Origin of the sequence: Burkholderia sp. LS-044 (genome assembly GCF_004803625.1) — a bacterium.
Taxonomy (GTDB): Bacteria; Pseudomonadota; Gammaproteobacteria; order Burkholderiales; family Burkholderiaceae; genus Burkholderia; species Burkholderia cepacia.
Map to the genome: position 1 here is coordinate 226,876 of NZ_SSWO01000002.1, position 114,089 is coordinate 340,964.

General features: G+C 66.7%; 97 protein-coding genes and 2 pseudogenes (1 of these 99 running past the window's edge). 57 read left to right on the forward strand and 42 right to left on the reverse strand.

Annotated elements, in window-relative coordinates; all coding sequences use genetic code 11:
* Both E9536_RS06185 and E9536_RS06190 read left to right on the forward strand, forming a co-directional pair.
* Positions 1-1,242: the 3' portion of an MFS transporter gene (locus E9536_RS06185; RefSeq protein ID WP_059697590.1), read on the forward strand. The gene continues 159 nt to the left of window position 1, outside the view; the window shows 1,242 of its 1,401 coding nt (coding positions 160-1,401); its start codon lies off the left edge, out of view; it ends in the stop codon at positions 1,240-1,242.
* A 174-nt stretch (positions 1,243-1,416) separates the two neighbouring features.
* Positions 1,417-1,968 (forward strand): GNAT family N-acetyltransferase, encoded by a 552-nt coding sequence (locus E9536_RS06190; RefSeq protein ID WP_124673953.1) that lies wholly within the window; start codon positions 1,417-1,419, stop codon positions 1,966-1,968.
* A 142-nt stretch (positions 1,969-2,110) separates the two neighbouring features.
* Here E9536_RS06190 and E9536_RS06195 read toward each other — a convergent pair whose 3' ends face one another.
* On the reverse strand, positions 2,111-3,037 hold the full coding sequence (locus tag E9536_RS06195; protein ID WP_136469493.1) for an ADP-ribosylglycohydrolase family protein: 927 nt from the start codon (positions 3,035-3,037) through the stop codon (positions 2,111-2,113).
* Between the two features lie 184 nt (positions 3,038-3,221).
* Between E9536_RS06195 and E9536_RS06200 the strand changes: the two genes are divergently transcribed.
* Both E9536_RS06200 and E9536_RS06205 read left to right on the forward strand, forming a co-directional pair.
* Positions 3,222-3,605: a hypothetical protein gene (locus E9536_RS06200; protein ID WP_136469494.1), complete on the forward strand. Its 384-nt coding sequence runs from the start codon at positions 3,222-3,224 to the stop codon at positions 3,603-3,605.
* An 84-nt stretch (positions 3,606-3,689) separates the two neighbouring features.
* Entirely contained in the window at positions 3,690-4,103 is a 414-nt protein-coding gene (locus tag E9536_RS06205; protein ID WP_027789368.1) for a PPC domain-containing DNA-binding protein, read from the forward strand.
* Positions 4,104-4,187: 84 nt separating this feature from the next.
* Here the strand turns inward: E9536_RS06205 and acnB are convergent, their stop codons facing one another.
* Positions 4,188-6,773: a bifunctional aconitate hydratase 2/2-methylisocitrate dehydratase gene (gene acnB / locus E9536_RS06210; RefSeq protein WP_027789367.1), complete on the reverse strand. Its 2,586-nt coding sequence runs from the start codon at positions 6,771-6,773 to the stop codon at positions 4,188-4,190.
* Between the two features lie 586 nt (positions 6,774-7,359).
* Between acnB and E9536_RS06215 the strand changes: the two genes are divergently transcribed.
* On the forward strand, positions 7,360-8,115 hold the full coding sequence (locus tag E9536_RS06215) for a BPL-N domain-containing protein (RefSeq protein WP_136469495.1): 756 nt from the start codon (positions 7,360-7,362) through the stop codon (positions 8,113-8,115).
* An 11-nt stretch (positions 8,116-8,126) separates the two neighbouring features.
* Here the strand turns inward: E9536_RS06215 and E9536_RS06220 are convergent, their stop codons facing one another.
* From E9536_RS06220 to E9536_RS06230, 3 genes are all read right to left on the reverse strand, one after another.
* Positions 8,127-8,600 carry a nuclear transport factor 2 family protein gene (locus E9536_RS06220; protein ID WP_136469496.1) on the reverse strand — a complete coding sequence of 158 codons (474 nt, stop codon included), beginning with the start codon at positions 8,598-8,600 and terminating at the stop codon, positions 8,127-8,129.
* 304 nt (positions 8,601-8,904) lie between these two features.
* Complete coding sequence (locus E9536_RS06225; protein WP_021161497.1) at positions 8,905-9,153, reverse strand: hypothetical protein; 249 nt, start codon at positions 9,151-9,153, stop codon at positions 8,905-8,907.
* A 632-nt stretch (positions 9,154-9,785) separates the two neighbouring features.
* Complete coding sequence (locus tag E9536_RS06230) at positions 9,786-10,220, reverse strand: universal stress protein (RefSeq protein WP_027789364.1); 435 nt, start codon at positions 10,218-10,220, stop codon at positions 9,786-9,788.
* Between the two features lie 368 nt (positions 10,221-10,588).
* On the opposite strand from E9536_RS06230, the gene E9536_RS06235 reads away from it, so the two are divergent.
* From E9536_RS06235 to E9536_RS06260, 6 genes are all read left to right on the forward strand, one after another.
* On the forward strand, positions 10,589-12,073 hold the full coding sequence (locus E9536_RS06235; protein ID WP_134257849.1) for an amidase: 1,485 nt from the start codon (positions 10,589-10,591) through the stop codon (positions 12,071-12,073).
* Between the two features lie 591 nt (positions 12,074-12,664).
* Positions 12,665-13,351 carry a hypothetical protein gene (locus E9536_RS06240; protein WP_027789362.1) on the forward strand — a complete coding sequence of 229 codons (687 nt, stop codon included), beginning with the start codon at positions 12,665-12,667 and terminating at the stop codon, positions 13,349-13,351.
* A gap of 119 nt (positions 13,352-13,470) precedes the next feature.
* Positions 13,471-14,301: an arylamine N-acetyltransferase gene (locus E9536_RS06245; protein ID WP_060349802.1), complete on the forward strand. Its 831-nt coding sequence runs from the start codon at positions 13,471-13,473 to the stop codon at positions 14,299-14,301.
* An 87-nt stretch (positions 14,302-14,388) separates the two neighbouring features.
* Positions 14,389-14,565: a ribbon-helix-helix protein, CopG family gene (locus E9536_RS06250; protein ID WP_021161490.1), complete on the forward strand. Its 177-nt coding sequence runs from the start codon at positions 14,389-14,391 to the stop codon at positions 14,563-14,565.
* Between the two features lies 1 nt (position 14,566).
* Positions 14,567-14,917: a hypothetical protein gene (locus tag E9536_RS06255; protein WP_021161489.1), complete on the forward strand. Its 351-nt coding sequence runs from the start codon at positions 14,567-14,569 to the stop codon at positions 14,915-14,917.
* Positions 14,918-14,924: 7 nt separating this feature from the next.
* A complete protein-coding gene (locus E9536_RS06260) occupies positions 14,925-15,785 on the forward strand; it encodes a class I SAM-dependent methyltransferase (RefSeq protein WP_136469497.1) in 861 nt (286 codons plus the stop codon).
* 65 nt (positions 15,786-15,850) lie between these two features.
* On the opposite strand, the gene E9536_RS06265 is transcribed toward E9536_RS06260, so the two are convergent.
* From E9536_RS06265 to E9536_RS06280, 4 genes are all read right to left on the reverse strand, one after another.
* Positions 15,851-20,692 (reverse strand): NAD-glutamate dehydrogenase, encoded by a 4,842-nt coding sequence (locus E9536_RS06265; protein ID WP_136469498.1) that lies wholly within the window; start codon positions 20,690-20,692, stop codon positions 15,851-15,853.
* A 195-nt stretch (positions 20,693-20,887) separates the two neighbouring features.
* Complete coding sequence (locus E9536_RS06270) at positions 20,888-21,076, reverse strand: 4-oxalocrotonate tautomerase (RefSeq protein WP_027789356.1); 189 nt, start codon at positions 21,074-21,076, stop codon at positions 20,888-20,890.
* Positions 21,077-21,135: 59 nt separating this feature from the next.
* Positions 21,136-21,912, reverse strand: a complete 777-nt coding sequence (locus E9536_RS06275) for a class II aldolase/adducin family protein (RefSeq protein ID WP_136469499.1) — start codon at positions 21,910-21,912, stop codon at positions 21,136-21,138.
* A complete protein-coding gene (locus E9536_RS06280) occupies positions 21,887-22,780 on the reverse strand; it encodes an urea transporter (protein WP_136469500.1) in 894 nt (297 codons plus the stop codon). The genes E9536_RS06275 and E9536_RS06280 overlap by 26 nt, the downstream gene beginning before the upstream one ends.
* A 257-nt stretch (positions 22,781-23,037) precedes the next feature.
* Here E9536_RS06280 and E9536_RS06285 point away from each other — a divergent pair, with 257 nt between their 5' ends.
* Entirely contained in the window at positions 23,038-23,598 is a 561-nt protein-coding gene (locus tag E9536_RS06285) for a putative glycolipid-binding domain-containing protein (RefSeq protein ID WP_136469501.1), read from the forward strand.
* Here the strand turns inward: E9536_RS06285 and E9536_RS06290 are convergent.
* The 5 genes from E9536_RS06290 to E9536_RS06310 form a co-directional block, all read right to left on the reverse strand.
* The gene (locus E9536_RS06290; protein WP_136469502.1) at positions 23,553-24,464 is read right to left on the reverse strand and encodes an alpha/beta fold hydrolase; all 912 of its coding nucleotides are present in this window, start codon (positions 24,462-24,464) and stop codon (positions 23,553-23,555) included. The genes E9536_RS06285 and E9536_RS06290 overlap by 46 nt on opposite strands.
* Positions 24,465-24,468: 4 nt before the next feature.
* Entirely contained in the window at positions 24,469-25,374 is a 906-nt protein-coding gene (locus tag E9536_RS06295) for a metal-dependent hydrolase (RefSeq protein ID WP_027789351.1), read from the reverse strand.
* Entirely contained in the window at positions 25,371-26,306 is a 936-nt protein-coding gene (locus E9536_RS06300) for an SDR family oxidoreductase (RefSeq protein ID WP_021156860.1), read from the reverse strand. The genes E9536_RS06295 and E9536_RS06300 overlap by 4 nt, the downstream gene beginning before the upstream one ends.
* Before the next feature lie 21 nt (positions 26,307-26,327).
* The gene (locus E9536_RS06305; RefSeq protein WP_136469503.1) at positions 26,328-27,917 is read right to left on the reverse strand and encodes an NAD(P)/FAD-dependent oxidoreductase; all 1,590 of its coding nucleotides are present in this window, start codon (positions 27,915-27,917) and stop codon (positions 26,328-26,330) included.
* Positions 27,918-28,163: 246 nt separating this feature from the next.
* On the reverse strand, positions 28,164-28,835 hold the full coding sequence (locus E9536_RS06310; RefSeq protein WP_059697801.1) for a lysoplasmalogenase: 672 nt from the start codon (positions 28,833-28,835) through the stop codon (positions 28,164-28,166).
* A 409-nt stretch (positions 28,836-29,244) separates the two neighbouring features.
* Between E9536_RS06310 and speB the strand changes: the two genes are divergently transcribed.
* On the forward strand, positions 29,245-30,213 hold the full coding sequence (gene speB, locus E9536_RS06315) for an agmatinase (RefSeq protein ID WP_060084234.1): 969 nt from the start codon (positions 29,245-29,247) through the stop codon (positions 30,211-30,213).
* Between the two features lie 248 nt (positions 30,214-30,461).
* Here speB and E9536_RS06320 read toward each other — a convergent pair whose 3' ends face one another.
* Positions 30,462-31,760 carry a citrate synthase family protein gene (locus tag E9536_RS06320; protein ID WP_136469504.1) on the reverse strand — a complete coding sequence of 433 codons (1,299 nt, stop codon included), beginning with the start codon at positions 31,758-31,760 and terminating at the stop codon, positions 30,462-30,464.
* Between the two features lie 103 nt (positions 31,761-31,863).
* Between E9536_RS06320 and E9536_RS06325 the strand changes: the two genes are divergently transcribed.
* Positions 31,864-33,297: a CoA transferase gene (locus E9536_RS06325; RefSeq protein ID WP_136469505.1), complete on the forward strand. Its 1,434-nt coding sequence runs from the start codon at positions 31,864-31,866 to the stop codon at positions 33,295-33,297.
* 279 nt (positions 33,298-33,576) lie between these two features.
* Here the strand turns inward: E9536_RS06325 and E9536_RS06330 are convergent, their stop codons facing one another.
* From E9536_RS06330 to E9536_RS06345, 4 genes are all read right to left on the reverse strand, one after another.
* Complete coding sequence (locus E9536_RS06330) at positions 33,577-34,557, reverse strand: sulfonate ABC transporter substrate-binding protein (protein WP_060319558.1); 981 nt, start codon at positions 34,555-34,557, stop codon at positions 33,577-33,579.
* 123 nt (positions 34,558-34,680) lie between these two features.
* Positions 34,681-35,517: a MerR family transcriptional regulator gene (locus E9536_RS06335; RefSeq protein WP_021156869.1), complete on the reverse strand. Its 837-nt coding sequence runs from the start codon at positions 35,515-35,517 to the stop codon at positions 34,681-34,683.
* A gap of 87 nt (positions 35,518-35,604) precedes the next feature.
* Positions 35,605-36,150, reverse strand: coding sequence for a GNAT family N-acetyltransferase (locus E9536_RS06340; RefSeq protein WP_060084231.1), 546 nt, complete (start codon positions 36,148-36,150; stop codon positions 35,605-35,607).
* 133 nt (positions 36,151-36,283) lie between these two features.
* A complete protein-coding gene (locus E9536_RS06345) occupies positions 36,284-37,303 on the reverse strand; it encodes an AraC family transcriptional regulator (protein ID WP_136469506.1) in 1,020 nt (339 codons plus the stop codon).
* Positions 37,304-37,727: 424 nt separating this feature from the next.
* On the opposite strand from E9536_RS06345, the gene E9536_RS06350 reads away from it, so the two are divergent.
* Together E9536_RS06350 and E9536_RS06355 are read left to right on the forward strand one after the other, a co-directional pair.
* Positions 37,728-39,092 (forward strand): MFS transporter, encoded by a 1,365-nt coding sequence (locus E9536_RS06350; protein ID WP_136469507.1) that lies wholly within the window; start codon positions 37,728-37,730, stop codon positions 39,090-39,092.
* A 74-nt stretch (positions 39,093-39,166) separates the two neighbouring features.
* Complete coding sequence (locus E9536_RS06355; RefSeq protein ID WP_136469693.1) at positions 39,167-40,252, forward strand: porin; 1,086 nt, start codon at positions 39,167-39,169, stop codon at positions 40,250-40,252.
* A gap of 13 nt (positions 40,253-40,265) precedes the next feature.
* On the opposite strand, the gene E9536_RS06360 is transcribed toward E9536_RS06355, so the two are convergent.
* The gene (locus E9536_RS06360) at positions 40,266-41,138 is read right to left on the reverse strand and encodes a LysR family transcriptional regulator (protein ID WP_136469508.1); all 873 of its coding nucleotides are present in this window, start codon (positions 41,136-41,138) and stop codon (positions 40,266-40,268) included.
* Between the two features lie 131 nt (positions 41,139-41,269).
* Here E9536_RS06360 and E9536_RS06365 point away from each other — a divergent pair, with 131 nt between their 5' ends.
* Positions 41,270-42,268: a quinone oxidoreductase gene (locus tag E9536_RS06365; protein WP_059686154.1), complete on the forward strand. Its 999-nt coding sequence runs from the start codon at positions 41,270-41,272 to the stop codon at positions 42,266-42,268.
* Positions 42,269-42,327: 59 nt separating this feature from the next.
* On the opposite strand, the gene E9536_RS06370 is transcribed toward E9536_RS06365, so the two are convergent.
* Complete coding sequence (locus tag E9536_RS06370) at positions 42,328-43,842, reverse strand: MDR family MFS transporter (RefSeq protein ID WP_136469509.1); 1,515 nt, start codon at positions 43,840-43,842, stop codon at positions 42,328-42,330.
* Positions 43,843-44,073: 231 nt separating this feature from the next.
* Between E9536_RS06370 and E9536_RS06375 the strand changes: the two genes are divergently transcribed.
* Positions 44,074-45,633 carry a methyl-accepting chemotaxis protein gene (locus tag E9536_RS06375; protein ID WP_060319565.1) on the forward strand — a complete coding sequence of 520 codons (1,560 nt, stop codon included), beginning with the start codon at positions 44,074-44,076 and terminating at the stop codon, positions 45,631-45,633.
* Between the two features lie 51 nt (positions 45,634-45,684).
* Here the strand turns inward: E9536_RS06375 and E9536_RS06380 are convergent, their stop codons facing one another.
* Positions 45,685-47,355 (reverse strand): ATP-binding domain-containing protein, encoded by a 1,671-nt coding sequence (locus E9536_RS06380; protein WP_060371801.1) that lies wholly within the window; start codon positions 47,353-47,355, stop codon positions 45,685-45,687.
* 126 nt (positions 47,356-47,481) lie between these two features.
* Entirely contained in the window at positions 47,482-48,336 is an 855-nt protein-coding gene (locus E9536_RS06385) for a helix-turn-helix domain-containing protein (RefSeq protein WP_006485970.1), read from the reverse strand.
* A gap of 224 nt (positions 48,337-48,560) precedes the next feature.
* On the opposite strand from E9536_RS06385, the pseudogene E9536_RS06390 reads away from it, so the two are divergent.
* Positions 48,561-49,920: pseudogene (locus E9536_RS06390) on the forward strand (FAD-binding oxidoreductase).
* Positions 49,921-50,002: 82 nt separating this feature from the next.
* Positions 50,003-51,097: a potassium channel family protein gene (locus E9536_RS06395; RefSeq protein WP_027789331.1), complete on the forward strand. Its 1,095-nt coding sequence runs from the start codon at positions 50,003-50,005 to the stop codon at positions 51,095-51,097.
* 125 nt (positions 51,098-51,222) lie between these two features.
* On the opposite strand, the gene E9536_RS06400 is transcribed toward E9536_RS06395, so the two are convergent.
* Positions 51,223-52,152, reverse strand: coding sequence for a LysR family transcriptional regulator (locus E9536_RS06400; RefSeq protein WP_060173526.1), 930 nt, complete (start codon positions 52,150-52,152; stop codon positions 51,223-51,225).
* Positions 52,153-52,464: 312 nt separating this feature from the next.
* Here E9536_RS06400 and mdlC point away from each other — a divergent pair, with 312 nt between their 5' ends.
* The 10 genes from mdlC (at position 52,465) to E9536_RS06445 (ending at position 64,580) form a co-directional block, all read left to right on the forward strand.
* Positions 52,465-54,054 (forward strand): benzoylformate decarboxylase, encoded by a 1,590-nt coding sequence (gene mdlC, locus E9536_RS06405; protein ID WP_060319566.1) that lies wholly within the window; start codon positions 52,465-52,467, stop codon positions 54,052-54,054.
* Positions 54,055-54,109: 55 nt separating this feature from the next.
* Positions 54,110-55,561, forward strand: a complete 1,452-nt coding sequence (locus E9536_RS06410) for an aldehyde dehydrogenase (RefSeq protein ID WP_136469694.1) — start codon at positions 54,110-54,112, stop codon at positions 55,559-55,561.
* A gap of 141 nt (positions 55,562-55,702) precedes the next feature.
* Positions 55,703-55,828 (forward strand): hypothetical protein, encoded by a 126-nt coding sequence (locus E9536_RS42535; protein ID WP_257942981.1) that lies wholly within the window; start codon positions 55,703-55,705, stop codon positions 55,826-55,828.
* A complete protein-coding gene (locus E9536_RS06415; protein ID WP_136469510.1) occupies positions 55,825-57,171 on the forward strand; it encodes an MFS transporter in 1,347 nt (448 codons plus the stop codon). Before E9536_RS42535 ends, E9536_RS06415 begins: the two co-directional genes overlap by 4 nt.
* A 114-nt stretch (positions 57,172-57,285) precedes the next feature.
* Positions 57,286-58,458 carry a 4-hydroxybenzoate 3-monooxygenase gene (locus E9536_RS06420; protein ID WP_136469511.1) on the forward strand — a complete coding sequence of 391 codons (1,173 nt, stop codon included), beginning with the start codon at positions 57,286-57,288 and terminating at the stop codon, positions 58,456-58,458.
* Positions 58,459-58,582: 124 nt separating this feature from the next.
* Complete coding sequence (locus E9536_RS06425; RefSeq protein WP_027789326.1) at positions 58,583-59,728, forward strand: alpha-hydroxy-acid oxidizing protein; 1,146 nt, start codon at positions 58,583-58,585, stop codon at positions 59,726-59,728.
* 83 nt (positions 59,729-59,811) lie between these two features.
* A complete protein-coding gene (locus E9536_RS06430) occupies positions 59,812-60,771 on the forward strand; it encodes a helix-turn-helix domain-containing protein (protein ID WP_060319571.1) in 960 nt (319 codons plus the stop codon).
* Positions 60,772-60,923: 152 nt separating this feature from the next.
* The gene (locus E9536_RS06435; protein WP_136469512.1) at positions 60,924-61,976 is read left to right on the forward strand and encodes a carbon-nitrogen hydrolase family protein; all 1,053 of its coding nucleotides are present in this window, start codon (positions 60,924-60,926) and stop codon (positions 61,974-61,976) included.
* Between the two features lie 148 nt (positions 61,977-62,124).
* On the forward strand, positions 62,125-63,357 hold the full coding sequence (locus E9536_RS06440) for an MFS transporter (protein ID WP_211097454.1): 1,233 nt from the start codon (positions 62,125-62,127) through the stop codon (positions 63,355-63,357).
* A 197-nt stretch (positions 63,358-63,554) separates the two neighbouring features.
* Entirely contained in the window at positions 63,555-64,580 is a 1,026-nt protein-coding gene (locus E9536_RS06445; protein WP_136469513.1) for an amidase family protein, read from the forward strand.
* On the opposite strand, the gene E9536_RS06450 is transcribed toward E9536_RS06445, so the two are convergent.
* Positions 64,501-65,238 (reverse strand): helix-turn-helix transcriptional regulator, encoded by a 738-nt coding sequence (locus tag E9536_RS06450; RefSeq protein ID WP_136469514.1) that lies wholly within the window; start codon positions 65,236-65,238, stop codon positions 64,501-64,503. The genes E9536_RS06445 and E9536_RS06450 overlap by 80 nt on opposite strands.
* A gap of 456 nt (positions 65,239-65,694) precedes the next feature.
* Between E9536_RS06450 and E9536_RS06455 the strand changes: the two genes are divergently transcribed.
* On the forward strand, positions 65,695-66,753 hold the full coding sequence (locus tag E9536_RS06455; RefSeq protein ID WP_060319573.1) for a porin: 1,059 nt from the start codon (positions 65,695-65,697) through the stop codon (positions 66,751-66,753).
* A gap of 67 nt (positions 66,754-66,820) precedes the next feature.
* Here E9536_RS06455 and E9536_RS06460 read toward each other — a convergent pair whose 3' ends face one another.
* The gene (locus E9536_RS06460; RefSeq protein ID WP_136469515.1) at positions 66,821-68,212 is read right to left on the reverse strand and encodes a PLP-dependent aminotransferase family protein; all 1,392 of its coding nucleotides are present in this window, start codon (positions 68,210-68,212) and stop codon (positions 66,821-66,823) included.
* Positions 68,213-68,593: 381 nt separating this feature from the next.
* On the opposite strand from E9536_RS06460, the gene E9536_RS06465 reads away from it, so the two are divergent.
* From E9536_RS06465 to E9536_RS06530, 14 genes are all read left to right on the forward strand, one after another.
* Positions 68,594-69,076: an MSMEG_0572/Sll0783 family nitrogen starvation response protein gene (locus E9536_RS06465; RefSeq protein ID WP_006405208.1), complete on the forward strand. Its 483-nt coding sequence runs from the start codon at positions 68,594-68,596 to the stop codon at positions 69,074-69,076.
* Between the two features lie 19 nt (positions 69,077-69,095).
* The gene (locus E9536_RS06470; RefSeq protein ID WP_136469516.1) at positions 69,096-70,118 is read left to right on the forward strand and encodes a Nit6803 family nitrilase; all 1,023 of its coding nucleotides are present in this window, start codon (positions 69,096-69,098) and stop codon (positions 70,116-70,118) included.
* A complete protein-coding gene (locus E9536_RS06475; protein WP_027789320.1) occupies positions 70,111-71,181 on the forward strand; it encodes an MSMEG_0568 family radical SAM protein in 1,071 nt (356 codons plus the stop codon). The genes E9536_RS06470 and E9536_RS06475 overlap by 8 nt, the downstream gene beginning before the upstream one ends.
* Positions 71,182-71,183: 2 nt before the next feature.
* Positions 71,184-71,744, forward strand: a complete 561-nt coding sequence (locus E9536_RS06480; RefSeq protein ID WP_006408568.1) for an MSMEG_0567/Sll0786 family nitrogen starvation N-acetyltransferase — start codon at positions 71,184-71,186, stop codon at positions 71,742-71,744.
* Complete coding sequence (locus E9536_RS06485; protein ID WP_136469517.1) at positions 71,741-72,724, forward strand: sll0787 family AIR synthase-like protein; 984 nt, start codon at positions 71,741-71,743, stop codon at positions 72,722-72,724. Before E9536_RS06480 ends, E9536_RS06485 begins: the two co-directional genes overlap by 4 nt.
* On the forward strand, positions 72,721-73,905 hold the full coding sequence (locus E9536_RS06490; protein WP_136469518.1) for an MSMEG_0565 family glycosyltransferase: 1,185 nt from the start codon (positions 72,721-72,723) through the stop codon (positions 73,903-73,905). Before E9536_RS06485 ends, E9536_RS06490 begins: the two co-directional genes overlap by 4 nt.
* 9 nt (positions 73,906-73,914) lie before the next feature.
* Positions 73,915-74,199, forward strand: coding sequence for an MSMEG_0570 family nitrogen starvation response protein (locus E9536_RS06495; protein WP_021156903.1), 285 nt, complete (start codon positions 73,915-73,917; stop codon positions 74,197-74,199).
* Positions 74,200-74,255: 56 nt separating this feature from the next.
* Positions 74,256-75,557 carry an MSMEG_0569 family flavin-dependent oxidoreductase gene (locus E9536_RS06500; RefSeq protein ID WP_060195338.1) on the forward strand — a complete coding sequence of 434 codons (1,302 nt, stop codon included), beginning with the start codon at positions 74,256-74,258 and terminating at the stop codon, positions 75,555-75,557.
* 5 nt (positions 75,558-75,562) lie between these two features.
* A complete protein-coding gene (locus E9536_RS06505; RefSeq protein WP_136469519.1) occupies positions 75,563-76,396 on the forward strand; it encodes a Pnap_2097 family protein in 834 nt (277 codons plus the stop codon).
* Entirely contained in the window at positions 76,393-78,534 is a 2,142-nt protein-coding gene (scpA, locus tag E9536_RS06510; RefSeq protein WP_136469520.1) for a methylmalonyl-CoA mutase, read from the forward strand. Before E9536_RS06505 ends, scpA begins: the two co-directional genes overlap by 4 nt.
* A 203-nt stretch (positions 78,535-78,737) precedes the next feature.
* Positions 78,738-79,664, forward strand: coding sequence for a TauD/TfdA family dioxygenase (locus tag E9536_RS06515; RefSeq protein ID WP_136469521.1), 927 nt, complete (start codon positions 78,738-78,740; stop codon positions 79,662-79,664).
* Positions 79,665-79,712: 48 nt separating this feature from the next.
* On the forward strand, positions 79,713-80,744 hold the full coding sequence (locus tag E9536_RS06520; protein ID WP_059575161.1) for an ABC transporter substrate-binding protein: 1,032 nt from the start codon (positions 79,713-79,715) through the stop codon (positions 80,742-80,744).
* 67 nt (positions 80,745-80,811) lie between these two features.
* Positions 80,812-81,801 (forward strand): ABC transporter ATP-binding protein, encoded by a 990-nt coding sequence (locus E9536_RS06525; RefSeq protein WP_136469522.1) that lies wholly within the window; start codon positions 80,812-80,814, stop codon positions 81,799-81,801.
* On the forward strand, positions 81,798-82,685 hold the full coding sequence (locus E9536_RS06530; protein WP_027789310.1) for an ABC transporter permease: 888 nt from the start codon (positions 81,798-81,800) through the stop codon (positions 82,683-82,685). Before E9536_RS06525 ends, E9536_RS06530 begins: the two co-directional genes overlap by 4 nt.
* A gap of 267 nt (positions 82,686-82,952) precedes the next feature.
* Here E9536_RS06530 and E9536_RS06535 read toward each other — a convergent pair whose 3' ends face one another.
* Together E9536_RS06535 and soxC are read right to left on the reverse strand one after the other, a co-directional pair.
* Entirely contained in the window at positions 82,953-83,477 is a 525-nt protein-coding gene (locus E9536_RS06535; protein WP_059697503.1) for a cytochrome c, read from the reverse strand.
* Positions 83,470-84,726 (reverse strand): sulfite dehydrogenase, encoded by a 1,257-nt coding sequence (soxC, locus tag E9536_RS06540; RefSeq protein ID WP_060125751.1) that lies wholly within the window; start codon positions 84,724-84,726, stop codon positions 83,470-83,472. Before soxC ends, E9536_RS06535 begins: the two co-directional genes overlap by 8 nt.
* 310 nt (positions 84,727-85,036) lie before the next feature.
* Here soxC and E9536_RS06545 point away from each other — a divergent pair, with 310 nt between their 5' ends.
* From E9536_RS06545 to E9536_RS06560, 4 genes are all read left to right on the forward strand, one after another.
* Positions 85,037-85,918, forward strand: a complete 882-nt coding sequence (locus E9536_RS06545) for an NmrA family NAD(P)-binding protein (RefSeq protein WP_060319583.1) — start codon at positions 85,037-85,039, stop codon at positions 85,916-85,918.
* 33 nt (positions 85,919-85,951) lie between these two features.
* Entirely contained in the window at positions 85,952-86,326 is a 375-nt protein-coding gene (locus tag E9536_RS06550; protein WP_124917543.1) for a hypothetical protein, read from the forward strand.
* 72 nt (positions 86,327-86,398) lie between these two features.
* Complete coding sequence (locus E9536_RS06555; protein ID WP_136469523.1) at positions 86,399-87,112, forward strand: SDR family oxidoreductase; 714 nt, start codon at positions 86,399-86,401, stop codon at positions 87,110-87,112.
* Between the two features lie 160 nt (positions 87,113-87,272).
* On the forward strand, positions 87,273-87,734 hold the full coding sequence (locus E9536_RS06560; protein WP_060085489.1) for a MarR family transcriptional regulator: 462 nt from the start codon (positions 87,273-87,275) through the stop codon (positions 87,732-87,734).
* 37 nt (positions 87,735-87,771) lie between these two features.
* Here E9536_RS06560 and E9536_RS06565 read toward each other — a convergent pair whose 3' ends face one another.
* Positions 87,772-88,827: an aldehyde reductase gene (locus E9536_RS06565; protein WP_136469524.1), complete on the reverse strand. Its 1,056-nt coding sequence runs from the start codon at positions 88,825-88,827 to the stop codon at positions 87,772-87,774.
* Positions 88,828-88,885: 58 nt separating this feature from the next.
* On the opposite strand from E9536_RS06565, the gene E9536_RS06570 reads away from it, so the two are divergent.
* Complete coding sequence (locus E9536_RS06570; protein ID WP_136469525.1) at positions 88,886-89,908, forward strand: AraC family transcriptional regulator; 1,023 nt, start codon at positions 88,886-88,888, stop codon at positions 89,906-89,908.
* Between the two features lie 38 nt (positions 89,909-89,946).
* Here the strand turns inward: E9536_RS06570 and E9536_RS06575 are convergent, their stop codons facing one another.
* The 6 genes from E9536_RS06575 to E9536_RS06600 all read right to left on the reverse strand — a co-directional run bounded on the left by E9536_RS06575 (position 89,947) and on the right by E9536_RS06600 (position 97,005).
* The gene (locus E9536_RS06575) at positions 89,947-91,623 is read right to left on the reverse strand and encodes an ABC transporter ATP-binding protein (RefSeq protein ID WP_136469526.1); all 1,677 of its coding nucleotides are present in this window, start codon (positions 91,621-91,623) and stop codon (positions 89,947-89,949) included.
* Positions 91,620-92,489 (reverse strand): ABC transporter permease, encoded by an 870-nt coding sequence (locus E9536_RS06580; RefSeq protein WP_081072584.1) that lies wholly within the window; start codon positions 92,487-92,489, stop codon positions 91,620-91,622. Before E9536_RS06580 ends, E9536_RS06575 begins: the two co-directional genes overlap by 4 nt.
* Before the next feature lie 13 nt (positions 92,490-92,502).
* The gene (locus E9536_RS06585) at positions 92,503-93,513 is read right to left on the reverse strand and encodes an ABC transporter permease (protein WP_136469527.1); all 1,011 of its coding nucleotides are present in this window, start codon (positions 93,511-93,513) and stop codon (positions 92,503-92,505) included.
* A gap of 59 nt (positions 93,514-93,572) precedes the next feature.
* Positions 93,573-95,213 carry an ABC transporter substrate-binding protein gene (locus tag E9536_RS06590; RefSeq protein WP_136469528.1) on the reverse strand — a complete coding sequence of 547 codons (1,641 nt, stop codon included), beginning with the start codon at positions 95,211-95,213 and terminating at the stop codon, positions 93,573-93,575.
* Between the two features lie 65 nt (positions 95,214-95,278).
* Complete coding sequence (locus E9536_RS06595; protein ID WP_136469529.1) at positions 95,279-95,854, reverse strand: GNAT family N-acetyltransferase; 576 nt, start codon at positions 95,852-95,854, stop codon at positions 95,279-95,281.
* Positions 95,851-97,005 (reverse strand): MsnO8 family LLM class oxidoreductase, encoded by a 1,155-nt coding sequence (locus tag E9536_RS06600; RefSeq protein ID WP_136469530.1) that lies wholly within the window; start codon positions 97,003-97,005, stop codon positions 95,851-95,853. Before E9536_RS06600 ends, E9536_RS06595 begins: the two co-directional genes overlap by 4 nt.
* 333 nt (positions 97,006-97,338) lie before the next feature.
* Between E9536_RS06600 and E9536_RS06610 the strand changes: the two genes are divergently transcribed.
* The 6 genes and pseudogenes from E9536_RS06610 to E9536_RS06640 form a co-directional block, all read left to right on the forward strand.
* Positions 97,339-98,646, forward strand: a complete 1,308-nt coding sequence (locus E9536_RS06610) for an NtaA/DmoA family FMN-dependent monooxygenase (RefSeq protein WP_059687119.1) — start codon at positions 97,339-97,341, stop codon at positions 98,644-98,646.
* Positions 98,647-98,829: 183 nt separating this feature from the next.
* On the forward strand, positions 98,830-99,633 hold the full coding sequence (locus E9536_RS06620; RefSeq protein ID WP_124814572.1) for a transporter substrate-binding domain-containing protein: 804 nt from the start codon (positions 98,830-98,832) through the stop codon (positions 99,631-99,633).
* A 4-nt stretch (positions 99,634-99,637) separates the two neighbouring features.
* Entirely contained in the window at positions 99,638-100,372 is a 735-nt protein-coding gene (locus E9536_RS06625; protein ID WP_136469531.1) for an ABC transporter permease subunit, read from the forward strand.
* Complete coding sequence (locus E9536_RS06630) at positions 100,369-101,139, forward strand: ABC transporter permease subunit (RefSeq protein WP_136469532.1); 771 nt, start codon at positions 100,369-100,371, stop codon at positions 101,137-101,139. The genes E9536_RS06625 and E9536_RS06630 overlap by 4 nt, the downstream gene beginning before the upstream one ends.
* A gap of 26 nt (positions 101,140-101,165) precedes the next feature.
* Positions 101,166-102,548 carry an LLM class flavin-dependent oxidoreductase gene (locus E9536_RS06635; protein ID WP_136469533.1) on the forward strand — a complete coding sequence of 461 codons (1,383 nt, stop codon included), beginning with the start codon at positions 101,166-101,168 and terminating at the stop codon, positions 102,546-102,548.
* Positions 102,549-102,781: 233 nt separating this feature from the next.
* Positions 102,782-103,241, forward strand: a pseudogene (locus E9536_RS06640) (MFS transporter); the annotation flags it as partial.
* Between the two features lies 1 nt (position 103,242).
* Here E9536_RS06640 and E9536_RS06645 read toward each other — a convergent pair.
* The 5 genes from E9536_RS06645 to E9536_RS06665 all read right to left on the reverse strand — a co-directional run bounded on the left by E9536_RS06645 (position 103,243) and on the right by E9536_RS06665 (position 111,088).
* On the reverse strand, positions 103,243-105,417 hold the full coding sequence (locus E9536_RS06645; RefSeq protein WP_060319590.1) for a TonB-dependent siderophore receptor: 2,175 nt from the start codon (positions 105,415-105,417) through the stop codon (positions 103,243-103,245).
* Positions 105,418-105,596: 179 nt separating this feature from the next.
* Positions 105,597-107,621, reverse strand: coding sequence for a Fe(3+)-hydroxamate ABC transporter permease FhuB (gene fhuB / locus E9536_RS06650; protein ID WP_247873420.1), 2,025 nt, complete (start codon positions 107,619-107,621; stop codon positions 105,597-105,599).
* Positions 107,614-108,588: an iron-siderophore ABC transporter substrate-binding protein gene (locus E9536_RS06655; RefSeq protein WP_136469535.1), complete on the reverse strand. Its 975-nt coding sequence runs from the start codon at positions 108,586-108,588 to the stop codon at positions 107,614-107,616. The genes fhuB and E9536_RS06655 overlap by 8 nt, the downstream gene beginning before the upstream one ends.
* Positions 108,585-109,415 carry an ATP-binding cassette domain-containing protein gene (locus E9536_RS06660; protein ID WP_124531795.1) on the reverse strand — a complete coding sequence of 277 codons (831 nt, stop codon included), beginning with the start codon at positions 109,413-109,415 and terminating at the stop codon, positions 108,585-108,587. Before E9536_RS06660 ends, E9536_RS06655 begins: the two co-directional genes overlap by 4 nt.
* Positions 109,412-111,088, reverse strand: coding sequence for a cyclic peptide export ABC transporter (locus E9536_RS06665; protein ID WP_136469697.1), 1,677 nt, complete (start codon positions 111,086-111,088; stop codon positions 109,412-109,414). The genes E9536_RS06660 and E9536_RS06665 overlap by 4 nt, the downstream gene beginning before the upstream one ends.
* A gap of 219 nt (positions 111,089-111,307) precedes the next feature.
* Between E9536_RS06665 and E9536_RS06670 the strand changes: the two genes are divergently transcribed.
* Positions 111,308-112,093 carry a helix-turn-helix transcriptional regulator gene (locus tag E9536_RS06670; protein WP_124531797.1) on the forward strand — a complete coding sequence of 262 codons (786 nt, stop codon included), beginning with the start codon at positions 111,308-111,310 and terminating at the stop codon, positions 112,091-112,093.
* Between the two features lie 77 nt (positions 112,094-112,170).
* Here the strand turns inward: E9536_RS06670 and E9536_RS06675 are convergent, their stop codons facing one another.
* Both E9536_RS06675 and E9536_RS06680 read right to left on the reverse strand, forming a co-directional pair.
* On the reverse strand, positions 112,171-112,929 hold the full coding sequence (locus tag E9536_RS06675; RefSeq protein WP_059697465.1) for an SDR family oxidoreductase: 759 nt from the start codon (positions 112,927-112,929) through the stop codon (positions 112,171-112,173).
* Positions 112,930-113,056: 127 nt separating this feature from the next.
* Positions 113,057-114,001: a LysR family transcriptional regulator gene (locus E9536_RS06680; protein ID WP_059697463.1), complete on the reverse strand. Its 945-nt coding sequence runs from the start codon at positions 113,999-114,001 to the stop codon at positions 113,057-113,059.
* Between the last annotated feature and the right edge of the window lie 88 nt (positions 114,002-114,089).

Genomic DNA, 114,089 nt, shown 5'->3' on the forward strand with positions numbered 1-114,089 from the left:
GACGTGATCACGATCGCGGCCACGCTGCCGCTGCTGATTCACAAATGGGGGCTGTCGCCGACCCAGATCGGCCTGCTGATCGCGTCCGGCGCGATCGGCCAGCTGATCGGCGCATTCCTGTTTCCCGCGCTGGCGGAGAAGCACGGCCGCGTGAAGGCGATCGCGTGGAGCTCGGCCGTGATCGGCATCACGAGCATCGCGTGCGGCTTCGCGCCGACGTTCGAAGTGTTTGTGCTGCTGCGGATACTGCAGGGGCTCGGGCTGGGCGGCGAGCTGCCGGTCGCCGCGACGTACATCAACGAGATCACGCGCGCACATGGCCGCGGCCGCTTCGTGCTGCTGTACGAGATCGTGTTCCCGATCGGCCTGCTCGTGTCGATGGCGCTCGGCGCGTGGCTCGTGCCGCGCTTCGGCTGGGAGATCATGTACTTCGTCGGCGGGCTGCCGCTGATCCTGTCGCTCGTGCTGACGCGCCTCGTGCCGGAATCGCCGCGCTGGCTCGCATCGCGCGGGCGGCTCGCGGAAGCCGGGCGGGCGACGAGCGCGTTCGAAGCGTCGGTGCGCGGCGAACTGCCGCCCGTCACGCAGGTGGCCGCGTTCGACGAGATGGTGCGCCAGCACCCGAAGCGCCGGATGAGCGACCTGTTCAGCGCCGCGTATCGCAAGCGCACGCTCGCGGTGGCGACGTTGTGGGCGACCTGCGGGTTCATCCAGTACGGGCTGTCGACGTGGCTGCCGACGATCTACAAGAACTTCTATCACGCGCCGCTGCAGCTCGCGCTGAACCTCGCGGTGATCGGCTCGGTGATGGGCGTGCTCGGGTCGCTGGCGTCGGCGCTGCTCGTCGACAAGCTCGGCCGCAAGCCGGTGATCGTGTGGTCGTTCGTGCTGTGCGCGCTGTCGCTGGCGCTCGCGGGCGTCTATCACGCGTCGTCGGTGTATGTCGTCTCGATCTTCTGCTCGCTGTCGCTCGGGTTGATGGCGTCGGGGTTCATCACCGCGTACGTCTATACGCCGGAGCAGTATCCGACGAGCATCCGCGCGTCGGGCTGCGGGCTCGGCAGCGCGTGGCTGAAGATCGCGTCGTTCGTCGCGCCGATGGTGGTGCCGCACGCGATCATCGGCGGGAATCTCGCCCCCGCGTTCTACCTGATCGGCATCGTGCCGCTGATCGCGGCGGTGACCGTGCACTTCGTCGGGATCGAGACGAAGGGGAAGGTGCTCGAAGCGCTTGAAGCGTAAGCGCGGCCGGCGGCGGTAACGGATGACGTGGTGAGGCCCGGGCGATGCCCGGGCTTTTTGTTTTTCGCGGCGATCCGGTTGGCGTGGCGTGGCGGGCCGTGCGAACGCGCGGCGTGGCCGACTCGAGGCTTGCGTGTTCTAATTCACGCTCCCGTTTTTCGATCGAGTGTTGTCATGCCCCTGTTCGAACCCGTCACGCTGGAAACATCCCGCCTCGTCCTGCGGCCGCTGCGCGAAGCCGACGCGCACGCCTTCTTCGAGATCTGGTCGGATGCGGAAGCGATGCGCTATTTCTCGTTCTCGCCGATGACGCACATCGAACAGGCCGTCGAGCGCGTCGCGCGCAACCTGAAGACGTCCGCGAGCGGGCAGGACCTGATCTGCGTGCTCGAACTGCGGGAAACCGGCGAAGCACTCGGCGAATGCGTGCTGTTCCATGCGAACGAGCAATGCCGGCGTGCCGAGATCGGCTTCAGCCTGCGGCGCCGGTACTGGCGCGGCGGCTACATGCGCGAGGCGGCGTCGGCCGTGATCGATCACGCGTTCGGCACGCTGCGGCTGAACCGGATCGAAGCCGATATCGATCCGCGCAACGTCGCGTCGGCGCGGCTGCTCGAACGGCTCGGCTTCGCGCGGGAAGGGTTGCTGCGCGAACGCTGGATCGTCGGCGACGAAGTGTCGGACAGCGCGCTGTACGGGTTGCTGGCGAGCGACCGGCGCGCGTGAGGCGGCCGGGCCGGCGATGGCCCGGTCAGGTCAATTCCGGCGGCTGTTTTCCATGTCGGTCACGCGCCGGTTGTACCCGTTCGCGTCTGCGTACTCTCCCGTCCGGTCTCTCTGTTGTCGGTCGCGCATTCTGTTCGAACGCTCACGATTTCGCGAGCAGGCCCTCGACCTGTTCTTTGCCGCGCAGTGCCGCGACCCACCGGTCGGGTAACGCGTGCTCGCCGTACAGCGCGCCGGCGAGGCTGCCGGCGATGGCCGCCGTCGTATCCGTGTCGTTGCCGAGCGCGATCGCGCGCTTCACGCAGTCTTCGTAGCTGCGCGTCGACAACAGGCAATGGATCGACGACCAGAAGCTGTCGACCACGTAACCGGACCCTTGCGGCGCGTCGAAGCGGCCATCGAGCACGATCTTCAGTTCGACTTCGTCTGCGGTGCCCGCGTAGCGTGTGAGCAGCTCGTCCTCGGCCGCGCGCACCGCATCCGGCGCCGGCTTGCCCTTGACGATGCCCCATGCCGTCAGGCCATAAAGCGCACAGCACAGCTGCGAGCGCACGTGGCCGTGCGTGACGACGCTCTGCTTGCACGCAAGCCGGATCGCGTCGTCGCGCGAGGCGGCGACCATCACCACCGGGAAGCAGCGCGTCAGCGAGCCGTTGCCGTTGTCGCGCTCGCCGTCAGGACCGGCAACGGCGGGCGCCGCGCCGGCCGCCAGCGCATGGAACGCACGCTGCGTCTGCAGGCCGACATCGAACACGCGGCCGTCCGGCGTGAAGGCGCCGCGATGAAACCAGTCCTGCAGGTTGCGGGCGAACGTGTCGAGATTGAGGTCGCGGTCATCCGCGAGCGCGTCGAGCAGCGCGAGCGCCTGCGCGCCGTCGTCGCTCCAGGTGCCGGGCGGCACGCCATCGTGTGCGCGCGCAAAGCCGGGCGGCGGCGTCATGTCGATCGCGGCGGGCGGCGGGATCGACGCGGCGTCGTGGAATTCGTACGGCACGCCCAGTGCGTCGCCGATCAGCAGGCCAAGCAGGCCGCCGCGCAGGCGGGATTGTCGGTTCGGAAGGGTCGTCATCGGAGGAGGCTGGGGGTGGAGGCTCGCGTTGCAGATTAGACCAATCGCATTCGCGTGCCTAGCCGGCGCATGCTGAAGGGCCGGAGGCAGCGGTGCGCGCGAATCGCCGGAGGTATGCTTGCGAGTCAGGACCGGATTCGCTGACCGACCGCGGAGCGGGTGGCGCCGAGTATGGAGCAACGACATGAAACAGATCGTGGTAACCCGCGTCGCAGCGTATTCCGTCGACAGTGAATGCGCGGAAGTGACGCTATGCTGCGGCGAACACGAGATCACGGTGTTCCCGTTCGGCGGCACGGCGCGCGTGAACGACATCGTGCGAACGCCGGTGTCGGCGGTCGACTGCGATGTGCGCGCGGCCTGTCTTGACGATTGGCCGGACGATGCAAAGCGGGCGGCCAGCCGGCAATGGATCGGGAAAACCGCAAACCCGTATGGTTATCGCGGATGTGCGCAGGTCGTCGACCGGGAGCAGGGGTTGATCGACGTGGTCGGCTTCGTGATCGACGTGGGCGAGTTGCCATGCGATGGCGCGGTCGAATTCGAGTGTCTGCGGCTCGACCTCTGAGCGGCCGATCGACTGACGGCCTTGCCGGATTGCCGGCGCAAACTTACGCTTGGCCGGCACCCCGGCCCACGAACAGGATCGACCATGCAAGCCCATCCTCTGCGTCTTTCCCCCGGCGACGATCTGCGCCGGTCGATCGAGAAAGCATTGCGCCCGCTCGGTGCGCACGCGGCCTTCGTGATCCAGGGCATCGGCAGCCTGAGCGTCGCGCAATTGCGCTTCGCCGGCGTCGACCAGCCGACCGAATTGCGCGGCGACCTCGAAATTCTGACGCTGGCCGGTTCGGTGTCGCCGGACGGCGCGCACCTGCATATGGCCGTTTCCGATGCGAGCGGCCGCGTGTCGGGCGGCCATGTGGCGAGCGGTTGCGTGGTGCGCACGACCGCCGAGATCCTGCTCGCGCTGCTGCCCGCACATCGTTTTTCTCGCGAACCCGATGCGGGCACCGGCTTCAACGAACTGGTGATCCGGCGAGAACCGGGCGGCGAAACGGCATAAAAAAAGCGCCGCAGGCCTTTCAGCCTGCGGCGCCATGGCGTGGTGCCGCGACGTCAACCGCCCGTCGCAGCCCGTCGCGCGTGCTTACATCTGCACGGTGTCGGCCACTTCCTTGAAGTCTTCGATCTGGTCGAAGTTCATGTACTTGTAGATCTTGTCGCCGTTGGCGCTGAGCACGCCCATGTCGGCCATGTACTCTTCCTTGGTCGGGATCTTGCCCAGACGCGAGCAGATGGCCGCCAGTTCCGCCGAGCCGAGATACACGTTCGTGTTCTTGCCGAGACGGTTCGGGAAGTTGCGGGTCGACGTCGACATGACCGTCGCGCCTTCGCGCACCTGAGCCTGGTTACCCATGCACAGCGAGCAGCCCGGCATTTCGGTACGCGCACCGGCCGTGCCGAACACGCCGTAGTGACCTTCTTCCGTCAGCTGCTTCTGGTCCATCTTGGTCGGCGGCGCGACCCACAGCTTGACCGGGATGTCGCGCTTGCCTTCGAGCAGCTTCGACGCGGCGCGGAAGTGACCGATGTTGGTCATGCACGAGCCGATGAACACTTCGTCGATCTTGGCGCCGGCGACGTCCGACAGCGTCTTCACGTCGTCCGGGTCGTTCGGGCAGGCGACGATCGGCTCGTGGATGTCGGCGAGGTCGATCTCGATGACGGCCGCGTACTCGGCGTCGGCATCCGGCGACAGCAGTTGCGGGTCGGCCAGCCACTGCTCCATCGCCGCGATACGGCGCTGCAGGCTGCGCGGATCCTGGTAGCCCTGCGCGATCATCCACTTCAGCAGCGTGATGTTGCTGTTCAGGTATTCGATGATCGGTTCCTTGTTCAGGCGCACCGAGCAACCGGCGGCCGAACGCTCGGCGGACGCATCCGACAGCTCGAACGCTTGCTCGACCTTCAGGTCGGGCAGGCCTTCGATTTCGAGGATGCGGCCCGAGAAGATGTTCTTCTTGCCTTGCTTGGCGACCGTCAGCATGCCTTGCTTGATCGCGTACAGCGGGATCGCGTTGACGAGATCACGCAGCGTGACGCCCGGCTGCATCTTGCCCTTGAAGCGGACCAGCACCGATTCCGGCATGTCCAGCGGCATCGTGCCGGTGGCGGCCGCGAACGCGACCAGGCCCGAACCTGCCGGGAAGCTGATGCCGATCGGGAAACGCGTGTGCGAATCGCCGCCGGTGCCGACGGTGTCGGGCAGCAGCATGCGGTTCAGCCACGAGTGGATCACGCCGTCGCCCGGGCGCAGCGCGATGCCGCCACGCGTGCTGATGAAGTTCGGCAGCGTCTGGTGCGTCTTCACGTCGACAGGCTTCGGATACGCGGCGGTGTGGCAGAACGACTGCATCACGAGGTCGGCCGAGAAGCCGAGGCAGGCGAGATCCTTCAGTTCGTCGCGGGTCATCGGGCCCGTGGTGTCCTGCGAGCCGACCGAGGTCATCTTCGGTTCGCAGTACGTGCCCGGGCGCACGCCCTGGCCTTCCGGCAGACCGCATGCGCGGCCGACCATCTTCTGCGCGAGCGAGAAGCCCTTGCCGCTGTCGGCCGGCTGGTGCGGCAGGCGGAACAGCGTCGACGGCGCGAGGCCCAGCGCTTCACGCGCCTTCGCGGTCAGGCCGCGGCCGATGATCAGCGGAATGCGGCCGCCGGCGCGCACTTCGTCGAACAGCACGTCGGACTTGACCTGGAATTCGGCGATCACGTTGCCGTCCTTCAGCGCCTTGCCTTCATACGGGCGCAGTTCGACCACGTCGCCCATTTCCATCTGCGACACGTCGAGCTCGATCGGCAGCGCGCCGGCGTCTTCCATCGTGTTGTAGAAGATCGGGGCGATCTTGCCGCCGAGGCACACGCCGCCGAAGCGCTTGTTCGGCACGAACGGGATGTCTTCGCCGGTGAACCACAGCACCGAGTTGGTGGCCGACTTGCGCGAGGAGCCGGTGCCGACCACGTCGCCCACGTAGGCGACCAGGTGACCCTTTTCCTTCAGCGATTCGATGAACTTGACCGGGCCGCGCTTGCCGTCTTCTTCCGGCGTGATGCCCGGGCGTGCGTTCTTCAGCATCGCCAGCGCGTGCATCGGGATGTCCGGGCGGGTGGTGGCGTCCGGGGCCGGCGACAGGTCGTCGGTGTTCGTTTCGCCCGTCACCTTGAACACGGTGATGGTCAGGCTTTGCGGCACTTCCGGACGGCTCGTGAACCATTCGGCGTCGGCCCAGCTTTGCAGCACGGCCTTCGCGTGCGCGTTGCCCTTGTCGGCGAGTTCCTTGACGTCATGGAACTGGTCGAACATCAGCAGGGTTTTCTTCAGTGCGTCAGCGGCGACGGCAGCGACCGCCTCGTCGGACAGCAGTTCGATCAGCGGCTGGATGTTGTAACCGCCCAGCATCGTGCCGAGCAGTTCGGTGGCGCGTTCGCGCGAGATCAGCGGGCAGGCGGTCTCGCCCTTGGCCACGGCGGCCAGGAAGCCGGCCTTCACGCGGGCGGCTTCGTCGACGCCGGCCGGCACGCGATGGGTGATCAGGTCGACGAGCGTCTGCTCTTCGCCGGCGGGCGGGTTGGTCAGCAGTTCCACCAGTTCGGCGGTCTGCTGAGCCGTCAGCGGCAGGGGAGGAATACCGAGCGCGGCGCGGGCGGCCACGTGAGCACGAAAGTTTTCAAGCATGGGGAGACCTGCTGATATTGCGTTTGAGGGGAAGGCCTTGCCGGCACTCCGGGGCTGTTCCAGGCACTGCTTTGAGCGGGATTTTAATCTCAATGATCTGTAACGTCAAATGTCTTATGTCTTATATAAGAGTTGAGACTTGGGGCATGGAAAACGCGGTGGCGCGGGGGAGCCGGTGTTTGCGGATGTGCTTCGGCGGCTCGTCGGGGCATGCCTGCGGGCGCGGTGTCTCGGGTGTTCCGACTGTTGATGGGAGGAGCGGGGGCGGCGGTGTGCGTGATCGGGATCCGGGGGCGTCCGTCCGCGTCGCGGCTCCGGCCGCCGTCGTGTGAACAGGCAAGGGGCGCTCGAGGCTGCGACCCGCGCGGGGGCGCTACCGGTTACGAAGCCCGGAAGCCCGGTTGCCGGCGGCGCACATTTCTGCACAAGCACGCAGGAAACGGTACACACATGCCGCTTTCGGGCGCCTACGCTGTATTTCACGTGCCTTTCAGCGAGATTTCAAAAAGCGGGAGGCATTGACGCGTGCCGGCCGCTTCGTCGTGAACGGCCGGCCTCGAACCCTCAAGTCCCGTCAATCCGGAACATGCGATCCAGAGAATCGATTTTCGTTGTCCTGTCGCTCGTCGCGTCGTCGCTCGTTCATGCGGCAGCGGCCGACGACGAAACGGGCGGCTTCGACAGCCGTCCCGTCGCACTGGTCTATCGCGGCCCGGCCGCATGCGACGGTTGCCCCGAGACGATTGCGAGGCGCCTGCGGGAATCGGAGCACAAGTTCCGGGTGCTTTACGTCGGGCCCGCGGAAAAACGCCGGATCACGCCTGCCGTCCTGGCCGGCGCCGCGCTGTATGTCCAGCCCGGCGGCGGGCAGGACATCCCCGGCGCGGCGGCCAGCATCGGGAAAGACTCGATCGAGGCCGTGCGGCACTACGTGTCGAACGGCGGGCGCTATCTGGGCATCTGCATGGGCGCCTACCTGGCGGGCGACCCGGGTTTCGGGCTGGTCGCGGGCGAGATCGACTCGGAGGTCGACCGGCCGCGCTCGACGCTTCACGGTATCGCGGACACGGTGACGCCGGTGGTATGGCGCGGGAAGAAACGCTGGATCTACTTCCAGGACGGCGCGATGCTCCCGGCCGCCCCCGGCGCGGCCGTGCTGGCGACCTATCCGAACCGCGATATCGCAGCCGCGACCTATCGCTACGGCAAAGGGCGCGTCGGGCTTGTCGGCCCGCATCCCGAAGCCGACGAAAGCTGGTATCGCGAGTACGGTCTCCGGAATCCGGACGGCGTTCTGCCGGACATGGCGTACGACCTGATCAACGCGACGATGAAGCCATGACGTGGCGCGAGCTAATTCCGCCGTGCGCGATACGCGTCGAGGTTCTTCCGCGCCTGTGCGCGGATCGCGCGTTGCACGAAAGGCGTCCAGCCGAGCAGCGCGCCTTTCAGTCCGAGCGCCTGACGCGCCCAGCGCCACAGGTCGAAGCTGTCGCGATGCTCGACGATGCGCCCGTCGCGAAACCGGAACCGCGCGTCGATCCGGTTGACCACCATCCGGCCGGTCGTGGTGAACCGGTAATGGGCGATCCATTTGGCGCGCCCGGCCTGCTGATCCGCGGCGACGTCGCTGAACGTCAAGGAAAAGTCCTGCGCACGCGCGACCAGCATGCGCCACATGTCGCGGGCGAGGTCGCCGCGCAGCTCACCGAACGCGGGATCGCTGAAGACGACGTCATCGGCATAGCAGGCGAGCATCGCGTCGATGTCGCGCTGCTGGAACGCCGTGTAGAAGCGCTGGATCAACTCGGTGTGCGGATGGCTCATCGTTGGGTGGGGTGTCGTTGCAGATGAAACGGAGTCTGGCCGCGGCGGCCGGACGTTCGACCGGTTGATCGACGGGGGCGCGCCATACGGCAGGAATGCCCCGATCGAGCGGATGTCGGCGTGTCTTCCACGCGACAATGCGGGTCACGCACGGGCGTTCGGCATGACCGCCGCCCTGAACGTGACATGCGTCGCGACATGTCGCGATATCGATCGAAACAAGCGGGAAGGGATGAGGGCGTGCGCGGCTCCTCCGGTTCAGCCGTCGCGACCCGAACCCGGCTGGCGCGTCGGCGAATGCTCGTCAGCGGTTCGCCAGCGCCACGTCCTGGTTGCCGCGCCCCGTCACCAGGCAGCCCGACATGAATGCCTCGCCCTGGCTGCTGGCCGCTGCTTCGCCGAAGCCGCGGCCGAGCGCGTCGACCTTCACTTGCGCGGCGCCCTGTTCGCATGCGAGCGGGCTGGTGTCGCGGCCCTGCGCATGCAGGATCGCGCGATCGCCGATGAGATATGCCAGCAGCGCGAAAACAGCGATATGTACGGCTCGTCTCATGGTTCGTCTCCTCGTCGCACAAGCGTAACGCGGACACGTTCGACGAAGCACTTGGGGGTTCCCCCGGTAAACGTCTGCTGAAACCGGGGGCGGGCGGGGTGATCGTGTCCCGTTTTTCGCGTGTTGCGTGGGGAACGAAGGCGCCGCTTCCATGCGGCCGGCGGGCGAAACCGGACGTGCGGCGACGCATTCGTGCGATGGTTTTCAGCGCGACAGGCCCGCGATTCGCGCGAGTTTGACGAATGTCAGGAGACGGGCGGGAGGGGGCGGTCGGACGACCGTTCAGAGCGATAGCATGAACGCATGATTTGACGGAACGCGATCGCGGAGGAATGCATCGGTTCCGGCAAGCAGGTGCGAGTTGAACATCGCTGTCGAAATAGTGAGGAATCCAAATGCTTAACGTCTCTTCCGTCCTGATCAGCCTCGCCCCGATGTGGGCCATCCTGCTCGTCGCATCTTCGGCAGCCGCCTATTTCGTGTTCTGGCGCAAGGTCATCAAGTAAGCGCGGCGGGAACGCCGGTGCGTGTGTGGGCGGTAACGCTGAACGCGCGCGGGTGCCACACCGCTCGCTGCAAACCTGCGGTCCGTCAGCGAACGGCCGCCGTCGCGTTGCCGCGCGTCATCGCCGTCATTGCACGGCCGTGACCGGCACGTTCGAAATCCGCACCAGCCGGCTCATCACGCTGCGGCGGAACACCGACATCAGCGCATGCAACGGATCGTGCCGCGGCGCGACGACCACGATCTCGTCGCACCCCGTCTCTGCCGCCACGGCCGCGATCGTATCGGCCACAGGGCCGACCTTCATCACGACGCTGTACTTGACGCCGGCTTCCCGCAGGATCCGCTCGGCCATGGCCAGGTCGGCGGACGCGAACCTCTCCTCGATTGAACGCAGCCGCGACAGCGGATGGTAGGCCTCGAGCCGCGTCGATTCGAGCGGCGCCTGAACGTTGATCAGTACGATTTCCGACGCGCACCGTTCGCGATACAGGAATGTCGCGTGGCGAACTGCCTGAAGCGAGCGGGGAGAGTGGCCGACCGGAACCAGCAGCTTGAGCATGAACGTTGTCCGGGAAACGAGATGATTCCAGCGTAGCGTGCCGCCGGGACGAACGATCTAAAGAGAACGGGCGACCGCGTAAAAATGTCGTTAACGCGCGCCGTCTCCTGATGCGCCTGATAGAAATATAAGAAATTTAAGTTTATGCGCATAAACGATTTCATCCGCGAGGGCGGCGCGTGCGCAGCGTGGCATGTCGCCCCGATTTAGTCGGAACCGCAATGAATCGCGGCGGAAAATATCGGAGGTTGCCGATCCGGCGTCGCGTAGAGTAGTGCATCGGCCGCGGCGCGGCCCCGCCCGGCCGTTTCGGGGGGCGTCCGCCGCCATGCGGCCCGCCATCCCGTTCCGATTCCAGGAGACTCCGCATGCCGCACGGCGCCCCGCAGCTTCTCGCTCCCGCTTCCATCCCCGTCGACCCGATCGTGCGCCTGTCGGCCGGCGAACTCGCGTCGGCGATTCGCGGCAAGGCCGTGTCGTGCGTCGAGACGATGCGCGCGTATCTCGATCACGTCGAGCGCGTGAACGGCGCGGTCAACGCGATCGTCGCGCTGCGCGATCGCGACGCGCTGCTCGCCGAAGCCGCGGAAAAGGATGCCGCACTGGCGCGTGGCGAGTACCACGGCTGGATGCACGGGATGCCGCAGGCGCCGAAGGATCTGGCGATGACGAAGGGGCTGCGGACGACCTACGGCTCGCCGATCTTTCGCGAAAACGTGCCGCAGGCCGATTCCGTGTGCGTCGCGCGGATGCGCGCGGCCGGCGCGATCTTCATCGGCAAGACCAACACGCCCGAATTCGGGCTCGGCTCGCACACGTTCAACGAAGTCTACGGCGCGACGCGCAACCCGTACGACCTGACGAAGAGCGCGGGCGGCAGCAGCGGCGGCACGGCGGCGGCGCTCGCGTCGCGGATGCTGCCGGTCGCGGACGGCAGCGATTTCGGCGGTTCGCTGCGCAATCCGGCCGCGTTCTGCAACATCTACGGCTTCCGCCCGTCGCAGGGCCGCGTGCCGCGCTGGCCGGGCGTCGACGTGTTCGTGCAGCAGCTCGGCATCGAAGGGCCGATGGGCCGCACGGTCGGCGACGTCGCGCAGCTGCTCGCGATCCAGGCCGGCTACGACCGCAACGATCCGCTGTCGCTCGCGGAGGATCCGGCCGTGTTCGCGCAGCCGCTCGACACCGACCTGCGCGGCAAGCGCATCGCGTGGGTCGGCGACTGGAACGGTTATCTCGCGACCGAGGCCGGCGTGCTCGCGCTGTGCGAGCAGGGGCTGGCGACGCTGCGCGAGATCGGCTGCGACGTCGATGCCGCACTGCCGGCGTTCGCGCCCGACCGGATCTGGCGCCTGTGGCTCGCGCACCGGCACTTGTTGTCCGGCGGCGGGCTGCTGGCGCACTATCGCGACCCGGCGCGGCGCGCGTTGCTGAAGCCCGAGGCGATCTACGAGGTCGAAGGGCTGCTCGCGATGCAGGGCGCGGCCGTGTTCGAGGCGAGCGTCGAGCGCACCGCGTGGCATCAGGCCGTGCTGAGCTTCTTCGACCGCTACGACTTCATCGCGGCGCCGACCGCGCAGGTGTTCCCGTTCGACGTCGACCAGCGCTGGCCGACGGAGATCGCGGGCCGTGCGATGGATACCTACCACCGCTGGATGGAAACGGTCGTGCCGTGGACGCTGGCCGGCTGCCCGGTGATCAGCGTGCCGGTCGGCTTCAACGAAGCGGGGCTGCCGATGGGGATGCAACTGATCGGGCGTCCGCGCGCCGATCTCGCCGTGTTGCAACTCGCGCGCGGCTACGAGCAGGCGGCCGGCTGGGTGGACGGGCGGCTGCCGGCGTGGATGGCGGGGTGATACGGCGGCCGGGCGATAGCCGGTTGCGGAGGGGGGCCAAGCGGGTGACGGCAAGCCGCTCGTTTTGCTTTTGTTTCCGAACGTGTTGCCGGGGCATGTCACGCCGAGCCCGTGGCGCGGGCGCGTTGCGCGACGGCATGAAGTCATGCCAATGACGCGGCACGGAACGTTCTGCGTCACGCCGCGCCGTGCTGTTCGTCAGCGCGCGTCACGCCGATCCCGGCACGGGCGCATTTGCGCGACGGTGTGGCGTCATGTGATTGACGCGGTCCGGCGCGTTCCGCGTCACATGCCGCCGGTCGATGTTGAATCCGACGTGCGGTTCAAGACGTGCGACGGCTGCAGGCCACCGGTCGCGTCACCGTGCGGACGCCGCCATTCGCCGCCATTGATGCGGCTCGAGAACGAATGTCGGGACACGCGGGATATCGCGTGGCATACCCGGACGAATCCGCTCGAGCGCGTACGCCGGCCGCGGAATTACAAGCCTTCGCGTCTCATGATTTCGTTTCGATGTGTTTCAGTCGTTGCGGCGGCGCGCGGCGCGCTTCGACAATATCGGCCTCGATCATTCCGGCACGAGGAACACACATGAAACACATTCGCGCGACGGGCCGGTACCTGGCCTCGGCAGGCATCGCGTTCGGCATCCTGGCAAGCGGCGCCGCGCACGCGCAGCTCGACCTGCAGTCGCTCGGCGCGTCGCTGCTCGGCGGCGGGCAGCAGCAGGCGGCGCCCGCGCAGGGCGGCGTTTCCCAATTGCTGCAGGCTTACGTCGGCGCGAACCAGCAGGTGCTGACCGGCCAGTCTTCGCTCGCGTCGGCGATGGGCCTGACCGGCGCGGCCGGGCAGGCGCAGCAGGCCGCGAGCCAGCTGGCCGGCGGCGATGCGCTGACGCCCGCCGCGCTGTCGCAGATGGGCGGCGCGCAGCAATCGGTGTCGCAGGCGCTCGGCCAGGCGTTCGCGAGCGGCGGCGCGACACACGGGCCGATCGACAAGCAGGCGTTCAGCAACGGCCTCGCGTCGCTCGGGCAGGGGCTCACGCAGTATTCGCAGCTGCAGTCGGGGCTCGGCAATCTCGGCTCGACGAGCGCGGCGTCGCTGTTGCAGTCGGGCCTGAATCCGCAGAACATGCAGGCTGCGTCATATATCGCGCAAAGTGCCCCGGGCCAGCTGCAGTCGCTCGCGGCGACGCTCAGCCAGGCCGTGCAGTTCGCGACGAGCCAGGGCATTTCGGTGCCGTCGGTCGCGTCGTCCGCGCTGAAGCTGCTGCCGTAACGTTGCGCAGGGCCGCGCGATGCTGTGCCGGCATCGCGCGCGACGACGAAGATCGCCCCGCACAACATGGGGATTTCGCGCGATGTTATCGTGGCGTGTCCCTTTTTCGGTGCAGGTTCATGACTGACTCGTTCGACCTCTCGCGCTATTTCTCCCGCATCGGCTACGACGGCCCGGTCGAGCCGACGCTCGACGTGCTGCGCCGGCTGCACCTGCTGCACCCGCAAGCGATTCCGTTCGAAAACCTCAATCCGCTGACCGGCGCGCGCGTCGCGCTCGACCTGCCCGCGATCGTCGACAAGGTGATCGAACGCCGCCGCGGCGGCTACTGCTTCGAACTCAACAAGCTGTTCTACACCGCGCTCACGACGATCGGCTTTCGCGTGACGCCGATGATCGCGCGCGTGCGCTGGATGCAGCCGCCGGAAGTCGCCACCGCGCATACGCACATGCTGCTGCGCATCGATCTCGACGGCGCGGCCTGGCTCGCCGACATCGGCTTCGGCAGCGCCACGCTGACCGCGCCGCTACGTTTCGTGCCGGACGAGCGGCAATTGACGCCGCACGGCGCGTTCCGCGTCGTCGCCGCGCCGGTCGACGGTGAATTCGAGATGCAGATCGAGACGCCTGACGGCTGGCAGACCACCTACCGCTTCCAGCCGAAGCGGGTCGAATGGATCGATTACGACGCCGCGAACTGGTTCACGTCGACGTATCCCGAATCGATCTTCCTGCACAACCTGATCGCATGCCGCGTGCTGCCGGACGGCCGCGCTGCGCTGCGCAACACCACGCTGACGATCCGCGATGCGGCGGGCGCCGGGCACTCCGTCACGTTCGACGATGCGGCCGCATGGGGCGCGTGCCTGCGCGACACGATCGGCATCGATACGACGGGATTCGATCTCGACGCGCTGTTCGCGCGGCTGGCGGCGCGCGCTGCGGCCTAGCGCGGGCTCACGATACCTGATCGCGGCTCGCGCAAATGGGCTGCATCCGCACTTGATTTTTACTAGATTGCTAGCATACTAGCTCCCATGACCGACGAAGAAGTGAAGCAATTCAACGTGTACCTGCCGCTGAGCCTGATCCGGCAGGTCAAGCATCGCGCCATCGAAACGGAGCAGTCGCTGTCCGCGCTGGTGGCCGATGCATTGCGCGCGTACCTGGCCGCGCCGCAGCCGGGCGCGGGGCCGTCCATCGAGGAGGAGTGACATGTCATCCGAGCGAATCGAAGCCGTGTACCTGACGACGCACAACTGGGGCAAGTCGGCGAAGTTTTTCCAGGCGCTGGGCTTTACGCTGGAGTTCGAAACCGATCACAACTCGGGCCAGCTGCGTCATGGCGACGGCCCCTTCCTGTTCATCGCCGAAGTGCCGCCGGGCGAAACGCCAGACATGCAGGTCGTGCTCAAGGTGCCGAATGAACAGGCGGTGCAGCCGCAGCCGATCGTCGACGTCGTCACGCCGTTCGAGGATACGCACTGGGGCACGCGCGACATGACCGTACGCGATCCGGACGGTCGCGTGTGGCGCCTGCAGGCGCCAGGGCAGCAGGGCGCGTGAGGCCGACATGACCGAACCTCGCGAAAGCGCCCCCGACAGCACCGCCGCGCGCGTCGCGCTGTGGCGTGCGCTGCACGTCGAACTCGATGCGCCGCCGCATGTGCTCGCCGACGAAGTCGGGCGGCAATTGCTCGCACCGGAACCCGGCTGGCAGCAGCGCGGTGACATGGATCCGCAGTTCACGCGGCCGTTTCGCGCGTCGATCGTCGCGCGGGCGCGCTTCATCGAGGATCTCGTGGTGGAGCAGGCCGCGCGCGGCGTGAGCCAGTACGTGATCCTCGGCGCAGGGCTCGACAGCTTCGTGCAGCGTCGGCCCGACATGGCGTCGCGTGTGACCGTCTTCGAGGTCGACCAGCCGGCGCCGCAGCGCTGGAAGCAACGGCGCCTCGTCGAGCTGGGCTTCGGCGTGCCCGACTGGCTGCGTTTCGTGCCGGTCGATTTCGAGGCGAAACAATCGTGGCGCGCGGCGCTCGTCGGTGCGGGCTTCGATGCCGGCAAGCCGGCGGTCGTCGTGTCCACCGGCGTCAGCATGTACCTGACGCGCGAGGCGAACGCGGCCGCGTTGCGCGAAGTCGCCTCGCTCGCGCCGGGCTCGACGCTCGCGATGACGTTCCTGCTGCCGCTGGAACATGCGGATCCGGACGTGCGCCCGGGGCTGGAAATGGCCGCGAAGGGCGCGCGCGCAAGCGGCACGCCGTTCATCAGCTTCTTCATGCCGGCACAGATGCAGGCGCTCGCGCGGGAGGCCGGCTTCACGAAGACCGAGCACGTTTCGGCTGCCGAACTGACGCGTCGCTATTTCGCGGATCGTGCGGACGGACTCAGGCCGCCGAACAACGCGGAGGAACTGCTGGTCGCGTCGGTCTAGCCTCGCGCGTACGCAAGCATGCCGGCAGCGCACCGGTTCCGGTCACGCGGAACCGGCCAGCCGGGTCACGCGCGTTCGAGCACGGCCATTTCCCGCACGACCACGAGCAGCACCGCGAGACTCGCGCCGCCGGACGCGCGCAAGTCGGCGAGCAGGTGCTCGTAGCGTGCGAGCGCGGCTTCGCGGCGCGCGCGCCACGCGCCGACGATCGTCTCCGGCGCGGTCGAATCCGGCGATTCCGCAAGCGCGCTCGACGCGAGCGTGCGCTTGAGGCGCGCGACTTCCGCGAGCGCGGCCGCGCGCGCCAGCATGTCCCAGTGGGTCGGGGTCGGCAGTGTCGCCGCGCGCTCGCCGATCCAGCTGTAATTGAGCAGTGTGCCGAGCGAGAAATATACGCCCGCGACGAGTTCGAGGCTGCGGTTGCTGGTCGCGGCCACTTCGGCGATGTCGAGCAGCGCGGCCGAGATGTCGCCGCTCGCGACGCGCACCGCGAGCGCGCTGTCGACGCCGGCTTCCACCAGCACGCGCTGCCGCTCGGACAGCGCTTCGAGATCGTCGGCCGGCAACAGCGACGGCAGTTGCGGCGCAAGCCGCTCGGCCGCGTCGCGGCAGCGCGCGATCAGCTCGGCGACGCCGCCGTCGGCCACCGCGCCGGATTGCAGATGCCGCAGGAACCACAGCGCCGCGCGTTCCAGCAGCCGCGCGACGTCGACGAACATGCGCGCCTGCACGTCGTCGGCGACGCGGTTGTCGAGCGCATCGATGTCGCGCCATACCGCATCGAGGTCGAACACGTCGCGCGCCATGATGCAGGCCCGCACGATGTCGCCGGGCTTCGCGTCGGTTTCCTCCATCAGCCGGTGCACGAATGCGCAGCCGACGCGGTTCACGAGCGCGTTGGTCAGATGCGTCGCGAGGATCTCGCGGCGCAGCGGATGGCGGCGCATCGGTTCGCTGAAGCGCTGCTGCAGCGGCTTGGGGAAGTAGTCGACGAGCATCGCGGCAACCAGCGGATCCTCGGGCACGTCGGATTCGAGCAGCGCGTCGTACAGCCACATCTTGCTGTACGCGAGCAGCACCGCGCGTTCCGGCGACGTGAGGCCGAGCTTCGCGGCTTGCCGTTCGGCGACTTCGTCGTCGGTCGGCAGGAATTCGATCACGCGGTTCAGGCGGCCCGCGCGTTCGAGCCAGCGCATCAGGCGCGCCTCGGCATCGAGCAGCTCGACCGCATAACGGCCGGCGATCGACAGCGCCTGCGTCTGGTAGTAGTTGTCGCGCAGCACGAGCAGCCCGACTTCGTCGGTCATCTCCGCGAGCAGGGCGTTGCGCTGCTTCCCGGTCATCTCGCCGTCGGACACGACGAGCCCGAGCAGGATCTTGATGTTGACTTCGTGATCCGAACAATCGACGCCGGCCGAGTTGTCGATCGCGTCGGTGTTGATGCGGCCGCCGCGCTGCGCGAACTCGATCCGGCCAAATTGCGTGCAGCCGAGGTTGCCGCCTTCGCCGACGACCTTGCAGCGCAGGTCCGCGCCGTTCACGCGCACCGCGTCGTTCGCGCGGTCGCCCACTTGCAGGTGGGTTTCGCGCGCCGCCTTCACGTAGGTGCCGATGCCGCCGTTGTACAGCAGGTCGACCGGCGCCTGCAGGATCGCGCGGATCAGCTCGGCCGGCGGCAGCGCGTGCGCGTCGATGCCGAGCGCGGCCTGCACGGCGGGCGACAGCGGGATCGTCTTCGCGGTGCGCGGATAGACGCCGCCGCCCGCCGAGATCGCGGCCGGATCGTAGTCGGCCCAGCTCGAGCGTTCGAGCGCGAACATGCGTGCGCGCTCCGCGAAGCTCGTCGCGGGATCGGGGTTCGGGTCGAGGAACACGTGCCGGTGATCGAACGCGGCGACGAGCCGGATATGCGGCGACAGCAGCATCCCGTTGCCGAACACGTCGCCCGACATGTCGCCGACGCCGACTACCGTGAAGTCGGTCGTCTGCGTATCGATGCCCATCTCGCGGAAGTGGCGCTTGACCGATTCCCACGCGCCGCGCGCGGTGATCGCCATCTTCTTGTGGTCGTAGCCGACCGAGCCGCCGGACGCGAACGCGTCGTCGAGCCAGAAGCCGTATTCGTGCGAGATCGCGTTCGCGTAGTCGGAGAAGGTGGCCGTGCCCTTGTCGGCGGCGACCACCAGGTACGGATCGTCGGGGTCGCGCCGCACCACGTCGGGCGGCGGCACGATCGCGTTGCCGGCCAGGTTGTCGGTCAGGTCGAGCAGGCCGCGCAGGAAGGTCTGGTAACACGCGATGCCTTCGCGCATCCACGCTTCGCGATCACTCGGCGGCGGCGGGTTCTTCACGACGAAGCCGCCTTTCGAGCCGACCGGCACGATCACGACGTTCTTCACCATCTGCGCCTTCATCAGCCCGAGCACTTCGGTGCGGAAATCCTCGCGGCGATCCGACCAGCGCAGGCCGCCGCGCGCGACGCGCCCGCCGCGCAGGTGCACGCCCTCGACGCGCGGCGAATACACCCAGATCTCGAACATCGGCTTCGGTTCGGGCAGCCCGGGCACCTTCGCCGGATTGAACTTGAACGACAGGTACGGTTTCGACTCACCGTTCGCGTCGACGAGGAAGTAGTTCGTGCGCTCGGTCGCGTTGATCACGCCGAGGAACTGCCGCAGGATGCGGTCTTCGTCGAGGTTCGGCACCTGGTCGAGCGCGCCTTCGATCGCCTTCAGCAGCCGCTCGGCCTGCACGTCGCGCGTGTCGCCGGTGGCCGGGTCGAAGCGCAGCAGGAACAGCTCGACGAGCTGCCGTGCGATCGCCGGGTTGCCGGTCAGCGCGCGCTCGATATACGCGTCACTGAAGGTCGAGCCGACTTGCCGCAGATACTTCGCATACGCGCGCAGGATCGTCACTTCGCGCGCACTCAGATGGGCGCGCAGCACGAGGCGGTTGAAGTCGTCGTTCTCGATCCGGCCGCTCCAGATCTGGTCGAACGCATCCTCGAACAGGCCTTTCACGCGCTCGATGTCGAATTCGGTGTCGTCCGCGAGTTCGAGGCCGAAGTCGTGCACCCACGCATGCGCGGCGTCCTGCGTCTGGATCCGGTACGGCCGCTCCTCGTCCACGCGCACGCCGAGATGCTCGAGCATCGGCAGGCTGCGCGACAGCGCGATCGGGTCGCCCGCGCGATAGACCTTGAAGCGGAACGCACGCGCTTCCGCCTCGATCGGCCGGTACAGGTTCATCGCGAGCTGCCCCGAATCCTTCACCCGCTCGATCAGCTCGATGTCGCGCACGGCCGTGCGCGCCGGATAGTCGTCGCGGTAGCCGGCCGGGAACGAATCGGCATAGCGCTGCAGCAGCCGGTTGCCTTGCTCTTCGCCGAAGGCGTCGAGCAGCGCGTCGGCGAGATCGTCCTGCCAGCGGCGCGTGACCTGCACGAGCCGCGTTTCGAGCTCGCGCGTGTCGACGTCGGGCATCGTGCCCGGTTCCGCATGCACGACGAAATGAATGCGCGCGATCGCCGATTCCGACAGCAGCGGCGTGAATTCGACGGTCACGCCGTTGTACGCATCGACGAGCAGCTTCGCGATGCGCCGGCGCAGGTCGGTGTTGTACTTGTCGCGCGGCACGAACACGAGGCACGACACGAAGCGGTCGAAGCGGTCGCGCCGCACGAACAGGCGCGTGCGCTGGTGTTCCTGCAGCCGCAGGATGCCGAGCGCGATGTCGTAGAGCTGGTCTTCGTCGGCCTGGAACAGTTCGTCGCGCGGATAGGTTTCGAGCACCGTCACGAGCGACTTGCCGAGATGCCCCTTCGGCAGGAAGCCCGCGCGCCGCACGATGTTCGCGCACTTGCGGCGCACGATCGGGATCTCGGTATACGAACCGAAATAGGAGGTCGACGTGTAGAGCCCGATGAAGCGGCGCTCGCCGGTGACCTTGCCGTCGGCGCCGACGAGCTTCACGCCGACGTAGTCGAGATAGCCGGGCCGGTGCACGGTCGCGCGCGAATTCGCCTTGGTCAGGAAGATCGGCCAGGGGCCGGTGATGATGTCGGCGGCGGCCTGCGGCAGCGGCGTGACGTCGGGGGCGCCGGACGTGCGCAGCGATTCGCGCAGGATGCCGAAGCCGGTGCCCTCGATGCCGCGCAGCCCGAAGCCCGTGCCGTCGGACACGAGCGCGTAGTCGCGCTGGCCGAGGAACGTGAAGTGATCGGCGGCCATCCATTCGAGGAACGCGCGCGCCTCGATGTCTTCCGCGGTCGATTCGCGCGCCTTCATCTCCTTGATCGTCGCGCGGGCGATGTCGACGATCTTCGGCCAGTCTTCCACCGATGCGCGCACGTCGCCGAGCACGTGCGCGATGTCGTTGCGCAAGGTGTTGAGCAGCGCGGCATCGCCGCAGCGATCGACTTCGAAATGGATGAACGACGCGAGCTGCGACTGGCCGTCGCCGGGCGTCGCGCCGCCCGCATCGACGCGCTCGATGCCGCCGTCGGCGCCGCGCCAGATGCGGAACACCGGGTGCAGTGCCGAATGCAGCGCGAGCCCGAGGCGGTTGACGGCCATCGTCACCGAATCGACGAGGAACGGCATGTCGTCGTTGACGATCTCGATGACCGTGTGGTCGGAATGCCAGCCGTGCTGTTCGAGGATCGGGTTGTACACGCGCAGCCGTTCGCTGCCGGGCACGAATTTCTGGGCGGTTTGCCAGTGCGCCATCGCGGCGCCGTAGAGATCGGCGATGCTGCGGCTCTGCAGATCGTCGGCATCGGCGAAATCGTAGTAATGACGCAGGAAGGGTTCGACGATCCGGAACGCGGCTTCGGGCAGGCGCCCGCGCGCGAATTCGACGACGTCCGAGAGCAGATGTGCGACGACTTCCTCGTGCTTCGCTTCCATGGCGGTCTCCTCGTCGGGTGGCCATCGGCTGCTGCGTCTGAGCCGCATTATATGCACCGATCGCGTGACAATGCGATGTGCGCGCGCACATCGGGAGGCGGAGAAGGAAGCCGCCTGCAACGCCGCCGGGCGGGCGCCGCAGGTGATGAATCAGTGCGATGCAGGCGGGCGTTCAAGCATCGCCGGGTGTGACGTTCAGCGCTCGTCGCTCCACAGTTTCCCGGCCGTCGCCCAGTTCTCCTTCTTCACGTCGGTGAGGATGATGTCGACCGAGCCCGGCTCGCAGCCGAGCGTCTCGCAGGTGACGCGCGTGATTGCTTCGACGAATTCGCGCTTCTGTTCGACGGTGCGGCCTTCGAAGAGCTGGATATTGAAAGTCGGCATGACAAGTGCTCCGGTTGAGTGTGTCGGGTTAGGCCGCGATCGCGGCCAGGGATACGGCGTCAGTCGCGATACGACGGATCGATCCGGTCGAGCCGGCGCAGCAGCGCCGGCCATTCCAGTTCGCCTTCGATCGCACCGCCGTCGCGCAGTTGTTCGGCGGTGCGGTCGGCCACCGCCGGGTCGGGCAGCACGAGCGGCCCGCCGCCGGCCTGCGCGCGCACCTGGATATCGCAGGCCTTGATCAGCGTGTCCATCAGCACATAGGCTTCGGCGACGATGCGGCCGACCGTCAGCGTGCCGTGGTTGCGCAGCAGCATCGCGGATTTCGCGCCGAGGCTCGCAGTCAGCCGCGCGCCTTCGGCCGGCGAGAACGCGAGTGCCTCGTAGTCGTGGTACGCGAGGTCGCCGTGAAAGCGCAGCGCGTGCTGCGACGCGGGCAGCAGCCCGTCGCGCTGGATCGATACGGCGATGCCGGCCGTATTGTGCAGATGCATCACGCAGACGGCGTCGGCGCGGGCGGCATGCACGGCCGCGTGCAGCGCGAAGCCCGTCACGTTGACCGCGTGCTCGCCGGCGCCGATCCGGTTGCCGGCCAGGTCGATCTTCACGAGGTTCGATGCGCGGACCTCGTCGAACGTCAGGCCGAACGGGTTGATCAGGAAGTGGCCGGGCTCGCCGGGCACGGTCGCGGAAAGATGCGTGTAGATCAGGTCGTCCCAGCCGTTCAGCGCGACGAGCCGGTAGGCGGCGGCGAGGTCGACGCGCAGCCGGCGTTCGGCGTCCGAGATCGGGCCGCCGGGTTTCACGGCATCAGGACGGTGTGCGAATGACGACATCGGGTTCTCCGAAGGTGAGGCGGCGCGCGACGGCTACGGTCACCCACGATGCAAGGGCGAACGGCGCCGTGAACACGGGGATGCCGGCGCGCATCGCGAGCCACTGGATCAGCGCGGCGAGTGCGGCGGCTGCAAGGGCCGCGCGCGGGCCGCGCGACATCAGCGCCAGTGCGGCGAGCGCGCCGTTGAAGCCGAGCAGGCCGTCGGCGAACAGCGCGCCGTTCGCGCCGAACATGAGCAGCAGCACGGTCGACACGATCGCGCCGCCGAGCGCGAACGCGGCCGCGCGGCGCGACGCGACGGCGAGGCCCGCGACGATCAGCGCGCCGGCCCATGCGCCTTGCGCGAAGGTGGTCTGAGCAACACCCGACAGCAATGCGTCGGTGACGGACGACGGCGTCAGTGCCGCGCCGGCCGTCGCGTCGGTCGCGTGTTGCGGTGCGACAAACGGCAGCCACAGCGCGGTGACGGCGAGGCACGGGCTCGAATACGGGCACTGGCGCCAGCGGGCGAGCGGCGTGCGCATCGCGCGCTGCACGAGCGCCGCGCCGATCGCGGCCAGCGGCGCCAGCGCGACGGCTGCAAGGGAAGCGGGCGCGAACAGCGCCGCGATCAGCGCGGCGAGCGCGCCGTTGAAGCCGTGCAGCCCCTGTTCGACGTCGTGACGCTCGGCGCCCGTCAGCACGGCGGTCATGCTGGCGGCGGCCGAGCCGAGCAGCGCCGCGCACGCCAGCCGCAGGTCGGTCAGCGCCAGCGCGGCCAGCAGCAGCGCGCCGGTGAGCGCGTTCGCCTGCAGTACGATCTGACCGATGCCGCGCAGCAGAATGCGCAGGTCGATCGACGGCGAGGCGGAGCGGGCGGTAGGCATGATGGCGGCGGAACAGGACGAGCCGCGAGCATAGGACACAATCCGATGCACCGGAATAGGGAATTCTGGATAGTCAGGATTTGTCGGCGCTGCCCCGAAATGGGGAATGCGGGCGGCCGGCCATGTCCTGGCGGGCGTTGCATTGGCGTTTTTCGGGGCGAACGTTTCGCGGTGAGGGAAGTCAGGCATCCGCCGGCGTTTTCGTCGGTGGATTCGTGCGACAGTGTCCCGCAGCGGGGAAACCGGGAGGGGGAACGATGCGTGAAGTGCGATGGGCGTCGCTCGAAGGCGACGGGGTCGAACATCTGGCGTTCGACCGGAGCGACGGCGGGATCGTCGTCGAAAGCGCGGTGGTCGGCCAGCGGTACGGCCGTGCGTACGGGCTCGCGTATCGCGTCGAGTGCGACGCGCACTGGCGGGTGACATATGCGGTGTTGAAGGTGATGGGCGGCGGCACGCTCGAACTGCGCGGCGACGGCGAAGGCCACTGGCGCGACGGCGCGGGCCATGCGCTGCCCGAACTCGACGGCTGCATCGACATCGACATCGCGGCGACGCCGTTCACGAACGCGCTGCCGATCGGCCGCCTTGGGCTCGCGCGTGGCGAGCGGCGGCCGATCGACGTCGCGTACATCTCGACGCCGGACCTGAAGGTCACGCCGGTCAAGCAGGCTTACGCGTGCATCGAGCCGGGCCGGCGCTACCGCTACGAAGGCATCTTCCGGAACTTCACCGCCGAGATGGACATCGACGAAGACGGGCTCGTGATCGACTACGAGACGCTGTTCAGACGCCTGCCGGCGCTGACGGGCCGCTGAACCGCGGCGTTCGCGACGGCCGGCCGCTCCTGCGCGGACGCGAAGCGGTCGATCCGCGACGCGATGATGTCGGGATGGCGCAGCACGACCCAGTGGCTGCCGTCGATTTCCTCGCGCACGTGGTCGCCGAGCCAGCGGTCGAGGTCGACCGACATTTCGGGCGTCACGTAGCGGTCGCGCACCGGCACGAGGATCTGCACCGGCGCCTGCGCATACCGTTCGCGCGGTTTGCGCGCCCGCGCAAGGAAGTTCGCGCGGTAAAGCTGCATGCCGTTCAGCGCATTCTTCAGTTGCACGGGATCGCGCTCGGCACGCACGCGTTCGGTGATCTGCAGCCAGCGCGGCCACAGCGCCGCGCCGCCGAGCCGCCACACCAGCGACGGCACGACCGGCAAGTGGAAGAACGCGATGTACCACGACTTCAGGCTTTGCTTGAGCCGCATCTTCGCGCGGAACACGTGATCGAGGCATGGGCCCGAGATCGACGTGTACGACGCGATCCGGCCGCGGAACGCAGGGTCGGTCACGGCCTCCCAGCACTGGATCGAGCCCCAGTCGTGACCGACGAGATGGAACGGCCGGTCGCCGCAGGTCGCGTCGGCCACCGCTTTCAGGTCGCCGGCGAGCCGTTCGAGCGTGTAGTCGGCGCGGCGGCGCGGCGCGTCTGACGCGCCGGCGCCGCGCACGTCGTACGCGATCACGCGGTAGCGCTTCGCGAGCCGCGCGCGGATTGGCGCCCACACGGCCGCCGAATCGGGGTAGCCGTGCACGAGAATCAGCGGCGGGGCGCGACGCGACCCGCTCACGTAGACGGCGAGTTTCACGTCGCCGGACTGGACGGTCAGCATCTCGTGGGCGCGCGCCATGGCGTCATGCCTGCGCAACCGGGTGCAGCGGCACGCGGCGCGGGGCGGCTTGCGCGGCGTAGCGCGCGTTGGTCGCGTCGATGTTCTCGAGCAGCGTGTCGAGCCCCTGCAGGTACTGGTGGTTGTCGTGGTCCCACGGGTGGAAGCCAGGGCGGAAGTAGTCGAGCCATTCGCGCGCGATGCTCGGGAACACGCCGTGTTTCGGGCTGTACAGGTACTTCACGAGCCGCCACATGCCGCCGAACTTGCCGTGTTCGCGACGGTGCGCGCGCATCAGGCGCACGTGGAAGTCGAACACGATCGTCCAGAAGAACACGGTCGTCGTCAGCATCGTGCCCGTGCGCAGCAGGTAGCTGCCGAGGCCCGGCTTCATCACGGTGGTCCATACGTCGTACGACACGGCCTTGTGCTCGGTTTCCTCCATCGCATGCCACATCCACATCTGCTGGTAGCCTTCGACCGAGCCGTCGATCCGGTGCTCGTGGCCCGACAGCAACTGGTTCGCGAGGATCGCCGTGTAGTGCTCGAGCGCGATCGTGATCGCGAGCTGCATCGAATGCGGCAGCACCTTCTTGAACCAGCCGAGGATCGTCCACAGGCGCTTGTCGAGCTTGTGCGCGGGCAGGCCGGACGACTGCAGCAGGTCGTTGTATTCGATGTGCTCGCGCGTGTGCATCGCCTCCTGGCCGATGAAGCCGAGTACCTGCTTCTTCAGTTCGGGATCCTCGATCCGGTCGCGATAGTTGCGCACCGAATCCATGAAGAAGCGTTCGCCGGCCGGGAACAGCAGCGACAGCGCGTTCATGAAGTGCGTGACCGGCACGCCCTGCACGTGCCAGTCCTTCGCGCGTTCCGGCGGCAGCGCGAAACGGATGTCGCGCCGCACCGGCATCATGTTCGGGGTCGTCATGATTGTTCTCCTCCCTGATTGCCTGCATTGTTGTAGGTGGCGTGCAGCGGCGCGGGCGCCGGTGTGCCGCGGGCGGCGTCACGGCGCGCGCGGGCGGCCTCGCGGCGCGTCGCGAACACGACGAGCGCCTGGTACGCGGACGGCAGCACGCGCGCCATCCAGTCGCCGGCCTTCGCGTCGCGGCCGATCAGCACGCGGCGCTTGTTCTTGCGCACGCCCGCGAGGATCGTGCGCGCGGCATCGTCGGCGGTCGTGATGAAGAACTTCTCGAACGTGTCGCGGCCTTGCTGCTCGCTCGCGACCATGAAGCCGACCATGTTCTTCGACACGCGGCTCGCCTGCGCGATGTTCGTGCGGATGCCGCCCGGATGCACGCAGGTCGCCGATACGCCGCACTTCATCATGTCGAGTTCCTGGCGCAGCGATTCGGTGAAGCCGCGTACCGCGAACTTGGTCGCGTTGTAGCCGCTCATGCCCGGTTGCGCGAAGATCCCGAACAGGCTCGACGTGTTGATCACGTGGCCGTCGCCCGATGCCTTCAGGTACGGCAGGAATGCCTTCGTGCCGTGCACGACGCCCCAGAAATTGATGTTCACGATCCACTCGAGATCGTTGTAGTCCATCCCTTCGATCGTGCTCGACAGCGCGACGCCCGCGTTGTTGAAGATCAGGTTGACCTTGCCGTGTTCTTTCGCGGTGTCGTCGGCCCACGCGAACATCGCATCGCGCTCGCCGACGTCGAGCACGCGCGTCGAGACACGCACGTTCGGCGCGATCGTACGGACGATCCGTTCGGTTTCGGCGAGGCCGACGCCGTTCTTGTCGGCGAGCGACACGTGGCAGCCTGCCTGTGCGAGCTGGATCGCGAGCGAGCGGCCCATGCCCGAGCCGGCACCGGTGATCGCGGCGACCTTGTTGGCGAAATCTCTCATGTCGGTTGCTCCTTGTCTGGCTCAGGCCGCTTCGGTGGAAGTCGAAGTCGAAGCGGCAGCGGCCGGCGCGGCGGCGGGCCGCGCCGTGGTGTCGAGTTGCGGCGCGCGATACGCGTGGTAATCGGCGATCGAGAAATGCGCGGTCGCCTGGCGGAAGCGCCACGTGAAGCCCGGCCACAGCGTGGTGTTCTTGCCGGTGCGCGGATCGAGGTACCAGCTCTTGCAGCCGCCCGTCGACCAGATCGCCTTTTTCAGCTTGCCCTGCAGGTCGCTGTTGAATTGCGCCTCGACGAGCGGACGCACCTCGATCGCATCCGCGCGTTCGCGACGCATCGCCTGCAATGCGCCGAGGATGTACTCGATCTGCGACTCGATCATGAACACCATCGAGTTGTGGCCGAGGCCCGTGTTCGGGCCGACGATCATGAAGAAGTTCGGGTAGCCGGGCAGCGTCGAGCCGAGATACGCGTGCGCGCCGTCGCGCCATGCGTCGACGATGTCGAGCCCGCCGCGGCCGATGATCGCGCCGCGTGGAAACGGATCGGCCACCTGGAAGCCGGTGCCGTAGATCAGGCAGTCGACTTCATGGCGGCGGCCGTCGGTCGTCACGACCGCGTCGGCTTCGATGTGGTCGATGCCGGTCGTGATCACGTCGACGTTCTTGCGCGACAGCGCCGGGTAGTAGTCGTTCGAGATCAGCACGCGCTTGCAGCCGAGCGTGTAGTTCGGCGTGACGGTCTTGCGGAGCTCCGGATCGGGAATCTGCTTGCGGATGTGGCGCAGCGCGAGCTTCTGCACGTTCTTCATCAGCGACGGATGGATCGCGAAGCCGAGCACGCGCGATTCGAGCATCCAGTAGATGCCGCTGCGCACGGCCTTCTGCGTGAACGGCAGCGTACGGAACAGCCACTTCTCGAATCCGGTCAGGTTGCGGTCGGGCTTCGGCATGATCCACGGCGGCGTGCGCTGGAACAGCGCGAGTGTTTTCACGCGCGGCGCGATCTGCGGCACGAACTGGATGGCGCTCGCGCCGGTGCCGATCACCGCGACGCGCTTGCCTTCGAGTGCATAGTCGTGATCCCAGTGCTGCGAGTGGAACGCGCGGCCCTTGAAATTCTCGACGCCGGGAATCGACGGCAGCGCGGCGCGCGACAGGCCGCCCATCCCGGACACCAGCACACGTGCCGACAGCCGCTTGCCGTTCGCGAACGTGAGGCGCCAGCGTTGAGCGGCGTCGTCGTATTCGGCGCGCTGCAGTTCGTGGTTCAGGCGCAGGTGCGCGCCGATCCCGAAGCGCTGCACGCAGTCTTCCAGATACGCGCGGATCTCCGGCTGCGGCGCGAACATGCGCGTCCAGCGCGGGTTCGGCGCGAACGAGAACGAATAGACGTGCGATTGCACGTCGCATGCACACCCGGGGTAATGATTGTCGCGCCACGTGCCGCCGACCGACGCGGCCTTCTCGAGGACGACGAAGTCGGTCACGCCTGTTTGCCGCAGGCGGATCGCCATCCCGAGGCCGGCGAAGCCGGTGCCGATGATGGCGATGTCGATGGTTTCGTCCAGGCCGTCGTGGCCGGGCGGACCGAAAGGCAGCGTACGAGCATTCATCCGGGTGTCTCCGATTTGGCTCATTTTCGAATGTTACATTGTTTGATGTAACGATAGTGGGTGAACCCGGAAACCGCAAGAGGCTAGAAGCGGCGCTCTAAGGGCCGGAAGCCAGGCTGGAAAAGGCTGAGCGGGGTTTGGAACGGGCCGGTTCCCGCATCGCGGGATGCGCGGAAAGGGCCGTCGGCGGGGCGAGAGAGGGAGCGCACGAGACCGCCGGCGTGCGGCGGTCTGTTTGAAACGGTATCAGGGACGAATCGTTCGGGCGGCCGTCTCATGGAAAACCCCGGCCACGATCGTGACCTGCGCGAGCGCGTAGAGGCCCCAGATCAGGTACTCGATGCCCGGAAAGCCGCCGAGGAAACGGCCGACGCCGATCAGCGTATCGGAGCCGACGAAGATCAGGCTGCCGACGGCTACCAGCGGGCTGTGCGTGCGCGCCGCGAGCGCGAAGCTCGCCATCACGCAGAGCACGAGCATGTAGACGGCGACGGGTGCGAGCAGCTCGCCGAGGTGCGGGAAGAACGCCACGTAGAACGCCGGGGCGGCGATCCACAGCCCGACGAGCGCGACGACGCGCCAGCCGTGCGGCCGTGCGCGCCAGCGCATGAAGATCGCGCAATAGCACAGGTGCGTGAGCAGGAACGCGCCGAGGCCGAGGACGAACGACAGCGGCCAGTCGGGCAGCGCGAGCAGCACGTCGCCGAGCACGGCGGTCACGAGCGCCGCACACAGCCACGCGCGTTCGCGCGCCGCGCCGCAGGTGCTGCCCGCCGCGAGCAGCAGGATGCCCATCGCGGCTTTCGCGGCGGCCTGGCCGGGATAGGGGGCGGCAGCGAGCGACAGCCCGTACAGCAGCGCGGCGACGACGGCGAGCGGCCAGAGCCGGCGGTAGGTGGCGGGAAGCGTGGCGATCAAGGCGGGTGTCTCCGGTTTGTTGTTGTCTGCGGTGGACGGCGCACGGTCGAGGGCGCGGCTGCCGGCCATTATCCGGAAGAACGGGCGCGGGAAAACCGGCGAATCCTTCTAGGACGCGGCAGGCAGGGGACGCAAAGGCGCCTGGCCGCAACCGTGGCGATCCGGCTTTGCCGTGTGCACGACGGGCGAACGCCTTCACCCGGTTTCTTCGACGTGTTGCCCCGGTCGAGCCGGGGCAACGACATCAATTCGGCTTGTTATGATCGCCGCGGTATTGCCGTTGTCGTTGTTCCGCCCGGCGCGTGACAGGATGCGCAAGCCGGTGCGTGCCCGATGAATCCATGCCGTGCCCGCTCCGCGCGCCGATGCAACGCGGCGCGGGCCGGCCCCCACGAAAAATGGTCCGACCATGACCGAACTTCTCCATGGCGACGGCGCGATCCGTCGCACGACGCCGTACGGCTCGTCGATCGAAAACACCTATGCGGGCGTGCTGTCGTTCATGCGCCGCAACTATTCGCGCACGCTCGACGGGGTCGACGTCGCGATCTCCGGCGTGCCGCTCGACCTCGCGACGACCTATCGCTCCGGCGCGCGGCTCGGCCCGGCCGCGATTCGCGCGGCGAGCGTGCAACTCGCGGAGCTTCACCCGTATCCGTGGGGTTTCAACCCGTTCGACGATCTCGCGGCCGTCGACTACGGCGATTGCTGGTTCGACGCGCACAACCCGCTGTCGATCAAGCCCGCGATCGTCGAGCATGCGCGCACGATCCTGCGCTCGGGCGCGAAGATGCTGACGCTCGGCGGCGACCACTACATCACGTATCCGCTGCTGGTCGCGCACGCGGAGCGCTACGGCAAGCCGCTGTCGCTGATCCATTTCGACGCGCACTGCGATACGTGGGCCGACGACGATCCGGACAGCCTCAATCACGGGACGATGTTCTACAAGGCCGTGAAGGAAGGGCTGATCGATCCCGCGACGTCGGTGCAGGTCGGCATCCGCACCTGGAACGACGATTTCCTCGGGATCGAGCGGCTCGATGCCGCGTGGGTGCACGACCACGGTGCGCGCGCGGCGGTCGAGCGGATCGTCGACATCGTCGGCGCGCGGCCCGCGTACCTGACATTCGACATCGATTGCCTCGATCCGGCGTTCGCGCCCGGCACCGGCACGCCGGTCGCGGGCGGGCTGTCGTCGGCACAGGCCCTCGCGATCGTGCGCGCGCTCGGCGCGATCGACCTGGTCGGTGCGGATGTGGTCGAAGTAGCACCTGCGTACGACCACGCGGACATCACGGCGATCGCGGCCGCGCATGTTGCGTGTGACTTGCTGTGTCTGTGGCGGCAGAAGAAGGTGGCGGGGGCGCTGAAGTAAGCAGGCATGCCGGGTATGCGCGTGCCGACGGCGCGCGCACGTTGTCGGCTCGGCTCGGCTCGATGCGAGGTGTGCCGATTACCGTCTGCATCCGGTGGATTCGGCGACAGGCCATCGGGGATTTCCGTGGAAGGTCCTTGCCGCCCCGTCGGCGACATCCGCGAAACGTCAGCGAGCGGCTGCTTTCGTACGCCGGCGAGGCATTCGAGTGTCACCGATGATGCGTGCCGGCGTCATCGAGCGAAAAGCTATCGATTCCTGAAGAAAGCGGAAAGCATGTCGTCTGCCGGAGCAGCACGGTGCGGCGTCGCTCGCTGCTTTCCCGATCGTCCGCGGGATCGTGCGCGATCCGGCTCGACGCCGGTGCCAACCGGCCATGTTCCTGTATAAACCGCACGCGGCCGGATGAGATCGGATTGCGCGCGCTGCTCGAGCCCGTGCGCGATCCAGCCGATCGAGCGGCCCAGTGCGAACAGGCCGAATGCGGCACCGACGGGAAGCCGCAAATGTCTGCGCAGTGCCACCAGCGCGAGATCCACGGAGGGCTTCTGGCCGGTGAGCGCGCTCCCAGCATCGAGCATCCTGTTCCACTGAGGGTGGCGCGGCAGGATCCGCGACAACAGATACGTCGCGCGCACGTCGCCGTCGGGGTAGAGCGAATGCCCGAAGCCCGGCAAGCCGTCACCCCGGGCGAGACGCTCGCTCATTTTCCGTTCGACATCCTTATTGCCGATTTCGTCCCACAGTGCTTCGCCGCGCGCCGTGGTGGCGCCGTGGCGCTCGCCCGACAGGCCGGCCAGGCCGCCGACCACGACGGCCCGCAGGCTCGCGTTCGTCGACGCAATGCACCGGCCCGTGAAGCTCGACGCGTTCAGTTCGTGATCCGCGCACAGCACGAGCGCCGCCCTGATCAGCTCGGCGCCCGCGGGCCCGACGCCCCACGCCCGTGCGCATTGCACGTGGACGGGGGCCGTATCGATCCGGGTGCGCAGCAGGCATGCCGCCAGAATCCGCACGAGATCGCCGCAGCCCTGTGCGTGACGATCGGACGATTGCTGCCAGATCGCCGTCGGCGCGTCCTCGCTCGCGACGGTGAAGAGCGGCAACAGTGCCTGCTCGGCACGTTGGTCGCCGTAGTGCCTGAAGAGCGTTCGCAGCACCGCGGGCGTAGCGGGGGCCTGGCAGCCGAAAGCGGTCTGCTCGTCGCATCGCCATAGCAGCGCCGCGACTTCCTCGAGGCTCGCACGGCTCGCGAGATCGAGCGCATCCGTGCCGCGATAGAAGAGCCGGCCGCCGTCGATCAACGTGATGCTCGATTCGAGCACCGGGGCGCCCCAGTTCAGCGCGGCCTTTGCCACTTCCTTCGGCTTGCGGCCGCGCGCGCGTTGATCCGCGAGCCGGTCGACGTCGGCCGCGAGGTAGCGGCTTTCACGGTGGCTGCCGCCGGGTTCCGCGCGAAGCAGGCCGCGGCTGACGTACGCATAGAGCGTTTGCCGCGAGACGCCGAGCCTTGCCGCGGCGTCGGTCGAATTCAGGTAGTTCGACATCGTGCGCAGAGTGAATCGTTCGACAGGTTGATCAGGATAATCAACGTTGACAGCAAATGCGAGCGAGACGATCTTTGCGTCACCTAATTCATGCGAGGCGAACATGGGTGTCGATCAAATATCGCGGGAATGGGCCACGACCGACGAGGATCGGGTGTCGCACCATCTGCGGACGTTCTGGCTGGCGGCCGGCGGCTCTCCAGCGTTTCTCGAATCGTGCAGCTTCAGCGGCGCGGGAGAACTCGTCTCCGCGTTTCGCGTAACCGACATGGCCGCGGCGGCAATCGGGGCGGCGGGGACGTCCGTCGCCGAATTGCTGCATGCGTCGGCGGGAACGTTGCCGGCGGTACAGGTCGACCGGCGCATGGCGTCGCTGTGGTTCGGCACGTCGTTGCGTCCGCAGGGCTGGACGATGCCGCCTCAATGGGATCCGGTGGCCGGCAACTATCGGGCGCGCGATCGCTGGATCAGGTTGCACACCAACGCGCCGCATCATCGACTGGCCGCGTTGTCGGTACTCGGCTGTGCCGCCGATGCGGAATCGGTCGCGCAGGCGGTGAGTCGCTGGGATGCCGGCGCGCTCGAGGCGGCGATCGTCGAGCGTGGCGGGTGTGCCGCGGCGATGTACTCGGCGCAGGAGTGGGCCGGGCATCCGCAGGGGCAGGCGGTCGCAGCCGAACCGTTGCTGCACGTTCATTCCGCGACGGATGCCGTCGCGCATGCCTGGCGGCCTTCGAGCGACCGGCCGTTGCGCGGCATTCGCGTGCTCGACCTGACGCGCATTCTCGCCGGCCCCGTGGCGACACGATTTCTCGCCGGTCTGGGGGCCGAGGTGCTGCGCATCGATCCGTACGGCTGGGACGAACCGGGTACGGTGCCCGAAGTCGTCCTCGGCAAGCGCTGTGCGCGGCTGAACCTGAAGGATGCCGCGGATCTCGATACGCTCAGGCAGTTGCTGCGCCGCGCGGATATCGTCGTGCACGGTTACCGGTCGGATGCGCTCGCGCGCCTCGGGCTCGATGCCGCGCAACGGCGCGAACTGAATCCCGCGCTCATCGACGTGTCGCTCGACGCCTATGGCTGGACCGGCGCGTGGCGTTGCCGGCGCGGCTTCGACAGCCTCATTCAGATGAGCACGGGAATCGCCGAGGCGGGCATGCGCGTGACGGGCAGCGATGAACCGGTGAACCTGCCGGTCCAGGCGATCGACCATGCGACGGGCTACCTGATGGCGACGGCCGCCATCCGCGGGCTGACCACGCGAATGACGCAGGGCGTCGGTACCGAGGTCCGCGCCTCGCTGGCGCGCACGGCAGCGGTCTTGCCGTTGCGCCCGGAGCCGATGAGCGAGGTGGTCGAACTGATAGCCGACGATCAGCGGGATCGGGCGGACCACGTCGAGCTCACATCGTGGGGGCCGGCATCGCGGCTTCGCCCGCCATTGCAGATCGACGATGCGCCGCTGCGATGGTTTTATCCGGCACGTGCACTGGGTGCATATGAACCCGGGTGGTTGTCTTCGAACGACGATCTTTGAGGAAGCGCGTTTCCCGGTCTTCGGCGCCGCATGCCCGGAAGGTCAACGTGACGCGAAGAAGTCGGGGGCGATGAACGGCCGGCCGGCTGCCGACACCATCGGCCGGCACGTGACCACGTAGAGCAACCAGGTCAATGGAGGCGCGGAGCGGGGACGTTGGCGAAGCGGGCAGTTGCTCGCCGCCCAAATTCCGCAACGTCGGGCAGTGAAGAAAAGGCCGGCGGGCAGCACGCCCGTCGGCCTTTTTCGTGTGGACGCTGTGCGAAGCGTGAGTTCGCGCTACTTCGCGGCGAGCGCGGATGCGATGCCCTTGTCGCTCCACGCGTTGTCGGCCACGCTCAGCTTCTGCGGAATCAGCTTCGCCGCGTAGAACGCATCGGCGACTCCTTGCTGGGCCGCGACGATCCGGTCGTCGATCGGCACCGCGCCAAACGGGACACGCTTGATCCACGTCTCGACGAGCGGTTGCGGCAGGCCGACCTTCGGCGCGATCAGCGCGGCGGTGTCGGCCGGATGCGCGTTGACCCACAGGCCCGTCTCGCGCGCCTGCTTCAGGATCGCGCCGACCACGTCGGGATGCTGCTGCGCGAAGTCCCGCGTCGCTTCATAGAAGTTGTTGGTCGCCGCGAGGCCCGTGTAGTCGGACAGCGTGCGTACCTTCAGCGTGTTTTGCGCGGCCGCGTAGTACGGATCCCAGACGACCCACGCATCGACGTTGCCGCTTTCGAATGCGGCGCGCGCGTCGGCCGGCGCAAGGTACACGGGGTGGATTTCGTCGTAGCGCACGCCGGCCTTCTGCAAGGCTTCGAGCAGCAGGTAGTTCGCGCTCGAGCCCTTCTGCAGCGCGATTTTCTTGCCGCGCAGGCCCGTAACCGAACGGATCGGTGAATCGGCCTTCACGAGCACGGCTTCGTTGTGCGGCGCCGGCGGTTCCGCGCCGACGTAGACGAAGTGCACGCCGGCCGCCTGCGCGAACACGGGCGGCGGCGCGCCCGTATAGCCGAAGTCGATGCTGTTCGCGTTCAGTGCTTCGAGCAGTTGCGGCCCGGCCGGGAATTCAAACCACTGGACGCCATAACCGAGCGGCTTGAGCCGCGCCTCGAGCGAACCTTGTGCCTTGACGACCGACAGCAGGCCGGCCTTCTGGTAGCCGATGCGCACGACCTTGTCGGCGCTACCTTGCGCGAACGCCGATGCCGCGGACAGCGTGACGAGCGTGACGGCGGCGGTACGGGCGATCCAGCGGGTGAAACGAATCATCGAACGGACTCCATGCAAAACGTCTTCGGGCGAGCGGCTGTGCCGCTCGGTTGGAAGAATCGTCGCATGGGCGGTCGCGCCCGCAAACGAAGCATTGCCGATATGAATATGACGGCGGCGCGCCTATGCTTCGTCGTCGTGTTCCGATGCCGGCGTGCCGGACTGCCGTGCGGCTTCGTCGCTGAGCTTTTTGTCGAGGATCGTCGCGACGCGGCCGCCGAGATAGGCGCTCGCGGCGGTTTCCAGCGCGCGGTTCGTCTCGCCTTCGACGAACACAGCCGCGAGCGGGCGCAGGCGCCAGATCGCGTCGACCAGCTCGGGCACGTCGGTGGCGGGCGGCAGCGTGCCGGCATCGTAGCGGTCGAGCCGCTTCACGACGAGATCGACGAGCAGCCGAGCGATCGCGTCGAAATGCGGCCGCGCGAGGCTGATCACGTCAAGCAGTTCGCGCGGCGGGATGCCTTCCTTCGTCATGGCGGCCGCCGCTTCGAGCAGCGCGGGGCTCTTCGCGACGAACGACAGGCCGCGCCGTTCGAGCAGGCCGAGTTCGGTGACGCGTGACAGCTGCGTGGTCGCCTGCGGGCCGAACATCTGCGCGAGCGCGGCGAGCGAATAGGTTTTCGGCAGTTCGTGCGACCAGCGGCCGCCGATCGCGTTTTCGAGGCCGAGGATCGAGCGCAGGTCGTGGCCTTCGTCGATCGCCTTGATCAGGTCCTGGATGTTCGACAGCGTGTAGCCGCGCGCGAGCAGGTGGTTGATCAGCTTCAGGCGCGCGACGTGCGTGTCGTCGTAAATGCCGACGCGGCCGCGCTTTTCCGGCGGCGCGAGCAAGCCGCGATCCTGGTACGCGCGGACATTGCGCACGGTCGTGTCGGACACGCGCGCAAGCTCGTCGACCGTGTACTCGTTGCGGGAGTCCGGCGCGGCCTCGTCGGGTGTGGAATGAGTCTGTTTTGACATGCGGCCATTCTAGCGCGACGTGGCGCGCCAGGGTCCGTTCGCGCGCATGAAGGGCCGGCGCGAGCCGGTCATTCGCATGGAAGGACCTTATGGCGAGACGGGGAGCGTGTTCGCGCCGTCGCCGAGCGGGCGCTGCAGCAGCGCCGTATCGATCCAGCGGCCGTGCTTGAAACCGGCCGCCTTCAGCATGCCGGCCGGCTCGAAGCCGAACGCGCGATGCAGCGACGTCGAGCCGCCGGTGCCGCCATCGGCGATCACCGCGATCATCTGCCGCCACGGGCCGGCCTCGCAGCGTTCGATCAGCGCCGCGAGCAGCGCGCGGCCGATCCCGCGCCCGCGCTGCGCATCGTCGATGTAGATCGAATCCTCGATCGTGAAGCGGTACGCGCTGCGTGTGCGGTACGGCGTCGCGTACGCGTAGCCGGCCACGCGGCCGTCGCATTCGGCGACGAGGTACGGCAGCCCGTGGCCCAGTACCGCGTCGCGGCGCGCGCGTAGTTCGGCGACGTCGGGCGGCGTTTCCTCGAAGGAGGCGACGCTGTGGTGCACGTGGTGCGCATAGATCGCGTGGATCGCGTCGAGATCGGCTTCGGTCGCGTCGCGGACGACGCAGGCGGCTGGCGAGATGGACATGGCGACGGAGCGACAGGGTGGGGTACGGGAAAACCACTACTATGCGGGCGAATGCCCGGCGCGTAAAGCGGTGGCCGCGGCGATGGCGAGCGGCGGCGACTGCGGCGGTAACCGCGCGTCCGGCGCCGCGGGTTCAGTTCGGCGCCCGCTTCTTCTGCGTGTCGCGCGGCAACTCGTCGAAGCGGGCGAAGTAGTAGGCGGAAAAGCGGCCGAGGTGCCCGAAGCCGAACGTCAGCGCCGTATCGGTGATGCTGGCGGCCGGGTCGGTCAGCAACTGCACGCGCGCGGCGTCCAGCCGGATGTTGCGCAGCAGCTCCATCGGGGTCGCGCCGTGATAGCGGCGACACAGCACGTTCAGCGTCCGCAGGCTGACACCGGCCGCGCGGGCGAGATCCTCGAGCGAGATCGGCGCGCAGAGCCGCGCGTGGATGAATTCGTGCAGCGCATCCATCTGCCGGATGTCGCCGCGCGATCCGGCTTGCGCGGGTGCGCCGCGCGCTTGCAGCGCCGGGCCGGCTCGCACGGCGGCGGGCGACGGCGGGCAATGCACGAGCAGGAACAGCGCGAGGCTTTGTTCGAAGTGGTCGCGCCATTCGGCCCGTATGCCGCCGTCGTCGGCAACGGCGAGCACGTTGAGCAGCGACTGCGCGATCAGATCCCACTGCGACGCAAGCGCCGTCGGCAACAGGAAGCCCGGTGCGAGGCCGGGCGCCGCGTCGTCGGGCCGGCGGCCGCAGACTGCGCGCATCAGCGAATCGGGCACTTTGACGATCAGCTGCCGGGTGCCGGTTCGCCAGCGCAGGCGCACGCGCGACGTCGGTGCCAGCACGGCGGTACGCCCTTCGGACACGCCCATCACGTGCCCGTCGCACTCGATTTCGGCGCCGCCCGCGAGGGACGTGTGGACGAGCGAAAAGCCGTCGAACGGGCGCGGGGCGACTTCGACTTCGGCGCCGTACTGCAGCGCGTAGACGCTCAGGTGATTCAGTTGCCCCTTGAACAGCGCTGCGTCGGGTACGCCCTGCTTCCAGCGCAGCGCATGCTCGGCCAGTTCCAGCGAGACCTGCTCGTGCGCATCCGTGCGCAGGCCGGATCGGAACACGCAATTCCGATACAGCGCGGACAATGCGTCCGCATTCGGGGTGAGGGGCATGGGGCGTCTCCTGCGTGGCGTTTTTCGTGCAGCACATCGGCTGGCCGCGGATGTGCGTCGTGCCACATCGGTTTCTCTTGTGAGCGAGATATCCTGAAAGGATGATATTGATCTTTGTCAGGCTTGTCGAAAGTTTCGCAAGAATCGGATAGTCCCGTCCCCGCCGGGGAGAAATCCGGATAGCGCGCGGCGTGCGGCACGAGAAAAACGAACCGGATTCGCGAGCGGCCTGCAAATTCCGGATAGTGGAAATCATTGTGGCTTCCTACACTGCGCCGGCAGCCGGACGAACAGCGGCGCATTTCATGTCAATGATTCGTACAACTACTAAGTTGATGGGCCGATCGATCGTACTAGGTCGAACTCGCGTAATGCGACGGCTACCGCCGGGCCCGGGTCCCCTCTGGAAAAGGAAGGAAGCTCCATGCGTCAAATCAACCTGCAGGCGCTCTCGGACGATGCGCGGCTGGGCAAGCTGCACGGCGTCGTGCTGTTCTGGTGCGCGCTGATCATCGTGTTCGACGGTTACGACCTGGCAGTGGCCGGCATCGCGCTGCCGGCGATCATGAACGAGATGGGCGTCAACCCCGCGCAGGCCGGCTTCATGGTCAGCTCGGCGCTGTTCGGCATGATGGTCGGCAACATCGTGTTCGGGACCGTCGCCGAGCGGATCGGGCGCCGCCGGGCCATCGCGGCCTGCCTGACGTTGTTCAGCGTCTTCACCGCGGCGGCCGGGCTGGCGCCGACGCCCGTGCTGTTCGGTGTCGCGCGCTTCCTCGCGGGCATCGGCATCGGCGGCGTCATGCCGAACGTGATCGCCCACATGACCGAATACGCGCCTCGCCGCGTGCGCAATACGCTGGTGACGCTGATGTTCAGCGGCTATTCCGTCGGCGGCATGCTGGCGGCGGTCATGGGCAAGGGGATGATCGACGCCCATGGATGGCAATCGGTGTTCGTCGCCGCGGGCGCGCCGGTGCTGCTCGTTCCGCTGCTCATGAAATGGATGCCGGAATCGCTGCCGTTCCTGATCCGGCACGGCAGGACGGACGAACTCGCACGCATCGCGCAGCGGCTCGATCCCGCCTGTCGGCCGCAACCGGGCGACTGCTATGTCGTTCCGCGCGCCGACCACACGGGCAACGCGCCGGTCCGGCAGCTGTTCGACGACGGCCGCGGGTTCAGCACGGTCATGTTCTGGATCGCGTGCTTCATGTGCCTGTTCATGGTGTACGCGCTCAGTTCGTGGTTGACGCGGCTGATGGCGGGCGCCGGCTACAGCCTCGGCTCGGCGTTGACGTTCGTGCTGGTGCTGAACGCCGGCGCGATGGTCGGCGCGATCGGCGGCGGCTGGCTGGCCGACCGCCTGCCGATCAAGACGGTGCTCGTGTCGATGTACCTCCTTGCCGCCGTGTCGATCACGCTGCTCGGCTACCCGATGCCGACCGCGCTGCTGTTCGTGCTGGTCGGCCTCGCGGGTGCGTCGACGATCGGCACGCAGATCGTCAACTGCGCATATGCGGGGCAGTTCTATCCGATGGCGATCCGTTCGACCGGCATCGGCTGGACGTTGGGTGTGGGCCGCAGCGGCGCGATCCTGGCGCCGATCGTCATCGGCGTGCTGGTGGGCATCAATCTGCCGCTGGCACAGAACTTCATGGCGATCGGGCTGCCCGCGCTGGTGGCGGCCGTCGCGGTCGGCTTGATCGATCAGCGTCGCTCGGCGTCGCGCCACGGCCCGGCGGTTTCGGCTGCCGAACGGCACGTGTCGTCCGCCGGGCAGTCCTGAACGGTTTATCCGCGGCCCGCATCCTGTGAAGGGGACAGTCAGTCATGCAGCTCGATTCAAGGGCGTCGAAGGCGATGGTGGGGTGGAGTGTGTTCGCGTCGTCGCTGACCGCGACGACGGGCACCGTCCAGGCGCAGGGCAGTGTGACGCTGTACGGCATCGTCGACACCGGCATTTCGTACTACAACCATGCGGCGCAGGGCGGATCGGCGGTAGGCATGCCGCATCTGACCGGCGAATTGCCGTCGCGGTGGGGCGTGAAGGGTATCGAAGACCTGGGGGGCGGCAACCGGGCGTTTTTCGTGCTGGAGAACGGCTTTCAGCCCGGCACCGGTCGGCTCAACTACGGCGGGCGACTGTTCGGCCGGCAGGCGAACGTGGGACTGAGCAGCGCATACGGAACGCTCACGCTCGGCAGGCAAATGAACATGACGGCCCATGCGCTGGCCAACGCCGACGTGATCGGGCCGTCCGTTCATTCGCCGAGCAACTTCGACGCCTATCTGCCGAATGCGCGCAGCGACAACGCGATCGGTTACCTGGGCAAGTTCCGCGGGCTCACGATCGGCGGCACCTACAGCTTCGGCCGCGATGCCGCCGGGCCGGCCGGGCCTTCCGCGACCGGCTGCGCGGGGCAGGTGCCGGGCAATCTGCTCGCGTGCCGGCAATATACGGCGCTGGTCGCTTACGACGCGGCGCGCTTTGGCGTTGCAGTGTCCTACGACGTGAAGCGCGGCGGGGCGGGCGCATCGGCGCCGCTCGACAGCAGCGCCCATACGAGCACGCACGGCGTCGTCGGCGGCTATGCGGTGATGGGGCGCGCGAAGCTCGGTGCGGGATGGATCAGGAACAACGTCGCGGCGGCCGGCCATTTGCAGATCGATATCGTCTTCGCGGGCGTTGCCTATGCGCTGACGCCTGCGGTCACGTTCGATGCACAAGGCACGCGTTATCTGCAACGCGGGCCCGCGAGCAACGCGAACGCGACATTGCTGGCCGGGCGCGCCAACCATCAGCTGTCCAAGCGGACGCGCGTCTATACGTCGGTCGGCTACATGCTGAACAGCGCGAGCGCAGGCAAGGCGGTCGCCGCCGGCGGCACGGTCGAAACGGGGCAGAGCCAACTGGGGATCATGGCCGGGCTACAGCAGCGGTTCTGACGAGGCCGGGGCGTCAGAGCCGCCCATCCGCCGCGCGAACCGCCTCGGCGATCGCATCCGCGACACGCTGTACGCGCGGCGAGCGGCGCACGTCCGGATGGACGACGAGCCAGATTTCGCGCTCGATATCGCAACGCGGCGCGGCGGTCAGTTCGACGAGCGGCGCACCGGCTTGCGCGGCCGGATCGTCGACGAGAAAGCGCGGCAGCAGCGCGACGCCGGCGCCCGCCGCGCACGCGCGATGCTGCGCGGCGAGGTCGTTCGCGATGAACGCGAAACGGCGCCCGGCCGCGAAACGCTCGATCCACTGCTGCTGCGGCGTTTGCGCGAGCGCGTCGTCGTAGCCGACGAACGTCCAGGTGTCGGGCGGCGCGCTCGCCCATTCCGGCGACGCGCACAGCGCGAAGCGCATCGTGCCGAGCCGCCGCGCCGCGAGCCCCGGCTCGGTCGGCCGCGACAGCCGCACCGCGAGATCGGCTTCGCGCGCGTACAGGTTCGCCGCGTGCATCTCGCCCATCAGGTCGATCCGCAGCGCCGGCCATGCGTGCTGCGCGCGGGCCAGGCGCGGCGCGAGGAAATGGCTGGCGAACACCGGCGACGCCGATACGCGTACCACGCCGTCGAGTGCAGCCGCACCCTGGGCGGCGCGCGCGAACGCATGTGCGTCCGCTTCGAGGCGTGCGGCGTGCTCGGCAAGGTGCAGCCCTTCGTCGGTGGGCGGCCAGCCGCGCGGCAGCCGGTCGAACAGCCGGATGCCGAGCGCGGACTCCAGCGCGTCGATGCGGCGCGCGACCGTCGAATGCTGAACCTGCAGGGTCCGCGCGGCCGCCGACAGGCTGCCGCCGCGCATCACCGCGAGGAAGTAGCGGATGTCGTCCCAGCTCATCGGCGGCGCGGCCGCGGGTGTGGATGCTTGATCGGTCGAATTTTGCACAATAGATGGGCGATCAACGGGAATTCCGATCGATTATGCACGATGGGATGATCGTGTCACTTCATTCGATTGCGAGGAACGTCATGACCCAAACCACGACCGCCATCCGGATCGGGATCGACCGCTACGGCGACGCCGGCGTGCTGCGCCGCGTCGATGCACCCGTCGCGCCGCCCGATGCCGGCGAGGTACGGATTCGCCAGACCGCGATCGGCGTGAATTTCGTCGACATCTATTTCAGGACGGGCGCGCATGCGTTGCCCGCGCTGCCGGACGCGCTCGGCGTCGAGGCGGCCGGTGTGATCGATGCGGTCGGGCCGGGTGTGACGGATCTCGTCCCCGGCCAGCGCGTCGCGTATGCGGGCATGCCGACCGGCAGCTATGCGAGCCTGCGCACGATGCCGGCCGAGCGCGTGGTGCCAATCCCCGACGGCTTGAGCGATGACGCAGCGGCCGCCGGGCTGCTGAAAGGGATCACCGTTTACATGCTGATGCATCGCGTCCGGCAGGTCGGCGCGGGCGACACGGTGCTCGTGCACGCTGCCGCCGGCGGCGTAGGACTGCTGGCGACGCAATGGGCGCGTGCGCTCGGCGCGCGGGTGATCGGCACGGTCGGGTCGGCCGCGAAAGCCGCGCTCGTGCGCACGCATGGCGCCGAGGCGGTCGTCGATTATCGCGAGGAGGATTTCGTCGCGGCGGCGCGCGCGTTCGGCGGCGGCACCGGGGTCGATTACGCGATCGACGGGATCGGCGGCGACGTGCTGACGCGCACGCTCGGTGCAGTCCGTCCGTTCGGGATGGTCGCGAGCATCGGGCAGGTGGCCGCGATCGGCGCACGGCACACGTTCGATCTCGACGAACTGGGGCCGGCGCGCTCGATCGCGCTGGCGCGGCCGAGCGTGCTCGGCTTCATCGCGCGCGACGTCGACGGTTACCGGGAGGCTGCGCGCGCGACACTCGAACGGCTGGCGAGCGGGATGCATGTGGAGATCGGCGCGCGGCTGCCGCTCGAGCAGGCGGCCGATGCGCACCGGCTGCTGGAGTCGCGTGCGACGACGGGTGGGGTCGTGCTGGTGCCGTAACGGCGGGTGGCGGCGAATCGCGAGGCGGCCCGGGGGCTGCATCGCGGTTCACCGGCAAGTCAGTTGTGCTTGCGCAACGGCGCATCCTCAACGAACCACGCGAGCACGAACGCGATCGCGATGACCGTCGCCGCCGCGAGATAGACGACGTGCAGCGAACCGGCGAACGCATGCAGGTACGCGTCGCGCACGGCATCCGGCAACTGCTGCACGGCGGCCGGGCCGAGCGTGGGCGGCAGCTCCGTGCCGGCCGGCAGCGCAGCCATCACCCGCGACTGCAGCCCGTGCGAGAACAGCGCGCCGAACGCCGCGACGCCGAGCGAGCCGCCGATCGAGCGGAACAGCGTCGCCCCCGACGTCGCGACGCCCATGTGCCGGAATTCGACCGTGTTCTGCACGGCGAGCGTGAGCACGGGCATCACCATGCCGAGCCCGATCCCGAGCAGCGCCATGTACGCATACATCGTGTGCAGCGGCGTATCGAGCGTCAGTGTGGACAGCAGCGCCATCGCGATGCCGCCGGTCAGCGTGCCCAGGATCGGAAACATCCGGTACGAGCCGAGCCGCGAGATCAGCCGGCCGCTGACGACCGACGTCACGAGCATCCCGCCCATCATCGGCAACAGCTGCATCCCGGCCTGCGACGGTGTCGAACCCTTCACGACCTGCAGGTAAAGCGGAATGAACGTGACCGAGCCGAACAGCGCGATGCCGACGACGAAGCCGATCAGGCTGACCAGCACGAAGGTGCGATGGCGGAACAGTTCGAGCGGCATGATCGGCTCGGCCGCGAGCCGTTCTTCGTAAATGAAGCCGCCGATCGAGACGACGCCGAGCACGAGCGTCATCCACAGCTGCGGCGACGTCCACGGCAGCAGCGAGCCGCCTTCGCTCGTGAACAGGATCACGCAGGTGAGGGCGGTGGCGAGGAACGCGGCGCCCATGTAGTCGATCCGGTGCTTCACGTGCGCGGTGTGCGGCCGGAACGCGACGCCGATCACCGCGAGCGCGAGAAAGCCGAGCGGCAGGTTGATCGTGAAGATCCAGCGCCACGACAGGTGCTCGACCAGGAAGCCGCCGAGCAGCGGGCCGACGATCGTCGCGAGGCCGTACACGCCGCCGAACATCCCCTGATAGCGCGCGCGGCGATCGGGCGGCACCAGATCGCCGATCGCGGCCATCGTCACGACCATCAGGCCGCCGCCGCCGAGCCCCTGCAGCGCGCGCAGCACGATCAACTGCGTCATGTCCTGCGCGACGCCGCACAGCGCGGAGCCGGCGAGGAACAGCACGATCGCGGCCTGCAGCACGATCTTGCGGCCGTACAGGTCGCCGAGCTTGCCGTACAACGGCAGCACGACGGTGGACGACAGCAGGTACGCGGTAACGACCCACGACAACTGGTCGAGCCCGCCGAGCTCGCCGACGATCGTCGGCAGCGCGGTTGACACGATCGTCTGGTCGAGCGCGGACAGCAGCATGACGAGCAGCAGCGCGGCGACGATCAGCCCGGTCGGCGCGTCACGGCGGGCCGTTTCGGCGGCCGGCGGAGTGAGGAGGGTGTCGGTAGTCATCGATATATCTGCCATGGCAGGGAATTGGCTCGAACTATAGCGATGGATAGTTGACCAGTCAATTTCTGCCCGGGCTCGATTTGTTGCAACGGTAACAGTAGATTGCCGACGCAAAAAATTGACCGGGATCAGCCGGAAAGCAGGGCCGGACTCAAGTTTTTTGCAGGCAAACCGTAATACAGCGTGCTGCGGACCGATTTCCGCGGCACTTTTCACCGCTCACGTCCCGTCATGAACCTGAACGCCCTGTTTTCCCGTTTCTCGATCCGCACGCGGATCTTCTCCACGCTCGGCCTTGTCGCCGCGCTGCTCGTCGTGTCGGGGCTGATCGGCCTCGCCGGCATGCAGAGCTCGAACCGCGCGCTCGACGAGGCTTATACGCAGCAGTTGGCGGCGAAGACCGCGCTGTCGACGGCCAGTCTCAACCTGACGATCGTGCGCACGACGCTCGACCGCGCGCTGCTGCACCCGGAAGCGCCGGACGTGCCCGATCTCGTCAAGAAGGCCGAGAGTTATCTCGCGAAGGCCGACACCGCGTGGCGCGGTTACGCGTCGATGCCGCACGACGGCGACGAAGGCCCGCTCGCGAGCCGCCTCGATGCCGCGCGCCAGGCGCTGATCGGGCAGGCGCTGAGGCCGATGATCGACGCGGTCCGCGACGGCCGCCGCGACGAGGCCGACCGGCTGCTGATGTCGGTCGCGCCGCCGCTGTCGGTTGCGCTCACGCAGGCGACCGATGCGCTCGATGCGTACCAGGGCGCACGCGGCAAGGAGGTGTACGACACCGCGCAGACCTACTACGGCTGGATGCGTGCGGGCGCGATCGCGGGTATCGCGTTCGGCCTGGCCGCGTGCCTCGGCTGCGCGATCGGCCTGCATTACGCGATCACGCAGCCGGTGAACCGCCTGCTGTCGCATTTCCGCCGCCTGTCGGAAGGCGACCTGACGTCGGAAGTGCGCTGGTCGTCGCGCGACGAGATGGCCGAACTGGTCAACGGCGTGACCGGCATGCAGCGCAGCCTCGCGGACACCGTGCGCCAGGTCAGCCAGGGTTCCGAGGCGATTTCGACGGCGACGCACCAGATCGCGGCCGGCAACACCGACCTGTCGCAGCGTACCGAGGAACAGGCGTCCGCATTGCAGGAGACGGCCGCGAGCATGGAGCAGCTCACCGCGACCGTGAAGCAGAACGCGGACAACGCGGTGGAGGCGCAGGCCTGCGCGGACACCGCGAGCGAGATCGCCACGCGCGGCGCGACCGTGGTCGGCGAGGTGATCGGCACGATGAACGAGATCGACCAGAGCTCGCAGAAGGTTGCCGACATCATCGGCACGATCGAGGGGATCGCGTTCCAGACCAACATCCTCGCGCTGAATGCGGCGGTCGAAGCCGCGCGTGCCGGCGAGCAGGGCCGCGGCTTCGCGGTGGTCGCGGGCGAGGTGCGCACGCTCGCGCAACGCTCGGCGTCGGCGGCGAAGGAAATCCGCACGCTGATCGGAGAGTCGGTCGAGCGCGTCGCGAACGGCTCGCGGCTCGTCGGCGTGGCCGGCACGACGATGCAGGACATCCAGCAGGCGATCGGCCGCGTGACGGGCATCATGACGGAGATCGCGGCCGCGTCGAACGAGCAGCGCGACGGGATCGAGCAGGTGAACCGCGCGGTGTCGCAGATGGACCAGGTCTCGCAGCAGAACGCGGCGCTCGTCGAGCAGGCTGCGGCTGCAGCGGCTTCGCTGGAGGAACAGGCGGACGGGTTGCGGCGCGCGGTGGGGGCGTTCCGGGTGGCGTGATCGACGGTGGGCGGCGACACGACGGGCGCTTGCCCGCCGGTCGCCTGCCGATTACGTCACGGTCGCGAGTTGCGCGGCCGCACGCGACGACGCGACGATCAGCAGTTTCATCGTCGCGCGCGTCGCACCGACGAACAGCTTGCGCGCGGCACGCGCGTCGAGCGTATCGAAGTCGACCTCGGTGAGGATCACGCAGGGCGCCGACTGGCCCTTGAAGCGGTAGATCGAATCGAGCAGCACGTCGCCTTCGCGATATTCCGGGTTGCCGAACAGGTCGTACTTGCCGGTGAAACTCTTGAGCCGGTGCGGGCCGAGCTGGTCGAGCGGCGCGAGCACCGAGCCTTCGCGGCCGCGATACGACAGCACCGCGATGTCCTGCTTGCGAAAGCCAAGCGACAGCGCGTGCGTGATCGCCCGCTTGGTCGCGTCGACGCAGGCTTCGGCCAACGCGTCTTGCGACGCACCTTCTTCCCCGTACGCCGACACCGACGGATCCGAACCGTCGAACGGGCTGCCCGAGCGCAGCTCGGCCGCGAGCGGCTCGACCCTGCCGACGATGTCGCGCACGAATTCGAGCAGGTCGCGCGGGCTCCGGTAGTTCGTGAGCGCCTTCAGCGTGACCCAGCCCGGCAGCGCGACGGGCTCGCGCATGTACAGGTTCTGCAGCGGATCTTCCAGCCACCACCATGCGCCGTCCGGCACCAGCAGGCGCTCCAGCGCGGCTGCCCACGGCGCGTGGAAATCCTGCCCTTCGTCGACGACCAGCACGTCGAAGCGCCAGCGTTCGGAAATGGGCGTTTGCGCGAAGCGCGCCTCGAGCCGTTCGAATTCGCCGGGCACCTGGAAGTCCGGCGTATAACCGCCGTCGCGCGCGACCCAGTCGCACAGCTGGTGGTAATTCGCGATCTTCGCGCCGGGCGGCGCGATGCGCGTGATGTAGTCGGCAAGCGGCCGGTTGAAGCACACATAGAGCACGCGCTTGCCGGCCGCGACGGCATCGCGCATTGCCTGCACCGCGAGCTGCGTCTTGCCCGAGCCGGCCGTGCCGGTGACGCGCAGCCGGAACGGCGCGAATTCGAGCTGGCGCGCCCATGCGGCGAGCCCGCCCGACAGCCGCGTGACAAGCGTGCCGGCCTGCCCGACGAGCGCGCTCGTATCGGGCGTGAGCGCGAGCTCGTCCGCGAGGAAATGGTGGAGTTTCGGCGCGTTCGGAAAGTGCTCGTCGTCCTCGGGCAGGATTCGCAGGATCACCTGCGCGAGCTGCGCCTTGCGCGACGCATCGACGATGCGGTCGGCCGCGACGCCGGCGATCGACGCGTCGCGGATCGAGTAGTCGGGGCAGTACAGCAGCGCCTCGACGCCGTAGACACCCGCGCCGAGCGCGGCCGTCAGGCGCCGGTGCAGCGTTTCCTGCGTGCGCGCGAGCTGGATCGGGACGTTGCGTTCCTTCTGCAGATAGACCTTCACGAGCCCCTTCGGCGTTTCGCGCAGGAAGCCGGCTTTCTGCTCGATCAGCAGCACGCGGCCGGCCGGGCTCACGACGACGAACGCGGCCTCGCCGAACACCGAGAACGCCTGGTCGGCGCGCGTCCAGTGCACGCCGTGATACACGGTGTAGCCGTCGGGCAGCGCGTGTTCGAGGGCCGCGAGCGTTTCGCGCTCGCGTTCGGCCGCGCCGGTCGCGGCGAGGCTTTTCCAGTCGTCGGGGATGAGGCGGGCCATGGCGTCGGGCGGCGGATGCCGGCGTGGGCGTGAACGGGTGCGGCTATTGTACTGATCCACGACCCTGTTCACGACCGCCGTGCCGGGCGGACGATGGCCGTCCGGACGGGGAACGGCCCGCGGACGTTACCCGCGTGCGAGCCGTTTCGCGAGATCGGCGCTGAGGATCGCCATGCGCGCGGGTTTTTCGTAGCAGACGACGTCGAACGCGCGGATCACTTCGCTGATGTCGGCCTCGCTCGCGCGGCCGGTGAGCAGGTCGCCCGTCAGCACGAAGATCGGCGCGCCCGGGTTGTCGGACGTGCGCACGGCCTTGATCGCGGTGGCGGCCGTGCTGTCGTCGAACAGCCATTCGGTCAGGACCGCGTCGAACGCCTGGCCCTGCAGCGCGTCGACGAACGGCGCGAGGCCGTCGAATGCGGCCGTCGCGAAACCCTGGCGTTCGAGATAGCGGCACAGCTCGGTCGCGCTGACGCGATCGGGGTCGATCACCGCGACGACGAGCTTGTCGCTCTCCGCGCGGCGCGGATAGATCTCGATCTTGTGCACGTCGTACGCGTTCTGGTACAGCACGCCGGTGTGGCGCAGCACGCGCCAGCGGCCGTTCTGTTCGTACGCGACGAATTCGGGGCGCGCGCCGGCTTCGAGCGGCGCGCCGATCCATGCGGTGCACGGAATCTCGGCGACGCCCGCATAAAGTACGGCCTCCTGCGAATAGGCGCCGACCATGCCGGGGTCGAGCGTTTGCGCGCCGAACAGCTGGGCGGCGGGTTCGCCGTACGCTTCGGCGACTTTCTTGATCTGCGCGAGCGTCCAGGGGCTGCTGCCGCGCAGCTTACGATGGCCTTGCGAAAAGCTCAGGTCGAGGATGCGGCATAGCTCGGTGGTCTGCTGGCGCTTGCCGATGCCGTTGCGGGTCATCAGCTCGCGCACGCGCTCGGCAACCGCGAGGGAATCCGTGGTGATTGCTTCAGTGGTCATGCTACGGGAACGGATCGTGACGTTCAGAACGACGCCTTGCGGCAGTCTCGACGGACAGTCTTCGTGACGTCCAGGGGCGAGCCGACCGGCCACGCGCGGAAAAGATAACTTTACCGCAAAATGGTCGTTATTCAGCGTCGTGAAAGGTGCGTTTGTGTGAAAGGTGTGTCACGACGTTACCACCGCCGCCCGTATCCGGATGCATTAACCCCTGACAGGAAACAATGACAACCACCTATCCGCTGCACGATGCCCTGACCCTTGGCGATACGCCATTCCCGGCCGACGCCGACGTCGTGATCGCCGGCGCCGGCATCATGGGCTGCGCAGCCGCGTATTACCTGGGTCTGCGCAGCCGCGTATTACCTGGGTCTGCGCGGCCTGAAGGCCGTCGTGCTCGACAAGTCGCGTATCGCCGGGCAGCAGTCGACACGGGCGTGGGGCTTCGTGCGGCAGCAGGGCCGGGAAGCTGCCGAGGTGCCGCTGATGATGGCCGGCATGCGGATCTGGGAAACGTTAGAGGAAACCCTCGGTTTCGATCTCGAATGGCGGCAGGGCGGCTGTCTTTATATTGCGGACAACGAAACGGACTGGGCGTCGTTCAACGCGTGGCTCGCGGTCGCGCGCGAGCACGGACTCGACACGCGCACGCTGACGCGCGCGCAGATCGACGAGCGCGTCAGCGGCCTTTCGCCGCAGGCACGCACGCTCGGCGGGCTGTATACCGCGACCGACGGGCAGGCCGAGCCGCGCCGGGTGGCTGCCGCGTTCGCCGCGCGTGCCGTCGAGGCCGGCGCGCGCTTCTTCGAAGGCTGCGGCGTGACCGCGATCGAGACGGCCGGCGGCGCGGTGGTCGGCGTCGTGACCGAGCGCGGCACGATCCGCACGCGGCGCGTGATCTGCGCGGCGGGCGCGACCAGCTTCCGGCTGCTCGACGGCGTCGGCATCCGGCTGCCGCAGCAGGCCGTCCGCGGCACCTGCATGCGCACCAATGTGGTGCCGCCGGTGTCGGCGTCGACGGTGTGGGGGCACGGCCTCGGCATCCGGCAGCGCAAGAACGGCGCGATCAATCTCGCCGACGACATGCAGGTCGACGTCGACCTGACGCTCGGCCACCTGCGCGGGTTGAGCCTGTTCTGGCCGGAGTTCTGGTCGCAGCGCGACAAATTCCGGCTGCACGTGAACGGGGCTGCCTGGCGCGATGCGCTTGCGCGCATCAACGGTGCGACCGGGCCGATCGAGCCGCGCGATCCGCAGCCGCAGCCGAATCGCGCGCATGCGCCGCGTGCACTCGCGAAACTCAAGACGATCTTTCCCGCGCTGAAGGACGCGCAGATCGTCGAGGCCTGGGCGGGCCTGATCGACGTGCTGCCCGACGGCATTCCGGTGATCGATGCGCCGGGCACGCCGTCCGGGCTCGCGATTGCGACGGGGTTCTGCGGCCACGGTTTCGCGATGGGGCCGATCGTCGGGCGGCTGCTTGCCGAATGGATCGACACCGGCGCGCCGTCGCTCGACCTGTCGGCATTTCGCGCGCAGCGCTTCGTCGACGGGACGATGGTGCGGCCGCGCAGCATGTTGTAACGGATGAATCGATGCGATGACGTCGGCCGGTCGCGGCCGACCCATCGTAGAATCGAGCCCGCATCCTTCAGGAGATTCCCCGTTGGCATCGCCCTCCGCCCAGCGCCGCTCGTTGCGCTCACGCCTGCGTCGCGCGCGCAACCCGTGGCAGGCGCCGCGCGCGCGCACGCTGTTCACGCGTCGCGCGACGTCGCCGCGCCGCACACTGCTGTTCCGTCTCGGCGCGGTCGCGCTGCTGTGCACGCTCGCGTTCCTCGTGCTGTATCTCGATCGCGACGGGTTGCGCGATTCGACCAAGAGCACGCCGATGACCGTCGCCGATCTCGTGTACTTCACGATGGTCACGGTCGCGACGGTCGGCTACGGCGACATCGTGCCCGTCACCGCACGGGCGCGCCTCATCGATGCGTTCTTCATCGTGCCGATCCGCATCGTCATCTGGTTCATTTTCCTGGGCACGGCCTATCAGTTCGTGATCCAGCGCGTCGTCGAGGAATTCCGCATGAAACGCCTGCAAAAGCAATTGTCCGATCACATCGTCGTATGCGGTTATGGCCTGTCGGGCTCGATCGCGGTGCGCGAATTGCTCGAGAGCGGCGTCGATCCGGCGACGGTCATCGTGATCGATTCGCAGCAGCAGGCGCTCGAGGCCGCGACGTCGCTCGGCGTGACCGGGCTGCTCGGCGATCCCGCGCACGAGGATCTGCTGCAGCAGGCGCAGGTGCGTTCGGCGAAGGCGGTGATCATTTCGGTGACCGACGATCCGACCGCGATCCTGCTGACGCTGTCGGTGCGCAGCATCGCGCCCGATACGAAGATCGTCGTTCGGATCCAGGAGAACCTGTACCAGCGACAACTGCGGCAGGCGGGCGCCGATGTGATCGTGTCGTCGACGAAGATCGGCGCGCTGCTGCTCGCGGACGCCGTGCATAGCCGCTATATCGTGCCGTTCGTGAACGACATGCTGTCGACGCGCGGACGCGCGACGCTGCTGGAGCGCGAGGCGATGCCGCAAGAGGTCGGCTGCATGACGAACGTCGTGCCGGGTGCGATCGTCGTCGGGCTCGATCGGTGCGGGAAGATTTTTTCGTTCTACGAGGACCCGCCTTGCAGGATCGAGGCAGGGGACACGCTGGTTGTGATTCAGTCGGCGCGGATTCCGGATCCGGATGTTTGATGCTTGGTTGTTCTTATAAAATCAATTAGTTCAATGATTTATGGCTGATTTCCATTGAACAAGGCCGGGTGTGCGTTGGGTCATGCCAAAACGCACGACTCGCGGGCACGCCCGATTCACGGCCATCAAGACAGGCTTTGCCCTTCCTTGCGCAAAGACCCCGTCAGGTGACGCAATTCGTCCAGCAGCTTGACGGCGGGCGCGGGTAGCGTGCCTCGCCGGCGCCGGAATGCCGTCAGGGTGCGTTGCGCATCCAGGCCCTCGATATCCAGAGCGTCGATGACGCCCGCTTTGCTTTCGGTGTCGTACATCGGTTCGGCCATCCACGAGACAAAGCCACATCGCGCTACGAGGCTTTTGAGCACGGTGACCGAACGGGTCTCGACCGCGATGGCCGGCATTGGCAGGCCGCGGGCCCTGAAGGTTTCCTGCATGTGGGCATAAGGTCCGGTTCCCTTGGGCGTGAGTGCCCACCGTTGTGTCAATGTGTCGTCGAGTCGAAGGCCACGCTTCGCCCGTAACGGATGATCGAGTGCCGCGACCACGAAACTCCTGTCGGTCCATGAACAATCGGAGATCGCAGCGACATCCTCGGTTTCGATTCCCGATGTGCAAAGCGCCAGGTCGATTTCATAAGCGAGCAGGCCCTCGACGAGACGATCCCACACGCCTTCGATCACCTCGACGCGCAGATTGGGCCATTTCTCCAGCACACACGCGATGGCCATCGGCAAGACGAGGCTCGCTATGCTGCCCACCGCGCCGACCTTGATCACGCCTTTCGCCAGGCCGCGCATCGCGTCCAGTTCCTCGCGCGCCTGTTCGGCTTCTCTTTGCAGCGAGATCGCATGCGGCATCAATGCTTCGCCCAGCGCGGTCAGCTGCATCCCCTTGGTGTGACGCTCGAAAAGCGCCCCCCCGACGGACTCCTCGAGCCGCTTGATCGATCTGCTCAGCGCCGGCTGGGTCATGTTCAGCATGGCCGCGGCTCGTCCCAGGCTACCTGCGGAGACGATCGTGGTGAACATCATCAACTGCTGCAGATTGAAACTCATCGTGTCGAACCAGATTGAAAGGGGGGAAGGGGGCGAGCGAGATTCCGGGCCGCCCGGTGCCAGCTAGGTGTCTTCCCTGCAAGGGCTCGCGGTGCCCGCTCATTGCGGCCACCGCCGAGCCCCCGATGACGGCGAACAGCCTTTTCCGACAAGGCATCCGGGCGGAATTGGCCGATCCGGCATTCCGATAGACGCATGCCAAAATGTAATGACTTTGAGCTTTTTTGGCAATTTTCAAACAGGGTGCCGAATCCCATACTGCGGCTCATCTCATCACCGCCAGCCTGAGTGGCGAACCGCAGAGGATTCGAGATGCAACGAAATACAAGTGGGCAGCCGACCGTTCGCGATGCCGTCGTGGACTTGATGCGGCGCCTCGAATTGACGTCCGTGTTTGCCAATCCCGGCTCGACCGAGCTACCGATGTTCCGCGACTTCCCGGAAGACTTCCGGTACGTGCTCGGATTGCAGGAAGCAGTGGTGGTCGGTATGGCGGACGGGTATGCCCAAGCCACCGGCAATGCCGCGCTGGTCAACCTGCATTCGGCAGCCGGTGTCGGCAACGCGATGGGCAACGTCTTCACGGCTTTCAAGAACCGGACGCCCCTGATCATCACGGCCGGCCAGCAGGCCCGTTCGATTCTGCCGTTCGATCCGTTTCTGTCGGCGTCGCAAGCCACCGAGCTGCCGCGGCCCTATGTGAAATGGAGCATTGAACCGGCTCGTGCCGCGGATGTTCCGCTGGCCCTCGCCCGTGCTTACCACGTGGCGATGCAGGAGCCGCGTGGTCCGGTGTTCGTGTCCGTTCCGGTCGACGACTGGGATCAGCCGGCCGACTTCGTCGAGGCGACCCGGATCAGCACCCGGTTCCGCCCCGATCCGGTACGGATCGCGGAGATCGGCGACGCGCTGGACGACTGCAAACGGCCGGCCCTCGTCGTCGGCGCGGAACTCGATCGTGCCGATGCGTGGAGCGAGGCCATCCAGCTGGCCGAGCGCCACAACGCGCGGGTTTATGTTGCGCCGATGTCGTCACGCTGCAGCTTCCCTGAAGATCATCGACTTTTCGCCGGCTTCCTGCCGGCGATGCGCGAAAAAATCGTTCGGATGCTGAACGGGCATGACCTGGTCTTCGTCGTCGGGGCGCCGGCTTTTGCGTATCACGTCGAAGGCAGTGGCCCGCATGTGCCCGATGGCGCGGCGTTGTACCAGCTCATCGACGATCCGGCTACCGCTGCCTGGACCCCGGTCGGCACGTCGGTGGTGGCGAACATTCGCCTGGGGCTGGTGGACCTGCTCGCCCGGCCGGCACCGCGAGGCCGGCCCCTGCCGGCGCCGCGCGAGGCGGTCGAGCGAGCCGAGCCCACGGCAGTGATGTCGGTCGCTTATGCGCTGCAGACGCTGTCCGAAGTCCGCAACGCAGCCGATATCGTGGTCGAGGAGGCGCCCAGTTCGCGCCCCGTCATGCAACGTTATCTCCCGTTCACGCGAAGTCAGACGTTCTACACGATGGCAAGCGGCGGTCTGGGCTACGGCATGCCCGCCGCGGTGGGCGTCGCTTTGGCCAGACCCGGCAGCCGCGTGATCGGCCTCATCGGCGACGGCTCGGCGATGTATTCGCCGCAAGCGATCTATAGCGCGGTCCAGCTCGATCTTCCGATCACATTCGTGATCCTGAATAACTCGCGCTACGCCGCCTTGCAGGAATTCGCGCCCGTGTTCGGCTTCGCCGCGTCGGATCCGGTACAGGGCACCGATCTGCCAGGGCTGGATTTCGTTTCCCTGGCCAACAGCATGGGGTGCGAAGGCGTTCGAGTGAGCGACGCGCTGTCGCTGAAGCCCGCGCTGGAAGACGCGTTGTCTTCGGGAAAAACACGCGTCGTCGAAATTGTCGTGGCCTGACCGCGAGTCGGTGATTCGGCAGGCCGGTTTTTCAAGAATATTCCAGGAGACGGTAATGAATCAGGTAACGATGTTGATCAACGGCGAGCGTGCGATGGCTCGCGACGGCGCGACATTCGAGCGCCGTAACCCGCTCGATGACACGGTTGCCTCTACGGCACCGGCCGCGACTGTCGCCGATGCACAAGCGGCGGTGCATGCGGCGGCCGCCGCGTTTCCCGCATGGTCGGCGATGGGCCCCGGCGAGCGACGCGCTCTACTGAATCGGGCCGCGGATGCGCTCGAAGAAAAAGGCGACGCTTTCGCGCTGGCAATGGCAACCGAAACGGGCGCGTCCCGCCTGTGGGCGGATTTCAACGTCAAGCTTGCGGCCGACGGGCTGCGCGAAGCGGCTGCGATGATCACGCAGATCTCCGGCGAGGTGATTCCGTCGGACGTGCCGGGCAGTCTTGCGCTCGGCGTGAGGCAGGCCGCCGGCGTCGTGCTCGGGATCGCACCGTGGAACGCGCCCGTCATCCTCGGCGTGCGTGCCATCGCGTTGCCGCTGGCGTGCGGCAATACCGTCGTGCTCAAAGGTTCCGAAACCTGCCCCGCGACCCACGGCCTCATCATCGAAGCGTTACAGGACGCCGGACTGCCACGCGGTGTCGTGAACTTCGTCACGAACGCGCCGGCGAATGCGGGCGACATCGTCGAATCGATCATTGCCGAACCGGCGGTCAGGCGGGTGAACTTCACGGGTTCGACGCGCGTCGGCCGCATCGTCGCGACCCAGTGCGCGAACTATCTGAAGCCGTCGGTCCTCGAACTCGGCGGAAAGGCACCGTTTCTGGTGCTTCACGATGCCGATATCGAAGCGGCGGTTCAAGGCGCGGCATTCGGGGCGTTCGCCAATTCCGGCCAGATCTGCATGTCGACCGAACGCATCGTCGTCGACACGAAGATCGCCGATGAATTCGTCGCGCGACTGGCGGAAAAGGCACGGAGCCTGCCGCTTGGCGATCCGAGAAAGGGGCCGACCGTGCTCGGCTCCGTCGTGGACATGGCGACGGTCAGGAGATGCAACGACCTGATCGACGACGCGCTGGCGAAAGGTGCGACCCTGGTATGCGGAGGGAAATCCGAGACCACGCTCATGCCGGCCACGTTGCTCGATCACGTGACGGCGGACATGCATATCTACCGGGAGGAGTCGTTCGGGCCCGTCAAGGCGATCGTTCGTGTCAATGGCGACGAAGAGGCCATCGCCTGTGCCAACGACAACGAATATGGCCTGTCGGCGGCAGTCTTCAGCCGTGACGTCGCGCGGGCGTTGACGGTCGCGAAGCGTATCGAGTCCGGGCTTTGCCACGTCAATGGCCCGACGGTTCACGACGAGGCGCAGATGCCGTTTGGCGGGATGAAGTCCAGTGGTTTCGGGCATTTCGGCGGCAAGGCCGGGATCGCGGAATTTACGGATTTGCGCTGGATCACCGTGCAAACGACGCCTCGTCACTATCCATTCTGATCGTTGCCGCGGTCATGCCACGTGTTTCTCACCATGGACGGGATGGGCTTCCGGATGGTGGGCACGAACACAATAACAACCCGATATCGTTGAGACGCCTTCGCTCCTGGAACGACGAGCGACCGGCTTAAGGAGACTGCAATGCCCGTCATCAATTTCGAGTCGTCGCTCGATCGCGCCCGGTTGGAGTCCGACCGTCGCGTCGGAAAACGAATTACGCAGGACTGCGATTCAGACTTCGCCGGTCTGGCCGGGAGAGCGAAATGAACGATCGTAATCCGCCTCTGCTGACCGTAGACATCGGCCGTGCCCTCGATGACGGACCGTTCTCGGCGTTCCAGCGAACGGTCGTCCTGCTCGCCGCGCTTGCGATCGTGATGGATGGCTTCGATGGGCAGCTCATCGGGTTCGCCATTCCCAGCTTGATCAAGGAATGGGGCATCACGCGCAACGCATTTGCGCCCGCCGTTGCTGCCGGCCTCGTCGGCATGGGTATAGGGAGCGCGTTCGCCGGGCTGTTCGCGGACAGGTTCGGTCGGCGCTGGGCAATCATCGGCAGCGTGCTGGTATTCGGCTTGGCGACGAGTTCGATTGCGCTGTCGCCGGACGTGACGACCATTGCCGTCCTGCGCTTCTTCGCGGGACTGGGTATCGGCGGCGCACTGCCGAGCGCGACGACCATGACGGCGGAATTTACGCCCGCTCGCCGGCGGACGCTCGCGGTGACCGCAACCATCGTTTGCGTACCGCTGGGGGGCATGCTTGCGGGGCTATTCGCGAGTGTCGTGCTTCCGCATTACGGCTGGCGCGGGCTCTTTCTGATTGGCGGCACGCTTCCCGTCGCACTGGCGCTCCTGCTGTATTTCGTCATGCCGGAATCGCCGCGTTATCTTGTGCGTCATCAGGAACGCTGGAATGAACTGCGTCACCTGCTGTCCCGCATGTCCCGCTCGATTCAGCCGCACGCCGTATTCGCCGATCAGAAGGAGCAGAAAGCGGGGCAGCGCCCAGGCTTTCGCGCGTTGTTCGCGGACCATCAAGGCCGCGACACGCTCGCAATCTGGGTCGCTTTCTTCATGAACCTCGTCGCGGTCTACAGCGCATTCAGCTGGCTGCCGACGATGCTGGCAGGCGAGGGACTCAGCGCTTCGGTGGCGGGTTCAGGTCTTACCGCCTACAACCTCGGCGGCGTACTCGGCGCAATGGGCTGCGCAGTGGCGATCGGTCGGTTCGGGTCGCGCTGGCCTTTGCTCGTATGCTGCCTGATGGCGTCCGCGAGCGCGCTTTTCCTGCGCGGTCTCGACGTCTCTGCCCACACGACGTTGCTCGTGTTCGGAATCGGGTTGCACGGCCTCTTCGTGAACGCGGTTCAGTCGACGATGTATGCCCTTTGCGCGTACGTCTATCCCACCGAGATTCGCGCGACCGGGACCGCATCCGCGCTCGCGTTTGGGCGGCTCGGCGCGATTCTCAGCGCGTTCGCGGGGGCCTTCGTGATCACGCAGGGTGGAGCGTCTGCGTACCTGGGCATGCTGGGTGCCGCGATGGCGATGGTTTTTATCTGCCTGATGATCGTGCGTCGTCATATTCCGCCCATCAAGGGCGCTTGAGATCAGTGTCGAGGGCGACGTTTGTCACGCGCTCCGCGCAGGGCACGTAACGATGTCGCTCATGTTGAACCGAATGACGGAAAACGTCCGACAGTACCTTCAGTTGGAGATAGCATGCGCACTCAAGTAGGCATTATTGGCGCCGGTCCTGCCGGCCTCCTTCTTTCTCATCTTTTGCATCTGAAAGGTATCGAGTCTGTCGTGCTCGAAACCCGCCGACGCGAGCAGATCGAATCGACGATCAGGGCGGGTGTACTCGAGCAGGGGACGATGGACCTGCTTGAAGCGTCCGGTGTCGGTGAGCGTATGAAGGCAGAAGGAGCGTTGCATCACGGTTTTGAACTCGCCTTCGACGGAAAGCGGCGGCGCATCGACCTCAAGGCATTGACCGGGCGGGCCATCACCGTCTATGCGCAACACGAAGTCATCAAGGATCTGGTGGCGGCTCGGGTTGCTGCAGGCGGCTCTATCCTGTTTGATGTCGCGGATGTCTCGATTCACAACATCGACACGTCGGCCCCGTCGATACGGTTCGTGCATCGAGGGCAATCACATACGCTGGACTGTGATTTCGTGATCGGATGCGACGGTTCGCAAGGGGTGTCCCGTTCGGCGATTCCCGAGAGCGTTCGCCGCGATTTCGAGCGCGTCTATCCGTTCGGTTGGTTCGGCATTCTGGTCGAAGGTGCGCCGTCCGCAGACGAGCTGATCTATGCACGTCATGATCGCGGTTTTGCATTGGTCAGTACCCGTTCGCCGACGGTTCAGCGCATGTATTTCCAGTGCGACCCGAAAGATTCGGTCGACAACTGGTCCGACGACCGGATCTGGGCCGAAATGCACGCACGCGTCGACTCCGCCGATGGTCAGTGCGTTGTCGACGGGAAGATCTTTCAGAAGAATATCGTCGGCATGAGGAGCTTCGTCTCGACGACGATGCAGCACGGCCGACTGTTTCTTGCCGGCGACGCCGCTCATATCGTTCCTCCTACCGGAGCAAAAGGTCTCAACCTGGCAGTCTCCGACGTGCGAATCCTGAGCAGTGGACTCGACGCGTATTACCGGACCGGCGATGAAGCGCAACTCGCTTCGTACAGCGAGCTTGCGCTGAAACGGATCTGGCGCGCCGAGCATTTCTCCTACTGGATGACCCGCATGATGCATCGTCTCGACGATGCCTCGCCGTTCGAACAGCAGTTGCAGGTTGCCGAGCTCGAGCATGTGACTACGTCCGAGACTGCGGCGAGGTCCATGGCGGAAAACTATGTTGGGAGCGTTGCCGTCTAGCTTTCGACTTTGCGTCGTTACTCGGTCGTCTTCCGCCTCGAATGACCGAGGGAGACGCGCGAAACCGGCGTGCAGCGCGTCTCGTGCTTTTCGCATCACGATTTACTCTGACAGTACCCCGATCATGACAACAGGATTTCCCGGCATTTTCTCCGTCAGCGACTATCGTGACGAAGCCAGACGGCGGTTGCCACGCATGGTGTTCGACTATCTGGAAGGCGCGGCGGACGACGAATCGGGATTGACGCATAACCGTTCGGCGTTCGACAGGTTGCAGTTGTTGCCGCGCCGGCTGTCGGATGTCAGCACGCGAGAGCAGTCGGTGCCGCTTTTAGGGCGGCTGATTCCATTACCGCTGGTGATCGCGCCGACGGGCCTCAATAGTGCGTTCTGGCCGAAGGGCGACCTCGCACTTGCGCGCGCAGCGGGCAAGGCTGGTATTCCGTTTGCGCTATCGACGGCTTCCAACATGTCCATCGAAGAGGTGGCAAAAGGGGCCGACGGAGACCTGTGGTTTCAACTGTACGTCGTTCATCGCAACCTCGCGAAGAGTCTGGTCAATCGTGCCCGTTCGGCTCGCTATTCGACCTTGATCCTCACCGCCGATGTCGCGGTGAACGGCTTTCGCCGACGCGATCTTCGCAATGGCTTTGCCATGCCGTTCAAGGCAAGTGCACGTGCGGCGGTCGACGGACTGTCGCACCCGCGCTGGCTTTGGTCCTATCTGATGAACGGCATGCCGGAGTTGAAGAATTTCGCCACGGACGATGCATCGGACACCGCCTCCCAGGCAGCGATTCTTCGCCGGCAGATGGATGCGAGCTTCAGCTGGGACGACCTGCGCCGTTTGCGGGACGAATGGCCGGGCAAGCTCCTCGTCAAGGGCATCGTGACGGCCGACGATGCCGCGCGGTGCGTCGCGCTCGGCGCGGACGGCGTCATCGTTTCGAACCACGGCGGCAGGCAACTCGCCGACCTGCCCGCGACGGCCGACGTGCTGCCGGATATCGTCGAGCGCACCTCAGGCACGACGGTCATTCTCGACAGCGGTATCCGGACGGGGGCCGACGTCGTCAAGGCGGTCGCGCTGGGGGCCCACGCCGTGATGCTGGGGCGGGCCACCTTGTACGGGCTGGCTGCCAGAGGGGAAACCGGCGTGAGCGACGTCATCGACATGATCAAACGGGAAACTGACCGGACGCTCGCCCTCATCGGTTGTCGCTCGGTGGGCGAGCTCGATCGCAGCTATGTTTCGAAGCGGCCGTCATAGGCAACTGCGCATTGACGGCGGATTCTGGATGCGCAATTGTTCGGGGTAACGCTCCCGCGTATTTGCCGCCGGAACCTTGTGCCATGAATCAAGTGACGACCACGGATCATTACCATCGCGACGACCGGCTTTTGGCATGGGCGGATCAGGTTCGGGCCAGTTGCGTCCCCATGGTTTTCAGGACCGAATCCGATCAGGGATTTCGTGGCGAGATTTCCAGCGTGAACACGGGCGGAGTGTGTGTGTCGCGGATCTCGGCGGTCGATCACGTCGCGGCTCATGACTGGGACGACGTGCGGCGCACGGCGGACGACTACCTGCTCGTGTCGATACAGATCGAAGGGCGAGGTGCACTCGAGCAGGATGCCCGCACCGCGTTCGTCGACCCTACCGACATGGTGCTGTTCGACTCGTCGCGCCATTTCGTCTGGCATTTTTCCGGACAGCACTACACGATCCGCTTTCCCCGCCAGGCGCTGGAGAAATTGGTGCCGTGCGGCCGGCAGCACACCGCGGTGCGTATTCCTGCGGCCACCGGGATACGTCGTATCGCCGCGGACCATATCGCGTCGCTGCACCGAGTGCTTTCGTCAGACGAAGGCGCGATGACCGCTTGCGAGAGGCTTGGCGATGTGTCCGCCAACCTGGTCGCGCTGGCGTTGGCGGATTATTTCAACACGGTTCCGCTGCCCAGATCCAACGTGAAAGAGATGCATCTGCTGCGGGCGCGCGCGTTGATCAAGGACAGGATTCACGACCCGGAACTGGGACCCGAACTGATCGCCGATGAACTGGGAGTTTCCAGCCGTTACCTCTATCGACTGTTCGCCGAGGCCGGGGAGTCGATCGGCGAGACCATCTGTACGGCCAGACTCAACGGGTGCGGCGAGTGGCTTCGGCAACGCGCGTACGCTAACCGCTCGATTACCGATATTGCGATGGCTTGGGGTTTCAATAATGCATCGCATTTCAGTCGTACGTTTCGACGTCACTTTGGCGTGTCTGCGCGCGACTACCGTGCGAAGCATCGCGACGTTGGTTGAATCGCCCCTGAGCGGGCCGCGCGGTAATCCCGCCGGCTGGCAGCATAAGTAAAAATCCTGTTCTGTCAGAGTCAAGCGTCCGCCATATTGGCCCCGGACACTTCCTCTACAACGTTGCGGGCGTCCCGTCCCGCGAGTCGTGGAGGAGTATCTTGGCTCTCAACCATCCCCAATATAAGGCGGCCGTCGTGCAGGCCGCCCCGGCGTTCCTTGATCTTCAAGCCGGAATCGAAAAGTCCATACGCCTGATTGAAGAGGCGGCGCAGGCCGGCGCCGCCCTGATCGCGTTCCCTGAAGTGTGGCTGCCGGGCTACCCGTTCTACATCTGGCTGGGTACACCGGCCTGGTATATGAGCAAAGGCTATGTTCAGCGATATTTCGACAACTCGCTGAGCTACGACAGTCCGGAAGCCGATGCGCTGAGGGCCGCGGCTAGAAGAAACCGCATCACGGTGGTGATGGGACTCTCGGAGCGCAAGGGCCATTCCTTATATATCTCCCAATGGATCATCGGCCCCGACGGAGAAACCCTCCTGCAACGACAGAAACTCAAGCCTACCCATCTCGAGCGGACGGTCTTCGGTGACGGGGAGGGCAGTGGCCTGACCGTAATCGACAGTCCGTTGGGAAAGCTCGGCGGGCTTTGTTGTGCCGAACACGTGCAGCCTTTGACCAAGGCCGCAATGTATGCGCAAGGCGAACAGGTCCACGTTGCGGCCTGGCCGAGCTTCTCGCTCTATGAATTTGCCAGCGCATTGAGCCACCAGGTGAACAACGCGGTTTCGCGGACGTATGCCGTCGAAGGAGGTTGCTTCGTCCTCGCGCCTTCGACAGTCGTCACCGAGGAAATGGTCGAGAGCCTTTGCGACACCGAGGACAAACGTCAGCTGTTGCGGGCAGGCGGTGGCCATAGCGTCGGATACGGGCCCGACGGGGCGGAACTGTTCGACAAGATCGACGAAACCGCGGAAGGCCTGCTCTACGCCGATATCGACCTCGGCATGCAATCGCTTTCGAAGTGCGTTTTCGATCCCGTGGGGCATTACTCGCGGCCTGACGTTCTGCGGTTGCTGATCGACCGGCGACCGCGCCCTCCGGTCACCGAGATCCTCGATGGCCTCGCCGGGGAGACGGTCGCCGATGATCAAACATCGTCGGACAACGGTTGCTCGCCGGAGCTCGCGAGAAGTGGCGGAGATCGGTAGCGGCCTGTCGGGCTCGCCATGCGATTCCGTGGCGAGCCGGACGGAGGTTTTCGTGTCGCTGCCGTATCGGCTCGATACCGATTGAAGCGGGATGGTGTTCTTTGAAAAAACAGCCATTCAATCACGACGATATATTTAGGATGTCGATATGAACTACAAGCAAAATAGAGAATACGAATGGAAGATGGTCATCTTTCTTGCGGTGCTGTTCGGCATCGTTGGGCTCGATCGTCTGGTCATCGTGTATCTGTTTCCGGTTCTTCTGCCGGAGCTCAAATTGAACAACACGCAGGCAGGCGCAATCGCGTCGGTTCTCGCGTTGACCTGGGCCATTTCGACATGGGTGCTCGGGAGTCTGTCCGATCGCCATGGGCGTCGCAAGATTCTGCTGGGGTCTTCGATCTTCTTCTCGGTGATGACCTCCTTTACCGGCGTCGCCAAGTCGTTCCACGGCATGCTGCTCGTGCGAGGCCTCCTTGGCGTGGGCGAGGGCGGCGTCTTCAGCGCCAGCGTCGCGACGATCGACGAAATATCGACACCGAACCGGCGCGGCTTGAATCTGGGCATTCATCAATCGTTTTTCCCGCTTCTGGGTATCGGCCTTGGACCGATCATCGCTACCCAGCTCGTGATGCACATGCGCTGGGAGTGGGTGTTTTTCGTGCTCGGTATTCCGGGGCTTTTGCTGACGTTCCTGATCGGCAGGACCATGCGAAAGACGGAGGCCGGTCGCGACAAGCAGGTCCGGGCGGCCTCGGGCGGCCCGTTGACCGTGCTGAGATACAAGAACATCTGGTTGACCACGGTCATCGGATCGCTCTTCCAGACGGGCCTGTTCGTGTTCTCGACGTTCGTCGCGCTCTATCTGACCAAAGTCGCGGGCCTCAACCTCGGCACGGTCGGCTTGATCATTTCCGGATGGGGTTTCGGCGGGTTTATCGGAATGGTCGCCGTTCCGGCGATATCGGATCGGCTCGGGCGGCGTATCGTGCTCGTCGTCTCGGCGGCTTGCTATGGCATCCTGATGTTGGCGTTCGTTCTTTGTCACGCTTCTCCGATCGTGATGTTCGTCAACCTCTTTGCTGCCGGGATTTGCGGCTTCGGCATCGCACCTCTCTTTCTTGCCGTGATTCCTTGCGAATCCGTACCGTCCACGCTGACCGGTTCGGCCGTAGGCGTTCCGACCGCTGTCAGTGAACTCATTGGCGGGGTTCTGATGCCCGTGGTTGCAGGCGGGCTTGCCGACACGTTCGGTCTGGGTTATCCGATGCTGATCGTCGGGGGCGTGTCGTTGGTGAGCGCGCTCGTGGGGATGTTTCTCGATGAAACGGTGCCCGCTGCGACGTCGAAGCATTCCGTCTCGAACATCGACGCGGCCTGAACGTCCGTCGAAGCGCAGGCGGATTTCAGATCGTTGCGCGGACTCGCTCGATCGAGGCCGCCTGCGTCGGCCGGGGGGCGGTATCCGCGGCGAAGAGGGGCGCTGCCAGGGTTGGCTACGCCATCGTCATTTCTGAAGATGCGCTACAAGAAAGCCGACGCGCAATCTACGAAGACCGAAATGCACGAGAGACGTAGATGCCAACCCTGCCGCGGCTTTCAGTCGTCGACGCAAAAGGCGCGATCGATCGACGCGAGATCTCCTGCCTGGAATACGTTCAGGCGCTGGTGGATCAACACGCCAAAACCGAGTCGCTGAACGGGTTCGTGTTTTTCGACCGTGACGCGCTGTTGCAAGCGGCGCGGGAACACGATGAATCGCTCATAGCCCGAACGGGCCGGTTGCCGCTTTCCGGCATTCCATTGGCCATCAAGGACAACATCGACTGCGCGGGCATGCCGACCGCCGCGGGAACGGCAGCGCTCCGCGACGCCGTACCTCGAGCTGACGCACTCGTCGTGGCACGCGTGATCGACGCGGGCGCGTTGGCCGCCGGCAAAGCCAACATGCACGAACTCGCTTTCGGCTGCACCAGCGACAACGGATTTTTCGGCCCGGCCCGCAACGCGTATGACCCGTCCAGAATTCCAGGCGGAAGCAGCGGCGGGTCTGCCGTGCTGGTGGCGAGTGGTGCGGTGCCGGCGGCGCTCGGCACCGACACGGGCGGATCGGTGCGCATACCGGCCGCGCTGTGTGGATTGGTCGGCTTTCGTCCTACGCACGGACGCTATCCGTCCGGAGGTGTCGTGCCGATATCGCCCACGCGTGACACGGTCGGCCCGATCGCCCGCACCGTCGCCGACGTGATGTTGCTGGACGAGATCTTGTCCGGAAACGGTTCAACGCTTCCCGCGGTCGACGATACACGTGGCTTTCGCCTGGCTGTTCCCTATTCGACGGTGTGGGAGGGGCTGTCACCCGACGCCCGGCCGGTACTCGAACGTGCGCTGCATGCAAGTGCCGCGGTGAGCGTTGGGGGGCTCGTGCCGGCATCGGTACGAAACCGTATTGGCGGTTTAGTCTCTTGTATCGGACGATTCGCCGCGTCGCGCGTACGTGGCCGTCGACCGCGCCGTTCAATCGTCATGACGGCGGGGTCGTTCCGGCCGCGGCGACGCAGGCAGCAAGCTCCGCGCGGTTGGAGAATCCCTTCTTGTCCATGATCCGCCGCAAATGGGTGCGCACGGTCGACAGGCTGATGCAGAGAAGACGGCCGATATCCTGATCGGTACAACCCTTTGCGACCAGCTGGGCGATCTCGTTCTCACGGTCCGTGAGCCCTGTCGCGCTGCCTGTCCGGCGTTTGATCGCGCGGCAAAGGAACGGCTCGATCGCATCGAGCACGAGTTTGTCGCGCATCTCGAACTCAGGCCGATTCCTCGTTCGCCAGATTCTCAGGTCGCTGAGCTGGCGTTCGCCGTCGAAGACAAACACGTTGATCCCGTGATGCAACCCATCCTGCGCGAGAAACTCGTTGTAGAACTCGCTTTTCTCCAGTGCAGGCCGGTCCATCACTTCTTCCACCAACGTGGCCCTGCGCCGCTTGCAGAGTTGCGCCGTCATCGGGTCATTGTGCTGGTACCAGCTCGTGTAGCGACGCACGTGATCCGAGTCGACATTGACTGCAATCGGGTCGGCGTACATCCCTTTTTCGGCATCCCAGTTGTAGGAGACGCAGAAATCGGATCGCAGCAGCCGGGTCAGGTCTGACAAAACGACGCGCCTGACATCCACGATCGGCCCGAGCTCCTCGAGCCGCCCGATGATGTCACCGAAAAGTCGGAGTTCGTCGAGCGTGAGATCGTGAACTTGTGGCTTCAAGGGTGCCTCATCGGTAGGTGGAATCAGGAGACAGCATGCGCAACAGCCTCGAAAGACTGGTTCGCATTACACATCAAGCATAGCAAGGCAAAAAATCCCGATCAGCAACGAACTTCACTGCCATTGCCTGTCCGTTGTATTCATGCCGCAGTCAGGTCCACTGCCTATTGCAGATCGGAAGGGACGTTCGCGAGGGCGCCCGCATTTCGTGATCGCGGGCTCAGGCCAAGTTTTCCCTGTCGATATTTCTAACGATGGGGCTCAAAAAACGGTGCTCATAGAGTAGACGCGCAGTGGGAAGCGGACGTGCCGAGACTGTTCGTTGTAGCGAGGCAAGCTGAAGGATTACCCGGACACGCCTGCCCATTGACCAAACGATTCCGATGCATTTCCAGCGGGACGTTTTCCTCAGTCATTTTCGTCAACGAAAGCTACGCATAAAATTAGGAAAGCGATATGAATACGGTCATCAAGCGAAGCATGGTGGTGTGCGCCGCGGTCGGATGCGGCGTGGCACATGCACAGTCCTCAGTGACGCTGTACGGGCTGGTGGATGCGGGTATTACGTACACGAACAATGCGGCATCGAGCACCGGACATGGCGCGCTCGTGCAGTTTGCATCCGGGTCTTCGCAGGGAGATCGCTGGGGGCTGACGGGTAAAGAGGACCTGGGTGGCGGACTCAAGGCGATCTTCACGCTCGAAAGCGGCTTTCAACTTTCCAACGGGGCCTTGGCGCAGAGCGGGCTTTTGTTCAATCGCGCAGCCTTCGTCGGCCTTGACGGACGCTTCGGCACGCTGACGCTCGGGCGGCAATACGACTTCATCGGCGATATCTTTCCGGCGTACTCGATTGCGGGAAATACGGCAGCGGGCATCCTGGGGTGGGGAATCCCGGCGTATGCGGCTGGCGGATATACGCTCGATAACCGACTGTGGGGCGATAACGTCAACAACTCGGTGAAGTATCTTTCGCCGACGATTTCGGGTTTCAGTGTCGGCGCCATGTATGGTTTCGGCAACGTCGCCGGCTCGTTGGGCACCAACAGCTCGATGAATTTTCTGCTGAACTACAGCCAAGGCGGGCTCGCCGCATCGCTGTCGTATTTCAAGCAGCATAACGCGACGACTTCCGCGAATTTGACCGAATACGCCGGCGGTGCAACCTACAGCCTGGGGAAAGCGCAGATTTTTGGTGTCGTGACCGATGTTCAGTTGAGCAGCGGCACCCAGGCTCGGGCGCTGACCTACGACGGTGGCATGACTTACTTTGTCAAGCCCGATATTTCGCTTGGAGCAGGGTTCCAGTTTCAACAGCGCAACAACGGCGTCGGTAGCGCGAACCAGGTGACCATCGGGGCGGATTACTTCATTTCCAAGCGAACGGACGTGTATTTTGTTGGCGCGCTCGCGCATGATCATGCACACGGCGCGCAAATCGAAGCAGCGCTCGGATCGCCGTCCAGCACGAGTTTTCAGACTGCGGCACGGATCGGCATTCGCCACAAGTTCTAACGGTCGCGGGTCGAGCGCGATGGCGAACCGGGGGTTCGCCCATTTGTCTTCGACGCGGTATCGGCCGCTACATCGCCGCACCATAAAGATGATGCGCGTCGGTCAGTGCATCCGCGACGAGTTCCAGGCCGTCCCGGCACTGCTCCCGATCCTGCGGCCCGCCAAGGCAGATACGGATCGCCGCCGGCGGGTCGCCGTCCGTCGAAAATGCCGCGCTCGCCACGGCAGCGACGTTTCGACTCCGCAGATGCTGCGCCAGATCAGGTGCGGTCCATAGGCACTCGCGCGGAATCGGCAACCAGAGATGGAAACCGTCGGGGTGGGCATCGAAAGGCCATGCGCCGAGAATCCGGCCCGCGATCGCCTGCCGTGCATGCGCCTCCGATCGAATCGCGGCCAGCATCTCGCTTGCCGTGCCGTCGTTGATCCATTGGGTGGACAGCAGCATCGTGAGCGGGCTCGGCATCACGGTCGTGGCGCGCAGTGCGCCGGCGATCCGCTGTGCTTCGCGCACCGTCGGCGCGAGCAGGTAAGCGATGCGCAACCCGGCGCCGAAGTTCTTCGACATGCCGGTCACGTAGTAGGTCAGTTCTGGCGCCAGCAGCGCCAGCGGGGGCGGCGCGCTCTGCGGCAGCATCGCATAGGCATCGTCCTCGATGATGGGCACGTTGTAGCGTGTGGCGATATCGGCCAACGCTTCGCGGCGCCGGAACGGTATCGTGAGCGTGCTCGGGTTCTGCAGGGTCGGGTTGCAGTACAGCGCAGCGGGCTGTCCGCTTCGGCAGAGCGATTCGAAGGCATGCGGCAACGGCCCGTCGTCGTCCCGCGGCAGCGGCTGTAACCGCACGCCCAGTTGCGATGCGATGGCCTTGATGCCGGGGTAAGCGAGTGAATCGAGGCAGATCGAGTCGCCGCGGCTCGCAAGCCGGGAAACGAGCGCGACGAGGGCGCTGTGGATTCCCGGACAAACGAGCACGCTATCGCTGCTGCAGCCGGGCAGGCGATTGGCCAGCCATGCGCGGCCGGCGGCGCGATCCGCCGGTGTGCCGCCGAAATCCTGATATCGCATCAATTGGTAAGGGTCCGCCGCGGCGAACAATGCGGCAGCCGATTCCTGCAGTCGCCCGGCCATCTCGGGCGGCTCCGGTGGCATGTTCATCGACATCTCGATGCTGCTCCCGCCCGACAGCGGGATCGTCCGGGTTGGGCCGCGCACGAATGTACCGCTTCCTGCCCGTGTATCGAGCAAGCCGCGCCTGCGGGCTTCAGCATACGCGCGGGCTACCGTCGTGTAGTTCAGGTTCAGCGCACCGGCGAGATCGCGCAGCCCGGGTAGGCGGTCGCGTGGTTTCAGCCGGCCCGCCGCCAGGTCTTCCTCGATCAGGTCGGGGATCAGCAGGTACGCCGGCTTCCTGCTTTCCAGGAGTCGCTTCGACCAATGATGGATTATGTAATCCATACCTGTTTCCATTTGATGATTCATCAAAACGTTAGCATGGCGCATTAATCGGAAATATCTATATCGCCATTCTGAAGCCAGATGATTGCATTGATCGCATCATGTATCGGATTGATGCATGGATGCACGCTCGATGCGCACGCATGCTTGCTGGTTGCTTCACACGGGTGCGCGCCGTCGCCCGGACGGGCCACTTCCTGTCCGAACCGCATTCGGTCACGCAAGGATCGGACCGGCTGCATCGGCATTTATCGATTGAATGATCGGAGAGTGATCGCATCAGGTCTGTGCCTGGTTGGCATATGCGTTGCGTTAATGAGATCGCCCGGACTCGAAAGTGTTCGGGAATATCACTGAACTCATTATCAAACGGAGCGTGCCATGCCCGCAGTCAATCAGCCGTTGCACAAGAAGGGAGATTTCCTCGTCGATTACGAGGAAAAGGTGTTCGAAGACGTCAAGGCGGAACCGGGCGAGAAAGCGCTCGTGACGTTCCACACGGTTGCGTTCGAGGGATCGATCGGCTTCGTGAACCTGCTGCAGGCGACTCGCCTGCAACGCAAAGGATTCGAGACGTCGGTGCTGCTCTATGGCCCCGGCGTGACGCTCGGCCTCCAGCGCGGGTTTCCGACGCTCGGCGACGAGGCGTTTCCCGGTCATCTGAACTTCAACAAGCAACTCGTCAAGTTCATGGAAGAAGGCGGGAAAGTCTACGCGTGCCGTTTTGCGCTGCAGGCGCTCTACGGGCATGGCGAAGCGTCGCTGATCGAGGGCATTCGACCGATCAATCCGCTCGACGTGCTGGATATCCAGCTGCTTCACCGCAAGGAGAACGCGCTGGTCATCCATACCTGGACCGTTTGATCGAATGACGGGTGCCATCATGTCCGACAAACGCATCGTCCGGGCGGCAGCCGTCCAGATCGCTCCCGATCTGGAACGCGCCGGCGGCACGCTCGACAAGGTCTGCGCGGCGATCGACGAGGCCGCCGGCAAGGGCGTCCAGCTGATCGTCTTTCCTGAAACATTCGTGCCGTACTACCCGTACTTCTCGTTCGTGCGGACACCGGTCGCATCCGGTGCCGATCACATGCGGCTGTACGAGCAGGCCGTGGCGGTGCCGGGCCCCGTGACGCATGCCGTTGCGGAGCGCGCGCGTCTGCACGGGATGGTGGTCGTGCTCGGCGTGAACGAGCGCGACCACGGCAGCCTGTACAACACGCAGCTGATCTTCGACGTCGACGGGCGCCTCGCGGTGAAGCGCCGCAAGATCACGCCGACGTTTCACGAGCGGATGATCTGGGGGCAGGGCGACGCGGCCGGACTCAAGGTTGCGCAGACCGGTGTCGGACGGGTCGGTGCGCTCGCGTGCTGGGAGCACTACAACCCGCTCGCCCGTTATGCGCTGATGACGCAGCACGAGGAAATTCATTGCAGTCAGTTTCCCGGCTCGCTGGTCGGCCCGATCTTTGCGGAACAGATCGAAGTCACGATCCGCCACCACGCGCTGGAAGCGGGCTGCTTCGTCGTCAATGCGACCGGCTGGCTGACGGACGCCCAGATCGAGTCGATCACGGGCGATCCGAATCTGCAGAAGGCCCTGCGCGGCGGATGCAATACCGCGATCGTGTCACCGGAGGGGCAGCATCTGGCCGAGCCCTTGCGGGAGGGCGAAGGGATGGTGATCGCCGACCTGGACATGTCGCTGATCACCAAGCGCAAGCGAATGATGGATTCGGTCGGCCACTATGCGCGGCCGGAACTGCTGAGTCTTGCCATCAGCGATCGGCCGGCGACGACGGTGACCCCGATGGGGATCGGCGTGCCGGCCGCACGCGACTTCGAGGGACATTGCCATGAGCGCGAACGCGAAACCGTCGGTGCAGAGCCGGCAATTGATGACTGAACTGCAGTCGGTCGGGCTGCGCCTCGCGGATCCGCGGGTGGGCGCCGCGAGCCGGCGCGGCGGCGCCGGGCCGTCCGATCACAAGGCCGTGACGGTCGACGGCGTGACCATCATGGTGCCGGTGCACACGAGTACCGCGTGGGATTCGCCGTTCGTCGCGGCGGCGCCCGATGCGGCGGGCGTCAGCCTGCTCTCGCGCGGCACGATCCCGATCGCGAGCATCAGCTTTCCGTCGAGCCCGCGCTTCTACGCGTTGCAGACACTGGAGGGCGTGCCGTATTCGCACATCGCGACGCTGCATGGTGCCGACGTGCTGGCGACCACGGTGTTGCAGACCTGCATTCGCTACGAGAGCCGGCGCAAGACCTGCCAGTTCTGCTCGATCGGCCAGTCGCTCGCGGCCGGCCGGACGATCGCCCGCAAGACGCCGGAACAGCTCGCCGAGGTTGCGCGCGCGGCGGTCCTGCTCGACGGCGTCAAGCACATGGTGTTGACGACCGGCACACCGCCGACGCCGGATCGCGGTGCGCGCGTGCTGTGCGAAAGCGCGTTCGCGATCAAGGCGGCCGTCGATCTCCCGATCCAGGCGCAATGCGAGCCACCGGACGACGACAGCTGGTTCGACCGGATGAAGGCAAGCGGGATCGATACGTTGGGCATGCATCTGGAAGCCGTGACCCCGGCGGTGCGCGAACGGATCATGCCGGGCAAGGCGAGCGTGCCGCTGTCCCGATACATGGCGGCATTCCGCGCGGCCGTCGGCGTGTTCGGCCGCGGCCAGGTCAGCACCTACATCCTCGCCGGGCTCGGCGACAGCGCGGCGGCGATCCTCGACATGTCGCGCGAACTGATCGGGTTGGGCGTGTATCCGTTCGTCGTGCCGTTCGTCCCGATCAGCGGCACGCCGCTGGAGAGTCATCCGGCGCCGTCGCCGGAGTTCATGCGGGCGGTGCTCGAACCGCTCGGCGCCATGCTGCGCGACGCCGGCATGCGCTCCGCCGACATCAAGGCAGGCTGCGGAAAGTGCGGCGCCTGCTCGTCGCTTTCGACCTACGAGGGGTGAGCATGTACTGCGCAGAGATGGGACTGGCCGACTGCCGCGACACCTACCGGCCCGCCGAATACCGGATCAAATGGGCGGCGCTTCCGTGGGAAATCGACGAAGCGTACAAATTGCGCCGGGCGGTGTTCTGTATCGAGCAGGGGATCTTCGCCGGCGACGATCGCGACGATATCGATCGCCACGCGCAACTGCTGGTCGCAGTCAGCTGCTGCGCGGGGCTGCCCGAGCAGGTGGTCGGCACGGTGCGGATTCATGAAACCGTGCCCGGAACCTGGATGGGCTCACGGCTGGCGGTGCATCCGGCGTTTCGCAGGCAGGGCAGGATCGGCTCGATGCTGATCGCACTTGCCGTCAGCAGCGCGCATGCCGAAGGTTGCCGGACCTTCGTCGCACACGTGCAATCGCAGAACGTGCCGCTGTTTCGTCGGCTTCACTGGGATGCGCTCGGCGAGGAAACGTTGTTCGGACGTCCTCATCAACTGATGCAGGCCCGGCTGGCGCACTATCCGCCGTGCGGCACGCCGTTCGAGGGTTTCGTCCTGCGCTCGGAGGTGCGGCAATGAGTGTCGACGGTCGCATCGCAACGCTGCGCGCAAGTCGCGGCTTCCAGCACAAGCACGACATCTCCGGCGTGGTCGCATCGCTCGCAGCGGCATTGCCGAACGGCGAGCGGGATCTTGCACAGGCGGTGGCACTCGGCGACGACTGCGCGGCGATTCCCGACGCGGACGGTTACCTGCTGTTTGCGATCGAGGGCATGGTCGGCGATTTCGTCGAGTCGATGCCGTGGTTCGCGGGGTACAGCGGCGTGATGGCGAACATCAGCGACATCTACGCGATGGGCGGGCGGCCGATCGCCGTCGTCGATGCATTGTGGAGCGACGGAATCGACGCCGCGCGGCCGGTGCTCGCCGGGATGGCCGCGGCTGCGTCGGCGTATGGCGTGCCGATCGTCGGCGGCCACAGCAACACGCGCAGCGCGCAGGGGCAGCTTGCGGTATCGATCCTGGGCCGGGCCCGCGCGCTGCTGTCGAGCTTCAGCGCGCGGCCGGGCGATCGCCTGATGGCGGCGGTCGACCTGCGTGGCGCATTCGAGGATCCTTATCCGTTCTGGAATGCGTCGGTCGGCGCGCCGCCGGCCCGGCTGCGCGGCGATCTCGAGATCCTGCCGGCGTTGGCCGAAGACGGGCTGTGCGATGCCGCGAAGGATATCTCGATGGCGGGCGTGCTCGGTACGGCGCTGATGCTCGTCGAATGCTCGCGCGTCGGCGCGCACATCGAACTCGACGCGATCCCGCGTCCGCCCGGCGTCGATTTCGATCGCTGGCTGACGGCCTTTCCGAGCTACGGGTTCCTGATGTCGGTCCGGCCGGCGCATGCCGACGCGATCGTGGAACGCTTCGCGGCGCGCGGGCTCGCGTGCGCCGTGATCGGCGATATCGACGCAACGCGCGAGGTCGTCGTCGAAGAGGCGGGCGAAACGGCGGTGCTGTGGGATTTCGGGATCGAACCGTTTATGACCGGCGGCAGAGGTGTCCGATGAGCGGCGATGCGTTGCGCATCGCGCTGCTGACCCATTCGGTGAATCCGCGCGGCGGCGTCGTGCACGCACTTGAACTCGCCAGTGCGCTGCACGAAGCGGGAAGCGACGTCACCGTGTTCGCGCCGGCCGCGCCGGGCGAGGCGATGTTCCGCGATGTCCCGTGCCGCGTCGTGCTGGCACGCGTCGATGGCCGCCCTGGCAGCATCGCGGAAATGGTGTCCGCGCGGATTGCCGCGATCAGGCACGCATTGCAGGAGCACGAGGCGGGCGGGTTCGACGTCCTGCATGCACAGGACAGCATCACGGGCAATGCGCTGGCCGAGTTGCGGCAGTCGGGCGCAATAGACGGTTTCGTACGGACCGTGCATCACCTCGACGTATTCGACGACCCGCAGCTCGAGCGCTGGCAGGAACGTGCGTGGCGCGCGGCGGACCAGGTGCTGTGCGTGAGCGCCGTGTGGGCGGCCACGATGCTCAAGACGTTCGGGGTCGACGCAAGCGTGGTGCCCAACGGCGTGGACGTCGCCCGGTTCGCTCGTGCGGACCAGGAGGACATGCAGGCGGTACGGCAGCGGTACGGCCTGTACGGCGGCCCGATTGTCCTGGCGATCGGCGGGATCGAGGAGCGGAAAAACTCGATCGCATTGCTCGAGGCGTTCGCCCGGCTGCGCGGCACGATGCCCGATGCACGGCTCGTGATCGCGGGCGGCGCGAGCCTGCTCGATCACGACGCATACGCACGCCGCTTCGTCGCGCGCGCCGCTGCCCTCGGGCTGGGGATCGGCGTCGACGAACCCGTCGTGTCGACGGGGCCGCTCGACGACGCGGCGCTGGTCGCGCTGATGCACTGTGCCGACGTGGTGTCGATGGTGTCGATCCGAGAGGGATTCGGTCTGGTCGTGCTCGAGGGGCTTGCTTGCGGAAAGCCCGTCATCGTGTCCGAAATCGAACCCTTTACCGAGTATCTGGACGAGCACGCGTGTGTGTGGGCCGATCCCGGCGATGTGGATTCGATCGCCGACGCGCTGCGCGACGCGCTCTCGGGACGGCGTGTTCCCGATTTCGTACATGCCGTCCCCGCAGTGCTGAACCGCTACTCATGGGAAGCGAGTGCGCGAAGGCATCTGGATATCTACCGGGCCCGGCTGGCGCAGCGTGCGCGAGTCGTGTCCACTGAATGAGGAGGAATCATGCCGGTCATGCATTTTCGGGTTCGTTGGCCCGATCAGTCGGAAACAAATTGCTATTCGCCTTCGACCGTCGTGTCGGAATTCTTCACGCCCGAGACGCAGTACGCGCTCGACGACTTCGTCGAGCGAGCCCGACGCGCACTGGGTATCGCGTCCGATCGCGTCCGCGAGAAATACGGATTCGCGTGCTCGGCCGCGATGGACGAGCTGGCACGGATCGAAGCGAACGCGGAACGATTCGCGCCGCAGGGCGACGCGACCGTGACCGTCATCGAACTCGTTTGAGGCGTAAGGCACGCAGGAATCCACTGTCTTCTTCAACACACATTCAGGACTGCATCATGTCAAGCGAACCCGTTGTTTCATCCAGCCTCCCGGATTCCGATTCCCATCTGCGCGTAGCCGTCATCGGTGGCGGGCAGGCGGGGTTGTCGATCAGCTACTACCTGAAGCAGGCAGGTATCGATCATCTCGTATTCGAAAAGGAGACCGTGACGCACACGTGGCGCAAGCAGCGCTGGGACGCGTTCTGTCTCGTGACGCCGAACTGGCAGTGTGCGCTGCCGGGTTATCCGTATCGCGGTGCCGACCCGCACGGCTTCATGACGAAGGACGAGATCGTCGAGTATCTCGACGGATTCATCCGCAGCGTCGATGCACCGGTGCTGGAACATACCGCCGTCGAGCGTGTGACGCGCGACGCGGACGGGCGCTATCGCATCGCGACGTCGCGCGGCGCGTACACGGCGGATCAGGTCGTCGTTGCATCGGGCGGCTACCATCGGCCGATCGTGCCGCGGATGGCCGAGCGGTTGCCGGCAACGATCGTGCAGATCCAGTCGTCGGAATACCGGAATCCGGCCGCATTGCCGGACGGGCCGGTTCTCGTGGTCGGATCGGGGCAGTCGGGCGCGCAGATTGCGGAAGACCTCCACCTCGCCGGGAGAAAGGTGTTCCTCGCGGTGGGCGATGCACCGCGCTGTGCGCGTTTCTACCGGGGCAGGGACGTCGTCGACTGGCTGGCCGACATGCAGTACTACGACATGCCGGTCGATGCGCATCCGCTGCGCGAAGGCGTGCGCGACAATACCAACCACTATGTGACCGGCCGCGATGGCGGGCGCGATATCGATCTGCGCCGCTTTGCGGCCGAAGGGATGGAACTGTACGGCCGGCTGGAGGATTTCGCGGACGGGCAGTTGCGCTTCTCCGCGGATCTGTCGGCGCAGCTCGACAGCGCCGACGATACGTACAACCGGATCAATGCCGGCATCGATGCCCATATCGAGAAGAACGGGATCGCGGCGCCGCCGGCGACGCGCTACGAGCCCGTGTGGCGTCCGGCCGGCGAGCGCACGGCGCTCGATCTCGCGGCCAGCGGCATCGCATCGGTCGTCTGGTGCATCGGCTTCACTCCGGATTTCAGCTGGCTGGATGCGCCGGTATTCAACGGCCGCGGTTATCCCGCGCACCGGCGCGGCGTGACGCCGGTTCCGGGGCTCTACTTCGTCGGGCTGCCCTGGCTATATACGTGGGGTTCCGGGCGATTCTCCGGGGTGGCGCGCGATGCCGCCCATATCGTCGAACAGATCCAGGCCGGGACGACGGCCGCACGGCGCTCGGCCGAAAGCCTGGCCGCCTGACGCCGATGCATACCGCCATCCATCGCTATCGGGCCGGCATGCCGCAACTCGCGCACACGGGGCTCGCGGAGAACTGGCTGCTCAAGGAGTGCGGGCAGCGTCACTGGGACGCGCTGGCCGCGCACGGCGGTCGCGACGTCCCCGAGTTCTTCGACGACGAGGGGCGGCGTGCCTATGCGTCGTTCGTTGCGGTGCACGTCGACATGAACCGTCGTCACGCGATTCGCGAGAACGACACGTTCGCGCTTCATGTCGCGCTTCGCAGGGTCGGCCCGATTCGCCATTTCAGCGAGCAGCGGATCCGGCACGGCGACGACGAAGCCGGTATCGTGCGGATGATGTCGACGTTCGTGACGCGCGAACACGCCGGCAGCAACCGCTCAGTGGCGAAGGCGCGCATGACCGGCATCGACGGCCGCACCGGACCGGTTCCGGCCGATGCGCTGGCGATGGCGGAACGTGCGAAGAAGTTGCGCGTGCGGGATGCGTCGATCGTGCCGGCGCTCGCCGGCCTCGCGGAGGGCGACGGCGCAAGCGTCTCGTTTCTGCCGTGCCCGAACATGGATTTCAATGGCGCGGACCTGCTTTACTTCGCGAGCTTCCAGGCATTCGTCGACCGCGCGGAATGGCAGCATTACTGCTTCGAGCAAGCCCCCGTGCTGGCGGCGCGTCAACTGTACTTTCATGGAAATCTCGACATCGGCGATTCGTTGACCGTGCGTTTCGCGCGTGCTCGATCCGATGCGGATGGCCTGTTGCACTGGAGCGAAATCGTGCGCGACGGCGACGGGACGAAGATTGCCGATGTGATCACGCAAAAGCGCTGGAGTCGGGCATGAACGAAGCGGCATGCATGGAGCCGGGCACCGGCGTGGAGAACGTCGCGCGGAACGATCGAGGCGCGCGCGCGGTGCCGCTGCGGAAACTCTACACGCGCAGCGATCTCGACGCCGTCGCGCATCTCGACGGCATGCCCGGCGCGTGGCCCTATGTGCGCGGGCCGTACGCGTCGATGTATACCGATCGCCCGTGGACGATCCGGCAATACACGGGGCATGCCGACGCCGCGGATTCCAATCTCGCGTTTCGCACGGCACTCGAGCAGGGCGCGCAGGGGTTATCCGTGGCATTCGACCTGGCAACGCAGCGGGGCTACGACTCGGACTGCGCCGAGGCGCGGGCCGACGTCGGCTTGGCCGGCGTCGCGATCGATACGGTCGAGGACATGGTGCGGCTGTTCGACGGCATTGCGCTCGACGCCACGACCGTGTCGATGACGATGAATGGCGCGGTCCTGCCGATCATGGCGGCGTTCGTCGTGGCCGCCGAGGAGCAGGGCGTGCCGCCCGAGCGGATCGGCGGGACGATTCAGAACGACATCCTGAAGGAGTACATGGTCCGCAATACGTGGATCTTCGAGCCGGAGCCGTCGATGCGGATCGTCGCCGACGTCGCGTTGTGGCTCGCGCGGCATGCACCGCGCTTCAATGCGCTGTCGGTGTCGGGATATCACTTCCAGGAAGCCGGCGCCGATGCCGTGCTCGAGCTCGCGCTGACGCTGTCGAACGCGCGCGCGTACGTCGACACGCTGGCCGCACGCGGCATGCCTGCCGATGAAGCCTGCTCCCGTTTGAGCTTTTTCTTCGGCGTCGGCAGCGATTTCTATACGGAAATCGCCAAGCTGCGCGCGGCGCGCCTGCTGTGGGCGGAGATCGCACACGCGTGCGGCGCGCGTTCGCCCCGGGCGTGCGCACTGCGCATGCATTGCCAGACGTCGGGCTGGTCGTTGACGGCACAGGAGCCGGAAAACAACATCGTTCGCGTGACGGCGCAGGCGATGGCCGCGGCGTTCGGCGGCACGCAGTCGCTGCACACGAATGCGTACGATGAAGCGCTTGCGCTGCCTTCCGCGGCGGCGGCGCGCCTCGCGCGCAATACGCAGCTGATTCTGCAGCATGAAACGGGACTGTGCGACACGGTCGATCCGTGGGCCGGCTCGTACATGATGGAGTCGCTGACGGACGACATCGCGACACGCGTGCGCGCCGAGCTGGCCGCCATCGACGCGCAGGGCGGCGTGATCGCCGCGATCGAGTCCGGCTGGGTCAAGCGGCGCTTGCTGCGCGCCGCGGCCGCGACGCAGGCGCAGGTCGATTCGGGGCGCCGGACCGTGGTTGGCGTGAACCGTTTCGTCGCGGACGAAACGACTGGCGAATTCATGGTGTGCGAGATCGACGGCCGTCATGTGCGTGCCGGGCAGGCGCGGCGAATCGCAGCCGTCAAGGCCGCGCGCGATCCGGCGCGGGTTGCGACGGCGTTGCAGCGGCTGGCCGATGCCGCGCGCGACGGCACCGGAAACCTGCTGGCACTGGCGATCGACTGCATGCGGGCACGTGCGACCGTCGGGGAGTGTACGCGCGCGCTGGAATCGGTATGGCCGCGGCATGTCGTGGCGGTGGAAGCGGACGGCGAGGGCGTCTACGGCGAACATCGGCGAGACGACGCTGCATGGCGGGCGGCGAAGGGCTGCGTCGACCGGCTGGCGCAACGCGTGGGACGCAGGCCGCGCATCATGATCGCCAAGCTCGGCCAGGACGGGCACGACCGCGGTGCGGCCGTCGTCGCAGCTGCGCTCGAGGACGCCGGATTCGACGTCCTGCGCCTGCCGCTGTTTCAGCAGCCGGCATGTGTGGCGGCAGCCGCGCAGGCGTATGGCGCCGACATCGTGGGCATTTCGTCGTTGTCGGGTGCCCACCTCGAACTGGTCGAGGGGCTACTCCACGCACTGGCGTCGTATGACGCCGCGATTCAGGTGGTGTTGGGCGGAATCTTTCCCGTGGCGGATGCGCGACACCTGAAGATGAAGGGTGTCGCGGCGACGTTCGGGCCCGGCGCACCGATCGACGCTATCGCCGAAGCGCTGTGCGCATGTATCGAGCGGGCTCGGTGTGCGCACGTGGCGGACGGCGCCAGCTGACGCTTCCTCGTGCGCCGCAACAAGTCCGCGATGGAATACGTGCGCGATTTCGGCGCGCAACTGCACACGGTATTGCTCGCCGGCGTCGTATGCGCGAGCAGCGATCTTTATCACCGCAGCAGATAAACGTATCCGAATCGCTTCGTTGACGCACGCCGGTACGCCCTCGTAGATTCGCGTTTTGACCGAATCAGGGCCATGCCGTGACGACTACCGCCATCCGCGACGCCGCGACGCTATCCGCTGGACATCCTGCCTTGCGGCCGGACGGCGCGGCGCAGCATTTCGACATCGTGCCGTTCGACGCGCCGCTCGGCGCCGAAGTGATCGGCCTCGACCTGTCGCAACCGCTCGACGCCGGCGACTTCGCGCGCATCCATCGCGCGCATCTCGATCACCACGTGCTGGTGTTTCGCGACCAGCGCATCACGCCGGACGAGCACATCGCGTTCAGCCGCCGCTTCGGCCCGCTGCAGATTCACGTGCTGCACCAGTTCGCGCTGGCCGGCCACCCGGAAGTGCTGATCGTGTCGAACATCGTCGAGAACGGCAAACCGGTCGGGCTCGGCGATGCCGGCCATTTCTGGCACTCCGACCTGTCGTACAAGGAAAAACCGAGCCTCGGCTCGCTGCTGCACGCGCAGGAACTGCCGGCGGAAGGCGGCGATACGCTGTTCGCGAACATGCATCTCGCGTGGGACACGCTGCCCGCGCACCTGCGCCGCGCAGTCGAAGGGCGGCGCGCCGAGCATACGTATCTCGCGCGTTATGCGGAACTGCAGGCGCGCAGCCGGTGGCGGCCCAACCTGTCGCCCGAGCAGATCGCGCAGGTCGAGGCGGTCGTTCATCCGGTCGTGCGCACCCATCCTGAAACCGGCCGAAAGGCACTGTTCGTCAGCGAGCATTTCACGACGCGCATCATCGGCTTGCCCGACGACGAAAGCCGCGCGCTGCTCGACGAACTGTTCACGCACAGCGTGCGCGCCGAGCACCTGTATCGGCACGCATGGCGCGACCACGACCTCGTGTTCTGGGACAACCGTTCGCTGATGCATCTCGCCGCCGGCACGCCCGACCACCTGCGCCGCAAGCTGTACCGCACGACGATCGAGGGCGATGCGCCTTTCTGAGCCGCGCGCCGCGTCATTCATTCCTGCCCCTTCCTGACCGGAGTTCCGATGTCGTTTTCGTTCTTGCCGGCGCGTCGCGCGCTGGCGGCCACGCTCACCGCCGCGCTCGCCTTCGCGGGTGCGGTCATCCCGCAAGCCGCACACGCGGAAGGCCGCATCCGCATCGCCGAGCAGTTCGGCGTCGTCTATCTGATGCTGAACGTCGCGCGCGACCAGCAACTGATCGAGAAGGAAGGGCGCAAGGCTGGCCTCGACATCAAGGTCGACTGGGTGCGGCTGTCGGGCGGCGCGGCCGTAAACGACGCGCTGCTGTCCGGCGCGGTCGACGTCGCGGGCGCGGGCGTCGGTCCGCTCTTGACCGTGTGGGATCGCACGCGCGGCCGGCAGAACGTGAAGGGTGTCGCGTCGCTCGGCAATTTTCCGTACTACCTCGTGAGCAGCAACCCCAACGTGAAGACGATCGCCGACCTGAGCGCGAAGGACCGCATTGCGGTGCCGGCGGTCGGCGTGTCGGTGCAGTCGCGCGTGCTGCAGTACGCGGCCGCGAAGCAGTGGGGCGACAAGCAGTTCGACAAGCTCGACGCGCTGACGCAGGCGATTCCGCATCCGGACGCGACGGCCGCGATTCTCGCGAACAGCAACGTGATTACCGGTCACTTCGGCAATCCGCCGTTCCAGGAGCAGGAACTCGCCGGCAACCCGAACGCGCACATCGTGCTGAATTCGTATGACGTGCTCGGCGGCCCGAGTTCCGCGACGGTGCTGTACGCGACCGAGAAATTCCGCGACGACAACCCGAAGACCTACCGTGCGTTCGTCGCCGCACTGGCCGACGCCGCACGGCAGATCGCGGCCGATCCGGAACGCGCGGCCGACACCTATATTCGCGTGAACGGTTCGAAGATCGATCGCGCGCTGCTGCTGAAGATCCTGCGCAATCCGCAGGTGCAGTTCAAGACCGCGCCGCAGAATACGCTGCCGCTCGCGCAGTTCATGCATCGCACCGGCGCGATCCGCAACGAACCGAAGTCGTGGCGCGATTATTTCTTCGACGATCCGGCGACGGCCGGCGGCAGTTGAACGGCGCCGACGCTGTGACGCCGCGATCGACGCTTATGCGTCGGCGCGGTTTCGATATGCGCAATCGATGGTTGGTCCACACGGTGCCCGGCCGTATGTTGATGCTTTTCCCGCAAGAGATTCGATCGTGAACGCCACTTCTCCCCGAACCTGGTTGCCGCCGTATGCGGCACGTGGCGGCGCGTCGCCGGCCACGTCTGCCGTGCCCGATACGCGTGCCGACGGTCGCCCGGCCGCGAACGCCGCGCGGGCCGGCACGCACAGCGAACGCCTGCTGGCGATCGACCAGGTCAGCCTCGAATACCGCAGCGGCGCGCGGATCGTTCGCGCGACGCATCAGGTGAGCTTCGACGTGTACGGCAGCGATCGCTTCGTGCTGCTCGGCCCGTCGGGGTGCGGGAAGTCGACGTTGCTGAAGGCGATCGCCGGCTTCATCGAGCCCGTCTCGGGTTCGATCGCGCTCGACGGCCGGCCCGTAAGCGGGCCGGGGCCCGACCGCATCGTCGTGTTCCAGGAGTTCGATCAGTTGCCGCCGTGGAAGACGGTCGCCGAGAACGTCGCGTTTCCGTTGCGCGTCGCCGCGAAGCTGTCGCGCGCCGAAGCACGCGAGCGCGCGCTGCACTATCTCGACAAGGTCGGCCTCGGCGCGTTTGCCGATGCCTATCCGCATACGCTGTCGGGCGGCATGAAGCAGCGCGTCGCGATTGCGAGGGCGCTGGCGATGCAGCCGCGCGTGCTGCTGATGGACGAGCCGTTCGCGGCGCTCGATGCGCTCACGCGCCGCAAGATGCAGGAGGAACTGCTGCGGCTGTGGGACGAGTTCCGCTTCACGCTGCTGTTCGTCACGCACTCGATCGAGGAGGCGCTCGTGGTCGGCAACCGGATTCTGCTGCTGTCGCCGCATCCGGGCCGCGTGCGCGCGGAGCTCAACAGCCACGAGCATTCGCTCGACAACGTCGATACCGGCGACTTCCGCGACAACGTCGCCCGGATTCACCGCCTGCTGTTCGACACCGACGCACCGCACGTACCGACGACCGAGGACGCCGCATCATGAGTACGATCGATCCGGCCCTGCCGCCGCGGCCGCCCGTGCGCGACGAATACACGCGCACGCTCGACGCGCTGCCCGACGCCGAACGCGCTGCGCCCGCGCCGCTGCTGCGCCGCATCGCCGGCGCAGCGTGGTTTCGCCGCAGCGTCATCGCGCTCGTGCTGATCGCCGTCTGGGAGATCGTCGCGCGCATCGTCGCGAACGATCTGCTCGTCCCGACCTTCGGCGCGACGCTGGCTGCGTTCGTGCAGGGCATCGAGTCGGGCGAACTGCTCGTCAAGACGGGCATCTCGATGTCGGTTCTGCTCCGCGGCTATGCGCTGGGCGTGCTGCTGGCGTTCGCGCTGACGTCGCTCGCGGTATCGACGCGCATCGGCCGCGATCTGCTGACGATGCTCACGTCGATGTTCAATCCGCTGCCGTCCATTGCGTTGTTGCCGATCGCGCTGCTGTGGTTCGGGCTCGGCACCGGAAGCCTGCTGTTCGTGCTCGTGCATGCGGTGCTGTGGCCGCTCGCGCTGAGCATGTATACCGGCTTCGCCGGCGTACCCGTCACGCTGAAAATGGCCGGACGCAACTACGGGCTCACCGGCCTGCGCCAGATCGCGCTGATCCTCGTGCCTGCCGCGCTGCCGTCGATCCTGTCGGGGCTGCGCGTCGGCTGGGCATTCGCGTGGCGCACGCTGATCGCGGCCGAGCTCGTGTTCGGCGCGAGCGCGGGGCAGGGCGGGCTCGGCTGGTACATCTTCCAGAACCGCAACGAGCTGTACACGGATCGCGTGTTCGCGGGCCTCGCGGCCGTCATCGTGATCGGGCTGCTGGTCGAGAACCTCGTGTTCGATACGCTCGAACGCGCGACCGTGCGGCGCTGGGGCATTCAGCACTGACGCGTCGGGACGCGATCAGTCCCGGCGCATGCGTGACGTAAGCTGAAATCGGCTTTTCACGCGGGGCGGGTGGGTTCCAATCCTTGCGGACGGCGCGTCACATACGCCGCGTAGCGGATACCGCGTCGCGCGCTGCCGCGACGTGCCCCGATCCACCGGAACAGGGGCCTGCCGAATGACTGCCCGTGATGCGATCGATTCGCGCGACGCATGGCGCGACGCGCGCGGGTGCACTGCTTGATGCGGCGGCAAGCGGAGCGAGACGGGTCACAGCTTGCCCGGCCTCGGGTCGGGCACGAAGCCGTCGCGGTTCGGCATCTTCACGCGCGGCAGCGTGCGCGCGTCGAGCCGGGCGTCGCCGGGCACGATGCCGTTCAGGTGGAGGACGTACGCAGTGACCGCATAGACGTCGTCAGCGCTCAGCGATTGCGGCGCGTTGTACGGCATCGCACGGCGAATGTAGTCGAACAGCGTCGTCGCGTACGGCCAGTAGCTGCCGACCGTCTTTTTGGGCTTCGCGCTCGCGAGCGAGCCGATGCCGCCGACGAGCGGATCGCCGACACCGCCTTCGCCGCCGGCGCCGTGACACATCGCGCATTTGTCGGCGAACACGTGGCCGCCGCGTGCGACCGTGCCCGCGCCGGGTGGCAGGCCGGTGCCGTCCGGGGCGACGTCGATGTCCCACGCGGCGAGCGCCGCGCGATCGACTGGCTGTCCGAGGCCGAAGCCGGCGCCGAACGCGCCCGACGTTATCGCGCAGCCCGCCAGCAGGCAAACGAGCACCTTACGCATTGCGCACCTCGCCGTCCGTGCCGACGCGCCAGTTCTGAATGCCGTTGTAGTGATACTGCGAGTTCAGGCCGCGCGCGGCGACGAGCGCGTCGCGGGTCGGTTGCACGTAGCCGGTCTCGTCGGTCGCGCGGCTTTGCAGGTCGGCCGGCTCGCCGCGCCATATCCAGTCGGCCTCGAAGCGCGTCAATGCGCGGTCGCGTACGTCGCCGGCGAGCCGTGCCGGCCGCCACGTGCGACCGCCGTCGGTCGACACGTCGACGGCGCGAATTCGGCCACGGCCCGACCACGCGTAGCCGCTGATCGGGTAATAGCCGTGCGCGGCGAGCCGGTGCCCGGCCGATGGCCGCGTGATGACCGACTTCGCGTCCATCTCGAACACGAACTGGCGCGCGCAGCCGTCGGGCAGCAGATTCGTATATTTCGACGTTTCCTCGCGCGTCATCTCCGGCGCGCGCACCAGTTTCAGCCGTCGCAGCCACTTGATGTTCGTATTGCCTTCGAAACCCGGCACGATCAGCCGCACCGGGTAGCCGTTCTCCGGGCGCAGCCGTTCGCCGTTCTGCGCATAGACGACCAGCGCGCGCTCGAGGATCCGGTCGAGCGGCAGGCTGCGCGTCATCGCCGCGCCGTCCGCGCCTTCGGCGAGCAGCCAGCGTGCGTCGGCATCGACGCCCGTTTCATCGAGCAGCGTCGACAGCCGGACGCCGGTCCATTCGCAGCACGACAGCAACCCGTGCGTGAACTGAACGGGCAGCCCGCTCGGGCCGTTCCATTCGCTGCCCGTGTTGCCCGAGCATTCGAGGAAGTGGATCCGCGATTCGGACGGAAAACGCAGCAGGTCGTCGATCGTGAAGACGCGCGGCTCGCGCACGAGGCCGTGCACGACGACGCGATGGCGCTGCGCATCGATATCCGGCACGCCCGCGTGATGACGCTCGTAGACGAGCCCGTTCGGCGTGATGTCGCCGAACAGGTCGGCGAGCGGCGTCATCGACGAGCCGGAGCCGGGCAGCGCGGGCGTGCGGGCGCTGCGACGGATCACGTCGCGCTCGTGCTGCCCCGGCGCGCCGTACGGTGGCGACAGCAGCGGCGCACCGGGCGCGCGTGTCCACGGAGGCACGTCGAGCGGCTGGCTCGCGAGCGCGCCGCCGGTGGGCAGCATCGCGGCCGCCCAGCCGCCGGCGAGCTGGCGCAGCGCCGCGCGCCGGCCGGAGCGCGGTGCTCGGGGAGGAAAACGGGAATCGGTCATGGTCGAGCGCGTGTAGCACGCGGGAGCCGCGCGGGGAAACGATGATTTTCGGCAACCGGGCACGGCGCGGCAAACAACGATTCCCGCTTTGCTTATCGCGACTATTTCACGGGCGTACAACGCATGGCCGGTCGAAGCGCTGAGTTCAGACGAAACGCTCTCCGCCTCGATGCTCGCCACCAATGCCGCCTGCCGAACCCGGCGTGATGTTATCCGGGGCGCCAACCAAAAAAACTTGACGTTGAGAGCACATGCTCCTATTCTTCGTCTCAAGGGAGCATATGCTCTCACTTTCGAACGGAGCGAAACGATGAACGAGCCTGAGATTCTTGTGAGCGGTGCAACCGGACGCACCGGAGGTATGGCGATCGACGAACTGCTCAAGATGCACAAACGCGTGCGTGCCTACGTGCGCACCGATGACGATCGGGCGGCCGCCCTGAGGCAGCGCGGCGTCGATGTCGCGATCGGCGACTTCACCGGCATCGACGACATTCGGGCAGCGATGGAAGGCATCCGATCGGCGTATTTCCTTCATCCGATCGCGCCGGGGATCATCGGGGCCGCAGCCTATTTCGCACAGGCGGCAAAGGAAGCGGGGGTCACGGCGATCGTCAACATGTCGCAGATTTCCGCGCGTCGGGCGTCGCTGAGCCACGCGGCACAGGATCACTGGGTCTCCGAGCAGGTCTTCGATTGGTCGGGCGTCGCGACGACGCATTTGCGCCCGACCTTCTTTGCCGACTGGCTCGTCTATCCGCATTTTGCGCGGGAGATATGGGCCACGAAGAAGATCGAATTTCCGTTTGGCAACGGCCGTCACGCGCCCATCGCCAGCGACGACCAGGGACGCGTGATCGCCCACCTCCTCGCCAAACCCGAAGGCCACGAGGGCAAGACCTACACGTTGCACGGCCCCGTCGAGATGAACCACGTCGAGATCGCAGAGGCGATGAGCGAGGTTCTCGGCGCCCGGATCGAATACGCGCCGACTTCCATCGAGGAATTCCGAATCAAGATGGAGACCCTTTACAAGTTTCCGCCGTTCCTCACGCAGCATCTGGTCGAAGTCGCGCAGAACTACCGAGACGGCATCTTCTCGGGCACCAACGACGCCGTCGAGAAGATCACCGGAACGCCGCCGCTGTCGGTCCAGCAGTTCGTCGAGAAATATCGGGCCGCATTCGTGTGAACACGTCCCTGAAACGAATCGAGGGGTTTGAACATGTCACCCATCCAGCCTGATCGTCACCCGTTTCTCGATGATCTGACGGCCGATGCCGAACTGGTCAGCTCGGTGTTGCGCACGCCCGTGACCGGACGCGACGAAATCCGGCTCGCCGTCGACGCCGTCGGGACTTTTTACGTCTCGCAGACGCCCACGTTTGTTCAGGCCGTCGGCTCACGGCTCTTTCTCGAATACGAGGCCGTACTGACGAGCGGCGAGACGCTGAGCGCGGTCGTGGTCGTCGATCGTAATGCCGACGGCTCGGTGCCGCGAGTCAGCGTGCGAATGAGCCCGCTTGGCGCCGTACTGACGCTCGCGACCCGTCTGCGGGAGTCGCTTTCGAAGCAGTTGCCGGAACACGTCTTTCTTTGAGCCAGGCACCCGCGTGCTCGTGGCGGACGTCGACACGCCCCCGGCACGCGGCTTTTGAAACAGGAGCTTGTCATGGATATCAAGAACGCCACCGTCTTCATCACCGGTGCCAATCGCGGCCTGGGCCTCGCTTTTGCACGCGAGGCGCTGCGGCGCGGGGCGGCGAAAGTGTACGCCGGTATGCGCAACACGAGCGGTTTCGACGAGCCGGGCATCGTGCCGGTCAGGATCGATGTCACGGATCCGGCGTCGATCGCCGAGGCCGCGAAACGGGCGGCCGACACGACCCTGCTGATCAACAACGCGGGCATTGCCGCGCTGATCGACGGGCCTTTGGCGGCCGACGTGCAAGCGCAGTCCGCCCGCTTGTTCGATACCAACTACTACGGCGTGGTGCGCGTCACGCAGGCCTTCGAACAGATCCTCGCGGCCCAGCCGCATGCCGCGATCATCAACGTGCTTTCCGACATCGTGTGGCTCCCGCGGCCGAATCTCGCGCCGTATGCCGCGTCGAAAGCCGCCGCCTGGAGCTACACGAACCAGCTTCGCTTTCACCTGCGCGAGCGCGGCATCCAGGTTCTCGGCTTGCACGTCGGGTTCGTGGATACCGATCTGACCAACGGCATCGACGTGCCCAAGGCCAGTCCCGGTGACGTCGTACGACGGACCTACGACGCGCTCGTCGCCGGCAAGAGCGAGGTCATGGCCGACGAGGGGACCGCGGTGCTGAAGAGCACGCTTGCGGACGAGATACCCGGCTACATCACGCCGCCGGCCGGGCTTTGAACACCGCGGTCGACACGAGCCGGATTCGGCGGCGAGACACGAGGTGCGCGGATCGTGTGCCAGCGTTGTCGCTCCCGGCTATCATCGATGGATACGACCATACCTTTGCGCGACGCGTGCGTAGCGTTCGCGCAAGGAACCGAAATCAGGAGTGCACCCGATGTTGCCCGTCAACCAGCCGCTTGGCATCGATCAATGCAACTGCTTCACCGTAAGGAAGGCGAGCAGGCAGATCACCCGACTCTACGATAGTCATCTCGAACCCTCGGGCTTGCGCATCACGCAATTCCTCACGCTGGCCGCCCTGCGCGAAGTGGGAAGTACGCCGGTCAACGCCCTTGCCGAACGGCTCGATATCGAACGAACGGCGATGGGGAAGATGGTTGGCTTCCTGGAGCGCGACGGCTTCGTCACGATCAAGCCGTCGCCCACCGACGGCCGCAGCCGCCTCGTCGAACTCACCGAGGAGGGACGGCGCCTGCACGAAAGAGCCTCCCCGCTCTGGCAGGAAGCGCAACGGGAGTTCGAGCAACTGAACGGTGTGGCCAATGTGACGGCGTTGCGAGAAGGGTTGAGAGGAGTGCAGATCGGCGACGTATCGATGCGCTCGTCGCAAGACTGAGTAGTCATTCGACGAAGGGCGATGAAATCCGCTGTCGTTATAGCTGGCCGGCATCGCGCAGCAGCCCGAGGCGCACGAGGCTTTCGGCCGTGGCGACAATGGCGTCCTCGCGAGGGCGGGGCGACCAGCCGAGCAAGCTGATGGCCTTCTGGCTGGTGGCGTTCAGGTTGCGGCCGAGCAACGGCAGCGATCCTCGCAGCGCAGGATCCCTGAGTGCGCCGATGCGCACCAGCCAGTCGGGCAGCACCCGGGTGGACACATGGCGCGCGGCATCCCCCATGCGCGCCTTGAGCACCTGCGCGACTTCGGCGAGCCACATGCTTTCGCCGGCAATGGCAATGAAGCGCTCTCCGTTCGCGGCGTCGTGGGTCATCGCCCGCACATGCAGGTCGGCGACGTCGCGCACGTCGACGAAGCCGGAATTGATGCGCGGATTGCCGGGCTGGCCGTTCAGCATGCCCCTGATCAGGCGGATGGAGTGCGAATAGTCGTCGCCGAGCACGGGCCCGACAACCGTCACCGGGTTGATCGCGGACAGTTGCATGCCGCGTCCTTCTCGCGCGATGAAGTCCCATGCCGCGCGTTCCGACAACGTCTTCGACTTCTGATAAGGCCAGACATCGGCGGCCGTCAGGTTGCTCCAGTCGGTCTCGTCGAAGGGGCGGCTCATTGGCCCGTGTCCGGCGCAGATCGCACCGAAAGCGGAGGTCAGCACGACGCGCTTTGCACCCGCGTCCCGCGCCGCACGCAGCACGCGCAGCGTGCCTGCCACGGCGGGCTTGACCCAATCGTCTTCACTCGTCTGCGTGCCGGTGGGCGTGGGCGACGCGCCATGCACGACGTAGGCGCAGCCGGCGGTTGCCTGTTGCCAGCCGTCGTCGGCGAGGAGATCCGCCTCGACGAATGACAGGCGATCTCCGGGTTCTGCGCCGCCTCTTTCGAGCTGGGCGCGCACCTGCGTCTCGCGCGTGAGCGAGCGGACGGTGGTTCGTACCTGATAGCCGCGATGCAGCAGCGCCAGGATGCAGTGTTGTGCAATGAAGCCGGTGCCGCCCGTTACGAGAACCGATTCGAGGCTGGATGTGCTGTTCATGTCGTTGAATGTCAGGGACGAAGAACCGGAAGGTTAAGGGCCGGTCTGCCGCGTGTTAATGCTTTATAGTGCGATTTACTTGCGCGACAGTACGATGATGAGTGACGACCCCTTCTCCGACATCCTGAGACTCGCGAACGCCGAATCGCTGGCAACGGGAGGCTTCTCGGCCGGCGGCGCTTGGGCCATTCGCTTTCCGGCACCCGACAAGATCAAATTCTTCGCGGTGGTGAAGGGCACGTGCTGGGTCTCCATCGACGGAGAGGAAACGCCGATCCGCTTCGCAAGCGGGGATGTCGGTCTGCTGACGGCAAAACGGTCCTTCGTTCTCGCGAGCGACCCTGGCGTTCCACCTGTCGATGCGATGACGTTGTTCTCGGGCGCGGGCAAGTCGGCGGTGAAACTGGGTGACGGCGATGACTTCGCCCACATCGGTGGACACGTCCTGCTCGATCCGGTAACCGGCAACTTGCTGTCGGACGTACTGCCGCCCTGGATTCACGTACCGGCCGCATCGCCGCAGGCCGTGAAGGTGCGCTGGCTTCTCGAGCAACTCGTGGAAGAGCGGGCGGCCGATCTGCCCGGCGCGCAGCTCGTCTCGGCCCAGCTTTCGCAACTGCTTTTCATTCAGATACTGCGCGCCCATCTGAACACGTCCGCGCCCCTGGCGGGATGGTTGCGCGCGTTGAGCAACCCACGCATCGCACCCGCACTGCGACTGATGCACGGCGATCCCGCACGCGCATGGCATCTGGACGAGCTTGCCGCCGCGTGCGCGATGTCACGAACCACGTTCGCTGCGCACTTCAGGGCGAGCGCCGGCGTCGCGCCGCTGACCTATCTCGGCCAGTGGCGCATGCGGGTTGCCGAGCGCCGTTTGCGCGACGAGCGCATTCCGGTCGCCCTGCTTGCACAATCGCTCGGCTATTCGTCCGAAAGCGCATTCAGTAACGCGTTCAAGCGCATGTCCGGACATGCGCCGACGGCCTATCGTCATATCGCGCGAACGGCTGCCGAAAACGTCGGAAGTGAACGTGGCGGCGATCGCGTGGAAGCCGGGGCTACCGGTTCGACGCCGTAGCCGTCTGATGGCGGAGGGTCAGCGAGAACGGGCAAAGGTCATGCGAGCGCGACGAGCGGCGGCGAGGCACGCGCGCCGGCCAGCGTCGGCAGCGCATCGAGCAGCGACGCGGTGTACGGGTGCGACGGCGCGCCGAACACGCGCTCGACCGGGCCGCTTTCGACCACCCGGCCGCCGCGCATCACGAGGATCCTGTCGGCGACGTGATGCACGACGCCGAGATCGTGCGAGATGAACAGCATCGCGGTGCCGTGCTCGGCCTGCAGATCGGCAAGCAGATCCAGCACCTGCGCCTGGATCGACACGTCGAGCGCGCTGACGGGTTCGTCCGCGACGAGCAGCGCCGGGTTCGACGCAAACGCGCGCGCAATCGCGACACGCTGCCGCTGCCCGCCGGACAATTCGCGCGGGTAGCGGTCGATGCAACCGGCGCCGAGCTGCACCTCGTCGAGCAGTTGCAGCACGCGACGACGACGCGCATCGCCGCGGGTACCGGCCGCGTCGAGGCTTTCGCCGACGATCTGTCCGACCGAGTAGCGCGGGTCGAACGAGCTGTACGGGTCTTGCGCGATCAGTCGCAGCCGGGCGCGACGCATGCGGCGTGCGGCTTCCGGCACACCGCTCCACGGCTGGCCGTCGAGCGCGACGGTGCCGCTGTCCGGCTCGACGAGCCCGAGCACGATCCGTGCGACCGTGGACTTGCCGGAGCCGGATTCGCCGACGATGCCGAGCGTCTCGCCGCGTGCGAGCGTGAACGACACGCCGTCGACCGCGGCCGGCGCGGCGCGATCGCCGTAGCGTTTCGTCAGCGCGTCGACGGCCAGTACCGGTGCCTGCGTATCGATGCGCTTCGGCGGCAGCGGCACGCGCGCGGCGGTCGCGAGCCGGAACCCGCGCGATGCGGCGGTGGGAATCGTTGCCAGCAATTCGCGCGTGTACGGGTGCGCCGGCGCGGTCAGCACGTCGCGCGCCGGGCCCTGTTCGACGACCTGGCCGGCGCGCATCACGAGCACGCGATCGGCGAGCTCGGCGACGACCGCGAGATCGTGGCTGATCAGCAGCACCGCGTCGCCGGCATCGCGGCGCGCGCGCAGCAGCGACAGGATCTGGCGCTGCACGGTCATGTCGAGCGCGGTGGTCGGCTCGTCGGCGATCAGCAGCGATGCGCCGCCCGCGATCGCGGTGCCGATCAGCACACGCTGCCGCAAGCCGCCGGACAACTGGTGCGGATACTGCGGCAGCCGCCGCTCGGGATCGTCGATGCCGACCGCGCGCAGCAGGTCGGCGCTGCGCGCCGCGACATCGCGCCCGCGCGTGTTGCGCAGCGCCTCGGCGACGAGGTCGCGCACGCGCCACAGCGGATCGAGCGACACCAGCGCGTCCTGCAGCACGTAGCCGATCCGGCGCCCGCGTATCGCGCGCCAGTCGCGTTCGCGATGGCGGCGCGCGTCGGCGCCGGCGATCTCGAAGCGTTCGGCGTCGATCACCGCGTTGGGTCCGTTCAGCCCGACGAGGCTGCGTGCTGTGACCGACTTGCCGGAACCCGATTCGCCGACGAGCGCGACGCATTCGCCGGCATGCACGGCGAGGTCGAGCGGTCCGACGACGGGCTGCGTGCCGTGCGCGCCGCGAAAGCCGATCGTCAGGCGCTCGATGCGAACCAGCGGTGCGGCGCGGGCCGGTGTTGCCGGCGCAGCGGATGCGATCGTGCTCATGCTGCCTCCCTGCGTTCGAAGCGCGCCTGCCAGTAGCCGCCGAGCGCATTCACGGCGATCACGGCCGCGGTGATCGCGACGCCGGGCCACACCGCGATCCACCACGCGTTGTACAGATAGTTGCGGCCCTCGGCGAGCATCAGCCCCCATTCGGCGGCGGGCGGCTGCGGCCCCATGCCCAGGAAGCTCAGTCCCGACGTGCCGATGATCGCGGTGCCGAGCCCGATCGTCGCGAGCACCGGCACCTGCGCGATCGCATGCGGCAGCACGTGCCGCCAGACCAGCACCGCCGGTGCGAGGCCGAGCGTGCGCGCGTGCTCGACGTAGCCGGAAGCCGCGACGACGAAGGTTTGCGCCCGCACCACGCGCGCGAAGCGCGGCACCGACGCGACGCCGAGCGCGAACACGAGGTTCACCGCGCCGGGGCCGGTGAACGAGATCAGCATCAGCGCGAGCAGCAGGTCGGGGAATGCGGACACGACGTCGAGCACGCGCGTGATCAGCTCGTCGAGCCAGCCGCGCGCAAGGCCGGCAAACAGCCCGAGCGCGGTGCCGAACAGCGTCGCGACGCCGATCGCGGCCGCGCTGATCGACAGCGAGTAGCGTGCGCCGTACACGACGCGCGAGAAGATGTCGCGGCCCAGCTGGTCGGTGCCGAGCCAGTGCTCGGCACTGCTGCCGAGCTGCGCGGACAGCGGATCGGCGGCCAGCGGATCGTAGTGCGCGAGCCAGCCCGGTGCGATGACCGCAATCGCGTTCAACAGCAGATAGACGGCAGCCAGCGCGAGGCCCGGATGGCGGCGCAGCCAGCCGGCCGCGGCGGATGTCGCCGGGGCGCGCAATGTGAGATCGACGGGAGTGGACATCGAAGCCTCCGGTTCAGCGCGGTGCGCGGCGATCGCGCAGGCGCGGATCGATCAGCAGGTACAGCAGGTCGACGGCGGTGCTGAGCGCGACGTAGATCGCCGCGGACAGGATCGCGATCGCCAGGATCACCGGCATGTCCTTCGACAGCACCGCGTCGACGGTTATCTTGCCGAGGCCCGGCCGGCCGAACACCTGCTCGGTGATGACGGCGCCGCTGAGCAGCCCGCCCACGAGCCAGCCGGCGAGCGTGACGGCCGGCAGCGCCGCGTGGCGCAGCGCATGGCGCACGCGCAGCGCGAGGCCGCCGATGCCCCACGAACGCACCGTGAGCGCATACGGCTCGTCGAGCGCGCGCTCGATGCCTTGCCGCAGCACGCGGCCGATCACGGCGCCCTGTGCGAGCCCGAGCGACAGCGCGGGCAGGACGAGCGACGCGAAGCCGCGATCGCCGGCCACCGGGAACAGCTTCAGCGTGAAGCTGAACACGAACAGCAGCATGATGCCGAGCCAGAACGACGGCGTCGACGCGAGCAGCAGCTCGACGCCGGATGCCGCGCGCCCCGCCCAGCGGCGACCGGCCGTCAGCACGGCGAGGCCGACCGCGAACGCGATCGTCACGACGAACGCCGCGCCCGTGAGCTTTAGTGTCGGCCACAGCTGGCCGAGCACGAGCGGTGCGACGTCGGTGTTCAGGATGTACGAGCGGCCGAACTCGCCGTGCAGCACGCGCCACAGGTAGTGCACGTATTGCAGCGGCAGCGGTTCGTCGAGTCCCCATTCCCGGCGGATCGCCGCTTCGATCTCCGGCGTGCTCAGCTGCTCGCCGATCAGGATGCCGACGATGTCGCCCGGTGCGAGATGCACGGCCGCGAACGACAGCGTGACCGCGGCCCACAGTACGAGCGCGCCGGTCGCGAGCCGCGTCGTGACCGGCGAATGCAGCCAGCGGCGCCAGGGGGCCGGCGAGCGTGCGGCCGGCAGCGCGTCCGGGACGGGGACGGGAGCGGAAGGCGAAGGGTGCATGTGCGATATCTCCTGTCGGTTTGGCGCGGCGTGCGGGGCAACGCGCTCGACGCGCCCGCCTACTTCTTGATCCACACGTCGTACGGGTTCTCGGGCATCTGCGCGAACGAGCGGAAGCGCAGCCCCTGGACGGCCTTCGCGGCGGCGATCTGGTCTTCGGGCTCGTACAGCGGCACCGCGTACGCCTGCTCGTTGATCGCGAAGTGCTGCAGCTCGCCGTACAGCTTCTTGCGTTCCGCGATGTTCTGCGTGCGTGCGGCCGCCTGCAGCCAGCGCGTCAGCTCGGGCGCTGCCGCACGGCTGTAGTTCAACGCGCCGCCGCGATCGACGGGCAGGTAGTGGCCTTCGATGTCGATGCCGTCCGGCGGTGTGTTCGAATTCGCGATCGAGCCGAACTTGCCGCTCTTGCGCGCTTCGACGTACGTGCCGTCGTCGACGTACTGGATCTTCAGGTCGACGCCGAGTCGCTGCCGCGCCTGCGCCTGCAGTGCCTGCAGCAGCACGTCGCGCTGGTCGCGCACCGTTGCCTGCGCCTGGATCACCGCGATCGTCAGCCGTTCGCCGTTCTTCGTGCGGTAGCCGCCGCTGTCGCGGATGTTCCAGCCGGCTTCGTCCAGCAACTGGTTCGCGAGCTTCGGGTTGTTGCCGTAAGTCTTTTCGATCGACGCGACATAGAGCGGATCGATCGGCGACGTGACGCCCCATGCACGCGTGCGCTCGCCGCGGTAGATCGACTGCACGATGCCCGTTATGTCGAGGCCTTCCAGCAGCGCCCGGCGCACCTTCACATCCTGCGTGGGACCGTAGCCGACGTTCAGGAACAACGAGTAGGGCGTGCCGGTGTTGAGCGCGCGGCGGTAGGTGAAATCGGCGTTCTTGCGGATCAGCGCGGCGTCGTTGCCGGACACGCCTTCGATCACGTCGACCTGGCCTGACAGCAGCGCGCCGGTGCGCACGGACGATTCGGGCAGGAACCGGTAGATGATCCGGTCCAGGTACGCGGGGCCCTGGTGGCCCGCCGTCGGCGGCGCCCAGCGATAGTCGGGGTTCTTCGCGAATTCGATTTCCTGCCCCTTGACGTAGCGGCGCAGGATGAACGGGCCGGTGCCCGCGATGTCGGGGCCGCCCGATTTCAGGCTCGGTCGGTCGAACGCGTTCGGCGACAGCAGCGGCAGCCGGCCGGCGAATGTCAGGAACGGCGCATACGGCGCATCGAGCGTGATCGCGACCGTGTGCTCGTCCGGTGTCTTCACGTCCGCGACGTGCGAGATCAGTCGCGCGAGCTGGCTGCCGGCGGAGTACGACAGTTCGCGTGCGTTCAGGAAATTGCGCGCCACGGCCTTCGCGTCGAACGGCGCGCCGTCGGTGAACTTCACGCCGTCGCGCAGCGTGAACGTATACGTCTTGCCGTCGGCGGAGACCTTGTAGCCGGTCGCGAGCCACGGCACGTAGCTGCCGTCCGGCTTCTGTGCGAGCAGGCTTTCGTATGCGTTGCGCAGGAGCAGCTCGACCTTGTCCTGGCCGTTCAGTTGCGGGTTCAGCGTGCGCGGCTCCGTTTCGACGCCCCAGGTCAGCGCGCCTCCGGAGACGGGCGTGCCCTGTGCGAACGCCGCATGCGGGAACGCGAGCGCGACCAGCAGCGCGGCCGAGGCGGTACGGCGCGAAGCGCGGAGAGCGGAATCCGGAAATGCGAATGTCATGCGTGGCAGCCTTTCACGAGGTGGGTAGCAGGGGATGCGGTGCGCGAAGCCCGGAGGAGGGGGCGTCACGCGTTTGCGTGGAGCGGCACGTCGTGCGCGGTGGTATCGTCCGCCGCCGGATCGCGATAGAGATCCGGGAGCAGGATTTTCCGCAGCCAGACGAGCGGCGTGCCGAGCGCATTCGTCGAGCGATCGAACGGCAGGTAGCCGTTACGTTCGTAGTACGGCTGCAGCCACGGATGGTTGGTCGCGGTCGCGAGATAGGTCGCGGGCGCCTTCACCTGCGCGGCCAGGAACCGCGATTCGACGTGCTCGATCAGTGCGTGCCCGAACCGCTGCCGCTTGAACGCGGGCGCGACCGCGAACCAGTGGAGGAACGGATACGGCATGCGGTGGCGTTCGCCGGATACCCATGGAAAGCGCACGGTCAGCGTGGCCGCGAGGGCCGGTCGGCCTTCCGGTGTCGTGTGTTCGAGCACGAACGTGGTTTCGCGCGCAACGGTCTGCGCGACGCGCTCGATCGGCGAGCGCGTGATCGTGAAAAGCACGCCCTGCGGCACGAGCGGCGCATACGCATCCTGCAGCAGCGCGTAAAGGGCCGGCACGTCGTCCGCGCCGGCGATGCGGATCGTATCGGTCATCGCGCGGTGCCCTCGAAGTCCGGTTGCGGCGTCGCGGCGCGCTCGCGCGATTCACGCGCATCGGGCCGGTACTGCGACGCCGCCGCACCGTGCTCGTCGGCCGACGCGCCTGCCAGCAGCCGCAGCGACGCAATACGCGGTGCGGCATCGGCGAGCGGCGTATCGATGACGAATTCGTCAATCCCGTGGCGGCGATGCAATGCGTGCAGTTCGTGCAGCACGTCGTCGCGCGTGCCGTGCACGATCCGCGTTTCGCGCGGATCGATGCGATGGGGGCCGCCGCCTGCCTGCCGGATATAGGCGTGCGCCTGATCGAGGCTGCCGACGTTGACGGCAGGCGTGTCGCCCACCTGCACGCGAAAGCCCCGATGTCCGCTCGCCAGCTGCGCGGCCGCGTCGCGGGTTGCCGCGACGATCGCGGAGACCGCAAGCAGCGGCGTGCGGCCACCGGATGCGCTGCGGTATGCATCGAACGCGCGTTCCAGATCGGTCGGTGAGGCGTTCAAATGCGACGCGTAGACGAACGCCCAGCCGAGCCGCGCCGCGAGCGCGGCGCTTTCCGCACTGGCGCCGAGCAGGAACCGTTGTGCGGGCTCGAGCGGGCGCGGCGTCGCATGCAGCGTGGCGTCATCCTGCCCGGTCGTATCGGCAGCCGTGGCTGCGCCCTGAAGATGACGATTCAGTTCGTCGGCCAGATCGGCGAACGCCGCGCGCCGCGCGGGATCGTAGCCGGCCTGCAGCGCGCGCGTCGACAGCGGCAGGCCGCCCGGCGCCTTGCCGATACCGAGATCGACGCGGCCCGGCGCCAGCGACGCGAGCAGGTTGAAGTTTTCCGCGATCTTGTACGGACTGTAGTGCTGCAGCATCACGCCGCCCGAGCCGACGCGAATGCGCCGCGTATGCGCGAGCACGTGCGCGATCAGGATCTCCGGCGACGGGCACGCGAGCGCGGCGGTGTTGTGATGTTCGGCGAGCCAGTAGCGGTGATAGCCGGCGGCATCGGCGAAGCGCGCGAGCGACACGCTGCGCGCAAGCGCGTCGGCGGCCGTTTCTCCCGGCGCGACCGGGCTCTTGTCGAGCACGCTCAAGCGGAACGGCAACGCGGTCGAAGCGGACGAATCGGAGTCGGAGCGGATGGCGTCGAACGTCATGATGAAGCGATCGGCGCGGGTCGAAACGGCCTGATCAACGGGTTTGGCATGCCGAATTATTTTGCGGCGCCGTTCGCACGGTCAAACAATCAAGAAGAATATCGAAAGCCGAAAATATTCGTTCCGGCCGACCGGGGGGCTTGCATTATGGTCGTTGACTGCGCGTCGTCTCGCGGCGTGTGCCCGGCGCCTGCCGGGCGATGCGGGGCCACGATGCCGACATGAAGTGTCCGATCGAACGGAATCAAGAGGAATACAGATGAATGAAAAATGCGTACTGCGTGAGACGCTCACCTTCGTTACGCGCCATCGTGCGACGAACGGAGCCGTGTCATGAGCGGCGCACGTAGACGGTTGAAGACGCTCGTCGGCGCGGCGAGCGTGCTGTACGCACCCGGCGACGCGGATGTCGTGCACGGTGTGCGACGTGCGGCGTCGCTCGCACGCAAGGCGGAAGCCGAGAAGATCACCGGTCTCTTTACCGCCGACCTGCTGCAGGCCGATTCGGCCGGCCTCGCCGGCACGACGGGCAGCCAGGAGCCGATCGTCGCGCTGGCGGCGCTGAGCCAGGCGACGTCGGCGATCGGCCTCGTCGCGACGGTGTCGACGACGTATCACCATCCGTACAACCTCGCGCGGCTGATCGGCACGCTCGACCACGTGAGCGGCGGCCGTGCTGCGTGGAACGCGGTGACGTCGTCGGTCGGCGAGGAGAATTTCGGCGATGCGGCGCTGCCCGACCCCGAACGGCGTTACGCACGTGCGGCCGAATTCGTCGAGGTCGTCAACGCGCTGTTTGACGCGAACGATCCGGGCGCGACGCGGCGCGGGCAGGGCGGTGGCATCTCGGTCGATCCGCGCAAGCTCGGGGCGATCGACTATCACGGCGAGCACTTCCAGGTGCAGGGGCCGCTGAACGTGCCGCCGTCGCCGCAGCGTCGGCCGGTGCTGTTTCAGGCGGGTCAGTCGGCCAGCGGCGTATCGCTCGGCGCGAGGTACGCGGAGGTCGTGTATACGTCTCAGCCGACACACGAAGACGCGCGCGCATTCGTCGCCGAACTGCATCGGCAGGCCATCGCATTCGGCCGCGGCGACCGGCTGCCGCTCGTGATGAACTCGTTCCATTCGGTGATCGGTGAATCCGATGCCGACGTCGCGCGACGGTTGCGTGACAAGCATGAACGCATCGATTACGAACAAGGCCGGCTGAAGCTCGCCGACATGCTCGGCGGCGTCGTCGACCTGCGCGACCTGCCTCTCGACCAGCCGTTGCCGGGGTCGCTGCTGCCGGCGATCGACAGCGTGCATCGCCGGCGAGGGCGTGTTGCGATCTTCGTCGGCTATGCGCGTCAGCGGCTGACGCTGCGCGAGCTGATCGTCCGCGCGCAGGAGACCGGCCACTGGTTCGTCGCCGGCACGCCGGAGCAGCTCGCCGATGCGATCGAGGCGCGCTATCGCGCGGGGCTCGTCGACGTGCTGTCGCTGCACGGGCTCGGTCAGCCGGACCAGGAGGATCTGCTGCTCAATGGCTTGCTGCCCGAATTGCGTCGTCGTGCGCTGCTCGATACCGACTACGTGGGCGGTGATTTCCGCGCGAATCTGGAGTTGCCGGCGTTGCAGCGCGAAACAGCGGAGGCGTGAGCGGGCGAACGGTCGAACGATGCACCGTGCCGCGCGTTCGGCGGTGCGCCGTTCCGCCATATCGCGCGATCAGATATTCATCGAAAAAATAACCATTTGGTACACACGTCGGCGCGCATTACAGTCTCGCCTCCTGCCGGCTGCGACGCCGGTCGTTCCGACGTTATTTCAGAAATTCGCCACATGAATCGTTTGATGCGTTCCAGTGTCCGCCGTGCCGCGGCCGCGGTGTTTGCGGTCGGCCTCGTGCCGGCTTCCCATGCGGCCCAGCCGACGTTGCGCGTCGGAATCGACGCCGAATCGTATCCGCCATTCTTTTCGAAGGACGCGGCCGGCAAGTGGAAGGGCTGGGAAATCGACGTGCTCGATGCCGCGTGCGGCAAACTGAACGTGCGGTGCGAACTCACCGACATTGCTTGGGACGGCCTGATTCCGGCGTTGCAGAACCGCAAGATCGACGTGATCTGGTCGTCGATGACGATCACCGGCGAGCGGCAGAAGGCAATCGATTTCAGTCGCGCGTATTACGAATCGCCGACGGTGTTCGTCGGCGCGAAAAGCGATCGGCGCCGCGTCGACTGCGCGGTGCCCGCGAGCTTCAAGGGTCGCGTGATCGGCGTCGAGGCCGGCACGAACTTCTCGGCGTTCCTCGATTCCCGCTTCAAGCCGGATGCGCAGATCAAGGCGTTCGACAAGTTCGACAACGCGCTCGCGGATCTGGTGTCCGGCCGGGTCGACTACGTGCAGGAAGGCAAGGGTCTGTTCACGGCCTTCCTCGCGTCGCGCGACGGCAAGGACTTCGAGGTCAAGGCGACGTGCGCGGACAACCCGGTGCTGGGCCTCGGCATCGGCGCGGGCGTGCGCCAAGGCGATGCGCTGCGCGGCAAGCTGTCGACCGCGATCGCTCAGCTGCAGCAGGACGGTACGTGGGATGCGATCACCGCCCGCTATCCGAACCTGAAGGGCACGATCGAGAAGGGCCGCTGACCCGATGGCCGCGGACGACTCGCTGCTCGCGCTGCTTGCATTCGACGACGGTGGATATGGCCGTGTGTTCGCGGGCGCGTTCGCGCTGACATTCGGCGTCGCGGCGTCGTCGTTCTGCACCGGCGTGCTGCTCGGCATCGCCGGCGCGCTCGGCAAGCTGTCGCGCCACGCGCCGCTCGCATGGCTCGCGCGGCTCTACACGACGCTGGTACGTGCGCTGCCCGAGCTGTTGTGCCTGCTGCTCGCGTTCTATGCGCTCGCGCCTGCCGTCGAGGTCGCGCTGCGCCGCGGCGGCCTGGTGCCCGACGGCTTCGCGTTCCCGCCGTTCCTCGTTGCTGCGCTGTCGCTCGGTTTCATCCAGGGCGCGTATCTGACCGACATCTTCCGCGCGGCGCTCGTCAACGTGCCAATCGGGGAGATCGAAGCCGCGCATGCATACGGGATGACGCCATGGCAGACGTTCACGCGCGTCCGGCTGCCGGCCGCCGCGCGGCTCGCATTGCCGGGCGTCGGCAACGTGTGGCTGAACGCGACCAAGGACGCGTCGTTCATCAGCGTGCTCGGCTCGTTCACGGACTTGCTGAAGGCGAGCCAGCTCGCGGCCGGCGCGACCCGTCACTACGTATTCTTCTATCTCGTCACGGCCGCGCTGTTCCTGCTGCTGAGCATCGCGTCGACCGGCATCTTCGCGGTGCTCGAGCGGCACGCGAACCGTGGCACGAGGCGCGCAACCGCATGATCTTCTCGCTGCCGTTCCTGCTCGATACGGTGATGCCGAAGCTGCTCGCCGCAGTGCCGACGACGCTCGCGCTGACACTTTTTTCGGGCGTGGCCAGCGTGCTGCTGGGCGTGCCGCTCGCGCTCGCCGCCGGTGCGCGCCATGCGCCGCTGCGCTGGTCCGCGCGCGGCTGGATCATGCTGATTCGCGGCACGCCGCTGCTCGTTCAGCTCTATTTGCTGTACTACGGATTCGGGCAAATCGTGCCGCGCGAATGGATGCGCGACAGCTGGGCATCGCCGCTGCTGCGCGACGCGTTCTGGTACGCGATCGTCGCATTGAGCGTGAACGAGAGCGCGTATGTCGCGACGATCCTGCGCGGCGCGATCGCCGGCGTGCCGGCCGGCGAGATCGAAGCCGGGCACGCATACGGCATGACGCGCGCGCAGGTGCTGCGCCGCATCGTCGGCCCGCGCGCCTGGCGGCTCGCGCTGCCCGCGCTCATCGGCGAGGCGATCCTGCTGCTGAAATCGACCGTCCTCGCGTCGACCGTGACCGTGTTCGACGTGATGGGAACGGCCAATACGCTGCGCTTCGAGACGTTGCGCGTGTACGAACCGCTGGCCGGCGCGGCGATCGTCTATGTCGTACTGGTCGCGCTGCTGATCGTTCCTGCCGGCCGTTTCGAGCAGCACGTCAATCGCTACCTTATGAGCGCGCCAGACGAGCGCACGCCAGCACGGCGCCGCCGCCGCGCGTCGTCGGGCGCGTGGGCGGCACCCAACTGATTCCTTCCCTGATACCGATTTCGACGATGTCCGATCCTCGCCCGTTGCTGTTTTCCCTGTATGAACAAGCCAGTGTCGGTTGCGGTGGCGCACCAAGCCTGTGGACCCACCCCGCCGATGAACGGCTGCGCGCCAATACACTCGCGTTCTGGTCGAACCTCGCGCGCACGGCCGAACAGGCCGACCTCGACATGCTGTTCTTCGCGGACGTGCTCGGCCTGTACGACGTCTATGGCGGGTCGGCCGATGCCGCGCTGCAGTGGGCGGTCGAGTCGCCCGCGAACGATCCGATGATGCTGATTCCGGCGCTGGTCGCGCAGACCGAGCGGCTCGCGTTCGGCGTGACCGCGAGCACGACCTACGAGCATCCGTTCGCGCTCGCGCGCCGCTTCAGCACGCTCGATCATCTGAGCAACGGCCGGATCGGCTGGAACATCGTGACGTCCTACCTGACGAGCGCGGCGCGCAACTTCGGGCTCGACCGGATGATCGGTCACGACGAACGCTATGCGCGCGCCGAGGAGTTTCTTGACGTCGTCTACAAGCTGTGGGAAGGGAGCTGGGCGGACGACGCGGTCGTCGCCGACAAGCACGCGCCGCGCTATGCGCGTGGCGACCGCGTGCGGCCGATCGCGCACGAAGGCACGCACTATCGCGTGCAGGGGCCGCACGTCTGCGCGCCGTCGCCGCAGCGCTCGCCGGTGCTGATCCAGGCCGGCTGGTCCGGGCGCGGACGCGAATTCGCAGCGAAGCACGCGGAGGTGGTGTTCGTCGCGAAGTCGAATCCGCACGAGATCCGCGCGGGCCTCGACGAGATTCGCCGGCAGGCGGTTGAACGCGGCCGGTCGGCGGACGACGTGAAGTCGCTGACGGTGCTGCGGATCGTGACGGCGCGCTCGTCGAGCGACGCGAAGGAGAAATACCACCTGCTGCAGCAGCACTATCACCAACACGCGCAACTCGTCAGCTACGCGGGCGACACCGGCATCGACATCGACCGCTATGCGGACGACGAACCGCTTACGACGCAGACGGAAGGGCTCACGTCCTACGTGATGAGGCCCGACGGCAGCGGCAAGCCGCTCACCGCCGGCGACGTGCGGCGCAAGTTCGCGAGCGTCACGCGCGGCACCGACCTGATCCTCGTCGGCTCGCCCGACGAGGTCGCCGATCAACTCGCCGAGCATGCGCGGCAGTCGACGACGAGCGGCTACATGCTCAATCCGCTTATCAGCCCGGGCACGCTCGACGATTTCGCCGAACTGATCGTGCCGGAATTGAAGAAGCGCGGCCTGTACCGGACGACGGCACCGGCCGGTACTTTCCGTTCGCGCCTGAGCGGACGGGATCGGTTGCCCGATACTGCGTATGGTTCGTCATTCAGACACTCGGCCGTGGGGTTGGTCTGACCTCAAGCAATTCGGTGCCGGTATTTTCAGCGCGCAACCGACGCTCCGGTGTCGTGGAACGTCCGGACGACGGTCGGGGGTTGATCCGCTTGGCGGGTGGTGAGGTGCAAGTTTTTCGTGTACTAAAACGACAAGCGAGGGCGCGCCTTGATGAGCGATGCAAGGCGTACTGAAGCCTGGTGAAGCAGGCTCACCCCGGTGTGTCCTGATCATTCTCGCGGGGCATACGTTTGATGCGCATCGATCAGCCGGCCTTCTTGGGTTCCCTTTTTTCTGTCGCGGATCGCGGACCAGATGCTGCTCTTTCTGGTGCCGCTCGTCGTCTTTCAGATCACGCATAAAGCGACGTGGTCCGGGCTCGCATTTTTCATCGAAGCGTTGCCGCGATTCATCGCCTTTCCGGTCTGCGGTGCATTGAGCGACCGCGTGCCGCCCGTTCGTGTGCTGCGAGCGAGCCGGATCAGTCGTGCCATCGCCTGCAAGATCGGCATTGCCGGCTATGTCGCCTGGAGCGGAATCGGGTGGCTGATCGCGTTGTCCGCCGTCTGTGGCGCACTCACGAGTCAGGGGCTTGTCGCTCGCGAGGTGCTGCTGCCGCAGATTTTTCCGCGGCAGCGCTTCGAAAAAGTGCTGTCATATACGCAGCTTGCCGAGCAGTTGGGTGTCGTGCTCGGGCCGATCGTCGCGGCGGCACCTAGAAATCCGAACGTACGGTCAACATCACGTTGCGCGCATCGCCGAATACGCTGTAATAGGTGCTGGGCGGACGAATGTAGTACCTGCGATTGAACACGTTATTCAATTGCAAGGACGCCGTCACGTGCTTGGTGAAACGATATCCCGCTTGTGCGTCGAAAACCGCATAGCCGCCCTGTTCGACGCCACGCGAAATCCGCGTTTGAGCGAGCATGCCGCCCCCGATCGAGAATCCGCGTAACGGGCCTTGCGAGAGCGTATATCGGGTCCACAGCTTGAACAAATGCTTCGGATCCGTGCCGTCGGTGAGATCGGGAGAGTCGTTCTCGTAGTGTGCGTTCAGATACGTGTAGCCGGCATAGAGATTCCAGTCTGGCGTCGGCTGGCCAGTGAGTTCGAGCTCGATACCCTGATTGCGTGCCTTGCCTGCGGATACGTAATAGAACTGATGGGCAGGATCGGCAACGGCGCGGTTGTCGTCGTTGATGCGGAACAGCGCGGCGTTCGCATTCAGGCGGCCATCGAGCAGGCTGCTTTTTATGCCCACTTCGTACTGCTCTCCCGAGCGCGGCGGCAGGCCCGGCCCCGAGTACGTGCCTTGCGTTTGCGCATCGAGGAACCGCGCGTAGTTGGCGTAGGCCGTCAGCGACGGCACGATGTCCCACAGCAAGCCGGCGGACGGCAGGAAGCGATGATTGACCTGTGCGTTGGTCGTCCAGTCCGCGACGCTCGGCAACGTCGACTGCGTGCGGTCTTGCAGGAACGCCTCACGGCCGCCGAGCACGAGCGTCAGCGGCGTGGCGAGCTTGATACGCGCCTGCGCATAGACGCCGTATTGCACGGTGCGATGATTGGTGCCGAACGTGTACGGTACGTCCACGGCGGGTACCGCATTGGGATCGTAGAGACTGTAGGCGCCACCGTACGGGCCGCTCAACGCACGGTAACCCGATTGCGCGCCCGATGTCATCACGGCGTAGTTCGCGCCGATGGTCAGCGTATGCGTCTGCCCCCAGAGGCGGACCGGGCCGGATACATTGGTGTCCGCGCCGAACCAGTCATAGCTCGTGCGCTGCCGCTGGTCTCCGAAGCGCGCGAGGCCGTTTGCGGTCGCGCCGGGGCCGGAGTACGCGTAGTAGGCCTTGGAGAGTTCGTGGCGGTAGAACAGCGTGGTCGAAGATTGCCACGCGTTTTCGAACCGATGCACGAGGTTGGCGTTGACCTCCTGCAACGAGGTGTACGCGTAGTTCCAGCTCGGACTGAAGTTCCGCGTATATTCGCTCGGCACGCGCCCGGTGAGCGCGGTACGCGTGCTGTTCAGCACGCCGCCCGCACCGTAATCGATGCCGGAAATCGGCGAGACCTGATAGCCGCCCGAGAACGACAGCGTCGTGCGCGGCGTGAGGTCCCAATCGAGCGCACCATAGGCCATCACCTCCTTGCTGCGCGTGCGCTCGATGGATTGCATACCGGTGCTGCCCACGAGAACGGCGCGTCCGCGCAGCGTGCCGTCCTTGTTCAGCGGCCCGGTGACGTCGATCATCTGGCGCACGCTGCCGAACGAATCGACCTGTGTTTCCGTGCCGAGATGGAACTGATCCTGAGGGCGCTTGCGCACGAGATTGACGACGCCGCCCGGCTCGCCCATGCCATCGATCGAGCCTGCCGGGCCGCGCAGGATTTCGACGCGGTCGTACATCGCCAGATCGAATTGCAACTGATACTGCAGGCCGCTCAGCGTCGGGACCCCATCGAATTCAATGCCGAGCTGCGAGCCGCGCGCGCGGAAGTACGCGGTACCGTCGCCGTAGTCGATCGAACTGACGCCGGTCACGGAGCGCAACGCCTGCTGGATGGTCGTGATGTTCTGGTCGTCCATCCGCTCGCGCGTGAGCACCGAGACCGAGTTCGGCGTCTCCTTGATCGATTGCGCGACTTTTCCGCCGATGGTGGCCCACTTTGCAGCGTAGTTGCCGCTGCCTTCGGTTGTCGCATCGGCGTCCTTTGTGCCCACCACCGTCAAGGCGGGCAGCATGCCGCCGGCCGGGGCGGGCGAGCCTTGCGCGTTCGCCCACGAGGAGGCGAGGCACAGCGCCGAAAAGGCGAGCGGGGCACCGCTGCGTCGTCCCGTCGTCACGCGCCGCGCGCGCGGGTGGTCTATTCTCGTTGTCATGGTTGATCATCCCGATGTTGAAAAACGTCGAACTGCTTCCTCCCGCCAGCGGCGGGTTGAAAAATGGGGGGGACGATCTTTATCGACGGGCATCTGACGGCCTCGTCTGTCTTGAATCCATGCACTACCGAACAATCGCCGGGCCGACATCGTGGTCGATCCCGCGACCCGTGACGCAATTACCGCCGCAACCCGCGCAGCATCACGAGCGCGACGAGCCACGGTCCGCCGAGCAGCGTGGCGACGAGGCCGGTCGCGATTTCCTGCGGAAAAACGATCTGCCGCCCGAGCCAGTCCGCCGTCACCATCAGCAGCGCGCCGAGGGTTGCGGCCAGATAAAGCTGCGGCACGGGGCGGCGCGCACCGGAAAACCGTGCGATATGCGGCGCGATCAACCCGACGAACGACAACGGCCCGACAATCACGGTAGCCGCCGCCGTTGACATGGCCGCCAGCAACAGCAATGCGAAGCGCGCGCGACCCACGGGCACGCCGACGCTCGCCGCGACGTCCGTGCCGAGCGCAAGAGCGGCGAGCCAGCGTCCGGTCAGCGGTGCAACGGCGAGCGCGAGGAGCGCCAGTGCCGCGACGCTCCATGCGATGCCGGGCGCGACGTAATAGGTGGATCCGATCAACAGATCGACGAGCACGCCCGCGCGCGGATCGCCGCTTGACATCAGCGCGCCGACTACCGCGTTGAACAGCGCACTGATCGACAGCCCGACGAGCAGCAGGCGCTCGGGCGCGAATCGCGCGCGCCGTCCGAACCAGACGAGCAGCACCAACGTCGCGAACGTGCCGGCCACGCAGCCAGCCACGAGCGCGGCGGGAACGAGGCGGTGACCGAGAAACAGCACGGCGACCATGCCGAACATGCCGCCGGAACCCACACCGAGCACGTCGGGACTCGCCATCGGATTCGCGCTCATGCGTTGCAGCAGTGTTCCCGCGACTGCCAGCAGAGCGCCCGCCGCCAGCGCCGCGACGAGGTGGGGTACGCGCCAGAACAGCAGGCTCTCGATTTGCGTGAGCGTGGCGACGCTCGTGCCGGTGGGGCCGCGAGAGACCGCCAGCGACAGCAGGCATGCGAGCGGCAGCAGCATGGCCCACACCAGCGCCATCGCACGAGGCGCGCGGCGATCATGCCGGGGGCCCGTTGCAGCATGCGCATCGGGCCGCGAGCGCAAACGCGGCAGCAACCCGACGAGCAGCGGCACGCCCACGATCGCGGTCGCGCTTCCGGTCGCGATCACGTGTGCGGAAAACAGGTCGGCCCGCGCGGCCGTGCGCACGATTTCATCGGTGAGCGACAGCAGCGCCGCGCCGGTGAGCGGTGACCACACGAGCCGCGCGCGCAATTGCCGCGCGCCGGCCAGGCGGGCCAGCAACGGTGCGGCCAGGCCGATGAAGCCGATGACGCCCACTTCGGCGACCACGAACGCCGTGAGCGCGACCGCGACGAACAACGCGGCGCCGCGCACCCATCCGACCGCGACACCGAGATGGCGCGCCGTCGTGTCGCCTGCGTCGAACAGACTCAGCGGACGATAGAGCAGGGCGGCGCCGCCCGCGCAGGCGGCGAGCTGCATGCCCAGATGCAGCGTCGGTTGCCAGCCGTTCTGGTCGAGCGCGCCGCCGCCCCAGATCTGCAAGCCGGCAAGCCTGTCGAAATGCACCACCGAGATCGCGAGACTGATTGCGCCGCAGTACAGGTTCACCACCATGCCGCCGAGGATCACGCCGAGCGGCGACATACGTTGCGCCCATGCCAGCGCGAACACGACGAGCATTGCGGTCGCGCCGCCCGCGAGCGCCAGCGTGCTTCGACCCATGGCCAACCAGCCGGGCATCCAGATCGTCGCGACAGACAGCGTGAGATACGCGCCCGGGAACACCCCGAGCGTCATGGGTTCAGCGAGCGGATTGCGCAGCACCTGTTGCATCAGCGCGCCCGCGAGACCGAGTGCGGCGCCGCACAGCAGTGTCATCGCGACGCGCGGCAGCAGGCTGTAGTGGACGAGCAAGGCCCCCACGTCCTGCGTGTCGGCGGTGGCCGCGAGCGCGTGCCAAAAGGATGCGCCCGCCAGTGCGCGATGCACGTCCGCGGCGGTGAGGCATGCGGCGAGTACGGCCATGGCGCCGACCAGCGCCAGGCGCCGATCGCTTGTCCGCGCGACGCGTCCGGCCAGCACGAGGTTACGCAAGGCTGCCTCCGCCGTGCTCAAGTGTGGCGAGGGCGATCGAGACGGCCGCGGCGAAGCGGCGCATCGACACGAGTCCGCCGAAGGCCGCGATCACCGGCAGTACTGCGACGCGTTTCTCGCGCACGGCAGGCAGCGCACGCCACAACGGGCTCTGGTTCAGCGCGGCACGCACGGCGGCGCGCAGCGGCCCGATCAGCAGAATGTCCGCGTGCGGGACATCGAACAGGCGTTCCAGCGCGACGGTGGCCGAGCCGGTTACGGAGGTGCGCCATGGCGTGGAGGCCGCGCGGCTCGCCGCGTCGCGAGGATGGGCCGCATTGTCGACACCGATGCGCGCGAGCACGTCGTCGAACAGGCTACCCGCGCCATAGACGCGAAAATGTCGCTCGTCGAGTGCTTCGGCGACGATCACGGCTCGCGCCGGGTGAGCCCCGGTGCTCGCGATCCGGGTGGCCACCGACGCGAATTCCTGTTGCGCGGCGGCGATCAGCTCGGTGGCGCATAGCGGCGCACCGATCGCGCGCCCCATCGCGGAGGTTTCGTCGCAGAGCACCTCGAGAGGCCGTGCAGCGCTCATGTATGTGCCCAGCGTGAGCGTCGGCGCGATGCGTCGGAGCGGCGTCATCAACGCCGCATGCGCCGGCGTGACGATGATGAGATCCGGCGCGAGCGCGAGCAGCACCTCGAAATTCGGCTGATAGAGCAGGCCGACATCGGCGACGCTGGGCGGCAACGGCGGCGTCACGATGCCGCTCGCATACCAGTCGGGCAACGGAATGCCGACGGGCGCGCGCCCGAGCGCGAGCAGCGTTTCCGTCAGTTCCCAGTTGAGCACCACGATGCGGTGCGGGAACCGTGTGACCGCGGCAGCGACGCATGGCGCGGAGAACCGTGGGCCTGAGCCGGCGAGCGCGGTGAACGCGACGAGCAGTTGCCGGCGGCGCGGATTCGCAACGAGCGGGTTCATGCCGGAAACCCCAGGCGCCGCCCGCTGACCGGATCGGCGCTCACGCGCATCGGCACGCCGTAGATCGATTCGAGGTGTACCGGGTCCATGATGTCGGCGGCGCGCTCGCGCATCAGCAGACGGCCCTCGCGCAGCGCAACGATGCGGTCGCAGAATCGCGCGGCCATGTTCACGTCGTGCAGGACGACGACGGCGCTCATCGCCCTCGTCGCGCAGAGCGTGCGCACGAGTTCGAGCACGGAGAGCTGATGGTTGAGGTCGAGCGCCGACGTCGGTTCGTCGAGCAGCATGCAGCGGCAGTCCTGTGCGACCAGCATCGCCAGCCATGCACGCTGACGCTCGCCGCCCGACAGTACGTCGACGGGGCGATCGGCGTGACGGAGCACATCGGCTGCACGCATCGCGCGCTCGACGTGCTCGGCGTCTTCTTCCCCGAAGCGTCCGAGCGCGCCATGCCACGGATAACGCCCGAGGGCGACCAGTTCGTGCACGGTCATGCCGTCGGTGGGCGGCGTCTGCTGCGGTAGATACGCGACCTGGCGCGCGAACTGGCGTGCGCCCCAGTCGGCGAGCGGCTTGCCCGCGTAGCGAATCGTGCCGGCAGTGGGGGCGAGCTGGCGAGCGAGCAATTTGACGAGCGTGGATTTGCCCGAACCGTTGTGCCCGACCAGCCCGGTCACGCATGCGGGTTCGATCGCGAGAGTGATCGATTGCAGCAGGGGACGGCCGCTGGCGACGTACGACACGCGTTCGAGCGAGAACGTCGCGGTATTGCCGGTGTCGCCGCATGCGGAGCGGGCTGCTTCGTCGCGCACGATGTGGCTCATGCCGCGCTCGCCATGTCGTTGCCGCCCGTACGCCGCGCATTGTCCGCGCCGGCCGTGTCCGCGCTAATCGCGGCGATGCGCCCGTTCTCGAGTTTGATGAGCCGGTCGGCGAGATCGAAGTAGCGATCGTCGTGCGTGATGACCAGCACGGTCTTGCCGTTCGCCTTCAGCGCGGGCAACAGCGTGCGATAGAACACGTCCTTGAAGGCCGGGTCCTGATCGGCCGCCCATTCGTCGAAGACATAGAACGGTCGATCCTCCAGGAATGCGACCAGCAGCGCGAGGCGTTTGCGCTGACCTTGCGAAAGGGCGAGCGTGGAGAACGTGCCGCGCTCGATGCGCACCTTGTGGTCGAGTTGCAGCGCGACGAGCAACGTACGCGCCATCCCTTCGCGTTCGCCGGTCAGGCCGAGCAGCGAATCGAACAGATGAAAATCGCTGAAGACCACCGAGAAACGCTGTCGATACGCGGCACGCGTCGTGTCGTCCACGGCGACGCCATCGACGAGCAGACGGCCGCGCTCGGGCGCGTAAAGGCCGACGAGCAGCTTCGCGAGCGTGGTCTTGCCGCTGCCGTTGCCACCGACGAGATACACGAGCTCTCCGGCGTCGAACGTCAGATCGATGGGCCCGAGCGTGAACAGGCCGTCGTCGCTTTCGCGCACATAGCGATGTTCGACACCTTCGAACGCGATGCGCGAGAATCCTTCGGCCGGGGCTGGGGCGGAATCGGCGTGATTGCCTGGTTCGGCAGGCAGCGCCGCTTCGAGCGCGCCGATGCGCTCGAACGCAACGCGTGCCGAGTTGAGCGACGGTAGCGCCGCGAGCAGCCCTTCGACGGGCATGATCAGATAGAGGAACACGAGCGCGTAACCCGACATGACGTGTGCGTCGGCGCCGAACAGATGCGCGAGCACGAAAGTCGTCAGGCCGACGAAACCGAACAGCAGCAAATTGCCCCAGCTTGCCGCGAGCGCGTGCAGCACATAGCCGCGCGTGCGCTGCACGCGCACCGCTTCCACGTGCGGTGCGAGCTCGCTGCCGACGAACGCGTCCGCGCGGGCGCGATGCAGCTTGAGTTCCTTGGCGCCGTCGAACAACGCACGAAACTGGTTCAGCAGCGTGTCCTCGCGGTCGCGCGAGGCACGCAGATGACGCAGCGCACGGGCGCTCACCAGCTGCGTGCCGAGCGTGCCGGCCCCGAGCACGCCCAGCGCGACCGCAAGGATCGGCAGCGAGAGCATGCCGAGGTACGCGAGACAGCCGACGATCACGGCGCCCTGCATCGCAATAGAGGGCAGGCTCACGAAGAACACGACGATGCTGTCGAGATCCTGGGTCAGCGCGCCCACCGCGCGGGCCGCGCCGCACCGCTCCAGATCGCGGAACGACGCGGCGGTAATGCGTCCGATCGTCTGCATGCGCAGTTGAGCCTTGACGCGCTGACCGAGATACATGAATAGCGCCTGCGAGCCGATGCGGGTCACGAGCACCAGCGCGGCGAGCAGTACGAAGCGCATGCCCAGGTGCATCAGCTGTGCGCCCGACGCTTGCAACGCCTGATTGATGAGTGCCACGAGCGCCGCGTTCGCGAAGCCGCTCGCGAGACTCGCGAGCAGCGCGACCGGCAGCAACCAGCGTGAGTAGCGGAGCAATGAGGCAATGAGAGGCATAAGTCGTCGAAGGTCGTGCGGACGTGCTGGCTGCACGTGTTGTGTCTCAGAAATAAGAATGAGACGTATTAAATATGGCGAGCGGGATTTGGCCGTAACCATTGATGGGTAAGGAGATTAATGCCTCCCGGAGCCGAAAGGTAGACAGGTGATATCGATTTTTTGACAGAATTTGGTGAATTTGAAATATCATGGCGCACTTCCTTTCGAACGTCTCCGATGAAGGCTTTTCTGCTCAAGCGCTATCCGCTGGCGCGGGTGCCGCTGCCGCGCCAGGTGGCCGCGACCCTCGTGAACTACCGTCAAGGCGAACGCGTGGCTTGGCATCAGCATCGCCATGGCCAGCTCGTCTTTGCAGCGAAGGGCGTCGTTCGCGTGCTCACGCCGGCCCGCACATGGACGCTCCCGCCGTCGCGGGCGGTGTGGCTGCCGTCGGACGTCGATCACGAACTGCACGCGGTGGGCGACACCGCGCTATGCAGCGTCTATGTGGAACCCGAAGTGTTTCCGTGGCCTTGGGAAGAGCCGGCGGTCATCGCCGTGTCGGTGTTGCTGCGGGAACTCGCGCTCACGGTGGTCGACGGGGCGGATACCTATACGGCCACGAGCCGTGCCGGGCTCGCCGCGTCGTTGCTGATGAAAGTGCTCGCGGAAACGCCGAGCCTCGCCGAGCCGGGTGTGCCCTTGCCGCGCGATGAGCGCCTGCTCAAGCTGTGCGAGCACATGATGAACGACCCCGCGAGCGATCTCACGCTGGACTTCTGGGGCGAGCAATTCGGCGCGAGCGGCCGTACGCTCGCGCGCCGGCTGCATGCCGAGACGGGGCTGACGTTCGTGGCCTGGCGGCAGCAGATGCGCGTCGCGGAAGCGATCACGCGCCTTGCGCTCGGCCAGTCGGTTGCGCAGGTGGCAAAAGATCTCGGGTATCGCAGCGCGAGCGCGTTCATCGTCATGTTCCGACGGATCACGGGCGAATCGCCGCAGCGATATCTCGCAGCGAGCTGAGCGGGCATGATTCGGGCCGGCCCGGCGATGCAGCGCCGCGCATGCATGCGGCCCGATCGGGATTCCTCGCCGCGCGCTTATCCCCGCCCGACAAACGGCATGGCCGTCGCCATGATCGTCATGTTCAGGATGTTCGTGTCCAGCGGCAGGTTCGCCATCTGGACGATCGCGTTCGCGACGTGCGTGACGTCCATGCGCGCTTCGGGCGCGAGGCTGCCGTCGGCTTGCGGGACGCCTTGCGTCATCCGTTCCGTCAGCGACGTCGCGGCGTTGCCGATGTCGATCTGGCCGCACGCGATGTTGTACCGGCGGCCGTCGAGCGCCAGCGCCTTGGTGATTCCGGTCACCGCATGCTTGGTGGCCGTGTACGCGATCGTATCGGGGCGCGGCGCATGCGCCGAGATCGAGCCGTTGTTGATGATTCGGCCGCCCTGCGGCGTTTGCGCTTTCATCACGCGCCATGCGGCCCGCGCGCACAGAAAGACGCCGGTCAGGTTCGTCGCGACGACGCTGTTCCACAGATCGAATTCATATTCGTCGAGGGAAACCGCGGGCGCGTTGCGGCCGGCATTGTTGAACAGCACGTCGAGCCGGCCGAACTGCTGCGCGATCTGCGCAAACGCGTGGTCGACCGATGCTTCGTCGGTGACGTCCGCAGGAAACACGTGCGCGTCGCCGCCGGCGGCGCGGATCGCGTCCTGCGTTTCGCGCAACGAGGCCTCCGTGCGACCGAGCAGCGCGACGGTGAATCCCGCGTGGGCGAGCGCGACGGCCGCTGCGCGACCGATGCCGGAGCCGGCGCCCGTGACGGCTGCGAATTTCTTCGAGACAGACATGGCTTGATTTCCTGCTGGTTGAAAGAGGACGAGGCGGTCGATGACCGGGATCATCGCCGCATTCGGCAATGTAGTCGAAATGCGCGGTGCGCATGTCCGGGCGACATCGCAACGCACGCTCGGCTGACTACTTCGTCCGGCCGGGCGCGGCCTTTCGTGCCCGCGTGCCGGTCTGCGCAAACAGATCGACCACGACGTCGCGCAGCCACCGGTTCCCCTCGTCCTGGTTGACCCGTGCATGCCAGAGCATGTGAATCGGCGTCCCCGGCAGCGCGACGGGCAGTGCGCGCCAGCCCAGCGAAAACGGTGCGGCGAGCTGCTGCGCGAGATGCTCGGGCACCGTCGCGATCAGGTCGGTGCGCTGCAGGATGTAGCCGACGCTCATGAAATGCGGCACCGTCAGCCGCACCTGGCGCGCCACGCGGCGGCGCCTCAGCCATTCGTCCACCTGCCCGTGACCGGTGCCGGCCGACACCACGACCAGATGTTCGGCATTGCGCCATGCGTCGACCGTGAGCGGCGCGTCCTCGAGCGGATGCCCCCGCCGGAACAGGCACACATAACGCTGATCGAACAGCCGGCGCTGATAGAAGCCGCCCTTGAGCTGCGGCAGCAGGCCGATCGCGAGATCGACGCGGCCGTCGGCCATTTCGTCGCCGAGGTTGATGCTCGTGTTGCGCACGGTATTGAGCGCGATGCCCGGCGCCGCTTGCGACAGGTGTTCGAGCAGCGCGGGCAGGAACACGACTTCGCCGATGTCGGTCATGCCGATCGTCAGCGTGCGCGTGGCGCGCAGCGGATCGAAACCGGTCTCGGGATTGAGCGCGGCGTGCAGGGTCGCGAGCGCGTGCGACACGGGTTCCGCCAGGCGCAGCGCGAACGGCGTCGGCACCACGCCGCCCGGCCCGCGCACGAACAGCGGATCGCCGAGCCGGCGGCGCAGCTTCGCGAGCGCGTTGCTCACGCCCGGCTGGCTCATGTTCATCTGCTCGGCGACGCTCGACACGCGCCGTTCCTGCATCAGCCGCTGGAAAAGCAGCAGCAGGTTGAGGTCGATATCGCTCAGTTCCATGGGTTTTGCCTCGCCCGGTTCATTGCATTCAGTGATGATGCAGATTCATTTCATTTTATTGTGGAATGAAAGTCGGCTCCCGAGAATA

What these genes read in the sequence shown, in the direction of transcription:
- acnB (WP_027789367.1), bottom strand. Translation starts at nt 6,773, where the DNA reads ATGCTTGAAAACTTTCGTGCTCACGTGGCCGCCCGCGCCGCGCTCGGT.
- E9536_RS06200 (WP_136469494.1), top strand. Translation starts at nt 3,222, where the DNA reads ATGAAACAGATCGTGGTAACCCGCGTCGCAGCGTATTCCGTCGACAGT.
- E9536_RS06600 (WP_136469530.1), bottom strand. Translation starts at nt 97,005, where the DNA reads ATGACGTTCGACGCCATCCGCTCCGACTCCGATTCGTCCGCTTCGACC.
- E9536_RS06235 (WP_134257849.1), top strand. Translation starts at nt 10,589, where the DNA reads ATGCCGCACGGCGCCCCGCAGCTTCTCGCTCCCGCTTCCATCCCCGTC.
- E9536_RS06330 (WP_060319558.1), bottom strand. Translation starts at nt 34,557, where the DNA reads ATGATTCGTTTCACCCGCTGGATCGCCCGTACCGCCGCCGTCACGCTC.
- E9536_RS06525 (WP_136469522.1), top strand. Translation starts at nt 80,812, where the DNA reads ATGGTTGGTCCACACGGTGCCCGGCCGTATGTTGATGCTTTTCCCGCA.
- E9536_RS06440 (WP_211097454.1), top strand. Translation starts at nt 62,125, where the DNA reads ATGAACTACAAGCAAAATAGAGAATACGAATGGAAGATGGTCATCTTT.
- E9536_RS06665 (WP_136469697.1), bottom strand. Translation starts at nt 111,088, where the DNA reads ATGCCTCTCATTGCCTCATTGCTCCGCTACTCACGCTGGTTGCTGCCG.
- E9536_RS06345 (WP_136469506.1), bottom strand. Translation starts at nt 37,303, where the DNA reads ATGCCCCTCACCCCGAATGCGGACGCATTGTCCGCGCTGTATCGGAAT.
- E9536_RS06320 (WP_136469504.1), bottom strand. Translation starts at nt 31,760, where the DNA reads ATGTCGAACTACCTGAATTCGACCGACGCCGCGGCAAGGCTCGGCGTC.
- E9536_RS06475 (WP_027789320.1), top strand. Translation starts at nt 70,111, where the DNA reads ATGACTGAACTGCAGTCGGTCGGGCTGCGCCTCGCGGATCCGCGGGTG.
- E9536_RS06645 (WP_060319590.1), bottom strand. Translation starts at nt 105,417, where the DNA reads ATGACAACGAGAATAGACCACCCGCGCGCGCGGCGCGTGACGACGGGA.
- E9536_RS06670 (WP_124531797.1), top strand. Translation starts at nt 111,308, where the DNA reads ATGAAGGCTTTTCTGCTCAAGCGCTATCCGCTGGCGCGGGTGCCGCTG.
- E9536_RS06205 (WP_027789368.1), top strand. Translation starts at nt 3,690, where the DNA reads ATGCAAGCCCATCCTCTGCGTCTTTCCCCCGGCGACGATCTGCGCCGG.
- E9536_RS06630 (WP_136469532.1), top strand. Translation starts at nt 100,369, where the DNA reads ATGATCTTCTCGCTGCCGTTCCTGCTCGATACGGTGATGCCGAAGCTG.
- E9536_RS06220 (WP_136469496.1), bottom strand. Translation starts at nt 8,600, where the DNA reads ATGAGCCATCCGCACACCGAGTTGATCCAGCGCTTCTACACGGCGTTC.
- E9536_RS06420 (WP_136469511.1), top strand. Translation starts at nt 57,286, where the DNA reads ATGCGCACTCAAGTAGGCATTATTGGCGCCGGTCCTGCCGGCCTCCTT.
- E9536_RS06595 (WP_136469529.1), bottom strand. Translation starts at nt 95,854, where the DNA reads ATGACCGATACGATCCGCATCGCCGGCGCGGACGACGTGCCGGCCCTT.
- E9536_RS06400 (WP_060173526.1), bottom strand. Translation starts at nt 52,152, where the DNA reads ATGAGTTTCAATCTGCAGCAGTTGATGATGTTCACCACGATCGTCTCC.
- E9536_RS06305 (WP_136469503.1), bottom strand. Translation starts at nt 27,917, where the DNA reads ATGAATGCTCGTACGCTGCCTTTCGGTCCGCCCGGCCACGACGGCCTG.
- E9536_RS06545 (WP_060319583.1), top strand. Translation starts at nt 85,037, where the DNA reads ATGAACGAGCCTGAGATTCTTGTGAGCGGTGCAACCGGACGCACCGGA.
- E9536_RS06250 (WP_021161490.1), top strand. Translation starts at nt 14,389, where the DNA reads ATGACCGACGAAGAAGTGAAGCAATTCAACGTGTACCTGCCGCTGAGC.
- E9536_RS06520 (WP_059575161.1), top strand. Translation starts at nt 79,713, where the DNA reads ATGTCGTTTTCGTTCTTGCCGGCGCGTCGCGCGCTGGCGGCCACGCTC.
- E9536_RS06355 (WP_136469693.1), top strand. Translation starts at nt 39,167, where the DNA reads ATGGTGGGGTGGAGTGTGTTCGCGTCGTCGCTGACCGCGACGACGGGC.
- E9536_RS06655 (WP_136469535.1), bottom strand. Translation starts at nt 108,588, where the DNA reads ATGAACCCGCTCGTTGCGAATCCGCGCCGCCGGCAACTGCTCGTCGCG.
- E9536_RS06385 (WP_006485970.1), bottom strand. Translation starts at nt 48,336, where the DNA reads ATGACCACTGAAGCAATCACCACGGATTCCCTCGCGGTTGCCGAGCGC.
- E9536_RS06325 (WP_136469505.1), top strand. Translation starts at nt 31,864, where the DNA reads ATGGGTGTCGATCAAATATCGCGGGAATGGGCCACGACCGACGAGGAT.
- E9536_RS06425 (WP_027789326.1), top strand. Translation starts at nt 58,583, where the DNA reads ATGACAACAGGATTTCCCGGCATTTTCTCCGTCAGCGACTATCGTGAC.
- soxC (WP_060125751.1), bottom strand. Translation starts at nt 84,726, where the DNA reads ATGACCGATTCCCGTTTTCCTCCCCGAGCACCGCGCTCCGGCCGGCGC.
- E9536_RS06485 (WP_136469517.1), top strand. Translation starts at nt 71,741, where the DNA reads ATGAGTGTCGACGGTCGCATCGCAACGCTGCGCGCAAGTCGCGGCTTC.
- E9536_RS06430 (WP_060319571.1), top strand. Translation starts at nt 59,812, where the DNA reads ATGAATCAAGTGACGACCACGGATCATTACCATCGCGACGACCGGCTT.
- E9536_RS06610 (WP_059687119.1), top strand. Translation starts at nt 97,339, where the DNA reads ATGAGCGGCGCACGTAGACGGTTGAAGACGCTCGTCGGCGCGGCGAGC.
- E9536_RS06555 (WP_136469523.1), top strand. Translation starts at nt 86,399, where the DNA reads ATGGATATCAAGAACGCCACCGTCTTCATCACCGGTGCCAATCGCGGC.
- E9536_RS06575 (WP_136469526.1), bottom strand. Translation starts at nt 91,623, where the DNA reads ATGAGCACGATCGCATCCGCTGCGCCGGCAACACCGGCCCGCGCCGCA.
- E9536_RS06290 (WP_136469502.1), bottom strand. Translation starts at nt 24,464, where the DNA reads ATGGCGCGCGCCCACGAGATGCTGACCGTCCAGTCCGGCGACGTGAAA.
- E9536_RS06530 (WP_027789310.1), top strand. Translation starts at nt 81,798, where the DNA reads ATGAGTACGATCGATCCGGCCCTGCCGCCGCGGCCGCCCGTGCGCGAC.
- E9536_RS06490 (WP_136469518.1), top strand. Translation starts at nt 72,721, where the DNA reads ATGAGCGGCGATGCGTTGCGCATCGCGCTGCTGACCCATTCGGTGAAT.
- E9536_RS06660 (WP_124531795.1), bottom strand. Translation starts at nt 109,415, where the DNA reads ATGAGCCACATCGTGCGCGACGAAGCAGCCCGCTCCGCATGCGGCGAC.
- E9536_RS06580 (WP_081072584.1), bottom strand. Translation starts at nt 92,489, where the DNA reads ATGTCCACTCCCGTCGATCTCACATTGCGCGCCCCGGCGACATCCGCC.
- E9536_RS06410 (WP_136469694.1), top strand. Translation starts at nt 54,110, where the DNA reads ATGAATCAGGTAACGATGTTGATCAACGGCGAGCGTGCGATGGCTCGC.
- E9536_RS06445 (WP_136469513.1), top strand. Translation starts at nt 63,555, where the DNA reads ATGCCAACCCTGCCGCGGCTTTCAGTCGTCGACGCAAAAGGCGCGATC.
- E9536_RS06275 (WP_136469499.1), bottom strand. Translation starts at nt 21,912, where the DNA reads ATGTCGTCATTCGCACACCGTCCTGATGCCGTGAAACCCGGCGGCCCG.
- E9536_RS06365 (WP_059686154.1), top strand. Translation starts at nt 41,270, where the DNA reads ATGACCCAAACCACGACCGCCATCCGGATCGGGATCGACCGCTACGGC.
- E9536_RS06370 (WP_136469509.1), bottom strand. Translation starts at nt 43,842, where the DNA reads ATGACTACCGACACCCTCCTCACTCCGCCGGCCGCCGAAACGGCCCGC.
- E9536_RS06570 (WP_136469525.1), top strand. Translation starts at nt 88,886, where the DNA reads ATGCTTTATAGTGCGATTTACTTGCGCGACAGTACGATGATGAGTGAC.
- E9536_RS06215 (WP_136469495.1), top strand. Translation starts at nt 7,360, where the DNA reads ATGCGATCCAGAGAATCGATTTTCGTTGTCCTGTCGCTCGTCGCGTCG.
- E9536_RS06350 (WP_136469507.1), top strand. Translation starts at nt 37,728, where the DNA reads ATGCGTCAAATCAACCTGCAGGCGCTCTCGGACGATGCGCGGCTGGGC.
- E9536_RS06375 (WP_060319565.1), top strand. Translation starts at nt 44,074, where the DNA reads ATGAACCTGAACGCCCTGTTTTCCCGTTTCTCGATCCGCACGCGGATC.
- speB (WP_060084234.1), top strand. Translation starts at nt 29,245, where the DNA reads ATGACCGAACTTCTCCATGGCGACGGCGCGATCCGTCGCACGACGCCG.
- E9536_RS06295 (WP_027789351.1), bottom strand. Translation starts at nt 25,374, where the DNA reads ATGACGACCCCGAACATGATGCCGGTGCGGCGCGACATCCGTTTCGCG.
- mdlC (WP_060319566.1), top strand. Translation starts at nt 52,465, where the DNA reads ATGCAACGAAATACAAGTGGGCAGCCGACCGTTCGCGATGCCGTCGTG.
- E9536_RS06470 (WP_136469516.1), top strand. Translation starts at nt 69,096, where the DNA reads ATGTCCGACAAACGCATCGTCCGGGCGGCAGCCGTCCAGATCGCTCCC.
- E9536_RS06625 (WP_136469531.1), top strand. Translation starts at nt 99,638, where the DNA reads ATGGCCGCGGACGACTCGCTGCTCGCGCTGCTTGCATTCGACGACGGT.
- E9536_RS06240 (WP_027789362.1), top strand. Translation starts at nt 12,665, where the DNA reads ATGAAACACATTCGCGCGACGGGCCGGTACCTGGCCTCGGCAGGCATC.
- E9536_RS06195 (WP_136469493.1), bottom strand. Translation starts at nt 3,037, where the DNA reads ATGACGACCCTTCCGAACCGACAATCCCGCCTGCGCGGCGGCCTGCTT.
- E9536_RS06680 (WP_059697463.1), bottom strand. Translation starts at nt 114,001, where the DNA reads ATGGAACTGAGCGATATCGACCTCAACCTGCTGCTGCTTTTCCAGCGG.
- E9536_RS06415 (WP_136469510.1), top strand. Translation starts at nt 55,825, where the DNA reads ATGAACGATCGTAATCCGCCTCTGCTGACCGTAGACATCGGCCGTGCC.
- E9536_RS06620 (WP_124814572.1), top strand. Translation starts at nt 98,830, where the DNA reads ATGAATCGTTTGATGCGTTCCAGTGTCCGCCGTGCCGCGGCCGCGGTG.
- E9536_RS06550 (WP_124917543.1), top strand. Translation starts at nt 85,952, where the DNA reads ATGTCACCCATCCAGCCTGATCGTCACCCGTTTCTCGATGATCTGACG.
- E9536_RS42535 (WP_257942981.1), top strand. Translation starts at nt 55,703, where the DNA reads ATGCCCGTCATCAATTTCGAGTCGTCGCTCGATCGCGCCCGGTTGGAG.
- E9536_RS06270 (WP_027789356.1), bottom strand. Translation starts at nt 21,076, where the DNA reads ATGCCGACTTTCAATATCCAGCTCTTCGAAGGCCGCACCGTCGAACAG.
- E9536_RS06280 (WP_136469500.1), bottom strand. Translation starts at nt 22,780, where the DNA reads ATGCCTACCGCCCGCTCCGCCTCGCCGTCGATCGACCTGCGCATTCTG.
- E9536_RS06460 (WP_136469515.1), bottom strand. Translation starts at nt 68,212, where the DNA reads ATGGATTACATAATCCATCATTGGTCGAAGCGACTCCTGGAAAGCAGG.
- E9536_RS06495 (WP_021156903.1), top strand. Translation starts at nt 73,915, where the DNA reads ATGCCGGTCATGCATTTTCGGGTTCGTTGGCCCGATCAGTCGGAAACA.
- E9536_RS06335 (WP_021156869.1), bottom strand. Translation starts at nt 35,517, where the DNA reads ATGTCAAAACAGACTCATTCCACACCCGACGAGGCCGCGCCGGACTCC.
- E9536_RS06265 (WP_136469498.1), bottom strand. Translation starts at nt 20,692, where the DNA reads ATGGAAGCGAAGCACGAGGAAGTCGTCGCACATCTGCTCTCGGACGTC.
- E9536_RS06675 (WP_059697465.1), bottom strand. Translation starts at nt 112,929, where the DNA reads ATGTCTGTCTCGAAGAAATTCGCAGCCGTCACGGGCGCCGGCTCCGGC.
- E9536_RS06500 (WP_060195338.1), top strand. Translation starts at nt 74,256, where the DNA reads ATGTCAAGCGAACCCGTTGTTTCATCCAGCCTCCCGGATTCCGATTCC.
- E9536_RS06465 (WP_006405208.1), top strand. Translation starts at nt 68,594, where the DNA reads ATGCCCGCAGTCAATCAGCCGTTGCACAAGAAGGGAGATTTCCTCGTC.
- E9536_RS06505 (WP_136469519.1), top strand. Translation starts at nt 75,563, where the DNA reads ATGCATACCGCCATCCATCGCTATCGGGCCGGCATGCCGCAACTCGCG.
- E9536_RS06585 (WP_136469527.1), bottom strand. Translation starts at nt 93,513, where the DNA reads ATGCACCCTTCGCCTTCCGCTCCCGTCCCCGTCCCGGACGCGCTGCCG.
- E9536_RS06245 (WP_060349802.1), top strand. Translation starts at nt 13,471, where the DNA reads ATGACTGACTCGTTCGACCTCTCGCGCTATTTCTCCCGCATCGGCTAC.
- E9536_RS06285 (WP_136469501.1), top strand. Translation starts at nt 23,038, where the DNA reads ATGCGTGAAGTGCGATGGGCGTCGCTCGAAGGCGACGGGGTCGAACAT.
- E9536_RS06590 (WP_136469528.1), bottom strand. Translation starts at nt 95,213, where the DNA reads ATGACATTCGCATTTCCGGATTCCGCTCTCCGCGCTTCGCGCCGTACC.
- E9536_RS06455 (WP_060319573.1), top strand. Translation starts at nt 65,695, where the DNA reads ATGAATACGGTCATCAAGCGAAGCATGGTGGTGTGCGCCGCGGTCGGA.
- E9536_RS06360 (WP_136469508.1), bottom strand. Translation starts at nt 41,138, where the DNA reads ATGAGCTGGGACGACATCCGCTACTTCCTCGCGGTGATGCGCGGCGGC.
- E9536_RS06565 (WP_136469524.1), bottom strand. Translation starts at nt 88,827, where the DNA reads ATGAACAGCACATCCAGCCTCGAATCGGTTCTCGTAACGGGCGGCACC.
- E9536_RS06635 (WP_136469533.1), top strand. Translation starts at nt 101,166, where the DNA reads ATGTCCGATCCTCGCCCGTTGCTGTTTTCCCTGTATGAACAAGCCAGT.
- E9536_RS06260 (WP_136469497.1), top strand. Translation starts at nt 14,925, where the DNA reads ATGACCGAACCTCGCGAAAGCGCCCCCGACAGCACCGCCGCGCGCGTC.
- E9536_RS06190 (WP_124673953.1), top strand. Translation starts at nt 1,417, where the DNA reads ATGCCCCTGTTCGAACCCGTCACGCTGGAAACATCCCGCCTCGTCCTG.
- E9536_RS06340 (WP_060084231.1), bottom strand. Translation starts at nt 36,150, where the DNA reads ATGTCCATCTCGCCAGCCGCCTGCGTCGTCCGCGACGCGACCGAAGCC.
- E9536_RS06230 (WP_027789364.1), bottom strand. Translation starts at nt 10,220, where the DNA reads ATGCTCAAGCTGCTGGTTCCGGTCGGCCACTCTCCCCGCTCGCTTCAG.
- E9536_RS06300 (WP_021156860.1), bottom strand. Translation starts at nt 26,306, where the DNA reads ATGAGAGATTTCGCCAACAAGGTCGCCGCGATCACCGGTGCCGGCTCG.
- E9536_RS06560 (WP_060085489.1), top strand. Translation starts at nt 87,273, where the DNA reads ATGTTGCCCGTCAACCAGCCGCTTGGCATCGATCAATGCAACTGCTTC.
- scpA (WP_136469520.1), top strand. Translation starts at nt 76,393, where the DNA reads ATGAACGAAGCGGCATGCATGGAGCCGGGCACCGGCGTGGAGAACGTC.
- E9536_RS06480 (WP_006408568.1), top strand. Translation starts at nt 71,184, where the DNA reads ATGTACTGCGCAGAGATGGGACTGGCCGACTGCCGCGACACCTACCGG.
- E9536_RS06225 (WP_021161497.1), bottom strand. Translation starts at nt 9,153, where the DNA reads ATGAGACGAGCCGTACATATCGCTGTTTTCGCGCTGCTGGCATATCTC.
- E9536_RS06255 (WP_021161489.1), top strand. Translation starts at nt 14,567, where the DNA reads ATGTCATCCGAGCGAATCGAAGCCGTGTACCTGACGACGCACAACTGG.
- E9536_RS06535 (WP_059697503.1), bottom strand. Translation starts at nt 83,477, where the DNA reads ATGCGTAAGGTGCTCGTTTGCCTGCTGGCGGGCTGCGCGATAACGTCG.
- E9536_RS06380 (WP_060371801.1), bottom strand. Translation starts at nt 47,355, where the DNA reads ATGGCCCGCCTCATCCCCGACGACTGGAAAAGCCTCGCCGCGACCGGC.